Source organism: Dokdonia sinensis (assembly GCF_003688895.1).
Lineage (GTDB): Bacteria > Bacteroidota > Bacteroidia > Flavobacteriales > Flavobacteriaceae > Dokdonia > Dokdonia sinensis.
The window spans coordinates 1-84802 of the sequence record NZ_REFV01000016.1 but is presented as its reverse complement, the minus strand read 5'-3'; the positions used below and the strand labels follow the sequence as shown (position 1 = coordinate 84802).

Annotated in this window: 79 protein-coding genes and 1 pseudogene; 52 read left to right on the top strand and 28 right to left on the bottom strand. The window is 39.3% G+C overall.

The annotated features are described in order from the left end of the window. The first annotated feature begins 174 nt into the window (after positions 1-174). Together EAX61_RS14215 and EAX61_RS14210 are read left to right on the top strand one after the other, a co-directional pair. Positions 175-651, top strand: a complete 477-nt coding sequence (locus tag EAX61_RS14215; RefSeq protein ID WP_147448383.1) for a hypothetical protein — start codon at positions 175-177, stop codon at positions 649-651. Between the two features lie 276 nt (positions 652-927). After that, on the top strand, positions 928-1353 hold the full coding sequence (locus EAX61_RS14210; RefSeq protein WP_121918372.1) for a hypothetical protein: 426 nt from the start codon (positions 928-930) through the stop codon (positions 1351-1353). A gap of 611 nt (positions 1354-1964) precedes the next feature. On the opposite strand, the gene EAX61_RS14200 is transcribed toward EAX61_RS14210, so the two are convergent. Genes EAX61_RS14200 through xrtF form a run of 4 tightly spaced genes read right to left on the bottom strand, consistent with a single transcriptional unit; the run spans position 1965 to position 3744 of the window. Beyond that, on the bottom strand, positions 1965-2183 hold the full coding sequence (locus tag EAX61_RS14200) for a hypothetical protein (protein ID WP_121918370.1): 219 nt from the start codon (positions 2181-2183) through the stop codon (positions 1965-1967). 2 nt (positions 2184-2185) lie between these two features. Next, positions 2186-2737: a DUF3347 domain-containing protein gene (locus tag EAX61_RS14195; RefSeq protein ID WP_121918369.1), complete on the bottom strand. Its 552-nt coding sequence runs from the start codon at positions 2735-2737 to the stop codon at positions 2186-2188. A 31-nt stretch (positions 2738-2768) separates the two neighbouring features. After that, positions 2769-3203 (bottom strand): exosortase F system-associated membrane protein, encoded by a 435-nt coding sequence (locus tag EAX61_RS14190; RefSeq protein WP_121918368.1) that lies wholly within the window; start codon positions 3201-3203, stop codon positions 2769-2771. Continuing rightward, a complete protein-coding gene (gene xrtF, locus EAX61_RS14185) occupies positions 3196-3744 on the bottom strand; it encodes an exosortase family protein XrtF (protein WP_121918367.1) in 549 nt (182 codons plus the stop codon). Before xrtF ends, EAX61_RS14190 begins: the two co-directional genes overlap by 8 nt. A 43-nt stretch (positions 3745-3787) precedes the next feature. Between xrtF and EAX61_RS14180 the strand changes: the two genes are divergently transcribed. The 9 genes from EAX61_RS14180 (at position 3788) to EAX61_RS14135 (ending at position 11914) form a co-directional block, all read left to right on the top strand. Further along, positions 3788-4243 carry a GAF domain-containing protein gene (locus EAX61_RS14180; RefSeq protein WP_121918366.1) on the top strand — a complete coding sequence of 152 codons (456 nt, stop codon included), beginning with the start codon at positions 3788-3790 and terminating at the stop codon, positions 4241-4243. 258 nt (positions 4244-4501) lie between these two features. Further along, the gene (gene asnS / locus EAX61_RS14175) at positions 4502-5944 is read left to right on the top strand and encodes an asparagine--tRNA ligase (RefSeq protein ID WP_121918365.1); all 1443 of its coding nucleotides are present in this window, start codon (positions 4502-4504) and stop codon (positions 5942-5944) included. A 279-nt stretch (positions 5945-6223) separates the two neighbouring features. After that, complete coding sequence (locus EAX61_RS14170) at positions 6224-6886, top strand: hypothetical protein (protein ID WP_121918364.1); 663 nt, start codon at positions 6224-6226, stop codon at positions 6884-6886. A gap of 11 nt (positions 6887-6897) precedes the next feature. Continuing rightward, positions 6898-7533 carry a hypothetical protein gene (locus tag EAX61_RS14165; protein ID WP_121918363.1) on the top strand — a complete coding sequence of 212 codons (636 nt, stop codon included), beginning with the start codon at positions 6898-6900 and terminating at the stop codon, positions 7531-7533. Between the two features lie 835 nt (positions 7534-8368). Beyond that, positions 8369-8998, top strand: a complete 630-nt coding sequence (locus EAX61_RS14155) for a hypothetical protein (protein WP_121918361.1) — start codon at positions 8369-8371, stop codon at positions 8996-8998. Between the two features lie 249 nt (positions 8999-9247). After that, positions 9248-9904, top strand: a complete 657-nt coding sequence (locus EAX61_RS14150; protein WP_121918360.1) for a hypothetical protein — start codon at positions 9248-9250, stop codon at positions 9902-9904. Beyond that, positions 9871-10539, top strand: a complete 669-nt coding sequence (locus EAX61_RS14145; protein ID WP_147448382.1) for a hypothetical protein — start codon at positions 9871-9873, stop codon at positions 10537-10539. Before EAX61_RS14150 ends, EAX61_RS14145 begins: the two co-directional genes overlap by 34 nt. Then, positions 10518-11288: a sensor histidine kinase gene (locus EAX61_RS14140; protein WP_121918358.1), complete on the top strand. Its 771-nt coding sequence runs from the start codon at positions 10518-10520 to the stop codon at positions 11286-11288. Before EAX61_RS14145 ends, EAX61_RS14140 begins: the two co-directional genes overlap by 22 nt. Beyond that, on the top strand, positions 11285-11914 hold the full coding sequence (locus EAX61_RS14135) for a response regulator transcription factor (RefSeq protein WP_121918357.1): 630 nt from the start codon (positions 11285-11287) through the stop codon (positions 11912-11914). Before EAX61_RS14140 ends, EAX61_RS14135 begins: the two co-directional genes overlap by 4 nt. 150 nt (positions 11915-12064) lie before the next feature. Here EAX61_RS14135 and secG read toward each other — a convergent pair whose 3' ends face one another. The 5 genes from secG to miaB all read right to left on the bottom strand — a co-directional run bounded on the left by secG (position 12065) and on the right by miaB (position 16779). Next, the gene (gene secG / locus EAX61_RS14130) at positions 12065-12406 is read right to left on the bottom strand and encodes a preprotein translocase subunit SecG (RefSeq protein ID WP_121918356.1); all 342 of its coding nucleotides are present in this window, start codon (positions 12404-12406) and stop codon (positions 12065-12067) included. Between the two features lie 10 nt (positions 12407-12416). After that, the gene (locus tag EAX61_RS14125) at positions 12417-13322 is read right to left on the bottom strand and encodes a hypothetical protein (RefSeq protein WP_121918355.1); all 906 of its coding nucleotides are present in this window, start codon (positions 13320-13322) and stop codon (positions 12417-12419) included. Continuing rightward, positions 13322-13837, bottom strand: a complete 516-nt coding sequence (locus tag EAX61_RS14120; RefSeq protein WP_121918354.1) for an LptE family protein — start codon at positions 13835-13837, stop codon at positions 13322-13324. The genes EAX61_RS14125 and EAX61_RS14120 overlap by 1 nt, the downstream gene beginning before the upstream one ends. Positions 13838-13887: 50 nt before the next feature. Beyond that, positions 13888-15153, bottom strand: coding sequence for a sigma-54 interaction domain-containing protein (locus EAX61_RS14115; protein WP_121918353.1), 1266 nt, complete (start codon positions 15151-15153; stop codon positions 13888-13890). 174 nt (positions 15154-15327) lie between these two features. Then, positions 15328-16779: a tRNA (N6-isopentenyl adenosine(37)-C2)-methylthiotransferase MiaB gene (miaB, locus tag EAX61_RS14110; protein WP_121918352.1), complete on the bottom strand. Its 1452-nt coding sequence runs from the start codon at positions 16777-16779 to the stop codon at positions 15328-15330. A gap of 131 nt (positions 16780-16910) precedes the next feature. On the opposite strand from miaB, the gene EAX61_RS14105 reads away from it, so the two are divergent. The 15 genes from EAX61_RS14105 (at position 16911) to EAX61_RS14035 (ending at position 35324) form a co-directional block, all read left to right on the top strand. Then, the gene (locus EAX61_RS14105) at positions 16911-17852 is read left to right on the top strand and encodes a lipid A-modifier LpxR family protein (protein ID WP_147448381.1); all 942 of its coding nucleotides are present in this window, start codon (positions 16911-16913) and stop codon (positions 17850-17852) included. Further along, positions 17836-18750 carry a lipid A deacylase LpxR family protein gene (locus EAX61_RS14100; RefSeq protein WP_236642056.1) on the top strand — a complete coding sequence of 305 codons (915 nt, stop codon included), beginning with the start codon at positions 17836-17838 and terminating at the stop codon, positions 18748-18750. Before EAX61_RS14105 ends, EAX61_RS14100 begins: the two co-directional genes overlap by 17 nt. A 64-nt stretch (positions 18751-18814) precedes the next feature. Further along, on the top strand, positions 18815-19606 hold the full coding sequence (locus tag EAX61_RS14095) for a hypothetical protein (protein ID WP_121918349.1): 792 nt from the start codon (positions 18815-18817) through the stop codon (positions 19604-19606). Positions 19607-19823: 217 nt separating this feature from the next. After that, the gene (gene topA, locus EAX61_RS14090) at positions 19824-22349 is read left to right on the top strand and encodes a type I DNA topoisomerase (RefSeq protein ID WP_121918348.1); all 2526 of its coding nucleotides are present in this window, start codon (positions 19824-19826) and stop codon (positions 22347-22349) included. 3 nt (positions 22350-22352) lie between these two features. Continuing rightward, positions 22353-23519: a formimidoylglutamase gene (locus tag EAX61_RS14085; RefSeq protein ID WP_121918347.1), complete on the top strand. Its 1167-nt coding sequence runs from the start codon at positions 22353-22355 to the stop codon at positions 23517-23519. Between the two features lie 109 nt (positions 23520-23628). Beyond that, positions 23629-24999, top strand: a complete 1371-nt coding sequence (gene porK, locus EAX61_RS14080; RefSeq protein WP_121918346.1) for a T9SS ring complex lipoprotein PorK/GldK — start codon at positions 23629-23631, stop codon at positions 24997-24999. Positions 25000-25076: 77 nt separating this feature from the next. Beyond that, positions 25077-25706 (top strand): type IX secretion system motor protein PorL/GldL, encoded by a 630-nt coding sequence (porL, locus tag EAX61_RS14075; RefSeq protein WP_121918345.1) that lies wholly within the window; start codon positions 25077-25079, stop codon positions 25704-25706. Between the two features lie 46 nt (positions 25707-25752). Beyond that, positions 25753-27327 (top strand): type IX secretion system motor protein PorM/GldM, encoded by a 1575-nt coding sequence (gene porM, locus EAX61_RS14070; RefSeq protein WP_121918344.1) that lies wholly within the window; start codon positions 25753-25755, stop codon positions 27325-27327. 11 nt (positions 27328-27338) lie between these two features. Then, positions 27339-28229, top strand: coding sequence for a type IX secretion system ring subunit PorN/GldN (gene porN, locus EAX61_RS14065; protein ID WP_121918343.1), 891 nt, complete (start codon positions 27339-27341; stop codon positions 28227-28229). Between the two features lie 242 nt (positions 28230-28471). Further along, positions 28472-29515 (top strand): NAD(P)/FAD-dependent oxidoreductase, encoded by a 1044-nt coding sequence (locus tag EAX61_RS14060; protein WP_236642055.1) that lies wholly within the window; start codon positions 28472-28474, stop codon positions 29513-29515. A gap of 184 nt (positions 29516-29699) precedes the next feature. After that, complete coding sequence (locus tag EAX61_RS14055; RefSeq protein WP_121918341.1) at positions 29700-30110, top strand: hypothetical protein; 411 nt, start codon at positions 29700-29702, stop codon at positions 30108-30110. A 284-nt stretch (positions 30111-30394) separates the two neighbouring features. Further along, on the top strand, positions 30395-31903 hold the full coding sequence (locus EAX61_RS14050; protein ID WP_121918340.1) for a hypothetical protein: 1509 nt from the start codon (positions 30395-30397) through the stop codon (positions 31901-31903). 1 nt (position 31904) lies between these two features. Next, a complete protein-coding gene (locus tag EAX61_RS14045) occupies positions 31905-32564 on the top strand; it encodes a hypothetical protein (RefSeq protein ID WP_121918339.1) in 660 nt (219 codons plus the stop codon). 371 nt (positions 32565-32935) lie between these two features. After that, on the top strand, positions 32936-34660 hold the full coding sequence (locus EAX61_RS14040) for a hypothetical protein (RefSeq protein WP_121918338.1): 1725 nt from the start codon (positions 32936-32938) through the stop codon (positions 34658-34660). A 7-nt stretch (positions 34661-34667) separates the two neighbouring features. Then, a complete protein-coding gene (locus EAX61_RS14035; RefSeq protein ID WP_147448380.1) occupies positions 34668-35324 on the top strand; it encodes a hypothetical protein in 657 nt (218 codons plus the stop codon). A 38-nt stretch (positions 35325-35362) separates the two neighbouring features. Here EAX61_RS14035 and EAX61_RS14030 read toward each other — a convergent pair whose 3' ends face one another. Together EAX61_RS14030 and EAX61_RS14025 are read right to left on the bottom strand one after the other, a co-directional pair. Further along, on the bottom strand, positions 35363-35731 hold the full coding sequence (locus tag EAX61_RS14030) for a VOC family protein (RefSeq protein ID WP_121918336.1): 369 nt from the start codon (positions 35729-35731) through the stop codon (positions 35363-35365). 1 nt (position 35732) lies between these two features. After that, entirely contained in the window at positions 35733-36626 is an 894-nt protein-coding gene (locus EAX61_RS14025; protein WP_121918335.1) for an MBL fold metallo-hydrolase, read from the bottom strand. A gap of 177 nt (positions 36627-36803) precedes the next feature. Between EAX61_RS14025 and cyoE the strand changes: the two genes are divergently transcribed. The 10 genes from cyoE to EAX61_RS13975 all read left to right on the top strand — a co-directional run bounded on the left by cyoE (position 36804) and on the right by EAX61_RS13975 (position 46203). Beyond that, complete coding sequence (gene cyoE / locus EAX61_RS14020; protein ID WP_347337928.1) at positions 36804-37697, top strand: heme o synthase; 894 nt, start codon at positions 36804-36806, stop codon at positions 37695-37697. Further along, complete coding sequence (locus EAX61_RS14015; protein ID WP_121918334.1) at positions 37698-38306, top strand: cytochrome c oxidase subunit 3; 609 nt, start codon at positions 37698-37700, stop codon at positions 38304-38306. A 147-nt stretch (positions 38307-38453) separates the two neighbouring features. Continuing rightward, on the top strand, positions 38454-39434 hold the full coding sequence (locus EAX61_RS14010; RefSeq protein ID WP_121918333.1) for a cytochrome c oxidase subunit 3: 981 nt from the start codon (positions 38454-38456) through the stop codon (positions 39432-39434). A gap of 93 nt (positions 39435-39527) precedes the next feature. Beyond that, positions 39528-39911, top strand: coding sequence for a cytochrome C oxidase subunit IV family protein (locus EAX61_RS14005; protein ID WP_121918332.1), 384 nt, complete (start codon positions 39528-39530; stop codon positions 39909-39911). A 58-nt stretch (positions 39912-39969) separates the two neighbouring features. After that, positions 39970-40662 (top strand): hypothetical protein, encoded by a 693-nt coding sequence (locus EAX61_RS14000; RefSeq protein WP_121918331.1) that lies wholly within the window; start codon positions 39970-39972, stop codon positions 40660-40662. Between the two features lie 2 nt (positions 40663-40664). Further along, positions 40665-41402 (top strand): SCO family protein, encoded by a 738-nt coding sequence (locus EAX61_RS13995; protein ID WP_121918330.1) that lies wholly within the window; start codon positions 40665-40667, stop codon positions 41400-41402. A gap of 1 nt (position 41403) precedes the next feature. Continuing rightward, complete coding sequence (locus EAX61_RS13990) at positions 41404-41949, top strand: DUF420 domain-containing protein (RefSeq protein ID WP_121918329.1); 546 nt, start codon at positions 41404-41406, stop codon at positions 41947-41949. Continuing rightward, positions 41949-42242: a hypothetical protein gene (locus tag EAX61_RS13985; protein ID WP_236642054.1), complete on the top strand. Its 294-nt coding sequence runs from the start codon at positions 41949-41951 to the stop codon at positions 42240-42242. Before EAX61_RS13990 ends, EAX61_RS13985 begins: the two co-directional genes overlap by 1 nt. A gap of 303 nt (positions 42243-42545) precedes the next feature. Continuing rightward, the gene (locus tag EAX61_RS13980) at positions 42546-43460 is read left to right on the top strand and encodes a patatin-like phospholipase family protein (protein WP_121918328.1); all 915 of its coding nucleotides are present in this window, start codon (positions 42546-42548) and stop codon (positions 43458-43460) included. A 103-nt stretch (positions 43461-43563) separates the two neighbouring features. Beyond that, positions 43564-46203, top strand: coding sequence for a DUF3857 domain-containing protein (locus EAX61_RS13975; protein ID WP_121918327.1), 2640 nt, complete (start codon positions 43564-43566; stop codon positions 46201-46203). A 23-nt stretch (positions 46204-46226) separates the two neighbouring features. Here the strand turns inward: EAX61_RS13975 and EAX61_RS13970 are convergent, their stop codons facing one another. Together EAX61_RS13970 and EAX61_RS13965 are read right to left on the bottom strand one after the other, a co-directional pair. Next, on the bottom strand, positions 46227-48926 hold the full coding sequence (locus EAX61_RS13970) for an AsmA family protein (RefSeq protein WP_121918377.1): 2700 nt from the start codon (positions 48924-48926) through the stop codon (positions 46227-46229). Positions 48927-49066: 140 nt separating this feature from the next. Next, positions 49067-49780: a queuosine precursor transporter gene (locus tag EAX61_RS13965; protein ID WP_121918326.1), complete on the bottom strand. Its 714-nt coding sequence runs from the start codon at positions 49778-49780 to the stop codon at positions 49067-49069. Positions 49781-49876: 96 nt separating this feature from the next. On the opposite strand from EAX61_RS13965, the gene folK reads away from it, so the two are divergent. Then, positions 49877-50989: a 2-amino-4-hydroxy-6-hydroxymethyldihydropteridine diphosphokinase gene (gene folK, locus EAX61_RS13960; protein ID WP_121918325.1), complete on the top strand. Its 1113-nt coding sequence runs from the start codon at positions 49877-49879 to the stop codon at positions 50987-50989. Here the strand turns inward: folK and EAX61_RS13955 are convergent. The 9 genes from EAX61_RS13955 to EAX61_RS13915 form a co-directional block, all read right to left on the bottom strand. Next, the gene (locus tag EAX61_RS13955; protein WP_121918324.1) at positions 50976-52415 is read right to left on the bottom strand and encodes a CotH kinase family protein; all 1440 of its coding nucleotides are present in this window, start codon (positions 52413-52415) and stop codon (positions 50976-50978) included. The genes folK and EAX61_RS13955 overlap by 14 nt on opposite strands. A gap of 107 nt (positions 52416-52522) precedes the next feature. Further along, entirely contained in the window at positions 52523-52846 is a 324-nt protein-coding gene (locus EAX61_RS13950) for a type II toxin-antitoxin system PemK/MazF family toxin (RefSeq protein ID WP_121918323.1), read from the bottom strand. Further along, positions 52837-53082, bottom strand: coding sequence for an AbrB/MazE/SpoVT family DNA-binding domain-containing protein (locus tag EAX61_RS13945; protein WP_121918322.1), 246 nt, complete (start codon positions 53080-53082; stop codon positions 52837-52839). The genes EAX61_RS13950 and EAX61_RS13945 overlap by 10 nt, the downstream gene beginning before the upstream one ends. A 166-nt stretch (positions 53083-53248) precedes the next feature. Beyond that, positions 53249-54205, bottom strand: a complete 957-nt coding sequence (locus tag EAX61_RS13940) for a hypothetical protein (RefSeq protein WP_121918321.1) — start codon at positions 54203-54205, stop codon at positions 53249-53251. A gap of 55 nt (positions 54206-54260) precedes the next feature. Beyond that, positions 54261-55142 carry a TPM domain-containing protein gene (locus EAX61_RS13935; RefSeq protein WP_236642053.1) on the bottom strand — a complete coding sequence of 294 codons (882 nt, stop codon included), beginning with the start codon at positions 55140-55142 and terminating at the stop codon, positions 54261-54263. After that, a complete protein-coding gene (locus tag EAX61_RS13930) occupies positions 55139-55579 on the bottom strand; it encodes a TPM domain-containing protein (RefSeq protein ID WP_121918320.1) in 441 nt (146 codons plus the stop codon). The genes EAX61_RS13935 and EAX61_RS13930 overlap by 4 nt, the downstream gene beginning before the upstream one ends. Beyond that, entirely contained in the window at positions 55580-56182 is a 603-nt protein-coding gene (locus EAX61_RS13925; RefSeq protein WP_121918319.1) for a LemA family protein, read from the bottom strand. Between the two features lie 338 nt (positions 56183-56520). After that, complete coding sequence (locus EAX61_RS13920; protein WP_121918318.1) at positions 56521-56850, bottom strand: MerR family transcriptional regulator; 330 nt, start codon at positions 56848-56850, stop codon at positions 56521-56523. Further along, on the bottom strand, positions 56850-57821 hold the full coding sequence (locus tag EAX61_RS13915) for a M23 family metallopeptidase (protein ID WP_121918317.1): 972 nt from the start codon (positions 57819-57821) through the stop codon (positions 56850-56852). The genes EAX61_RS13920 and EAX61_RS13915 overlap by 1 nt, the downstream gene beginning before the upstream one ends. A 137-nt stretch (positions 57822-57958) precedes the next feature. Here EAX61_RS13915 and alaS point away from each other — a divergent pair, with 137 nt between their 5' ends. The 7 genes from alaS to EAX61_RS13875 all read left to right on the top strand — a co-directional run bounded on the left by alaS (position 57959) and on the right by EAX61_RS13875 (position 67217). Further along, on the top strand, positions 57959-60577 hold the full coding sequence (alaS, locus tag EAX61_RS13910; RefSeq protein WP_121918375.1) for an alanine--tRNA ligase: 2619 nt from the start codon (positions 57959-57961) through the stop codon (positions 60575-60577). Positions 60578-60627: 50 nt separating this feature from the next. Continuing rightward, entirely contained in the window at positions 60628-61032 is a 405-nt protein-coding gene (locus EAX61_RS13905; RefSeq protein ID WP_121918316.1) for a GxxExxY protein, read from the top strand. 55 nt (positions 61033-61087) lie between these two features. Continuing rightward, positions 61088-62056 carry a GSCFA domain-containing protein gene (locus EAX61_RS13900; protein ID WP_121918315.1) on the top strand — a complete coding sequence of 323 codons (969 nt, stop codon included), beginning with the start codon at positions 61088-61090 and terminating at the stop codon, positions 62054-62056. Between the two features lie 77 nt (positions 62057-62133). Then, complete coding sequence (locus EAX61_RS13895) at positions 62134-62652, top strand: DUF6252 domain-containing protein (protein ID WP_121918314.1); 519 nt, start codon at positions 62134-62136, stop codon at positions 62650-62652. A gap of 185 nt (positions 62653-62837) precedes the next feature. After that, the gene (locus tag EAX61_RS13890) at positions 62838-63911 is read left to right on the top strand and encodes a hypothetical protein (RefSeq protein ID WP_121918313.1); all 1074 of its coding nucleotides are present in this window, start codon (positions 62838-62840) and stop codon (positions 63909-63911) included. Positions 63912-63993: 82 nt separating this feature from the next. Further along, positions 63994-64725, top strand: a complete 732-nt coding sequence (locus EAX61_RS13885) for a DUF6498-containing protein (RefSeq protein ID WP_147448378.1) — start codon at positions 63994-63996, stop codon at positions 64723-64725. A 518-nt stretch (positions 64726-65243) separates the two neighbouring features. Then, positions 65244-67217 carry a tetratricopeptide repeat-containing sensor histidine kinase gene (locus EAX61_RS13875; protein ID WP_161555238.1) on the top strand — a complete coding sequence of 658 codons (1974 nt, stop codon included), beginning with the start codon at positions 65244-65246 and terminating at the stop codon, positions 67215-67217. An 88-nt stretch (positions 67218-67305) separates the two neighbouring features. On the opposite strand, the gene EAX61_RS13870 is transcribed toward EAX61_RS13875, so the two are convergent. Beyond that, entirely contained in the window at positions 67306-69531 is a 2226-nt protein-coding gene (locus EAX61_RS13870) for a TonB-dependent receptor (RefSeq protein ID WP_121918309.1), read from the bottom strand. Positions 69532-70374: 843 nt separating this feature from the next. On the opposite strand from EAX61_RS13870, the gene EAX61_RS13865 reads away from it, so the two are divergent. The 7 genes from EAX61_RS13865 to tsaB all read left to right on the top strand — a co-directional run bounded on the left by EAX61_RS13865 (position 70375) and on the right by tsaB (position 78281). Beyond that, positions 70375-71076 (top strand): ABC transporter ATP-binding protein, encoded by a 702-nt coding sequence (locus EAX61_RS13865; protein ID WP_121918308.1) that lies wholly within the window; start codon positions 70375-70377, stop codon positions 71074-71076. Further along, positions 71069-72313 (top strand): ABC transporter permease, encoded by a 1245-nt coding sequence (locus EAX61_RS13860; protein ID WP_121918307.1) that lies wholly within the window; start codon positions 71069-71071, stop codon positions 72311-72313. Before EAX61_RS13865 ends, EAX61_RS13860 begins: the two co-directional genes overlap by 8 nt. 67 nt (positions 72314-72380) lie before the next feature. Further along, the gene (locus EAX61_RS13855) at positions 72381-73640 is read left to right on the top strand and encodes an ABC transporter permease (protein ID WP_121918306.1); all 1260 of its coding nucleotides are present in this window, start codon (positions 72381-72383) and stop codon (positions 73638-73640) included. A gap of 34 nt (positions 73641-73674) precedes the next feature. Further along, complete coding sequence (locus EAX61_RS13850; RefSeq protein ID WP_121918305.1) at positions 73675-74841, top strand: efflux RND transporter periplasmic adaptor subunit; 1167 nt, start codon at positions 73675-73677, stop codon at positions 74839-74841. A gap of 134 nt (positions 74842-74975) precedes the next feature. Further along, positions 74976-76307, top strand: a complete 1332-nt coding sequence (locus EAX61_RS13845) for a TolC family protein (protein ID WP_121918304.1) — start codon at positions 74976-74978, stop codon at positions 76305-76307. A gap of 5 nt (positions 76308-76312) precedes the next feature. Next, entirely contained in the window at positions 76313-77599 is a 1287-nt protein-coding gene (locus tag EAX61_RS13840; protein WP_121918303.1) for an efflux RND transporter periplasmic adaptor subunit, read from the top strand. Further along, on the top strand, positions 77592-78281 hold the full coding sequence (gene tsaB, locus EAX61_RS13835) for a tRNA (adenosine(37)-N6)-threonylcarbamoyltransferase complex dimerization subunit type 1 TsaB (RefSeq protein ID WP_121918374.1): 690 nt from the start codon (positions 77592-77594) through the stop codon (positions 78279-78281). Before EAX61_RS13840 ends, tsaB begins: the two co-directional genes overlap by 8 nt. A 77-nt stretch (positions 78282-78358) precedes the next feature. On the opposite strand, the gene EAX61_RS13830 is transcribed toward tsaB, so the two are convergent. The 5 genes from EAX61_RS13830 to EAX61_RS13810 form a co-directional block, all read right to left on the bottom strand. After that, entirely contained in the window at positions 78359-79177 is an 819-nt protein-coding gene (locus EAX61_RS13830) for a mechanosensitive ion channel family protein (RefSeq protein WP_121918302.1), read from the bottom strand. Between the two features lie 108 nt (positions 79178-79285). Beyond that, on the bottom strand, positions 79286-80125 hold the full coding sequence (locus EAX61_RS13825) for a mechanosensitive ion channel family protein (RefSeq protein WP_121918301.1): 840 nt from the start codon (positions 80123-80125) through the stop codon (positions 79286-79288). A gap of 65 nt (positions 80126-80190) precedes the next feature. Continuing rightward, positions 80191-82227: a thioredoxin domain-containing protein gene (locus EAX61_RS13820; RefSeq protein WP_236642052.1), complete on the bottom strand. Its 2037-nt coding sequence runs from the start codon at positions 82225-82227 to the stop codon at positions 80191-80193. 153 nt (positions 82228-82380) lie between these two features. Further along, a complete protein-coding gene (locus EAX61_RS13815) occupies positions 82381-82581 on the bottom strand; it encodes a dodecin family protein (RefSeq protein ID WP_121918299.1) in 201 nt (66 codons plus the stop codon). A gap of 75 nt (positions 82582-82656) precedes the next feature. Further along, positions 82657-83559: a NifU family protein gene (locus tag EAX61_RS13810; protein ID WP_121918298.1), complete on the bottom strand. Its 903-nt coding sequence runs from the start codon at positions 83557-83559 to the stop codon at positions 82657-82659. Positions 83560-83750: 191 nt separating this feature from the next. Between EAX61_RS13810 and EAX61_RS13805 the strand changes: the two are divergent. Beyond that, positions 83751-84802: pseudogene (locus EAX61_RS13805) on the top strand (hypothetical protein); the annotation flags it as partial.

Genomic DNA, 84802 nt, shown 5'->3' with positions numbered 1-84802 from the left:
TGTTCATTTTCTTTGAGAGCTTTGATAATCTGACTCTCACTAAATTTGCTGCTTTTCATAATGACAGTTTGAATTTAAAGTTAGTAAATTCGAATTAGTAACTGTCCTATTTATGGGGAAGTCTACAACGGGATATCGACGATAAAAGTTATTATATAACGAGTTGCCCACAATATGAGAAAACCGATATTCACAATATTAATCTTGCTGATTTTTGAAGTTGGAATTTCCCAAGAAGTAGCCGAATCTGATTTAATCGGAGAATGGACATTTATCGAATTGCAAGATGAGAACGGAGAAAAACAGACAAAAATTCCTCTGACAAGATTCGGTCGTGATATGGGAATAGAAAAAGTAAATCGAGACAGCTATATTTTCAATGACGACGGAACTTATAAAAGTTTTAACCCTTTGAATACTTCATACGGAACTTGGTTTTTGGACAAAAAAACGAACGAAATAAATTTGGAATTACGAATTGAACCTGACAGTCCTTATTTGCCTTCTTTAAAGAAAGCTAAAATTGTAACTAAAAGGAAAGACGGATTTTATTATCAAAAAGCAGTTAAGAAAAGAATTTTAATATTCGGAACTGATTCAATGACAATTGCTGACAGAGAAAAATACGTATTGATTTATGAACGAAAATAAATACTGCGGGCAACAAATGTATAACTGCAATTACGGCGGATTCGACTACGTCCGAATCCACTCCGAATTGCTAACGTCAGTTCTTAATCAAAAATTAACGCTTATTAACCTGTAAATGAAGGTTATACGAGACCTTCATACTGTCTAAAAACCTATTTTTATAACTTTAGTACTCGGGTAGGTGTCTTCAAAAATTTTAAATGCGCGATTCTCAGGGATTGAGTTTGAGTTTATAGGCAGGCTGCCGTTGCACGCAAGCTGAAAACCGAACTATAATTGATAAAAAGAGCTATAATAATAACCTTAATTCTGAACTCAATAATCCTGATTGGAGTTCCTGCTGGACACGGTTACGGAATAATGGTAATGTTCGAATTTATAAGTATTCCGACTCTAATTAAGAGTGGATTTGACTTTCAGAAAGAATATCCGTTTGAAAGTAGTCTGATTTTAATCGCTTTGGTTTCTTTAATTGGAAAACTTATTTCAATTTCACTATTGTTTTCAAAAAATATTTTGAACAAAAAGAACTGGATTTATATCGGTCTGACTTTAATGCTGATTTCATTTCTTTTTGTTTGTTATGGAACTTGGGAGTATGACAGCTTTCTTTTTGCAATAACACTTGGAAGCGGAATACCATTTTTAATGTATTTCGGCAGAGTTTTATATTTAATTAATCTAAGAACAAATCGGAATTAGTAACTAAATAAAATTAAATGGAGCCATCATTATTGACATCGCTAATTGGTATTTCAGTTTTTACTATTTTAATGTACTTTGGTTTTAAATACGCAAATGGAAATTGGAAAGTTTCTGAATCCAAAAAATCTGATTATTTTAATTGGACGAACAAGCACGGAAAGACAATAAAAAAAGCGATAATTATTATATCAGTCATTTACGGAATTTCAATGTTAATTCAAATATCGAATTTGATATAAAGCAGCAAAAAGCCTGCGTACAACACCTTATATAACTCATTAAATATTCACACCCCCAAAATAAAAGCCTCCAGTACACAAACACATAAAACAAGAAAACCGTCTTTTTTAAGGACGGTTTTTCGTTTTTCCGAATTTGTACGACAAACCTGTGAGGTGTCGTGAGGCAGTAGTTACTTCTTTCTAGAAGGAGCCTGCGGAGCCTTTTTTGCTGCAACTTTTGCTTGTGAGCGCGCTGGAGCTGGCTTTGCATTAGACTTAGTCTGTTTCATAAAACCGATGTTTTAATTATAGAATAAATGTACGCCAGGAGAATTCAAGTTGATACTTTTATTGGCTATAATTTAACGGATTTTCTAGTGTTAAATATTAGCGCTGCTCGTCTCCCTTGCGCGTAAGCTGAAATATGGAAACCGCAAGCAAGGTGACAATAAGGGGCACAATTACAAACAAATCTACTCGATGTATATCTGCCTTACCGGGATTGAGTGTAAACCATTCTTGGACATTCTTTTCCCAAATTACAGCCAGCACGATCATTACTACAGTAAGGATTTGTACGAAGGTTATTTTTCTTTTTGTAGCCATAATTAATTGATTTCTTTATCTACAACACCACACTTAAGCATCTTATCGCCAAAGTAAGGATTACGTACCTCCTTAGAGTCAGAAAGCCAGTAAGCTCCTTTTCCGTCAAAAGCCATCGGGCAGTACTGCTTAAAAATGGTTCCAGAAGTAATTGTTTCCTGAGCGATCTGTGCCTCAACGGCTGCGGTAATATTTTCAAATCCTTTACGTATCTCAGCAACTTCACTCTCTTGTATTACAGGCATAGTAGCCGTCATTATATTTGAGAATGAATCATTGTTTTCAACTGTTTTTAAAAAGGCATCTAAGGCATTTTTTGAGGTAGAGACGTCCGTATTTACAAGTGCAGCCTTAAGGTCAAGATATGCTGTATACACTTTTGTAAATGCTTCATTTTCAAAAGAGACTTGCTCCTTGCTATCGGTTTTATTTAGGTCTTGGGGAGCGGTATCTACTTTTTGTACTTGACTTGGCGCCTGTTTTATTTCTGGCTCTCTATTATTTTTACAAGCTACTGTAGCAAGTACAGTAAAGGCAATGATATACTTTTTCATCCTATTTAAATTTGACTACAAAAATACAACCCTATGGACGATTTGCCTTACGGTAATAGTAAAAAGCGGGTATGAGTATAAATATGAGTATAGGCTGTATTAAAAACCTGCGCACGTAGAACAGGGAGCGATAACTTTCGGCTCCAGCATTGTTTATCATTATGGTGAGCACAGTTAGGAGAACGGTAAAAATTGCCACATATAAAATCAATGAGAACCTCACGATACCTACCTCTTGAAAAACTAGCCACAGTATGGCGAGAGATAACATCATATGTATCATAAATCTCAATGCAATGTTGAGGAGGTATTTTAAGGTTTCCATTTCTGGTAGCGGTTGGGCTTGGTAATCTGTCTTAAAAAATATGATAAGCGGATCGTAGAAGAGGGCGCTTTCGCGAAAGCGAACAAAAACAAATCCCACTAAACAGAGGAAGATCATTCCGTATCGAAGCCACTTATGCATCTGTAGCAGGTTTTGTGTATGATTTTACCCACGCAAGCCATAGCAAGAATACGGCTCCATAAATAATCGCCGGAAAGACGGTGCCGTGCAATATTTCTGCATATTCAGGATATTCATAAATACCAATAGCGAGTATCGCGATACGAAAGACATTTATAACATATATAAGTACGGAGCCGCCAAAAATAAAAAGAAGCGTGCGCTTTGCGCCTCCCCAAAACGCCAGCATAAAGGATATAAAAAGTAAGATGATACTCACAGCATTACATCCCTCGATAATACGGGCTAGAGGAGCGCCCTCCACGCTAAGGTTCATCGCAGGTTCTATCGCGCTAGGTTCTACACGACCGTCGTACCCAAAGCCTTGTATGAGCAACTCGCTCTGTTGCGCTACGCTATGTGTTATAAAATCTGGATAATAGGTCTGGCTACCGCCATACACTAAATATAGATTATATAGAGATACGAGTGCCAAATAACTCCCTAGAAACGTAAGGATAAAAAGGAGTACCGACTTATATTTGCGCAATAATTGAAACAAGGGCTGTTTATTTACCTTATGAAACCCCTAAAATACAAGAAAAATGGCTTTAGACACTTTAAAACCCCAGGTGACTACAATTCTAGCTCAAACCGATGTGACTCCTTATGAGCGGTTAACACAAGTATGCACACTTTTGCAGGAAAATGTGACCTATTATGATTGGGTAGGTTTTTACTTTGCAAACCACAAGGCGCGTACTTTGCATCTTAAGGCTTTTGCTGGAGAGGCAACAGATCATACGGTCATACCATTTGGTAAAGGGATATGTGGGCAGGTAGCTGTTTCTAACGAGAATTTTGTAGTGCCAGACGTAAAGGCGCAAGACAATTATATTGCGTGTAGCATAACGGTAAAGAGCGAGATTGTGATTCCCTTATTTAAGGACGGTGTTAATATAGGGCAAATAGATATAGACTCTCATATTATAGACCCATTTACTCCAGCAGATGAGCAGTTCTTACAATGGGTAAATGAACAGGTCGCAGAGATTTTATAAGCCCTACTTCAGCGGTTGGTTGTATTTTAAAAGCCTTAGGTTGCGATAACGTAAGGCGTTTTATTTGATAATTGGTTTGAGTTTTTCGCGTTTGATTTACTCGAGACAAGCTCAGGATGCATCGCAAAAGCAAAAAAAAAGACAACATATATTCATCCCAGTAATTGCTTTAGTTCAAAACCCCAAAATCTCTTTTCAGTTAGAAAACAAAAATTATCTTTGCGTTCCGATATATCGGGTAGTGCAAAAAACGCAATTATGAAACATACCTACGTGGCAGATGTACTTGCCAGTAATGAATTACATCAGGAATTTACAGTAAAAGGATGGGTGCGCTCTTTTAGAGCAAACCAGTTTCTGGCGCTTAATGATGGATCTACCATCAATAACATTCAATGTGTTGTTGATTTTGAAAATACAGATTCGGAGCTTCTAAAGCGTATTACTGTGGGTGCCGCTGTGTCCATAACAGGAATTCTTGAGGAAAGTCAAGGGGGAGGACAGCGTGTGGAGATAAAGGCAAAAAACATAATCATAGAAGGTGATGCAGATCCAGAAGACGTAAAACTCACCATTCTATCACCTAAGCGCCATACGTTAGAAAAACTACGGGAGCAGGCACACTTAAGAGTGCGTACCAACACCTTTGGAGCAATTATGCGACTGCGTCATAAGCTCTCTTTTGGGATACACCAGTATTTTAATAATAACGGTTTTTATCAAGCTCATACACCTATAATCACAGGAAGTGATGCAGAGGGCGCTGGAGAAATGTTTCAGGTAACGGCTCTTGACCTGAACAACCCTCCAAAAACCGAAGATGGAGCGATAGATTACAGTAAAGATTTCTTTGGCAAAGAGACAAATCTTACTGTTTCTGGACAACTAGAAGCAGAGACTTTTGCATTAGGATTAGGGAAGGTATATACCTTTGGTCCAACCTTTAGAGCAGAAAATAGCAATACCTCAAGACACCTAGCCGAGTTCTGGATGGTAGAGCCAGAGGTTGCTTTTAACGATCTGGATGACAACATGGATCTCGCCGAAGATTTTATTAAGTATGTCATAAACTATGTGCTAGAGCATTGTGATGATGACCTTGCTTTTCTAGAGGATAGACAAGTGCAAGAAGATAAAAGCAAGCCACAGGCAGAGCGAGCCACGATGAGACTGCGCGATAAACTTAAGTTTATCGTAGATAATGATTTTAAACGTGTGAGTTACACAGAGGCTATTGATATTTTGCGCAATAGTAAACCTAATAAGAAGAAAAAATTTAAGTACCCTATAAACGAATGGGGTGCAGATTTACAAAGCGAACACGAGCGTTTCCTTGTCGAAAAGCATTTTGAGTGCCCTGTAATCCTATTTGATTATCCTGCAAATATCAAGGCATTTTATATGCGTCTAAACGAAGATGGAAAAACAGTACGTGCTATGGATGTGCTTTTCCCTGGAATAGGCGAGATGGTAGGAGGTTCTCAAAGAGAGGAACGTCTCGATATTCTTAAAGAGAAAATGAGTGCACTAGACATCTCTCACGAGGAACTGAGCTGGTATCTCGATACTCGTAAGTTCGGAACGTGTACGCACAGTGGCTTTGGACTTGGTTTTGAGCGACTCGTACTTTTTGTTACGGGAATGACTAATATTAGAGATGTAATTCCTTACCCTCGTTTTCCTGGAAATGCCGAGTTTTAGGTAGACGGTAAACGATAATAATTTTTACGCTTTCGCGAAAAAATATTTTGCCTCAGGAGCTTTTTTCTGAGGCTTTTTTGTTTCTATTGTGGTAGTCCTGATACACCCTTCTACTCCGCTCAGGGTTCAGTTGCGATTTTCTATTTCAAGTTCAAGGTCAAGTTCGATTTCGGTTTCGGTTTCGCCGTTGGGGGTCATTTGCCCCTTTTTTAGGCGTGATGATTGTTATTTCAGGCTAAATGCTATCTTTAAGGATTGCTAACCAAAAATCAATTTAGAATGAAAAAATTAAAACTTTTACTACCGCTGTTTCTAGCGGGACTTTTTCTTGTCTCTTGTGGCGAGAAACCTAATGATAATGGTCACGATGATGATCATTCAGATGATGGTCAGGGAATGGAAATGGTGGATCCTCCTAAATTTATCATCCCTGTACATGAGGCAGACAATCTCTATCTCAATTACGGAAATAATCGCGCCGACTTTCTAGAAGAAGTTGTAAACGAGCAGAATCCTGATTTAGAAGAGGAATACACTCCTACCCGCTTTGTTACTGTAGACTTTGATGAAATGTATCAATATATGAAGTTTGTAAAGCAACAGTCCGACAAAGCAAAAATCAAACCTGAAGGATTACGCTTTTATTTTGGACAAATAAAAAGCAAAGGTTCAAAGGGGATTGACCCAGGAGTTGAAACCTTATTTTTTAATCCAACTGCAAACTTCGATGGGATTGAAGGAGGGATTTCCTATGCTATAAAAACAGATGTAAGTGGGAATATCTCCGCTGTAACTGTAGGTAGCATAATTGACAGCAGTAAAACGCAACAAACTCAAAAAGGTGCAAACTTGTTATTGCAAGGCGGTATTCAGAGTTTAGCAGGAAACAGAGGGCACCTGCCACCGCCTCCACATCCAGGAGATCCTGACGATTATCACTAATTATAGAAATTGTGACCATACTAGAAATTTTATTTCAAGTAGCCGAGTTGCTTTCTGCAATTTTGGCTACTATTTTTTTTAAAAAATATAACAAGACAGTTATAAAGTGGATGTTACCTTATCTCTGGTATGTTGTTCTAAATGAAACACTATCATATTTTCTCGTAATAAAAAGAGGACTACTGCAATACGAATTAGTAAACCTTTATTTACTCATAACGGTATTATTTGTCCTTTTCTTAATTTCTAATAGAGTTCGATTATCCAAACATAAAGCTATATTACATTTCATAGCGATAGTATTTACAATGGGGGTAGCTATTGAATGGGTAGTAAAAGGTATAGGTGTATCTTGGCAGTTTTCCGAATTCATAGGAGCCCTTTCTGTGATTATAGGCACCTGTATTTATGGTATAAGTTTATTTATTAATGATGATCTATCTAATCCTATAAAAAATCTTTTTACTTATATTATGTTGGGCTTTACCACATATTTTATTGCTGGACCCATAATTTTTATTGCTATTTATCTTTATTCCGATAATTACGATTTAATTATTAGTTTGAAATATTTACTTTATGGAACAATCATTTTAATGTACTCCATTTTTTCCTTCGGGTTTATTTATTCTGATAAGGAAGAATAAAACCTTACACCTCATAGAAAACTTACTTTTTCTAGTGGAATTGCTTCGATTTAAACACTTGGTATTTCTATAATGTGGTTCTATTAATTTTTTTGCCTGAAGCTAAGTTAAGGCCTGAAGATATTGACCTAGCGCCCCAGATTACAAGTAATTATAAAAACTATAATGTTAATCGTTGCTATGAATTATCTTACATACATTGTGATAAGTGTCGAGATAATTGCAGCTCTTGCAGCAACGTTTTACTTCTATAAATACAAAAACACAACGCTTAAGTGGCTCTTGCCGCTATTGTGGTATATTCCTGCAAATGAAATATTTTGTAATTTCATTGTTTCAAGGTCTTTTTTCTATCCCTTTTACAATCTATACGATATTATCGTTTCTGTTTCTATTCTCTTAATTATCAAGTCACAACTCAGAACACGAGTAAGAAAAAAAATTCTGAGGTACTTAATCATTGCCTGTCTAATATCATTTATAATCAATATGTTACTGATTAATCCTCTTAAGGAATTTACTACCGGTGCTTTTACCTTTTCTGCTTGCTTAATAGTTGTTGCTTTGCTTTATTATTTAATTGAATTATTGAAGATAGACGAAATATTAAATCCAAGTCACAACATTTTTCTTTGGATTTCTGCGGGATTTTTAATCTTTCATATCTCGTACCCTATTCTGTATTTTTCTAGGCGCTTTTTAAACGCTGGGAGTTTGGCATTTTATAATTCGTTAGATAAATTACACGTAACTGTTGTGGTATTATCCTATAAGACTATTACCTTTGGCTTCTTTTGGGGTAAAAAAATGGAATCCGCAATAACAAATTAGGGATATGACATTATATCAAATTGTTTTTATTGCAGAAGGTCTGGCAGTTCTATTAGGCACGTGGTATTTCTATAAATATAAAAACACATCTTTTAAATTCTTGCTCGCTTACCTCTGGATAATGCTGGCCATGGAAAATGCAAATCATCTGTTTGATATTCCTGACTTTTGGCAATTTGTACGTTGGAATCTCTTTGGAATAGCGAGCAGACTATTATTTATGTGGATGTTTAGAGAGGAAACACATTCCACTCGCACGAGGAAAATTATCACATTCCTTATGATACTACTGACTTCAGGTTTCATAATAAGTCTATTAATACAAGGATTTGCTGCAATGCATACTGAAATTCAATTTGTGGCAAATATCTTTGGCATTATCTCTATTGCTCTATATGCTGCAGATCTTTTTAGTAGAGAATATATACATCAAATAGGTAGAGATGTCATTGTATGGATTGCCGCTACATTTCTTATAATCTTCACTAGTTTTCCTATCATACAGACTGCTAAACTATTATTTTACGGACGAGAACCTCTATTCTCAAATATAATGTGGGTAATGGCAGGTGTGATCGTCTTGATGTATTCTGTGCTTTGTTTTGGCTTTATCTATTCATATCCTAAGAAGTAGTTAGTTCATAAGCTTAATAGATTATGGCTCAGATATATTATTAAAAAAAGGGGTCATTTGCCCCTTACCAGAAATGTAAAAGGATAATAACTTTACGGTTTAATGTAAAGTATGCCTAACGAAGAGGTTCTGATCATTTGGCTCGTATGTGCGACCATATTGCTACTATTGTTTATAGTAGCAACAATCTTTTGTGGGATAGCCTTATATTATCGTTTTGACAAGCATCCTAGGATCAAAACGTAGTGTATGTACTATAATATTATTCTTTCTATTGAAATTCTTGCTGCGATTTGTGGAGTCATTTTTTTCAAAAAGTACGGTCAGACACCACTTTGGCCTTGGGTGATCCTTTTAATAATGGCTCCTACTGCTGAGCTCATTGGTATATGGTATAGTAATAATATTACATATAACAACCACGTTGTTTTTAACACCTACTCTTTCCTTTACACCTTGATTTTATTTAAAATCATTTATGACCACATTCTTGGAAAATCTAGGAAGCGGCTTATAGTCATCCTTTTGATCATCAACATTGTAACGCTTTTAATTAATTGTTTTTATGACGATTTCGTAACAGGTTTTTTAACAATTCATCGTGGTGTCCATATTACCACACTAATACTATCTCTGGCTATTTATCTTGTTGATATATTAAAAAGAGACAGTGTCATATCTCTTAAACAAAATCTCCCGCTTATCGCATTTTCTGGACACCTGCTCTTTCAAGTAATTTATCTACCTATATTTATTACATTCGAGTATATTGTAAGTTTAGAAAGCGGTGGAGATTTAATTTATACTGTACTTCACAATGTACAAGGCGTAGCTATTATTATGATGAACGTCTTATTTATATTTGGTCTTATTTGGACAAAAAAAACCAAGGCACTCTCGGTGTAATGGGCTCTGTAGAATACATATCAGAATGGCTCGCTGCAATCTTTGCCCTTATTTTCTTCTATAAATACCGCATGCAACCCATACGCTTGGTGCTTCTCATTTTATGGATAGCAATTATTGCCGAAACAGCCGCAAGACTATGGATAGATGCAGGGTACACAAATAATCATTGGATTTATAATTGTTATGCGATTCTTTTTTATGGGCTTTTTTATAAAATGACGTACGACCATATTAAAAATAGTAAACGAAAAAAGATTGTTGCTTTGCTATCTATACTTATGCTGGCTGTTATCATATTCCGCAGTTTTACGTCACCTTTTGCCACTCGTTTTATGACTCATACCTTTAATGTGGCAACCGCTGTTATGGTAATTAATCTTATGTATTACGCTATCGACTTACTAAAAAGTGATATCAATTTTATATTGCGTGAGCGTCTTGAGGCCTTTGTATTTGTAGCCTATGCAATCTTTGCTGTTTCCTTTATACCGCTATCCCCATTAGTATTTGCTATCTGGGGTGATTTCTCGTCTAGTGCGGCTCAAACATTAAGCGATATACAAGGGGCGATACTTATAGTTATGAATCTCATTCTTATTTTTGGTTTTGTATGGACGAGAAAGCAACGTTAGTCATCGTTCTGGTGGCTGTGGCCATTCTATTATTGCTGCTTATTGTGGTGGCCATCCTGTTTTCTGTATTTATGAAACGTAAAAACACTCTTGTGCAAGAACAACTGGAGGCGCAAAAGCGTTTCGAGCAGGAGATTGCAGAGACTCAGATAGAAATAAGAGAGGCTACCCTGCGTAATATAAGTTGGGAGTTACACGATAATATAGGTCAATTGTTAACCCTTGCCAAAATCCAGACACAGAATTCTGGTGGTAGCCAGCAGGATTTAGATATGGCTGCGGCTACGATAGGAAAAGGACTTAAGGAGATAAGAACATTGTCAAAACTCATTAACCCTGAAGCACTTAATGAGATGTCTCTTAAGGAAGCACTTCAGTTGGAACTTGAACGTTTCAATAGAATGGCGTATCTTGAGTCTAAACTTACAACCTCTGGAACACCACTGGAGATAGACAAGAAGATTGAGGTAATTATCTTCCGTGTATTGCAAGAGTTTTTTACAAACACGATAAAACATTCTAAAGCAACAGAGCTTCTGGTAGATGTACGTTATGATGCACGAACCCTTACCATCGTTGCAGCAGATAATGGAGTAGGTTTTGATTACGCTTTCGCGAAAGCAAAAAACGGTATAGGTCTCACAAATATGGAATCAAGGGCAAAACTCATAGGAGCGACCATAAACTATAATTCTGCTGTAAACCAAGGTACACAGCTGAAACTCATATATACACCCAATAAGATATGAATACAATCGTAGTAGTAGATGACCATACCTTACTCTCACAAGCCATAAGTGGTCTGGTAAACTCATTTGAGGATTTTGAGGTATTGTATACAAGCAAGCACGGGCAGGACTTTATAGATCAACTTAAGTTTCCGGACAAAGTCCCGGATATCGTTCTTATGGACGTAAATATGCCTATTATGGATGGAATTGAGACCACAGCGTATCTCAAAGATCATTACCCAGATATCAAGGTGCTTGCACTTTCTGTCGAAATAGAGGAGCGCACCATACTTAAAATGATACGCGCGGGGGCAAAGGGATACCTACTCAAAGACACCGAAAAATCTGTACTGGAAAATGCACTAAAAGAGGTGGTAGACCAAGGGTTTTACCATACGAATACAGTAGCAAAACTACTGATGAACAGTCTCGACTCTGACCCGACTCTAACATTAAAGGAGCGAGAAATAGAATTTATAGAGCACGCCTGTACCGAAATGACGTATAACGAGATTGCAGAGAAGATGTTCTTAAGCCCAAAAACCGTACAAGGATATAGAGATACCGTTTTTGCAAAACTCAACCTTAAGAATAGGACAGGATTAGTCATCTACGCTATAAAACACGGGTATTTTAAACCTTAATAAATAGGATTCATTGTCATCTCACATTTATGGTTTGGGATGTAAATATTTTGTTTCCTAAGAGCGTACCTCTCAAATTTGAAAAGATGTACTAAACGACAAAGGCGTGAACAGATGTTCACGCCTTTGTCGTTTAAATAAAATTATAATTTACAGACCTCCGTCTTCTTGAACTGGAGTTGTAGGTAATTCTGTTTGCTGTACAGGAAGTGCGTCTGAGTCTGCAGCTCTAGATTCTGTAGAAACTGCTGCATTGCCAAAAATTGTGATATTACTAAGTAAGATCAATACTAAAAGTAAGGTCGCAAGTCCCCAAGTTGCTTTATCTAAAAAGTCTGTCGTTTTCTGAACACCACCTAATTGTTGTGTCCCACCACCGCCAAAAGAAGAAGACAATCCTCCACCTTTAGGATTTTGTACCATAATAACCACAACAAGTAAAAATGCCACGATGGCAATTAATGCTAAAAATATATAAAATGTAGTACTCATAATCTGTATGCTATTTTTCTTCTAATTGTTCGACTGCGCGAATTTGGTCTGCAAAGAAACCACTTTTTTCGGGATATTTCAAACTTAAAATGCGATATGCCTGTTTTGCTTTTTTATAATTCTTCTGTTCAACGTAAACTCGTGCTAAAGTCTCTGTCATCAAGGACTCTTGGGACATAAAGTTCTCTTTTAAGAAAGGTTTTTTGTCCACTTTTATATCATTAGAAACTTTAATTTTTGGATTGGTTTCAATAAATGTATCGATAATGTCGCGTTTACGCTTTCGCGAAAGCGTACTCATATTTGAACTTGAACTTGAACTCGAACTTGAATCTGAAACTTCTTCCTCTTGTGGAGTATCCGTCTCATTTGCGTCAGCTGAATGGGTTGTAGTTCTTTCAATAGGTTTAAAAGAGGTAAACTGTAACCACTCGCTAAAAGAGTGAGTTTCTTGCTTGTCAAAAGACAAAGGCTTACCTACTTCTAACATTTCCTCAGGCGAGGGACTGGTCATTTCAGAATTGACTTTTTCAATAAAAAGTGACGGGTCCAAAATCTTATTTGCCTTATCCATCTCTTCGATATCGAGTTGGGCAGTGACATCCTGCAGTTCCTTTATCTCAATACCACGCAGACGTTGCTCTTGTAACTTTATCTGCTCGCTTATGTTGTTCTGGTTGAATTCCTGTGATGTGATGTAGTCAAAAAGTACAGAACGGTCTGCGGTGTGTGCTGCAGTCACCTTAAGCGCATTATTGTAAGCAAAACTTTCTTGATTTTTTAAGCCCTTTAAGTACAATGCGTGCGCGCTTTGAAAATAAGGGAAGTCGTGCAACAGTTCGCGTAACTCGACGGTCTGGCTCGCTGTAACGTGCTCAGGATGTTCTAATAGATATGTGAAGGTAGGCGTGTTCATTACCATTTTGCCAGAGAGGCGTTAACGATGTCTTGTGTAATGCGTTCAAATATTTCTTCTACAGCTGTATCGAGAGCACTTCCTACGAGTTGGGTAGTTGCTGGTACATCTGAAAAGAAGGAAAAACGTTTTGTAAAATCGTCCTCTCCATCTGCTCTCTTATTGTTAAAATAACGCACATTTACCGCAATGGTAAGTCTGTTTTGCGCTGCAGTATTGTCAGAAGTTGAGGCCTGTGGCGCAATGTAGTACTCTACAATTTCGCCTTCATATAGTAATTCTCCACCATTAGAAACGAGGGAGAGATTTGTTTGATCTTGTATCAAGTCCTGTAATGCAAAGGTAAAATCGCGATCTAGCCCAGGCTCTACAATGGCAGCTTCATTCTGAAAGAAGTTTACTTGAAACGTCTTTATGTCGGGATCAATAGAAATACCATTAAATGAATAGATACCACAGCTCTGAAAAGCAAGGAAACAGGTAATGATAGGTAGAAGAATTTTTATGTTTTTCATATTGATGTAACGACTGCCATTTTAATTTATGCTAGGAAATATACTATTTTCTATAAATCAAATTGCTTGATTTTTCTATAAAGCGTGCGCTCGCTTATACCCAATTCTTCGGCTGCTGCTTTGCGCTTTCCTTTGTGACGCTCCAGAGATTTCTTGATAAGCTCAAGTTCTTTATCGTGTAGGGAGAGGGTTTCTTCCTCTTCTATTTCTTCGGCAAAGTGGTAGGGGTCGTCCTTTATCTCTACTGCAGTAGGTGGGGTAGGAGTTGATTTTTCTGGAATTTGTAATACATCCATCACATCTTCCACACTTTCGTATGTGTCCTCATTGTCATCATCATATATTTTCTTGATGAGCGACTCGTTTTCTTCACGCACATCTGCGGTATTACCGCTCTTCATTAATTCTAGCGTGAGTTTTTTAAGGTCGTTTAGGTCCGACTTCATATCAAACAGCACTTTGTACAATATCTCTCGCTCGTTTGAGAAGTCGCTTTTTTTCTCTTTGTCGATAATAGCGGGAAGTCGCGAACCCGTATCTGGAAGATAATTCCTGAGCTTAGGTCCAGTTATGGCTCTGTTTTGTTCGAGCACAGAAATTTGTTCGGCGACGTTTCTTAGTTGTCTTATGTTTCCGCTCCAGCGATAATTTAAAAGTAACTGAATCGCCTCGTCGTCCAGTCTTACCGTGGGCATTTTATATTTCATTGCAAAGTCCGAAGCAAATTTGCGAAAGAGTAAATGAATATCTCCTTTTCGATCTCTTAAAGGTGGCAGTCCTATATCTACCGTACTCAGTCGGTAATACAAATCCTCTCGAAATTTCCCATCTTGTATCGCTTCAAACAATCTTACGTTTGTTGCGGCCACAATACGCACATCTGTTTTTTGCGTATTTGAAGAACCTACTTTTAAAAATTCTCCATTTTCGAGCACACGTAGTAGTCGTACCTGAGTGGGAAGTGGTAATTCGCCCACTTCGTCCAGAAAAATAGTACCTCCATCTGCCTCTTCAAAGTAACCACTTCTGGTTTGCGTGGCTCCTGTAAAAGCACCCTTCTCGTGGCCAAATAGTTCAGAGTCTATCGTTCCCTCTGGGATAGCACCACAGTTTACAGCAATATATTTTTTATGCTTGCGATGCGAGAGCGAGTGAATAATACGAGGAATACTCTCTTTACCCACACCAGATTCTCCTGTCACGAGCACGCTAATATCTGTAGGCGCTACTTGTATTGCCTTTTCAATCGCACGATTGAGCTTAGCATCATCCCCGATGATACCAAAACGTTGTTTTACAGTTTGTACTCCTTCCATAAAATGAAAAATCCCAATATTTTTAAATCACAAATCACAAATCACAAATCACAAATCACAAATCACAAATCATAAACGGATTATTGTTTATAATAATGGCGGTTACTGAATATTTTTCCGCTTTCGCGAAAGCAAAACTATTTTTTTTAAATTCCTCTAATCTCTAACATAGAGCTATTGCCAATACTCAGCATACCCCACAGCTTCTCCAATTAGAGTCCCCGTGGTACATTCATTAATTTTCACATTTACAAAGTCGCCCATTTTATAATCGCCTTTTGGAAAAACGGCAACGATGTTTTGGTCGTTGCGACCGCTCCATTCGTTTTCATTTTTCTTAGATTCTCTTTCGACGAGTACCTCGATGGTTTGACCTTCGTATCTCTTTAGATTTTCACGAGACATATCTCGTTGTAAATCGATGACATCCTGAAGCCTACGCTTCTTTACCTCCAGCGGAATATCATCTTCCATCTTACGCTCTGCCATCGTTCCTGGACGTTCAGAATAATAGAACATAAATCCGTAATCGTAGCGTACATATTCCATTAAAGCGAGTGTGTCTTTGTGGTCTTCCTCCGTTTCAGTTGGGAAACCAGTAATCATATCTTGACTAATCCCGATGTCTGGGATCAGGTTTTTAATGTTATCTATAAGCGTGCGATACTCTTGTGCCGTGTGCTGGCGGTTCATCAGTTTGAGGATGCGGTCGCTCCCACTTTGTACAGGCAAGTGTATGTAATTGCAAATATTCTTATGCTTTGCCATCGTCTCGATTACATCCAGCGTCATATCCTGTGGATTTGAAGTTGAAAAGCGTATGCGCATTTTAGGTTGCGCCGTTGCAACCATATCCATAAGCTGTGCAAAATTTACTGATGTTGCTTTCTCCATCTCGCTAGCCTTTGCAAAATCTTTTTTGAGTCCGCCACCGTACCATAAATAGGAATCTACATTCTGACCGAGAAGTGTAATTTCTTTAAATCCTTTACTCGCAAGATCCTGTGCTTCCTCAAGGATAGATTGCGGGTCACGACTGCGCTCGCGCCCTCTAGTAAAAGGAACTACGCAAAAGGTGCACATATTATCACAACCACGAGTAATCGAAATAAAAGCAGTTACACCATTAGATTGTAACCGTACAGGAGCAATATCTCCGTAGGTTTCTTCCTTAGAAAGAATCACGTTTACGGCATTGCGACCTTCTTCGACTTCGCTCAGAAGGTTCGGAATATCTTTGTATGCGTCTGGACCTACGACGAGGTCTACGATTTTTTCTTCTTCTAGAAATTTACTCTTTAACCGTTCTGCCATACAACCTAGCACGCCCACTTTCATTGTGGGATTTTGCTTGCGTTTTACGGCCTGATATTTCTCAAGTCGCTTGCGCACAGTAAGCTCAGCCTTCTCGCGTATGGAGCAGGTGTTTACGAGTACAAGGTCTGCCTCTTCCAGATTTTGAGTGGTGTTATATCCTTCATTTGCAAGAATAGAGGCCACCACTTCGCTGTCAGAAAAATTCATCTGGCAACCGTAACTTTCTATAAAAAGCTTTTTGGTATTAGAGGCTTTACGCTCTAAGGCCAGGGCTTCTCCTTGCTTTCTTTCGTCTATTATTTTTTCCATTGTTGTAACGTGCGTTCACTAGTGGTCAACGACCGTGCAAAGATACCTAAAATTAAAATTTATGACAAAGTGGCAGAAGGTTCATTTTCAGATTTAAAAATGCTATTTTCGGTACTTTTTGAAACAGGAATTTGCGGTACAAAGTTTATGTAATAGTAGTGTTTATGATGTTTTCCGCTTTCCTGCCAGCCGGACAGGCGGGCGCGAAAGCGCAATCCTCCCCATCCCAACAATGGGAAATACTGCACGAGAACGATTTCCTCACCTTTACAGACCGCTATTACTCGGCAGGATCATTCATAGGGTACACCAAAAGATTTGAGAGCGGATTGTTCCAAAAATCCTCCAACCGAAAGGAACAGCTACGCTTCGGGATAGGGCAGGAGACCTACACGCCCACAAAAATAAAAAGTCGGGACACGGCAGATTTTGACCGACCGTACGCAGGATATCTTTCGGGATACGCTAGGTGGACGAGTGCTTCAATAAGTGATTTATTCTTGGTACAAGTAGATGTGGGAATAACAGGAGGGGCTTCTGGAGCTCAGGGTTTTCAGCAATGGTACCACCGCGCAATCGTCACTAGCGCCGAAGCACCCGAGTGGGTCGCTCAAATACCAAATGCATTCCACACCAATCTGATGATACAATATATAAAGGAGTGGCGATTGTCCGAAAACCCGTTTAGTGTGACCGCTGTGTTGTCTCCTACAGGAGTTTTAGGGACGAGAGATATGTATGTGCAACCAGAAGTGGCAATCCACTTCGGTCGCCGAAATGCATTGCAGAACAGTATTGCCTTTGACCAGATAGGAACCACAACAAAAGAAATTTTCTTCGGGCTTCGGGCTGGTTATCGGCAAGTATTTTATGACGCCCTGCTGGAAGGATCGCGCAACGGGGATGCACCATTTACAGTAACCCCAGAAAGCGGATTTTTATATGGAGCCTTTGACTTTAAACACCGTTTTGAGCGCAATGATTATAAGGTAAGCTTTATTCATACGACAAAACGCACAGCACTTGCCGATGGTCATTCCTATCTCAGTCTTTCTTATGCGCGACAGTTTTAAGTTTTTGCTTTTATTCATATTAGGAAGTTCATTTTCTTATGGGCAAGAATCGCGTCATCAAATTTCAGTAGAACACGATAACGATTTTCTCTTTGCCATAGACCGTTACTACACCGCAGGAACCTTTATAAGCTATGATCGATTAATTGAAAGTGATTTTCTGTTGAAAAAAACGGAAGTTGCGCCTATCCAATTGTCATTTACACTCGGTCAAGAAACGTATACTCCGCGAGAACTTTTTGAAACAGATTTTGATAGACTAGAACGACCGTATGCTGGATACTTATTTGGAAAGTTTCAGATATCGCAGGGAAATAAAAATTCTATTTTTAGAGTGTCGACCGAACTAGGATTAGCGGGAGAACAATCTCTAGCTGGAAAATTTCAAGTCGCTTATCACGAACTTATTAATGAATTTATTCCCACCTGGGCAGGTGAGATAGGGAATAGTGCTCATATAAATTTAGGGGCAAATTATGTTAGGGATTATGATGTGCTCAACTCTAATTTGTTCAAACATTTTGCATTGGAATCTACCCTCGCTCTTGGGACTCGAGATATTTATGCACAACAAGAAGCAACGGCGTTTTTCGGAAACCGATCTAGAGCACACAATTCGTCTGCTTTTGGGAGGTTGAGTGACGGCCAAGAGTTTTATGGATATGGTGGATTAGGTGTGCGCTATGTATTGCTCAATGCGCTTATTGCTGGACATCCTTTTGGTGACGATTCGCCATTTGTGCTGGATGAGACACCACTATTATTTCAATTTAAGGCGGGGCTAATTTATCGAGGTGCTCGCAACACCTACGAATTTGGATATCGCTTCCAAACCAATCAAACGGAACGCGAAGGTCGATCGCAGTATACGGTATTTAAATTTTCGAGACGGTTTTAGGGCGGAATAATCGTATTCTGATTTCAGGTAAATCTTTATTTTCGCTTTCCATTTAATCCTCTTGATGAATTACCACGAACTCAAAGAAAAGATTCGCCAAAACAACAATATTTCCATAGGAGAGACCCTAAGTGAGTCTTTTAATCTTTATGGAAGCATCTTTGGCAATGGATTGTTACTTCAAGTATTGACGATTCTTGTATTGTATGGTCTTGTGATATTGACGTATATTCCAATGATGGGTTCTGTTTTTATAATGGAAGATCAAGTATATGATCCGTCTGACGATACATACACGGTAATAGGAATCCTTTGGTTAATCTTATATTTTTTCATTTATGTGATTGTGGCCATTTTTCAAGTGGGCTTACTTTCTGCATTTTATAATATAATGCGTTTAAAGGACCGAGGGATTCGGAGTAAGAAAGGGGTGAACTTTGGGATGTTCTTTAAGAAACAATATTTCCTAAAGCTTACACTCATTGGCGTTATTAATCTCTTGATGATTGGGATAGGGAGTATCTTATTTGTTGTTCCTTTATTTTATGTCATTATTCCCGTTCAGTTTGTGGTGTTGCTCTTTGCCTTTAATCCAGAGTTGTCCGTAAAACAGTTGTATGGGCTAGCGTTTACGCTGGGAACCAAGAAGTGGGGAACGACTTTTTTGCCTTTTGCGTTGCTCGCCCTCATTGCGAGCTTGGGGATTTTTGTTTGTGGGATTGGCATTTTGGCGACGGCATCTTTGGCACTCGTACCTGCCTACCTTATATATAAAGGAGTAATCGGTTTTTACGAAGATGAAGAAGCGATTGCAAGTATAGGCGATCCATCGCTTATAGAAACTGGGAATTATTAGGTGTACGCTTTCGCGAAAGCGTAACTAGCATCTTTAATTTATATGAGCCACCCAGAAAATTATTTATAGTATGCATAGATGCATCCTAAACCGCAAAGGATAGCACTTCTGCATCTTTAAATGACCTCCATAAACCCCCTATTTTAGCCGAATAACACGCGTCTTCCGTTTTTAATTAAAAAATTCACATACTTTTGTAATCCAAAAAAAAGAATATATGGCTAAGAATCTCGTCATCGTAGAGTCACCCGCTAAGGCAAAAACCATCGAAAAATTCCTAGGAAAGGATTTTAAGGTGGAGAGTAGTTTTGGCCACATTGCAGACCTTCCTTCTAAGGAGCTGGGTGTAGATGTAGACGGCGATTTTAAACCAAAATATACAGTTTCTGACGACAAAAAGAAGGTTGTGAGAAACCTGAAATCACTAGCAAAAAAAGCCGAAATGGTTTGGCTGGCAAGTGATGAAGATCGCGAGGGAGAAGCCATTGCGTGGCACCTTGAGCAGGAATTAGGACTGAAGCCTGCAAATACAAAGCGTATCGTTTTTCACGAGATTACGAAGAATGCGATATTAAAAGCGATTGAAAATCCACGAGATATAGATTATGACCTTGTAAATGCACAACAGGCAAGACGTGTGCTGGATCGTTTAGTGGGATATGAGCTTTCGCCGGTATTATGGAGAAAGGTGAAAGGTGGACTTTCAGCAGGACGTGTGCAGTCGGTTTCTGTGCGTTTGATCGTAGAGCGAGAAAGAGAAATTCTAGATTTTACACCAGAGGCTTCTTATAGAGTAGATGCAGAATTTACAAATGAGGAAGGGCAATCCTTTCGCGCCAAGCTACCTAAGAACATTCAAACCAAAGAGCAAGCTCAAGAGTTTTTAAAGAAAAATCTAAGCGCTACCTTTAAAGTAGATGCACTTACTAAAAAACCAGCCAAAAAATCCCCAGCGCCACCATTTACAACGTCCACTTTACAACAGGAGGCGAGTAGAAAACTCTACTTCTCTGTAAGTAAAACGATGACGATGGCGCAACGTTTATACGAAGCCGGACTCATAACCTATATGAGAACCGATAGTGTGAATCTATCTAAGGATGCAAAAGAAGCTGCAAAGGCAGAAATTATCTCTGCTTACGGCGACTCTTATAGTAAGGAGCGCAATTACAAAGGCAAATCTAAAGGAGCACAAGAGGCTCACGAGGCGATTCGCCCTACAGATTTTGCAAAGCATCGTGTGAATATAGATCGAGATCAGGCAAGATTATATGAGCTTATCTGGAAACGTGCCATTGCTTCTCAAATGAGTGAGGCGCAGTTAGAACGAACAAATGTGCAAATTGCATCATCTGCAGGAACAGATAATCTTACGGCAAATGGGGAGGTACTGAAATTTGAAGGCTTTTTAAAGGTGTATCTAGAAGGTCACGATGATGAAGATGAAGAGGAAACAGGATTACTTCCTGCTCTACGCAAGGGGGAAACACTCCTTAATAATTACATTACCGCAACCGAACGATTTACAAGACCTCCGTATCGATATACAGAGGCTTCTCTAGTTAAGAAACTGGAAGAGCTAGGCATCGGTAGACCATCTACTTACGCGCCTACGATTACCACAATTCAGAATCGAAAATATGTAGAGAAAGGTTCTGTAGATGGTACTGAGCGTAAATATGCTCAGCTTACTTTAGAAAATGACAAAGTTTCAGAAAAGCAACTTACAGAAACGGTAGGTTCAGATAAAGGAAAACTTGTTCCTACAGATGTAGGAATGGTGGTAAATGATTTCTTGGTACAGCACTTTAAGAATATCCTTGATTATAACTTTACAGCAAAGGTTGAACAAGATTTTGATGATATAGCAGAGGGTAAGCAGGAGTGGACGGAGATGATGAAGGACTTCTATAAAGATTTCCACCCGCAAGTAAAACACGTGGAGGAACACGCAGATCGTGAGGTGGGAGAACGTGTCCTAGGTACGGATCCCGCAACTGGGAAGCCTGTGAGTGTGCGATTAGGGAAATTTGGCCCTATGGTTCAAATAGGAAGTGTAGAGGATGATGAGAAGCCACAGTTTGCAAGTTTAGGCCCAGATCAAAATCTGAGCAACATTACCTATGAGCAAGCAATGGACCTGTTTAAACTGCCTAAGGACTTAGGTAAGTATGAAGATATGGATGTTGCTGTAAATAATGGCCGCTATGGACCTTATGTGAAATTTGGCGAAACATTTGTTTCCTTGCCCAAGGGTCGCGATCCTATGGATGTAGATCTTGAGGAAGCTATCGAATATATCAAGGAAAAGCAAAAGGCGGATGCTCCTATATATATGTACGAAGATCTTCCTGTCCAGAAAGGAACTGGACGTTTCGGACCTTTTATTAAGTGGAATGGTATGTTCATTAATGTGAACAAGAAGTACGATTTCGATAACTTGAGCGATGAAGATATCGTAGAGCTTATCGAGGTTAAGAAACAAAAGGAGATTGACAAAGTCATTCATAACTTCGAGGAAGAAGGTATTCGTGTGGAGAAAGCGCGCTGGGGACGTTCAAATATCATAAAAGGGAAAACAAAAATTGAACTTCCTAAAACTGTAGATGCGGCAGCACTTACGCTAGAAGAAGTACAAGATATTATTGCAAAAAAAGCACCTAAGAAGAAGGCTGTAAAAAAGAAAGCGGCGCCTAAGAAAAAGACTGCTCCAAAGAAAAAAACTACTGCAAAAAAGAAGTAATTTATGGCTTATGAGGTGTTAAAGCCTGTGGCAGATGTTGCTGTCGCGCACATTCAATTATTGCACCCACAATGCATCGGTAATTCCATACGTGTTCATAGCGACCACAATGGTTTCCCTGATCTAGATGGTGTACAAATAGCATTAGTTTGCTTACGCGAAAATCGTAACGACCGCAACCACTTAGGCGAGAAATTAACCTTTACCGAAATACGACGCGCTTTTTACGAGCTTTTTCCAGGCAATTGGAACACCATTATTGCAGATCTGGGCGATATTGATAAAGGAGAGACGGTGGAAGATACTTATTTTGCCGTTCGGACATTGTCTGAAGTACTCATAAAGCAGCAAATCATTCCTGTTTTCTTGGGTGGCAGTCAAGACCTTGTCTATCCTTTGTATCGAGCCTATGACAATCTGGATCAGATGGTGAATTTGGTCAATGTGGACAGTCGTTTTGATATGGGAGATTCCACTCAACCTATCGATAATATCTCTTATGTAGGAAAAATTATTGTAGACCAACCTTATAATTTATTCAATTACAGCAACCTAGGATATCAAACATATTTTAATCCTCAGGAAGAAATAGATCTGATGGATCGTCTATATTTTGATGCTTACAGATTAGGAAACGTCACTGCTAGTTTGAGTAGTGTAGAGCCCGTAATGCGCGATGCGGATATTGTTGCCATCGATATGGGCGCAATAAAAAGTAGCGAACTAAGTTATAAATATAGTAAAATGCCCAACGGGTTTGATGGGAAAGAGATTTGTGCTATCGCTCGATATGCTGGTATAAGTGATAAGGTAAGCTGTTTTGGTATCTTTGAATATAAGAATGATACCCAAGAAGAAACGGCAGCGATGTTAGTGGCTCAAATCCTCTGGTATTTTATCGAAGGAGTCAATTTTCGCGCAAGCGAAAATATGGATATTGAAAAAGGTAATTTTTTAACATATCAAGTGCCTATTGATAATGAGGTACTTACGTTTTATAAAAGTGATAAAACCGAACGCTGGTGGATAGAAATTCCATTTATTTCGGGATTGAATAATAAATTAAAAAGGCGCACGTTATTACCTTGCACCTACCAAGAATATCTGGATGCTTGTAACCAAAGTATTCCAGAGCGCTGGTTTAAGGCGCGTAAAAAGAATGAAATTTAACCGTTAGTAACTTAAAAATAGATTTGAGGTTTATTGTAAATTAATTGTTTATTTGGAATTAAATAAATAGGTTTACCGCCTTAAATCTAGAATACTTAACCTATACCCTATGAAAAAGTTTGTTGCATTTATTGCGATAGTGGCTTTGTTATACAGCTGTGGCAAAGGCGACCGAGGAGAACTCGTCGGTGCCAAAGGTAAAAGCTGGCACCCTGAAAAACCATTTGGAATGACGCTTGTCTCTGGTGGTGCTTTTATTATGGGTAAGAGCGATGACGATCTTGCTGCTGTGCAGGACGCTCCTACCAAAACTGTAACGGTGCGTTCGTTCTATATGGACGAGACTGAAGTAACAAATTCTGAATACAGACAATTTGTAGAGTGGGTCCGCGATTCTGTTGTGCGTACGCGCCTCGCTATTCTTGCTGATGAACTAGGGGAGACTCCGGGGAATGACGGGATAGGTGAATTTGCTTTTGCAGATGCAGATCCAGATAATATGACCCCGTACGAGCAATATATGTACGATAATTATTACGGATTAGGGGAGACAGGCTATGAAGGACGTAAGCTCAATAAAGACATTGATATTATTTGGGACACTTCAGAATATCCTGATGAGTACTACTCTGAAGTTATGGATACAATGTACATTCCTTTGGAAGAAGCATACAACGGTCAGCGTACCATTGATGTAGATAAATTAGAGTTCCGCTATACATATCTTGATATTGAAGAGGCCGCTCGTAAGAAAAATGGTAAACGTAAAGATTTCATTAAAACAGAAAAAGTAAAGATTTATCCAGATACTACAGTATGGATTAAAGATTTTGCATATTCTTACAATGAGCCTATGCATAACGATTACTTCTGGCACGATGCTTATGGAGATTATCCAGTAGTAGGAGTTTCTTGGATGCAAGCAAAAGCTTTTTGTGAGTGGAGAACGCTCTATAAAAACGCTTATCAAAAAGAAAGAAACCGTCAGTTTGTAAACCGTTTCCGTCTTCCTGGTGAAGCAGAGTGGGAGTTTGCAGCACGTGGTGGTCTTGAAGGTGCAGATTTTCCTTGGGGAGGTCCTTATGCAAAAAATGACAGAGGTTGTTTCCTTGCAAACTTTAAGCCTTTAAGAGGTGATTATGGGGCAGATCAAGCACTATACACAGTAGAGGCTGAGTCTTTTGAGCCTAATGATTATAATCTCTTTAATATGGCAGGTAATGTGTCTGAGTGGGTTGCATCTTCTTACGATCCTAACTCTTATGAATATATGTCTACGATTAATCCTAACGTAAATGACGTCCAGAATAGACGTAAAGTAATACGTGGTGGTTCTTGGAAAGATGTTGCTTACTTCCTACAGGTGAGTTCACGTGATTATGAATATCAAGATTCTGCACGTAGCTACATCGGTTTCAGAACTGTACAGGATTTTATGGGGCTTGACGAAAAAGTCAATCTTAAAAAGGCTCCAAAGTAATACCCGAATTACAATTATCCCAAATTATAATTAAACTTAACTAACTAAATTACTTAACTAAACTAAAACTACTTATTATGGCACAGTCAAAAACTGGAAAGAAATTAATGAATATGGTATACGGTCTCGGGGCTGCAATCGTAATCATCGGAGCATTATTTAAAATTATGCATTGGCCTTATGGAAATTTAATGCTTATCATCGGTCTTGTTACAGAGGCAATAGTATTTGCAATTTCTGCTTTTGAGCCTGTTGATACTGACCTAGATTGGTCTCTTGTATACCCAGAATTAGCTGGAGGACAAGCATCAGGAAAGAAAGCTGCACCTCAAGATGCAGAAGGGCAACTTTCTAAAAAATTAGATAATATGTTGAAAGAAGCCAAAATCGATGGAGATTTAATGGCTAGCTTAGGAAACAGCATCCGTAACTTTGAAGGGGCTGCAAAAGGAATTGCACCTACTGCAGATGCCATGAGCTCTACAAAAAAATATTCTGAAGAGATGGCACTTGCTGCTGCTCAAATGGAATCACTTAATAGTCTGTACAAAGTTCAGGTGGAGTCTACAAGTCGTCAAGCAGAGATTAATGAGCAAGTTGCTCAGAATGCAGGAGCACTTAAAGATCAAATGGCAAGTCTTGCAACAAACCTTTCTTCCTTGAATGGTGTGTATGGAGGTATGCTATCTGCAATGTCAAAAAACTAATTTTAGTTAGAAGCTAAAACACTAACTAACAACTAAAAATTAGAAAATGGCAGGAGGAAAATTATCCGCAAGGCAGAAAATGATTAATTTGATGTATTTAGTATTTATCGCAATGCTTGCATTAAATATGTCAAAAGAAGTACTATCGGCTTTTGGGTCGATTAATGAGAAATTAACGCGTTCTAACGCAAACTTTGAGTCTAAAAACGACTTGGCTCTAGCAGGTCTGAGAGAAAATGCTTCAGCAAATAAAAAAGCAGAGGCAACTGCAGCTAAGGCGCAGCAAGCTCACGAATTATCTAATGAATACTACAGTTATTTACAATCACAAAAAGATTTACTTTTAGGTGAAGTAGATGATCCGACAGATTATGAGACTATGGATAAGTCTAACTTTCTTGACGAATTGTATTATGAAGGTGGTCAACTTACTGAAGCTGGTAAAGAATACTTAGCTCAGATGGATAAATATCGTACCGGAATGCTTGCATTAATGGATGGTAATAATCCAGTGCTTGCAGAGCAATTAGAATCAGATTTTTCTACAGAGCCTATTACCACTGGTGAAGGAGAAGGAAATAAAACTACTCAAGATTACATAAGCTATCACTACGTAGGTTTTCCATCTGTTTCTTCATTGACAAAAATGACTCAGACGCAAAATGACATCCGTTCTGTTGAGAATGAATATTTATCTAAGTTGCTCGCGGGAGACCTAAAAGCACTTACAAACATCTCTGAGGCTAATTATGAGACTGTAATGACTACTACTAAGGGGGCTTATTACTCAAGTGATAGCTTTGATGGTATTATATCTTTAGGACGTGTAGATGAAACTACAAAGCCAGAAAGAGTAGAGCTTAAAATAGATGGTAGAGATATCCGTGAAGATCAGTATGAATTTAAAGGCGGTAGAGTAGCCCTTAAATTAGGTGCAGGTAGCGTTGGTGAGCACAAGATTACAGGTAACCTAGTTTTCTTACAAGATGGTGAGGAAGTTATTGTACCTGTGGAAAAAAGCTATACGACCATCGGTAAGCCTAACTCAGCGACAATTGCTGCAGATAAAATGAATGTCGTGTATCGTGGTGTTGCAAATCCTATGACTATTGATTTCGCTGGGATTGATCCTAGCAAGGTAAATGCTAGCGCACCAGGTTTATCAAAAAAATCTGGCACTTCCTATACAATGAATCCAGGTACTGGACGTGAGGTGACGATTAGCGTTAATGCGACCTTACCTAACGGTGGAGGTCCTGTTTCTGACAAGGCAACCTTCCGTATTAAGGACATTCCTCGTCCAGTAGGAACCGTAAGAGGTGATGACTCTGGAGATATGAAAATGACGAGAGAGGCATTAGAACAGTCACCTGTAGGTGCTGCGTTGCCTGACTTTGATTTTGACCTAACATTAAATGTAAGTAGCTTTAAGTTTAAAGTTGCAGGAGCAGGAACTGTTCAAGTAAATGGATCACGTCTTAATGCGCAGGCAAAAAGTGCTTTGCAGAAAGCTAAGCGTGGATCTTCTGTTCAAATCTTTGATATCAAAGCGAGCATCCAAGGAAATTCTAATTATAGGCTTCCTAAGGTTTCTCCAGTATTCATTGAGTTGAGTAACTAATAAACAAAATTATGAAGTTGAAAAATGTATTAATTCTTGCAGTTGTTGTTTTAATAACTTCTCAGGCTTTTGCACAAGGAAATATCCTCAATGCAAAAAGTCCAGAAGAGATGTTTGAGACAACAGATGGGCAAAAAGCAAACGATAACGATAATCCATTGCCTTACGGTTATGTGGAGAAACGTGATGTGTTGTGGGCAAAAAACACTTGGGAAACTGTCGATCTTGATGAGCGCGTAAATTTCCCATTGTATTATCCTATTGATACGATGAACATAGGTTCAGATCGCCGCTCATTGTTTGACGTTATTATGAAGAACGTTAAAGACGGTACGATAGATGCAATTTACAACGACTCTTATTTTACAGAGAAAATCACGCTAGATGATATACGCGCTTCTGTTGAACGTGTAGATACTACAGATGCTGGTTATTCTCAATACAATGCGGGAGAACCAATCTCTGATTATAATATCGAAAGACGTTCAATTACGGCATACGATGTACAAGCGTACAATATCCGCGGTTATTGGTACATAGATAAGCGTCAGGGTGAGTTAAAGTATCGTCTTTTAGGATTTGCGCCAGTAGTTCCTGATGTAAACTTTTTAGATGATCCTACGCAACCGGGTATTGAGCTTTTCTGGGTATGGTTCCCAGGAGTACGCGATATCTTGCACGAGGCAAAAGCTTTTAATAGGAAAAACACCTCGATGCCTATTTCCTTTGATCATCTCTTAAACAGTAGGCGTTTTAGCGGTATTGTGTACAAAGAGGATAACGTTCAAGGAGATCGTCAGGTAAAAGATTATATAAACAACAATGCAATGATGCAATTGTTGGAGTCTAATCGTATCAAGGAGCAAATACGCGATATTGAGCAAGATCTCTGGAATTACTAAAATCTAAGTAATTAATATTTAGAAACCGCTGGGCTACGTCCAGCGGTTTTTTTATTTCTAAATATAAGTTTCTAAGCTATCTGTGAGACAAATTCAAGATACATCTCAAAGGCATCCCTAATATTTTAAGAATGGTTCAGTTATAAAAATTACCACAAAACTCCATGTAACCCATTCAAGTTTAAAAGAGTCTTTAGATTATTGTTTATCCTCAGAGGCCTATATTTGCCATTGTGAAAAAGGTGGATTATATCATAGTAGGACTAGGTCTCGCTGGTATTGCTTTTTGTGAGCAATGCCTCGCTGCGGGAAAGACTTTTCTGGTTTACGATAAAGGAGGAGCTGGTGCAAGTCGCGTGGCTGCAGGTTTGTACAATCCTGTTATTTTAAAAAGATATACCCTACCGTGGAAATCTACAGAGCAGTTTGATTTAGCGATTCCTTATTTCAAAAAACTTGAGCAGAAGTTGGAAACTAAGCTAGTGCATCCTATGCCTGTGCGTAAGGTTTTTTCTTCAGTTGAAGATCAAAACAATTGGTTTTCGGCTTCAGACCATTTGGAATTACAGCGTTTTATGAAGCCGCAAATAGTTCGAGATGACAATTCCCAGATTATTGCCCCCTTTGACTACGGAGAAGTTCTAGAAACAGGTCGTGTTGATATTGTTAAACTTCAACGACTATATGAAACGTACTTGGTTGAGATGCACGCTTTCGCGAAAGCGGAATTCCGCCACAACGATATCCAAATTGATGGGGATACGGTGATGTACGACGGAGTGCAAGCAAAATACATAATCTTTGCAGAAGGCTATGGGATCAAATACAATCCTTATTTTAATAAACTGCCTCTAGTAGGTAATAAGGGGGAGTATATCATTATTAAAGCTGCCGAACTGCAACAGCAAGCAGCGGTAAAATCTTCTTTCTTTATCGTTCCTCTTGGGAACGATTGTTATAAAGTCGGAGCTACCTTTAACTGGACAGATAAAGATAATATTCCTTCTGAGCCGGCCCGGGCTGAACTTGTAGAAAAGCTAGACGCCTTAATCACTTGCAATTATGAGATTGTAAGTCAGCAAGCAGGTATACGTCCCACCACAGGTGATAGGCGGGCATTGCTTGGAAAGCATCCTAAATTCCCGCAACTAGCAACACTTAATGGATTAGGAACTCGTGGTATAATGGCTGGCCCCACGCTGGCCCAATATCTTTTTGAGCATTTAGAAAACGATGTCCCGTTACCTGAAGAAATCGATATCGCAAGGTTCCCGAAGAAATTTTAGTCAGATTTCGGAGGTTATGATACAATCCCCCGGAAAGGCGGATCACTCAACCACCTTAGTTTTGTTATTCTTAGATCACCCAGCACTTTAAAATTCAAGTTCTATTTGAATTTCCGTTCATACGATTTCATAAAGAAAATTCGTTATACAAGAGCACACAACTACCTCACATTTATCACAAACTATGTTATTAAAAATCGCTGCTCTGGGGATGGCGGTGTTGTTGCTGTGTTCCTGTAAAGAAGAAAGCTGTTACAAGTCTCAGCATAACGAGGTATTGGGTGCAAATCAATACAATACTAAAGTATATCAGGCAGAACTGTACAGGCTCATCAAGGAAAGCTCAGAAGTTGATTACTATTTTGAAACTCGAGAAGAAATTATGGGTCAGATTTTTTTGGTGGTAAATGCTTATGGAGATGCCTTTTGTGGGAAGTTGTGCCTCGTCATTTCAGAAGAAGATGCGCAACAGATGCATCTAGACGAAAACAAAGGCTACCGTGGCGCGCAGTTGATAGGGTTACGCTTTCGCGAAAGCAAAACCGACTATGGCGCCACCCTCGTTTATGAGGCGCTGGAGTATATTGTGGATTAAGGTAAGAGGGGTATTTATGAGAAATTATGGGGCGAATGCCCCTAAAATATCGGGGGGGGGTAATGTGTATGTTTGAGCCATCTAAAAATAAACCGATGCAAAACACCCTCAAATCTCTTATCCTTTTAATTCTTATTTCTATTGTATCTTGTACCTAGGACGATGTTATCGTTGATGATACAAATATCACCTTACCTCAAGAAACAAAAAACACCACCAGAAAAATCGCGAGTGATAAAATACCTCACATAATCGACTATCTAAAAGACAGAACAAACGGGACGATGCGTTTTGAAATACAATCCTATAATAGTGACACGAGGTCTGTAGAGCCAAATTTAATATTGGGAGACACGCAGATGGAGGAGATTCTGGAGTCCATAAACAGTTATGACAGGAAAAATTATACGTTTAAATTGAATACAATTAATGGTGGTGTCCCGGGTTACATTTCAAGATATAATCTTGTAGTGAAGGAAACGTTGCGAGGGACTTATTCTTATATTACAGAATATAGATTTACAACAAATTGGGTTCAAACTCAGTCTGGTGGGGTTGATTGGTCTACGTATACAGGAGAATTACTTTATTATACAGACATTGGACAGTTTGTGGGTACTGTAGAAATGGCAGACGGTCAAGGGTTCACATCTTTTTTGAACGACCCTTGTGATGACGGCGGTAGCTCTAACGGAGGAGGATCTAATGATGATGGAGGTACTTCTGGAGATATTGGAACTGGAGATTCTGGAAATGGTGATTCTGGAAATGGAGATTTTGGAAATGGAGATTCTGGAAACACAGGAACGAGTGGCGAAGACGATGGTGGTCCAATAGGCGACAGCTGTGAATGGTATATTTATGGTGACGGGGAGTGCAATTGTATTCCAACAACTGTGGTAATTTGTCCAGGGGATGAAACCGATGATCAAAAGACAATTGAAGATATTCTTAGAAACCCTGCCTGCGAGACACCAGATGATTGTAACCAGCAAAACGATTGCGAATTTGGTTTTGATGCAAACTGTGGGTGCCTGCCAGAGGAGGAAGAGGAGATTGAGAATGAAGATGTAGGTATGAATGTTGATATTGATGAATACTTGATAGCCGTGGAGATTGAGGATAATATCACTTCAACAAATTTAGACCCTTGTTCAAATAACATTTTAACCCAACTCAAAAATTTACAACAAAATGATATTGCTAACATAATTTATAGATTTGGCGCGCCTGATTTACCATACATTTGGCAAATACTCACGGGTGTTCCTCCAATAAATCCAAATAATGCGGGAGAAACAGATTGGAAAAGGGATGAAATTGGAGAGCCAATGGATTATAATTATGTAACGCATATTCAACCCGCTTATGCTGGTCAGGCTACGAAGATGTCCATAGCAAGATCTATTTTACACGAACTAGTACACGCTCATTTAATTAGTTTGGTTGATGATTCAGTTCTAACAGGATCAAATGAAGTGACAAATTTCCCCTTACTGTGGAATGCCTTATTAACAGAGACATACGATGATAACCCTAATCAATTACAGCACGAAATTATTGCCCGAAAATTCATTGAGCCTATTGAAGATGCCCTAAAAGAGTGGGATAATTCCCAAGAATCAGATCAATATTATAGAGATCTAGCTTGGGGTGCATTATTTGAGACATCAACATTTAATTATGTTTTTCAGAATGATCTGGTCGCAAAGAATCGAATAATAAATACTAATATGGCTGAAGATACTAATTCAGTTCAAAACGGCGTGACGCCTAAAAGCAACCCATGTTAATATGAAGATTAAAAACATCTTTATTATTTGTCTGTTGCTCTCAACAGCGCAATGCAAATCTCAAAATTCGGCTAGCAGACTTTCTATAAAAGAAAAAGACACAGAGGCATTTGTTACCTTTTTTAATACTCAAAAAATGTATTCTTATATTGATAAGAATGTTATGGGGGCAGATTTAATTTTAAATTTCATAGGTAGATATAAACACAATATAAAGTTTTATAGAACTGCAGACAGTATTTGCAAGAAAGATCAAGATTTAGAAAGACTTAAATTTTACTGTCCTCTTGCAGACTCTTTTTCACGATTTGAAGGCTTGCTCGATGCTTCGGATTTTGAATACCTTAGAGCGGAATATGAATCGAGTAGAAAACCTCGAGAATTAAATGTTGAATCTATTATTTCGCAAACCATACCGTTGTTAAAACATTCTGACATTTACTATGAACAAGTGGATTATACAAGATATGATGGAGTCCCAAAAATAGATGAGTTTCCAAGTATTCGTGTATTAGATTATTACATTACTAAAAACGAGGACGTCGCAATTATAGTTTATGTAACAGAAGGGCCGGGTATCAGGCACGGACGAGCAAGTTATTTTCTCTTAAAGAAAATGGATGACATCTGGTGGAAACCAATAGGGCCATTGAAAATTTAGTCCTTTATGTAAATATAGATTATTGGTTAATTTTTGGATAGGGTTCATTGATTTCAAGGATCAAACTTCCCTATATGCCACAACACCCCACTAGGGTCGTGAGGGAAAAACTACTTTCCATAATTCTTTACTCCCAACATAGAGACGTACTAAATGATACTAGATTAAAACAAAGGCTACCGGGGTGCGCAATCGATAGGGTTACGCTTTCGCGAAAGCAAAACCGATTATGGCGCCACCCTCGTTTATGAAGCGCTGGAGTATATTGTGGATTAAGGTAAGAGGGGCATTTGTGAGAAATTAAGGGGCGAATGCCCCTAAAATATCGGGGGGGGGTAATGTGTATGTTTGAGCCATCTAAAAATAAACCGATGCCTAACACACTAAAATTGCTTATCCTCGTATTCTTAATTTCTATCGTATCTTGTACAAAAGATGATGTCACAATAGACGCAGTTACCGTCATTGACTCTCAGGAGCTAAAAAATGAAACGAAAAAAATAGCGAGCGATAAAATTCCCCACATTATAGATTACCTCAAAAAAAGAACAAGTGGTACGATGCGTTTTGAAATTCAATCTTATAATAATGATACACGGTCTATAGAACCAGATTTGATTCTGGGTGAAGCCCAGATGGATGAGATTTTAGAATCTATAAATAGCTACGACAGGAAAAACTATTCGTTTAAGCTAGAGACCTTTAATGAAAGAAACCCTATCTATATCTCCTATTTTAATCTTGTAGTAAAGGAGACCCTTAGAGGAGTCTATGCTTATATTGCTGAGTATCGTATGACTAGGGACTGGGTAGGAACCCAGACAGGAAGTCTTAATATGACGACATTTACAGGGGAGCTTGTTTTTTATACAGACACAGGAGCTTATGTAGGTGATGTTAGTATGGATAACGGTACGGCAACAGACTATTTTCTAAATGACCCTTGTGGAGATGGAGGCAGCGATAGTGATGGAAATACAGATAACGGCACCGGTACGTGGGATACAGGAACTGGAGATACTGGTGGTGATAGTGATACAGGAGCTGATGGGGACACAGGCGGTGGTACTGGCGGTATTATAAGTATAACCACCGTAGAGAACTGCGAGATTGAAGTTCCTTGCTCACATCCCGAGCATCAAGTGGACCACCAGACCGCTCCTTGCACCCATCCTGATTGCGGGATTGAATTTGTGATTGATATAAAATTTGAGGGTGATGAGATGACTACCTCGCGCAATTTAGGCGAGGTAATGAGAAACCCTGGCTGTGAGACACCAGATGACTGTAACCAGCAGAACGATTGTGAATTTGGTTTTGATGAAAATTGTGGATGCTTACCTGAAGAAGAAGAGGAAATTGAGAATGATGAGGTAGGGGTGAATGTTGATTTAGAGGAATATATAATCGCTAATGAAATAGAGGATAATATCAACTCTGTAAATCTGGATCCGTGTTCTAATAATATTTTAACACAACTCAAAAATTTACAACAAAATGATATTGCGAATATAATTTATAGATTTGGCGCGCCTGCTTCCGGGTATAATTTGGTTATGCAAACCGGCGTTCCTTCAAACCCACTCCATCAAGCCGAAACTGATTGGTATTATGACGTAAACGGTAATGCGCTACCTAAAAATTATGTAACTGTATTGAGAAATAGTTATACTGATCAAGCTACCACAATTGCAATTGCGAGGACTATACTTCACGAGATTCTTCACGCTTATATGCTTTCTAAAGTTGATGATGGAGATGCTCAAGTGCCAGTGAATATTGCAGAGCTTCCTGTACTTTGGGACGCAGTAATGGCGGATTTATATAATGATGATCCAGAAGCCGTTCAGCATCAACAAATGGCTGAAAAGTTCATAACTCCTATGAGGGATGCTCTACGTGAGTGGGACAATAATCAACAGTCTAGTCGGTATTATGAGGACTTAGCTTGGGGAGCCCTGTACGAAACAAGTACTTTTATAGATTTGTATCCAGAAGATTCTGAGAGTTATACAAGAATACTTCGTACTAACATTGCTGAGGATAGTAATTCTCCTCAAGAAGATATTTTGCCATTGGGTGATTCTTGTCAATAAATTTGTTATGAAAATATTATGTCTAGTTTTTTTGTTTATAACTACATCCTGTGTTGCACAGAAGGCGACAATACAAGAATTCGATCAAAATAAAAGGGATGCACTTAGAGTTTTTCTCAACAATCAAAAATCATACACTTTTGTTGATGAAAATGTGATTAAGGTTACTGGAATTAAAAAATTTGTAGGGCGTTATAGGAAAGCTAGGAGTCTTTATAGAACTGCCGATAAAATATGCGGTACAAGCAAGGATACGTATGAACTCAAATTTTATTGTCCTATAAAAGACAGTTTTTCCATTTATGAAAACCTTCTTAATGAAGACGATTTGTTTTATATACTTAATAATTTTGATAAATTTCACCTCACCTTGCCATCAAAACTGCCATTGGATACGTTGTGGGGTGAAAATGTACAAAGCCTCAAAAAACACTCTGAACAATTTTATAATGCGCTAGACTATAATAGGTATGATGGTAATCCTAATATTGATGAATACCCAAGTTTAAGAATTTATGGTTGCTTGCTAAATGAAAATAAAACCGTAGCAATTATTCCTTACAACCACGTTCACATGGGAGTGAATCACGGTAGAGTGAATTTTTTTCTCTTAAAGAAAATGGATGGAATTTGGTGGAAACCAATAGGGCCATTGAAAATTTAATTATCTATTTAAATATTAGTTTTTTTTGGATTGGGTCATTAATTTCTACTAAATCCCCCAATATGCCACAACACCCCACTAGGATCGTGAAGGAAAAACTCCCGCCCCCAGTCGTTTATGACCATTTTAGATAGGCGCACTTTAGGGAAATGAACTGAAAGATCGAGTGATTCCAGATGAGCAAGAAAGGTATCGGGGTCTGCTACTTCTAGAAAAAGCATCGTGTTGTCTACCCAGTCCCTCACATAAGCATCTTGAAGATAGAACCCAAAATCTCCTAGTCCCAAAAAGGACATGTTGTGTCCTGCCCAATTTTCGATAAAACCTATACGTTCATAAAATCGTTTAGATTCTTGAAAGTCTTTAGATCCTACAAATGGTCGTATGGATTTTACAGCAGGCTTCATTTTAGTCCTCTATGATGTTCGTTTCCTTTTCTTTTATGAGACTTTGATAGATCGTACGGCGAAATTTTTCCCCAGATATGAAGTCGTCTTTGGTCTCTTCGTCTGTAAAGAAATCATTTGTAAGAGATCCATCTGCAACGACTTGATCTTCGGTTTTTCCTGCTTGTATAGCGTCTGAGATATTGCCAGCGACTGTTTTGAGCATCGTGTTGTACTTCTTGTAATCTTCTTTTGTTCCCATTGGTCCGTGACCTGGAATAATCTTTGTCTCATCATTAATAAGCATCAGCCCTTTTGCGGCAGCAGCGATGTCGCCGGTAATACTTCCACCTCGCGCAAGATCTATATAAGGGAATCTTCCGTTAAAAAAAGTGTCTCCTGTGTGAAGCACATTGCTTTGGGCAAAATAGATAAGCGCATCACCATCTGTATGTGCCTCGTGCACGTGAGTGATAAAAATATCGTTTCCGTTCATATAAAAGGTTGCGTCTTCAGAAAAGGTGATGACAGGCAGGCCAGCATCGGCTGTTTTTTCATTTTCGGCGAGTCGCTTGCGCACATTGTCGTGAGCCACAATCATTGCGCCAGCGGCCTCAAAATTTGCATTGCCACCGGAGTGATCTCCGTGAAAGTGGGTGTTTACCAGAAATTTTACGGGCTTATCAGATACCGTTTTTATCGCTGCCATAATCTTATCACTGAGCGGTGCAAACTGGTCGTCTATCATAAAAACACCGTCTTCGCCCACAGAAATCCCAATGTTTCCGCCAGCTCCCACTAGCATATAAATATCATCCCCTACGGGTTCAACCTTTATTTGAACATTATCAAAACGACCTTGGGCAGTGGCCATAAGGGAAATAGTAAAGATACATAGGGAAAGTAGTGATTTCATAATGGGAGGTTTTTTAACTTTAATATTTTAAAGATAGTTTTTTTGCTCCTGCCTGCCGGCAGGCAGGTTCGCGAAAGCGTAATTTTAACACTCATTTAAGCTTTGTATTATCTTGTGCAAAAGAACACTAGCGAGTATCTTTGCACAAAATTAAAGATTGCTAATTTTCAAGCCCTTTTGAGCGAAGTTTCTACCCATACCATTGCTGTTTCTCCCTGGCAAGATTTCAAGGAAATCACAAAGATGCGCCTTTCTATAAGCGTTGTATTTTCTAGTGTGGCAGGTTATTTTCTGGGTGCCGAGATTATAGATTGGGGAATTGTACTGCTACTCTCTGTAGGGGGTTACCTTATGGTTGGTGCTTCTAACGCATACAATCAGGTATTGGAGCGTGATCTCGATGCTCTTATGGATCGCACGAAGAATAGGCCTGTTGCCTCTGGACGTATGTCTACTACCGTGGCAATGGCCATCGCAATTGCTTTTACAATCCTCGGATTACTCACTTTATTTTACATCAATCCACAAACGGCAATGTTTGGAGGGATTTCCATATTTATGTATGTGTTGCTCTATACACCGCTCAAAACGAAGACACCGCTTTCTGTTTTTGTGGGTGCTTTTCCTGGAGCAATTCCTTTTATGTTAGGTTGGGTAGCCGCAACAAACGACTTTGGTATTGAGCCTGGGACGCTGTTTATGATTCAGTTTTTCTGGCAGTTTCCACATTTTTGGGCAATAGGATGGTTCTTGTATGACGATTATAAAAAAGGAGGTTTTTTTATGTTGCCTACGGGAAAACGAGATAAAGGAACCGCAACGCAAGTTATTTTATACACAGTGTGGACGATATTGATATCGATTATTCCTGCTTTTGGATACACAGGGAATCTTTTCCTATCTCCAGCTGCAGCAATTATAGTTGGTGGTCTTGGCTTGTTTATGTTGTACTGGGCTATCAAACTTTATCAAAATCGGGATGCAAAAACTGCAAAACGATTGATGCTCTCCAGCGTCACATACATTACCTTGCTACAAATTGTTTTTGTAGTGGATAAATTTTTACGCTAGATGGATTACACGCAAGGAACAGAACGATTTAAGAGGGAACGCTCTAAAAAGCAGATGCTCTGGTTTGGTATTATTAGTCTTTGTATGACCTTTGCTGGGCTTACAAGTGCCTACATCGTGAGTATGGAACGCAGAGATTGGAATAGTACTTATGATTTTCCAGAGGCGCTTATTTGGTCTACGATAATTATTATTGTAAGCAGTATCACTATTCATTTATCAAAAAAAGCAATTCTAGCTGGTAATAAATCCCAAGGAACTCTGCTTATGTTTGTTACACTTGGACTAGGGATTACATTTGTTATTTCGCAAGTCCAAGGTTATGGACAGCTTACAGCTCAAGGCTTATATTTTACTGGCCCCGTGAGTAATATAACTGGAACATTTATCACGCTTATCGGAGTGGTACACGCAGTACACGTTTTTGCAGGATTTGTTTCACTAGTTGTGATGGTGGTAAAACAATTTCAAGGAAAGTACACTAACGAAAGTCACCTGGGGTTGACGCTAGGTGTTACCTTTTGGCATTTTCTGGATATTCTTTGGGTGTTTTTATTCTTGTTGTTGTACTGTACGCGCCACTGGTGCGAGTGGACGGCTTGTGCTTAATAGGAGAATCTGGGAACTTATTGTGATTTTTTCTAGTACGCTTTTGCCAAAGCGTAATTAGACCCATTATAAATCGAGCTTCAAGGTTTGAAATACGATTAGAAAATACTTATTTTTGCAAACAATATTATAACCAATTACGCTACTATGAGCACGACCGTGACAAGTACTGATACAGGAGAAAACACTTGGGGAGGTGGTAACCAGCCACTTAGAGCAAGTTATGGAAAATTGATGATGTGGTTTTTCATCGTTTCTGATGCACTTACGTTCTCAGGATTTCTTGCCGCTTATGGATTTTCTAGATTCAAATTTATAGACTCTTGGCCTATTGCAGATGAAGTGTTTACTCACTTTCCAGGATTACACGGTGTAAATGCCCCGATGTATTATGTGGCGTTTATGACATTCATACTTATTATGTCGTCAGTTACAATGGTACTTGCTGTAGACGCTGGTCATCACATGAACAAGAAAAAAGTGACGTTCTATATGTTTCTCACGATCATCGGGGGAGCAATATTCGTAGGGTCACAGGCTTGGGAATGGGCAACATTCATTCAGGGGGATTATGGAGCGGTAGAGACTAAGGGAGGTAAAATACTTCAGTTCCAGAATGTAGATGGAGAGCGCGTTGCATTAAGTGAGTTTGCAATAGCCGGAGTAAGTGAGCGTGAGCAACACTTGAAAAAAAACGGGGTGTGGTATTATGAAGAAGGAACACCCACTACGTACAATATTGAAGAGGTAAAAGCAGGATTTGTCGCAAATCCAGACTTATTGATCCGTGTTCAAGAGCTTAACGAGAAAGGTGAAAAAATAGTTTTAAATAGAGAAGAGTCTCTGGCCAAAATTAATAGAGATGCTGTGGGCGTTGTAGAGGGGGCAAATCTGTATCATAATGAGTACGGTACGCCACTATTTGCAGATTTCTTTTTCTTTATCACAGGCTTTCACGGTTTTCACGTATTTTCAGGAGTTGTGATAAATATTATCATCTTCTTTAATGTATTGTTGGGTACTTACGAGCGCCGTGGTCACTATGAGATGGTAGAAAAAGTAGGATTGTACTGGCACTTTGTAGATTTAGTTTGGGTATTTGTATTTACCTTCTTCTACCTAGTTTAATTCCTGCAGAGGCTGAAATCTCATCAAGAGATTCACGTTTTGAGAGGGAAAGCATTTTGAGATAAAAATAATATAACATAAGTAGCATAAGCTATGGCACACGAACATAAATTAGCAATATTCAGAGGAACACTTAAGTTCAAATCTAATATTACAAAAATCTGGGGTATCCTTATCATCCTATCTATCGTTACGGCGATTGAGGTTGTATTGGGTATCATAAAGCCAGAAATTCTTACGGAGACAACATTTATCCGTATGAAACTCCTTAACTGGATTTTTATCCTGTTGACCATATTTAAGGCTTATTATATCACTTGGGACTTTATGCACATGCGTGATGAAGTAAAAGGCCTGCGTCGAGCAGTGGTCTGGACGGCAGTATTCCTGATCTGTTATCTGGTCTTTATTTTACTGACCGAAGGAGATTATATTTTTGACGTCTACAATACAGGATTCCAAAGTTGGGATTTCTAAGAAAAACATATTGAAAAAGGCGGTTTGAAAAAACCGCCTTTTTTTAGCGCTCTACCCTATGAAAAAGAAATTTGTACTTATCTCGCTTTTTGTACTTCCCGTGGTGGCTTATATCTTCTTTGCCTCTGGGGTTTATAATTTTGACTCCCTTCCTGTCGTTTTGGAAGGAGTAGATGATCTTGACGGTTACACTTTTGCTGAAATTGATACACCTTACAATGGTGATGAGTCGCTACAGTTAAAGGACAGAGTTACCATTGTAGGCTATTTAGGCGACGAACTAAAGAAAAATGTTGGCCTCACAGCAAATCTTAACCTAACCGTTTACAAATACTATCAGGGTTTTGAAGAATTTCAAGCCATTTTCTTTGTAAACGAAGGGAGCACGGCCCAGGCGGAAGAGCTTAAAGAAGAACTCGCCCGAGTAACAGATGTCAAAAAATTTCATATTGTTGAGATAACTCCAGAAGAAGCGCGCAAGCATTTTGATAGTCTGGGAACTCCACTTGCAGCGACTATGCGGGGATATTCGCCTTATGTATTTATCGTCGATAAAGAACTCAATGTAAGAAGTCGTGACGATGACAAAAAGAAAACTAACATTTACGGTTACGATCTCACTCAAGCTGTAGAGACAGGTTACCTAAAAGATGATATTAAAGTTGTCTTGGCCGAATATCGTAAGGCGTTACGTAAAAATAATAATGCCAGTCCAAAATTAGAACAACGTAGACCTACAAAAGAAAATTAAGGATGCGCAAGAATACATATATAGGAATCGCGGCCATAGTCCTCATTTTTGGGATCATATTTATCCCAAAAATCTTTAAGCGATTAGTAAACGATGATGTCACTCGGGGTGGTAGGATGCACGCCGTGGGTGGTGAACAAGAAGATGAAGCTCCAGATGGTCTAGTTTACATCAATCAAAACGGAGTAGACCGTAAAGTACCACCGTTTGAGTTTGTAAATCAAGACAATGACACCATTACAAATGCAGATTATAAAGGAAAAGTGTATCTCGTAGAATTCTTTTTTACCAGATGTACGGACATTTGTATCCCAATGAATCACAACTTACAAGCGATTGCCCAAGAGTTTGAGGGAAATCCTAATTTTGGCATCGCCTCTTTCTCCATAGACCCAGAGCACGACCAGCCCAAAGTGCTGAAAAAGTATGCTCAGGATTATGGAGTGACCAATCCCAATTGGCATTTCATGACAGGAGACCGTGAGGAAATGCGCAAACTTGCAAATGAAGGCTTTTACCTCGCCACTAATTTAGGAGAGGTAGAGCACGTAGATTTATATCACTCAGGCCTATTTGCCCTAATAGATCAAAACGGCTTTATACGCTCTCGCCTTGATCCTTACGGAAATCCAAAACCGTATTATCGAGGTCACGTTCCTATGGACGCGCAGCTAGCAGAGGATGAAGAACAACCAGAAATTGATATTTTAATAGAAGACATAAAAAAGTTATTGAAGTAATATGAGTACGCTTTCCAAAACCGAACAAAAATACAAGGGCTGGATTATCGCCTTATCCATAATAATTCCAGTAGCCGTTGCGGTTCTATTTACCATAAAGTTAAAAGATTTTGGATTGGACGTAGAGCCACTCACATTTTTACCTCCTATATATGCGAGTATAAATGGCCTTACGGCAATCGTATTGATTCTCGCGGTGCTCGCCATCAAAAAAGGTAATCGCACCACGCACGAGCGATTAATGAAGTTTGCGATATTCCTCTCTGTGGTGTTTTTATTGATGTACGTGGCATACCATATGACTGCAGATTCTACCAAATTTGGCGGAGAAGGAGCAATCAGATACGTATATTTCTTCCTATTGATTTCCCATATTCTGTTGTCCATTGGGATTATTCCTATGGTACTCATCACTTATGTGAGAGCGCTTGCACAACGTTTTGATAAACACAAAAAACTAGCGCGTATAACATTTCCTATTTGGTTGTATGTTGCTATTACTGGAGTAATTGTGTATCTTATGATATCACCATATTACGTGCATTAATGAAGAATTTGAGGACTGTAATATTGATTGTGTTTCTTTTTTCCGCTTTCCTGCCTACCGGACAGGCAGGCGCGAAAGCAGACAGCTACGCATCGACCACAGCGACAACCCAATGCGCTATGTGCCGTGCCGTCCTGCAATCTGAGGAAGATAACAGTACTGCCAAAGGAGTTAATAACGGCATCAAATACTTGATGGTGATTCCTTATATCCTAGTAGGAGGCGTGTTCTACATTATCTACAAGTCGCGGAAGGCATCAAAAGAAAGTAGAAATGAGCTTGGCGAAGAATAGTACGTTTATCATTTTAACACCCAACACCCAACACCCAACACCCAACACCCAACATTATCCTCCGTTTCTGGTAGTTCCATACGATTCTAAATTGGGCTACCACTTCATATAAAATCACTCAACCACTCATTTTTTTGTTTTTTTTAATTAATATATTCCCACTTCCCACTTCCCACTTCCCACTTCCCACTTCCCACTTCCCACTTCCCACTTCCCACTTCCCACTTCCAAATTTCTTTTTCGCGAAAGCGTACCCTTCATTTAAATTTATTAAGTTGCATATAAACAAACGACTAGTAAAAAATGCGGGCACTTGTTATATCTGGAGGAGGAAGTAAAGGCGCTTTTGGAGGTGGTGTGGCGCAGTACCTTATCGAGGAGCTGGGCCGTAATTACGATTTGCTCATCGGGACATCTACTGGGAGTTTGCTCGTTCCTCATCTAGCTACTAATGAGATTGAGAAGATAAAACACGTTTATACGTCGGTAAATCAAAAGGCGATTTTTAGCCGTTGTCCTTTTAATGTAAAAATGGATAAATGGGGGCAGGAGACCATTGCTATAGACCATTTTAGTGTGTTGCGCAATTTTATGCGGGGTTCTAAGACATTTGGCGAAAGTAAAAAGCTTAAAACCTTAATTACCGACACGTTCCCAAAATCAGATTTTGAAAAGTTGCAGGCAAGTGGCAAGGAAGTCATCGTAACGGTTTCCAACCTCTCTTTGCACAAAACAGAATATAAATCCAGTAATGAAGAAACCTACGAAGATTTCTGTGAATGGATCTGGATGTCGTGCAACTATATTCCATTTATGAGTCTTGCCAAAAAGAACGGCTGTGAGTATGCAGACGGTGGTTTTGGTAGTTTGGTACCCATAAAGGAAGCCGTAGATCGAGGTGCGACGGAAATAGATGTGATCGTATTGGAAACAGAAGTCACGTACTACAATAATCTTCCATCTACTAATGTATTTTCTTTGTTGAGTAATCTCCACGGTTATATGATGGACCGTATCGAAAAGCAAAATATCGCTATAGGCAAGTACGCAGCCAATAATACTGATGCGATTATCAATTTTTACTACACACCGACGGTGCTTACTACAAACTCACTAGTGTTCAACAAAGAAAAGATGCAAGCTTGGTGGCAGAGTGGTTTTGACTATGCAAAATATAAAAATGTCGAGCTTAACGAGATTAAGGAGGTGGATGATTAATCAGAATTACTTGAATTTTTCTACGTGATTATAGAGATGCATTTTTATAGTAGGGATAATCATATTATCTTGTGGCGCTTATTGAATTAACTCTGATATTCCATTGCGCTACCTACTCATTTTCTTTGTCTTTCTATTTAGTCTTAACGCTTTCTCACAAAAACCTACCATAGGTAAAATTCCAGATTGGGTCGAGAGTCCTCCATATAATACAACGGTAAAAGACCAAGAAGATCAAAGCGGATTTTATTATCTCTTGTCTGACAGACAATATCATATACCAAAGGAGACAACATATATTCATCTCGCTATCAAGGTGCTCAATACTGAGGGGATTACCCAAATGTCTGACATAACTTTAGATTTTGATCCTACCTATGAGAATCTTGTTTTACATAATATTGATGTAATAAGGAATGGAGAACGTATAAACAAGCTTAACCTTAGTAATGTTCAAACCATTCAAAGAGAATCTAATCTCGAGCGCAAACTTTATGACGGAAGACTTACTAGCCTTATTAATCTAAGAGATATTCGTGAGGGCGATATATTGGATTATTCGTATTCCATTATAGGTGAAAATCCAATTTATGAAGGTGGTTATGCCGGACAAGCTTATTTTCAGTTCACGATTCCTGTGGGTGAGATGCGTTGTAAATTTATCGTGCCCAAGGGTGAAGACTTTAATTTTGAATACTACAATGGCGCACCAAAAGCCGAGATTATTGAAAAGGATAATAATCTCGAATATTCTTGGAATCTGGATAATGTGGATTATAAATATTATGATGTAAATACACCTATTTGGTATGATGACTTTCCTTATGTTGAAATAAGTAATTATGACTCTTGGGAATCTATTGTAAATCAATATGTATCCCTTTATACCTTAAACTCGGCAGATAAAGTTAAGCTCAAAGAGCTTGTGACTACTGAGTTTTCCTCACATCAAGATGATCTTTCTTCAAATAAGGAAGAATTGGTCAATTCACTTATCGATTTTGTACAAGATGAAGTAAGATATTTCGGATTTGAAAATGGTCTGAATTCTCACCTTCCAGAGTCTCCATTAAAAGTGCTAGAGCAACGCTATGGTGATTGTAAAGGAAAATCTTTCTTGTTGAGTGAATTGCTTAATTTGTATGGAGTAGAGGCTCACCCTATGCTTGTGCATAGTTACAATGGAGGGGTCATTGATGATAAGTTGCCTAATCCAAACCTTTTTGATCATTGTGTTGTGAGCTATAAGCTTGAGGGCACTCAGTATTTTGTGGACCCCACTATGTCTAATCAGGGACTTATAAACAAGAAACGTAATTTTCCAGATTATAAAAAGGGTCTAATCCTAAAGTCTGGCGAAAAGGAATTAGTTTCAATTCCAAATAAGACTATAAGTGGTATCGATATTCAGGAAATTTATGATATTAATAAGATTAACGGGAGTGGAGAACTCACTATCGTAACAACATATACTGGAACCAATGCAGATAATATAAGATCTGATTTTGCTCAGCGCAGTACTGCGGCCATACAAACCGATTATTTACAATTTTATAGTGCTTTATTTCCGACAATAAAGGAAAACAGGAAAATTACAATAGAAGATAATAAATTAGATGGAAACAAATTAGTTGTTAGAGAATCTTATATAGTTGATTCTATATGGTCTAAATCTCCAGATAACGACAAATTGATTTACATAGAAATTTATCCTCTTACGTTAGAGAACTTTGTAAACCCTCCAAAATCTCCAGAGCGTTCTGGCCCTTATAGTATAGGATATCCAGTAAATCTTAATTATGATATCGCTGTAAATTTACCTGAAAAATGGTCATTTGAAGATTACAATCAAGAGATCAAAAGCGATTACTTTTCTTATAGTCAAGAAATCAGCTATTATCTTAAAAAGTTAGTAATATCATATGATTACCAGCATTTTAAAGAATTTGTAAAGGCAGATGATGTGCCTAAATATATTGCGGACCATAATAAAATAAGAGATGATTTGTCATATTTTATAACGTACGATTTAGGTTTAAGTCAAATGGCGGAAACCCCAGGTATAAGTTGGATCAGTATTGTCATAATACTTCTTACGTTAGTGTTAGGTGTTTATGGAGCTTACAAAATCTATCAAAGTTATGATGTTCCAGCTCGCTCTTCTAGGGCAAAAGGAAAACCATTGGGTGGCTGGTTAATTTTAGTTTCTATAGGATTAATACTTACCCCAATAGTCATTCTATATGGCTTTATCACCGAGCTTAGTTTTGTGGATGCCTATACTTGGAAAACCCTTTGGAACACAGAAGGGATTCAAGGTAAACCATTGTTGCTTGTGGTAATATTTGAACTTATAGTGAATATTCTGAGGATCATTTTCACAGCTCTTATTATCATTCTTTTCTTTGAGAAACGTACCATAGTACCTAGGTTAATGATTGTTTTCTACGCAAGTACTTTACTATTCTTAATGATAGACGCAGTCTTGGTAAATATTCTTGTGAGCGAAGCAATGACTCCCGCAGATTGGGCAGAGAATGCGAAAGAAATTGGAAGGGCATTTATAGCTTGCGCTATATGGATTCCATACTTTATAATTTCCGAAAGGGTAAAGGATACTTTTGTTCATTACGGCCCCAATTATCAAGAGCAAACAGAAAAATTAATATCAACCGTTCAAACAGATATTTTAAGAGAAACGACAGAAACCGAAGATGATAATGACCGCTTCAAGCCATTGTAAGTGTAAAATTCAATACTGATAGGTTAATTATTCACACTATCCTTTTTAGCCCCAGCTGTCTCCTTTTTCTTTTTCTTTCCAAAAAGTCCGCCTAGAATATCGGTTGCGACGTCTTTAATGACTTCGTCGGTTTTTGGTTTATCTGTGGTTTGTCCGTTGCCTTGTGTCGCTGTGCTGTCTTTAGGTTTGTTGCCACCTAAAATCCCTCCTAAAATATCGTCTAGTTTATCTTCTACTTGATCTTTGGCCCTTTGTTTTTGTATATCGACAATTTTTGTAGTGAGACTACTTATTGCACTTTGGGTGTTGAGACTCACTTGCGGAGATGCAAAACTACCGCCTAGGGAAACAGGGAGATTTACAGAAAGGTTCTCTTTTTCCTCAGCCGTAAGCTTAGATAGTAATCCGCTCACGTCGCTTCCTAAATATTTTGCGGGAATATCTAATTTTAAATTGTAGTTCATTACGTTTTCAAAACTATGCCCACCGCTTACATTTACTACGATATCTTTTACTTTAAAGTCAAAAGGATTGACCTGCACCTGCCCATTATTAAAAGTGAGCGTAGTTTTTAGTTTGTCCAGATTTAGGTCGTTCAGGTTGATAAAATCTAGCTTACTGTCCAGTTGTGCGAGTAGTGGCATTTGTTCTGGATTTACTTGTGCGGTTAAAATTTGTGCAAAGGCATCTCCAGCAATCGTACTCAAAATCGGGCTAAAATTCTCATCGAGCTGTCCTTTAAGATTAATCCTTGTATTAAACGCACCTTGAAGTGCTTTGGCTACAGGAGCAAGCCCTTTGAGCATATCCAGTTCTTTAAAAGAACGATCTATATCAATACTGCTCAGGTCGAGCGTCATATCAAATGTGGGCTTTCCGTCACGTGTTTTTACATTTCCAGAAAGTCCTGCGTCTCCGCCAAAAATCCCCGAGTTCAATCCAGAAATTTGCGCTTCTTCATTGGCAATAGCAACCGTTCCTTTGGCATTGGTCAGTTCGAGGTTGTCATAAATGACCTTATCTGCCTGAAAGCTGAGTGAAGCATCTAGAAAATCTGGAATTTTGACACTTTTTTCTCCAGTAGTGTTAGTCCCATTGATTGTGCCAGAGCCACTTGATTTTGTAGTTGGTTTGGTTTCTGCAACAGCAAAGTCGTTTAGGTTAAACACTTTTGATTTTACATTGAACCGTCCTTTTAAATCTTCCTTAGACATAATAAACGGAATCAAATTCTCGATACTTCCCGTGGCATTCATATCTGTTTTCCCGCTTGTGGCGGTAAATTCATTAAGTGTAATCGTCCCAGGATTAAACTTCACATTTGCATTGGAAATTTTAATAGGATTTGGTAACTCTGGCGTTTTGTATTCAAAGTTTGACAGACTCGCCGTACCATTACTTTTAATATTTTGATACTGCTGTTTTTCTACAGAATTCATATCAAAAGCCGTCGTCACATCTGCCACAAGGCGCCCTTGAAGTGGGGTATCAAGATTCAATGGATATACTTGCTCTATGCTTTTTAAATCTAGTGCTCCCTTTATCGCAAGATTTACGAGCATATTTGCTGTAAGATTACGTAGCGTTCCGTTCGCTTGAAAAATATCGTCGTCTATTCTAAATTTGAGCGCATTAATCGCGATGTATGTATCATCTGCATTGCCTGTTTCGTTCTTTATTTTTACATCGATATCAATATTATCCATCCGTTTTGGTAGTTGCGGATAATTAAATGATGCATTGTTTGAAAGAATCTCAATATCCAGTTGTGGTATGGTAGTTTCCGTTGCTTTACCACTTATTTTTCCGCTTACGCGAAAATCGCCACTCGTCTCCACTCCGTCCAGATTCTTTGCATAGGTCTTTGGGATGACCGCTAGAAAGTTTTTAAAGTCTGAATCTGGCGTTTGAAACGATAGATCGATATCCGAACCTTCTTCAATCACCTGAACAAAACCGTCAAAGGTTAGGGGCAAGGCATTGATGTGCCCGCTGTTTTCCTTAAAGGTGTACTTCTGATTCTCGAGATCCATCTGAATAACCGCAGTCAGATCAAGGTCGTGATTGTCTAGGTAATTGATACCGTCATAGTCAAAAGAAACCTTAGCAGTCGTCTCCGTATCCAAATCACTTGAAACTGCCGAGAAATCTCCTTGTCCTTCGTGATTTACCTCGGTGAGTTTGAGGTATGTTTTGTTTGATTCATCTTGATAGTTGATTTTTGAGTCAGTAATCTCATACTGCTGTAAGTCAAATACAAAAGGTTTAGAAGCAGTTTCCCTGCTCAGTACGGGTTTCGCGGAAGCGGAATCATTTGTTTCCTTTGCAATATCATAGTTTGCATTTCCTACGGAATCTATTTTGATGTTTACCAGCGCCTCATCGAGTTTTAAGGCATCCACGCTTATAGGGTCATCTGATGCGTTTTTAAAAAGTTGCATCACGCCCATATCTATTTGCAAGCGTTTGCCCGAAGCGAGTGTATCTCCTGCAAAAGGTGCATTGTTTATCACCGTAAAGTCATTTATAACAACCGTGGCATCTGGAAAACTTCTGAAAAGACTCAAGTCAAGGTCTGCCCATTCTACCTGAGCATTTACATTGTTGTTTATGGTCTTCTTGACCAAATCTTCTATTTTGCCCTTAAACAACATAGGAGCAAGTGCGAGCAATATGGCTAGCACTAAAACGGTCACTCCTGTTATTTTTAATATCTTTTTCATATTCTTCATTGTCGTACCCAATTAAGAGGGTATCTCATTATTAATTCTTCATTATCTCCCAACTCCCAACTCCCAACTTCCAACCTCCAACTTCCATCTTCCATATTCCATTTTCGCGAAAGCGCACTTATCCGCTACGTCTAAACAGGCAACATAATCTCCTCACCCTGCGCCAGTTTAAAACGCTTCCTAAAACCCCATACACCTAGATATAATAAAGGCGTGTCTAGAAGAGCCACAATAATCTTAAATAAAACGCCTGCTTCCAGTAGTTTGGGGAAAAGCGACCAATCTAAAATCCCAAACGAGCACAGCAAAAACGTCACACTAAAGGTGTCTATAAATTGCGACACAAAGGTCGAGAAGTTGTTACGTAACCAGAGGTGTTTTCCCTTAGTAATCCTTTTCCAGAAGTGGTATATGTGAATATCCACATACTGTGCAAGGAGGTAAGCGCTCATACTCGCAAAAACCGCCAGCGCTGTTGCTCCAAAGACTTTAGTAAACAACTCATTGTCTAATGCGCTTTGTTCCATTGCGGGAACAGCATCTGCCACATACACTATAATAAGTGAAAAAAGAGAGGCAAAAATCCCAGTCGTAACCATCTGGTTTGCCTTTTTTCTCCCATAAATCTCACTCACAAGGTCTGTGATAAGAAACGTAATCGGGTAGGGAAGTAATCCCACGGAAATCTGGAAATTGTAAATCCCAAAAGGGTTCCACTCAAAGAACTTCTGGAAAATCAAATTTGAGACCACAAGGGCACAAATAAAAAGGGCGCCCAGAATAAAATAAATCCTGAAAGCTACTCTTATATCTTTAGGAGTCAGGGTAGTCGTTGTCTCACTCATTTTCTTGATAACTTCAACGTCAAAATTAAGTCATTGTGATTTTGATTTCCTTAATTTGTTGCTAAATGTTAACGTTCTAACACCCATACTAGACCTTTGCCTATCACGTATTTATCTTTAGGGAGTAATCAGGGAAATACCTATGAGTATCTCAATAATGCCATTCAGTTGCTGTTTGAGCAGGTGGGTGCTGTGGTTAGGATCTCGCCGGTGTATCAAAGTCCCGCTTGGGGTTTTGAGGCACCAGATTTTCATAATTGTGTGGTAAAAATGGAAACGGGTCTGAGTCCGACCAAACTTCTGGACGCGGTACAACGCATTGAAAATTTTCTCGGTAGAAAACGTGAGCCAGCCGAGGGGTATCAGTCTCGAAGTATTGATATAGATATATTGCTTTATGACGATGTTGTAAAGGAGGGTAACACTTTGACAATTCCGCATCCATTGATGTTACAGCGCAAGTTCGTGTTACAACCGCTAAGTGATATTGCTGGTGAGGAAATTCATTCCGCTTTCGCGAAAGCGTACTCAGAACTACTTCTAGACTGTAAAGATGAAAGTGTCCTGACCAAACAACCCAAATGGCTTAAAAACCCAAAGGATAGTTTTGAAATAGGTAACTACAATTACATCACCATCGAAGGGAACATAGGTGCGGGGAAAACAAGCCTTGCCACGATGATTGCCAAAGAGTTTAATGCAAAGCTCATTCTAGAACGTTTTAAGGATAATCCTTTTTTGCCCAAGTTTTATAAGGAACCAGAGCGGTATGCCTTCCCACTAGAAATGTCATTTCTGGCCGATAGGTACCAGCAACTTCTGGATGACATCGGGCAGTATGATCTTTTTAAGGACTTTATGATTGCAGATTATGACCGCTATAAGTCGCTCATTTTTGCTCAAGTAACCTTGCAGGAAGAAGAATATGTGCTCTACAAACGCTTGCACGAGATGATGTACAAAGAGATGCCACAGCCAGATTTGTATGTGTACCTCTATCAAAACACGGAGCGCCTCCTCTCAAACATCAAAAAGCGTGGCCGAAGCTATGAGAAAGATATGGACCCTGCATATCTTGAAAAAATAAATCAAGGTTATCTGGATTTTATCAAGTCACAGCACAATCTAAATGTTAAGATTATTGATATTTCTGATCTAGATTTTGTAAAGCGTCGAGAGGATTATTTGAAGATTATTAGTCAGTTTTAGGATTTAGCTTCTCAATATATCCATCTAGAAATTCCAATCGCTTTGTTGTCCATTCCTGCATATATTCTAGACCTTCCTCATCATACTTGAAGTTGTCCCAAGCTTTAGCTTCGCGTTCAAAAATAAGATTGTCTTTGAGTTTTCTGTAGGTTTTAGCCTGTTTCTCTAATAAACGTTCCGTGCTTAATTGATCTGCTCTAAGTGCGATCCAGCGCGATTTGAATTTGGTTACGAAACCTTCGGCGTCTGTGGCTAGGAGTCTTCTCAGTAATCCATTGTCCAGCCAGTCGTCTGTAGTGGCGATTCGCTTTCCGCTAAAGATGGTGCCTAAGCTTCCGTCGAGGTCCCAAGGCGCATAAAAATAAGGTTCACCGTCGTCGTAGCGTATCAGGTATAAGTTTTTCCCTAAGTTATCTGGCGCGCGCACGGCATTTATGTATAGGAAATAATCCATTGCATTAGGGAGGTAGAATTTTTGGGAGATCGCTTTCGCGAAAGCGTCATCATCACTATTCACCACAAAATCTGTAAAGGGATGCACATTGTCCCAAAACTGATTCGTAGGCACGGGATATTTTATGTCATAACCACCCCAACTGGCGAGGAAATTCTTTTTCTTAGGTACGGAGTCAAAAGAACTCGCCCCTAGGTAACGGGCTCCTTGGAAGAGTTCGCCACGGATGATGTCGCCCTCATCCATTTTTTTAATTTTGGTGAGTTTACGGTCTACTTGTTCAGAGAGGAGGAAAACACCTTTGTAACGACCGTTTACAAAAACCTCGGCATACTTTGCAGTTGCTCCGGCTTTGGCTTTAGGTTCACGGTCTAGGTAATACGGCTCATAAATGTCGTTCCAGAGATTGAGCGAGATATAAGAGCGCATACGCAAAGGCTCATTGTATAATCCATCCAGAATCCAGTCGTCGTCCTTGCGCATTCCAGCCAATTTTACATCCAGATTTTCGGTCCCTGTGCTGTCTGTATAGAAGTTGAGATCATACGTTTTTTTAGCAAACACAATGGAACTGCTCCCGCGCAATTCGATACCAGCGTAGGCGGTAAAAGTAGTGTCTTTCTCTGCGTAGTGAATAGTGGACATTCGTTTGGGTTCGTTTACAATACCATTAGGCGCATCGATTTGAAAGAGGGGAAAGGTAGTGAGGTAAGCTATGTATTTTTTTCCGCTGGCGCTTTTTAGTTTGTGGGCTATTGTAGTTAGGTTTTTGGTTTTGGAAAGCGTGAGTGTATAATTTTCATTCTCTAACGGAATGGCCGTCGTTTTACTCAAAGAGGCATCCTTAGGAATGTGAATCACAGCAATATTAAGCGAATCGTCTATCGCCACATTTTGCTCCGTAAATGCAACTTGCGCACAGCTGGTGAATGAAACAAGTAATATGAGAATTGCAGTAATAAACTTTGTCATTTCTGATGGTTTGGGACAAAATTAATGCAATTGGGATGCCAAAGGGGTGGGTTTTGGGAAAATTTAGGAAGTGGTTGCGAATTTTTATTCTCAAGCAAAAAAACTTTTTAGTCTACAAAAGTCTCCTTAATAATGTCCTTACATTGTTGAATTTCAGGCTTAGAAAGATGCTCAAATTTTTTGATGATACGAGATTTATCGATGGTACGAATTTGGTCTATCGCAATCATTCCATTTTTCTTGTTATACTTTACTGGAATGCGGGTAGGATAGTCTTTTGTGTTAGTCGTCATAGGAGCGACAACAATAGTCCGTAAATATTTGTTTATCTCATCAGGAGATACAATAACACAAGGTCGAGTTTTTTTGATTTCGCTACCGATGGTTGGGTCGAGATTTACAAGAACGATGGAGTATTGTTTTAGTTCCATTCTTCAAGAGTTTCATCTTCAAAAATGTCGTCCATCAATAACTGATCATCTTTATTCTCAGCCATTTCTTTAAAGGCTTTTTCCCAATCTTGTCTTGGATTATCAATAGGTTTAAGAATGATACGGCCCTTTTCAAGTATCATCTCAACCTTATCCTTGATATTGTATTTTTCAAGAATGGTTTTACTTAGTCGTAAGCCTTTAGAGTTTCCTATTTTAATAATTGCTGTTTCCATAATTTTAAATGTAGCTACAAAGTTATTACATTTTTTTGAAATTTCGAAGATTTTTTTGCTTGTGCTAGAATTTCTACTTGACTCTCTGAAGTAAAACCGCTTTTCTCTGCTTTAGAAAATTTCGCTCTGAGGAAATCAAGTTGATTTTTGTTCAAGTTGTTCATCTCTATTCATCCAGGTGATTTGGTTCGGAATTGAAATGGTGCTTAGGAAACATACCTTTTATTATCTTTTGTTGTGGTATGCTTAGACTGTCAAAATCCAATTGAAAAATTTCTTTTGAGCTTAATTGATAAATGTACGAGTATGTTTCTGAAATCGCATTTTGCAGATTGAGGTAGCTTTCATAAGATGCATTCCTACTTGCAACTATGGTTATAGCCTTTTCCATTAATACGAGATAATCAAAAGTTGACAACATCCCTTTATCTAATTCCTTGATACTTTCTAAAGTTTCTTCATTTATCATAAATTTTTTTAGCTTACGAGGTAATTCAGAAACAGTGGTCTTTTCTTCATTAATAAAAAGGTTCTCTTGATTATCTAATTTAAGCGTAATAATATCTTGCCTATCAAAATTTTGGAGAAATAGTTGTGTTTCATCTATACTAGCTTCTTGTTCTCGAACAGTAAAACTTAGGAAATAAGTAAACTTATAAAACGGATGATTAAAGTCATTGGCTTCATAATGCTTTATCCAAGGTTTCAACATTTTTTGCTGATTGATATTCTTACTTTTTTGAAGAATATTGCTCATTTCAAAAACAACATTATATGCTTTAGTCTGATAGAAACCACCTTTTGCATAGCATTTTTCTTGTAGATTGAAATCTTTGTAAATTTCTACCAGCATTTTTCTCCACCTTGAGTTTTCGGGAGCATATTTTAACTCACCGGTTTCCACCATACTCTTTATATTCTCAATGTAAGAGGCTCCACTATTATCTTTAAAATATCCTTCCTTAATAAGAAACTCCTCGTGAAGCGCTATTTCTTTGTTGATGTCAATACTTAGATCCGCTGTTTTTTCGGTTACGCAAGACCATAAGCTATTTTCAGCTTCATAAGTTTCTGTACAGGATGTAAGAATAGTGAGAGCGAAAAGCAATTTTATAAACTTCATAAAAGAATGTTATGAACTCTAGTTAGGAATAATTAACGTTTTTTGGTTGTCCAAGTTACCACCCCCCAGAAGCACCTCCGCCACCGCCCATTCCGCCACCGAAGCCTCCTCCAAAACCACCACCACCGAAGCCTCCGCCACCGCCCCAACTGGAACCACCGCCAAAACTGCCACGGCCCATATTGCTTAGGATGATAACATCGAGAAGTGAGCCAGCAACATTACGCCTACCACCACGGCCACCGCCACGATGGTTGTTTCGGCTTAGGATAAAGATGATGACTATGAAGACGATGAACATTATGATAGGTTCAATAGGGAAGTCAGACCTGTTGTTCTCACGAGTGCCTTTGTAGTTTCCAGCGAGCATTTGCATCATCGCTGTGGTGCTCTCGTCCAGACCTCTGTAAAACTGTCCCGCTTTAAAGTTGGGTACAATGATGCGATTTATGATACGCTCTGCATCACGATCTGAGATCAGGTATTCTATGCCGTAACTGGTGTTAATGTCTACTTGGCGGTCATCTTTGGCAACGGTAATAAGGATTCCGTTGTCCTTTTTAGCGTCGCCTATGCCCCATTTGGCTAGCCATTTGGCGCCCAGCATTGAGATGTCTTCGCCTTTAGTAGATGGGATGACGACCACCACAATTTGTGTTGAGGTAGTATCGGCATATTTTATTAGTTTTTGCTCGAGACTTTGGCGTTGCGCTGGAGAAAGTAGATTTACTCCGTAGTCATAAAAGGCTGTTTGTTCTGAGTTTCGGGAAGGTTTTTCTGGAATATCGTATTGTCCAATACTTACCGAGTAGCAACTCACAATAAGAAACAAAGAAAGCGCAAGCTTTCCCGCAATCCATTTTCGATTTTGATTTCGATTTCGATTTCCAGAGGTGCTGTTTTGCTTTTCGCGAAAGCGTAATTCCAACCCCATCATCCTACAGATATTTCATCAGAAAGCTCATTCTTGTCGCCGTGTTCCCAAGGGAAGTAGGTGGAGAGTTTATGGCCTGCTTCTTTTACGCCTAGCACGAGGCCATCTGCAAATTGGTTTTTCTTAAAAAAAGTGAGCATACGGTCTATGGTCTCTTGCCAAAAATTAACGGGAACAGCTTTGTTGATGCCCGAGTCGCCTATTATCGCCAGCAAGTGGTCGTCCACGGCTACATAGATTAGGACGCCATTTTCATCTTTGGTGTTGTCCATTTTGAGCAGGTGAAAGACTTCGCGTGCTCGTTCCAAGGGTCGCAATTCCGTATGATGTTCCAGATGTACGCGTATCTCTCCAGACGTCTTAAGCTCTGCCGAGCGTATGGCGTTTATAATTTGCTCCTCCTCGGAAGCTGTTAGGAAAGATTCTACGGTGGATTTCATCTAGCTGTCAAACATTTCACCCACGTTAGGCGCATCTTCAGAACCTTCGTCGGCTTCAAAATAAGCGCGCTTTTCAAACCCTAATATGCCCGCAATAAAGTTTGTAGGGAATTTTCTGATTTCAGAATTTAGTGCTTTAGCCTGCTCGTTAAAACGGTTGCGCTCTACATTTATTCTGTTTTCTGTACGCTCCAGTTCGTTTATCAACTCTCTGAAGTTGTCGTTTGCTTGTAGGTCTGGATAACGTTCAAAGGTCGCCAGTAATCGGGATAGGGCAGAGGTGAGTCCGGACTGCGCTTTTTGGAACTGCGCCAATTGCTCCGGAGTGATGTTAGAAGGATCTATCTGTATAGAAGTCGCTTTTGACCGTGCTTCGGTCACTTTGACGAAAGTCTCTTGCTCGTACTCTGCGTAGGCTTTGGCTGTACTCACAATATTCGGGATAAGGTCTGCTCGGCGCTGGTAGGCACTCTCCACATTCCCCCATTGCGCACTCACGCTTTCGTCTAGCGGTACAAGATTATTATTTACTCGGGCAAACCAAGCGCCTATTAATAGCGCGACGCCTACAATGACTAGTAATATGATTAATCCTTTTTTCATAATGGGTTAGTTATAAATTGATGGTAATTGTTACAATCTCTTTTAAGGTTATTGCAAGTTAAGAAAAGATGGGAGAAGTTTAATGAGTGGGGTTCGTTTTAAAGTTGTGCGTTAACATCTCCCCAACCCCTCTTCAGAAGGCCATTTTCTAGAATGTGGTAGTTAGGAATTTTAATGTCGCTAATTTCCATTTTCCCCGTCCCTAAAGGGAGTGGAAATTAGCTTAATTGAGAAAAAGCCACCCTTCAGGGTCGGGGGAAAGCTTTTTCGCTTACTTGTTATTTATCTCACAGGTGCAGAATTAATTCCGTACCTGTGATATTAAAGCGATGTAATTTTTACAAACTCCCTTTAACCTCCAGCAACTGCGCTTTTACACTTTCCAGCTTTCGGATAATGTCGAAGTTGGATAAAATCTCTTTCTTACCTTCTTTGAGGTGAATCTTTGCACCTTCCAGCGTGAAGCCACGCTCTTTTACGAGATGGTAGATAAGTTCAAGGTTTTTAATATCTGCAGGCGTAAACTTACGAGTACCCTTGGCATTTTTTTTTGGTTGGAGCACGTCAAATTCCTTTTCCCAGAAACGCAGTAAGGAAGCATTGACGTCAAAGGCCTTTGCGACCTCGCCTATGCTGTAATACAATTTTTCTGGAAGGTCGATGTGCATTAGTCTAGCGATTGATTTTCTATAGATGCCTTAGCCAGCATAATATCGTACTCCTCAGGAGTGAGGTCATTATGGTAAAAGTTTACGGGGTTCATCACCACTCCGTTTTTCCAAACTTCGTAGTGCAGGTGTGGTCCTGATGAAAGGCCACTGTTTCCTACGTAGCCTATGATTTCACCACGCTTTACATTGCGCCCTACTTTGGTGTTGTATTTGCTCAAATGCGCATAATAAGTTTTGTAGCCAAAACCGTGCTCAATGATGATCATTTTCCCGTAACCAGAACCTAAGCCCACTTTCGATACTTTTCCATCGCCTGTTGCATAAATTGGCGTTCCTGGAGGAGCAGTAAAGTCCATCCCGTTGTGCATACGGCGATACTTCAAGATAGGGTGCACCCGCATTCCGTAACCAGAAGCCACACGAGTTAAATCCTCGTTTTGCACCGGCATAATCGCAGGAATCGTTTTAAGAAGTTCTTCCTTTTCTTCTGCGAGTTGTACGATTTCATCTAGGGACTTGGATTGTACCACTAGCTGTTTTGAGATTTTGTCTATTTTCTTTGCATTTTCTACAATGAGCTTACCGTTGCTCATTTTCTCCAGCTCTTTGTAACGATTTACTCCACCAAAACCTGCTTCCCTTATTTCTGGCGAGATAGGATTTGTTTCAAAGAGTACTCTATAAATATTGTTGTCCCGTTGCTGGATGTCTGCCAGCACCTGTTCTATCTGCTCTAGGCGTTGTTGTTGGATTTCCGTCTGTAAGTCTTTTTCGGCGAGCTCGCGTTCTAGACGGCGCTCTTTTGGAGTATCTACTCCGGAGTTAAAAACGGTAATCGTAATAATGAGCCCCATTAATGCAGAGGCGGTAAGAAATATGACAATAGCACCTAGAGTACGCCCTTTCTTTTTGGCTACTTTTCGGTAAGATAGCGTCTCGCTATCGTAATAATATTTAACCTTCGACATAAGTTAAAATGTGTATTTTTGCGGGATGTTTTTGGGGTTTTTACGCTTTCGCGAACCTGCCTGCCGGCAGGCAGGAGCGCCACTATCCCTTGACACAACGTTCAAATATAACCATTATTATCCGAACCTTTCCCGATATGAAATCGCAAGAAATACGCCAAAAGTTCCTCGAGTTTTTTGAATCTAAAAAGCATACCATCGTCCCATCTGCCCCAATGGTGCTCAAGGATGATCCTACGCTTATGTTTACAAACGCAGGAATGGTGCCGTTTAAGGAGTATTTCTTAGGAAATGGAACGCCAAAAAACACCCGGCTTACAGATACTCAAAAATGCTTGCGTGTTTCTGGAAAACACAACGATCTAGAGGAAGTGGGGAAGGACACGTATCATCACACGATGTTTGAGATGTTGGGCAACTGGAGTTTTGGCGATTACTTTAAAGAAGAAGCAATTGCCTGGGCGTGGGAATTGCTGACTGAAGTCTACGGAATTTCAAAAGACAGCCTGTACGTGACCATTTTTGAAGGCGATAAAGGCGAGGATTTAGATAGAGATACTGAGGCATATAATTTCTGGAAACAGCACATTGCCGAAGACCGTATTCTTAACGGAAACAAAAAAGACAACTTTTGGGAAATGGGAGCACAAGGTCCTTGCGGTCCTTGTTCAGAAATACACGCAGATATACGCTCAGAAGAAGAAAAAAAGGCAGTAGACGGGCGTACGCTCGTAAATGAAGATCACCCACAGGTTATTGAGATTTGGAACCTCGTTTTTATGCAGTACAATCGTATGGCAGACGGTTCGCTCATAAAACTTCCTGCGCAACACGTGGACACGGGAATGGGCTTTGAGCGCCTGTGTATGGTGCTTCAGGGAGTGCAGTCCAACTATGATACGGATGTTTTTACGCCTTTGATGCGCGAGATAGAAACCATCACAAACTCAAAATGTGGTAACGACGAGGAGGTAGATATTGCCGTACGCGTCATTGCAGACCACGTGCGCGCTGTCTCATTTTCTATTGCAGATGGGCAGTTGCCCAGCAACACAGGGGCAGGCTACGTCATACGCCGAATATTGCGTCGTGCCATCCGTTACGGATTCACATTTCTAGATACTAAAGAACCTTTTATTTACAAGCTCGTTGCGACACTTGTGAGCCAAATGGGCGATGCCTTCCCAGAACTTGAGGCTCAGAAAAATTTAATCACAAACGTAATTCGTGAGGAGGAAGCTTCTTTCTTAAGGACGTTAGAACAAGGTCTTGTGATGCTGGATGGGATGATTTCCGCTTTCGCGAAAGGGGATAGTCTTTCTGGAGAAAAAGCATTCGAATTGTATGACACCTTTGGGTTTCCGATAGATTTAACGGCACTTATCTTATCTGAAAAGGGATATAAATTGGATGAAAAAGGCTTCGAAGCCGAATTACAAAAACAAAAAGACCGTTCCCGCTCTGCTGGTAAGGTAGAAACGGGCGATTGGAATATCCTACAAGAAGACGCCGAAGAAGAATTCATAGGTTACGATACCTTAGAAACAAACGTAAAAATCACCCGCTACCGAAAGACCGAAAGTAAAAAGGACGGTGAGTTGTTCCAACTCGTATTTAACCTCACACCTTTCTATCCAGAAGGTGGAGGACAAGTAGGCGATAAAGGATATCTCGAAGCGCCCAACGGAGAGGTCGTCTACATCGTCGATACGAAGAAGGAAAATAACCTGATTATTCATCTAGCCAAAAATCTTCCACGCTCCACAGACGGAACATTTAAGGCCGTGGTAGACACAAAACAACGCAACCGAACCAATGCAAACCATAGTGCAACACACCTACTGCACCAAGCCCTGCGTAAAGTTTTAGGAACCCACGTAGAGCAAAAAGGAAGTATGGTACATAGCCGAAACCTACGTTTTGACTTTTCCCATTTCTCAAAGGTAACATCAGAAGAACTGCGTGAGGTAGAAGATTTTGTAAACGCGAGAATCCGCGAAAACCTTCCACTAGAAGAACAGCGAGGGATTGCTTACGAACAAGCGATTGACGAAGGAGCGATTGCGCTTTTTGGAGAGAAGTATGGAGATGTGGTACGAACCATCCGCTTCGGGAAATCGATGGAACTTTGTGGTGGAACACACGTAAAGCAAACGGGTGATATCTGGCACTTTAAAATTACCTCAGAAGGTGCTGTGGCATCAGGAATACGTCGTATCGAGGCAATAACTAATGATTCGGCTAAGGATTATTTCACTTCAGAAACCGAAGCCTACAACCAAGTAAAAGCTACCCTCAAAGGAAACCAAGATCCAGTAAAAGCCATCTCCGGCTTAATGGAAGAAAACACCGCGCTCAAAAAGCAGGTGGAAGCCCTCATTAAAGAAAAAGCTCAAAACTTAGGCGGTGACCTAGAAAAAGAATTTGAAACCATAAATGGTATTCAATTCCTAGCAAAAAAAGTAGACCTAGATGCTGGAGCGATAAAAGACCTAGCATTCAAACTGGGAGAAGGCAAAGACGATGTCTTCCTCCTCTTCGGGACAGAACAAAATGGCAAAGCACTCTTAAGCTGTTATATTTCAAAAGCCCTTGTGAAATCCAAAGACCTAAACGCTGGAACCGTGGTACGCGAACTCGGAAAATACATTCAAGGCGGAGGAGGCGGTCAGCCTTTCTTTGCAACTGCAGGAGGTAAAAAACCTGAAGGGATTGATGAGGCGCTTGAGGCGGTTAGGGAGTTTTTGAAGGAGTAAGTTTACTGTTGCTTTAGTTTTCTCACGGAGGCACAAAGGCACAAAGAATTATGGATGATAATGAAAATGATGAATTTTGGGAGAATGACTTGGCTTCCATTATTGTTGATGCCTCTTACCATATTCACGTAGGTCTAGGGCCAGGGTTACTTGAGTCGGTCTATGAGGAAATATTGTATCACGAATTGACTAATATTGGTTTGAAAGTTACGCGCCAGCAGGCTATGCCTGTGATTTGGAAAGGAAGAAAGATGGAGTTGGGCTTTCGTACGGACTTGATAGTAGAAAATAAGGTTATAGTTGAAATCAAATCGGTTCAACAAATCAATCCTGTTCATTGTAAACAGTTACTTACGTATCTTAAACTTGCAGATTTAAAACTGGGATTACTAATTAACTTTAATAGCGCACTAATCAAGAACGGTATTACAAGAATTATAAATGGAGAATTATAAGCGCTAATCCTTAGTGTCTTTGTGACTTTGTGAGAAACCAATTTTTCTTTGCCAGATGAACCTACAAACAAAAATCCCGCTAACCTCTTCAAAAAACCAATTCGGTTACAAGGATAAGCTCTTACTCTTAGGCTCCTGCTTTGCTGAGAATATTGGGCAGAAATTAGAATACTATAAATTTCAGGCAACGACAAATCCGTTTGGAATTTTATTTCACCCTCTGGCGATAGAACGGGTATTGCTGGATGCTTGTGAAGATAGAGATATGGAGGAGACTATCTTTGAGTTGGACGGTGTTTGGAAATCCTTTGTGGCGCACAGTAGATTAAATGCAACCTCTCGTGGAGTGCTGTTGGATAGATTGAATAATGCAAAGTCGCAACTAAGAAATACTGTTAAAGAGGCTTCGCACATCTTCATTACGCTGGGAACAGCTTGGGCATATCAACACACGCCTACGGGTGTTCTGGTTGCCAACTGTCATAAAATACCACAAAACCAGTTTGCTAAAGGCTTACTTCCTATTTCTGAAATCACGGCAAGTCTCGAGCGACAGATAGCGTTCATAAAAAAGCTGAATCCTAAGGCTCAAATTGTATTTACCGTTTCTCCTGTAAGACATCTTAAGGATGGTTTTGTGGAGAACAATAGAAGTAAAGCGCACTTACTTTCGGCGATACACGAAGTTTGTGAATCTGGGAGTGCGAGCTATTTTCCAGCTTATGAGCTGATGATGGATGAGTTGCGGGACTATCGTTTTTATGCAAGCGATATGTTACACCCTTCAGAGCAGGCGGTGGACTATATTTGGGAAAAGTTTTTGGAGGTATATGCTGGAGTTTATACTGAGCGTAGCCGAAGTACGAAAACCTATGACACCCTAAAAGAAGTGGGAATCATCCAAGCAGGGCTTTCCCACAGACCATTTAATACCGAAAGTGAGCAACACAAATCTTTTTTGATGAAACTCAATGAGCGTATGGAAAATCTTCAGAAACAATATCCATACATTGATTTTAAGTAGAATACGGCAACTGCCGTATTGATTTGAGGTGGTAATTACGGCAATTTTGTGCCATACTAATTACTAAAAACCTCATTATGAAAACTCTTAAATTTTTAATGGTTGCTTTTATAGCGACCACAGTACTTTCACTTCAATCCTGTAAATCTGACGATGATGGCGGCGATGCGGGAAGCGCTTCTAACGGAACGGTAACCGCTTCTGTAGACGGTGCTAGCTATACGTCTGATGCAATGGGAACCTCTGTGAGCCAAGTGACCGCAAACGGAATGACCACTACACTTATCACCTCTAACGAATTTTCCAGCAGTCGTAACATCACACTAACACTACAGGGAGTCGACGCAGAGGGTACCTACATCATCGGCGGCGGAGCAAATATCTCAATCGTGGCTTCCTATATTGAGGCTAATGCCAGCAATCCTACGGATACTCAAATATGGTCTGCGCCTTTTGATGAGAACGCTTCCGGAGAAGTAAACATCGTTACTATAACAGATTCTAAAATCGAAGGAACTTTTGAGTTTACTGCGAGAAATCCAGACGATGAGTCTACAGTAAGCGTGACGAATGGGTCGTTTAATCTTGACCTTTAGACTAACAATAAAATAATGTTTAAAAGCAGTCTTCGGGACTGCTTTTTTTTACTTCGCTTTCGCGAAAGCGAACACCGAATTTTCAATAAGTTAAATGCATATAAGACAGAATACGGCAATTGCCCTATTGAACTAGGGCGTTCAAAATATGACATTTGAAGTGTAAAAATCTTAAACTAATCATTATGAAAACAAAATTATTAATCGGAATTCTATTGGTCTTAGGAACAATAACTGCTCAAGCACAAACTCTCGGGGAACTCAACACGAAGCTTTCTCACACGCAACAAAAACCTTCAAAAAAAATGCCCTCCAAGGCATACATTGCCTCTTTTAATGTCCTAGTAGAAGTTTATAGAGAGGATGTAGATTATAAAGCAAAAAGTAGCTTTAGAGGAAAAGGTCGTGGAGAAGCAAAGGCAATGGCGGCCCTTGGACTAAAAGGCGTAAATACGGAGGCAATTCAGGCTAAGGTGGATGCTCTTTATGCAGATTTTGTTAGCCAACTAGAAAATAACGGAATGGAAGTGCTTGCGGGAAACGTCGCTTCAGGAACAGATTATTTTAAAAATGCCGTAGTGATGGAGGGACCCTCATTGAGAGAAAGTGCAAACCCGGGATATATAGAATGCATACCTTCTGGAGCAACCTTTTATGTAAGCAAGAGAGAGGCAGAGGGTAAGGCGTCAAAGAAAGACGGATTTTTAAGCGGTTTCAAAGCTGTGGGAAAAGCATTGTCCGGCCCTAACCAACTTTCTAAAGATTTAGACGACGTTCTTGTTATTGAAGTAGATCTTGCACTCAATTATAGCGAAGCTGGATCCTCATGGTTTAAATCCATAGGGGCTGCAAATGCGCAGATAAAGACAAATCTTATGCTAGGAACGCATACCGTTGCCGCTCCAGTAAAAAAGGGTTTGCGTATGAAAGGGCAAGAAAGCACCTATAGGATTCCTACCAGAATCGGGTTTTATCAAGGCTCTGGCCTCAAAAGAGTAACTTCAGAGGGTATACTAAAGAAACCCTTGTATATAGGAAGCGTGGTAGAAAATACTAAGGTGAGCACCTATGATAAGGGTAAAGCAAGCACAACCTACGATATAGGAAATTTATACAGAGTTACAGAGTGGAGAAGTTCTATAAGCGAGAATGCAAAATTTGTAGAGGTAGATGGTGAGAGACTTGCAGATGCGCTTTATGAATCGAGCAATGCCTTTCTTTCAGATCAGATTAATCAGTTTTTTAGTTTTAAAAAGTAAAAAGGTCTCACAATGTTGAGGTTTTTACGTGAGCCGGAGAAACTTTTTGTTAGGTTACTTCGGCTTTTTAATGCGAGGAGATATGCTTAGAGATTTGTTTTACCCTAATAAAGGGAACCTGTTTATTTATATCAATGCGGCCTTCCTTTTAACAATGATGGCGATAGGAGTGATTGCGCCCATTACCGTGGTATTTGGTTACTTTCTTGAGACGATTGTCATAGGAATTCTCAATGTTGTAAAGATGTACATCGTTGTGTCGTATAGCCCTACCCACCTAAGATCTACAAGAAAGGATAAAGGAGGGATCGCTGCGATCCCATTTTTTATAATTCATTATGGAGCTTTTGTAGCCATTCAGAGTATTCTGGGATTTTCATTGTTTGAAGTAGCTGGGGATGGTGTTATAACAGATAGTCTCGACATTTTAGGTAATTACCAGAAGGTGCTTCAATTTAATGGTATGGGTTGGGTGCTGGGATCCATAATCGCAGGTAATTTAGGCTATTTTTTGAACAATTTCTTGTCTAAAGGAAAGTATAAGGATTACACGGTAGCAGATTTAATGATTACACCATACGTAAGAATTTTTGTGCAGCAGTTTGTAGTAATTCTATCAGGTTTTTTTATGATTGTGTTTTCTTCTGGCTTTGCTGCGGGTGTTTTACTGGTGTTATTTAGGACAATTATTGATTTAATCATAGCTGCTTTTAAAGAAGGTAGCACAATGATGCGGAATATAGCCTTGTACGTAAAGCGTCCCGAACAATCTGTTGAGGAAATTGAGACGGTACTACAGAAAATTTCAGAATAGGGCATTTGCCCCACGGATATGTGAGTGGTGCTCTTGTATATTTGTCTTGTAAGAAAAATGAAACCGTAATAAGTTTTTTTAATATTAAGTGTTTGGAAGTATGGTAGTTTATAAATTGGGGGATTTATGAACTTCTAATAAGAAAAGGTCGTGCTGTGCGCGGCCTTTTTTGCTTAATAAAATAGGGCAGGTGACGTATAGGATTACGCTTTCGCGAAAGCGAACTTTACACCACCAACTCAGAATCACAATGTCTATTTCTCAACTTATACTTTTGTCCTTTTCCACAATAGCCTTGTGTATATCCTACAACTTAAGCCGAAAGAAAACTAAAATCAAAGTGCAACACGAAGAATTAGTCAAAAGAAGCATTGCCAAAATCCAACAGCACAAACGCCAAATAGCCCAGCGTAACGATCATTTAAGTAAATATCATTTACTCAAATATAATCTGGACGAAGCCCTTATCCCGCAACATGAAATTATTTTGTAATTTTCTTGCAACTAACCATTTACGTATGAAAACATTTTTACTCGTTGCTCTTTCTTTTTGTGCGAGCATCCTTCTAAAGGCTCAAACTCCTCAAGAGATAGTAGATAGTATTAAAATCGAGTTATCTAAAAATCCTTTGGACGAACGAAAGGTAAAGCTACTAGGGGATGCGACTTGGTATTACTCGATGATTTCTGCAGATAGTTCCCGTGTTTATGGCTTACAATCTCTAGAGTTTGCTAAGAAAATAGAAGATTCTGTTGCAATAGCGCAAGCATACAACGATCTCGGAATAGCTGAATATGTGGCTGGTAACAATACGGAGTCGATGTCCTATTATGAGAGGGCTCTGAAATTAAGGAGGGCATTAAAAGATACTATGGGTGTAGCCTCTGTATATGGCAAGGTTGCAAATATTTACTTCAAACAAACACTATTTGATAGTGCTACAAAATACTACATAGATGCTATAAAGATATACGAGGACAGAGGACAAGAGCAATTAGCAGCACGATTGCGTGGGAATGTAGGGGCTATAAAAATGGAAATGCAAGATTATGAGAGTGCTCTTGAGTATTATAAGGATAATGAGATTTTCTTTCAACAATTTGGGGATTCGCAATTTCTTGCAAACACCTATATAAATACTGGGAATGTTTATGTAAAACAAAAAATAGAGACAAAGGCTATTGAAAATTTAGAAAAAGGTCTCGCAATGGCAGAGCGTATAGGATATTTGCCATCAGTAGCCGCTTCGATAAATAATCTAGCTGTAATTTATAATGATCGTCAAGAGTTTAAAAAAGCGAAGGATTTAATTCTTAAAGGCTTAGCCATTAGACAGTCTAATCAAGCTGCTTTAGATATAGCAAGTTCTCAACTGTCTCTGGGCATTGCTCATTTAGGACTAGAGGAATATAAGAAGGGAGAAAAGGAATTAACGGAAGCACTTTCCGTATTTAAAAGGGAAGGTAAATTAGACCAGATCGCTCTAACCTACGAAGCGCTCACACGTACTGCCTATGGTCAGGAGGACTGGCAGAAAGCTGAAAAGTATCTTACGGATTACATAATTGCAAGTCAGGCTTTTAGCCAGAAACAGACCCTCTCTGAAGTAACTGAGATGGAAACAAAATACCAAACCGAAAAAAAAGAAAATCAAATCCTAGAGCAACGCGCCCAGCTCGCCGAAAATGAACTGAGCATCCGTAGGAAAAACAACCTTATCTATGGGGCTATCGCTGTTGCCGTGTTACTCGGACTTTTAGGCTATCTGGTTTACAACCAGCAACGTCTCAAGAATCGCCAGCTTAAAAAGGAAAGCGAACTCCAAACGGCGCTGGCGAAAATCGAGACTCAAAACCGCCTGCAAGAGCAACGCCTGCGTATTTCTCGTGATCTGCACGATAATATAGGAAGCCAGCTTACATTTATCATTTCGTCATTAGATACCTTAAAATATGGGCTTAAGGATGCAGATTCTAACGTGACTGATAAGCTTAGCGATATTGCCCATTTCACAAAAACTACCATAAACGAATTACGGGATACCATCTGGGCGATGAACAAGGAGGAAATCACCTTTGAAGACCTACAAAGCCGTATTTCAAATTTTATAGATAGTGCCCGCAAAGCTGCGTCAGATGTAGCTTTTAAATTTAATATAGATGGGGATATTGATAAGCAGTACGCATTTACCTCGGTAGAGGGGATCAATTTATATCGGGTGATTCAAGAAAGTGTAAATAATGGTTTGAAATACGCTTTCGCGAAAGCGGCATCAAATAAAGAAATAAGTGTAAACATCCATCAAGAACCTTCTCAATTTAGAATTAACATCATAGATAATGGTCAAGGCTTTGATACTGGGCAACCGGCCTTGGGGAACGGCTTAAATAATATGAAAAAGCGTATAAAAGATGTAAATGGCGATCTCACTATTTTATCAATAGATTACAGTGGGACGAAGGTTGAATTTACAATACCAAAAACTGTTTAATTTTGGGTACACGCTTTCGCGGAAGCATAAACAAAAGGACATCTGCTTCAAAAACGGATGTCCTTCTCTAATTATAAATAAACAGTTGTTAAAACCGCACCGAAACCTTCCCACGAATGAAAAAAGGTGTTCCTGGCGTAAAGTGGATTTCCTCAACAGGTTCTGGCTCGTTGAAGAGTCTACTTTCTGTGGCAAACTGGGTTTCGTTCCATTCGGTATCAAAAAGATTTTCTATTATGATACCATACGTCCAGCTTCCTCTCGTATAGTTTAGGTTGAGGTCTGTGATAAAATAACCTTCAGCATTTATAGAGTCGTCCTCATTTGCTGGACGGTCATCTACGTAACGATACACCATCGAGCCAGAAAAAGGGCCTAGGTCATCTACAATGAGGCCTCCAGAAGCAGTTAGGTCTGGCGCGAGCGGGATAAAATCTGCTCCTTCGGGTTCTTCAGTACTACGAGCATACGTGTAATTTACGTCACTGTACGCATAAAGCCAGTCGTTGAGCTGGTATCTCGCGCCTACCTCTGCACCCAATCTTCTAGATTTTCCGCTAGGCTCCACGATTCCAGCATCTCCTACGTAAACAAACTCTTGCTCTAAAAACAAACTCCATACGGCAGCATTGAGGACAAGCCTGTCAACAGGTTTAATGATAGTTCCTAAATCAAGTCCATAAGCGGCTGGTAAGATATCCTCACCTTCGTTTGCCACTACTACACGGGTGTCATTTGAGTGAAAGCCTATTCCAGATTTTAAGAAAAATTGAGTTTTAGGAGAAGGGGTATAGAGAATATTAAACTTAGGACTGAAAGCCACCTTGTCCTCACTACGATTGTCGTACGTCTCGCTCAAATCATTTACATAGTCAAACTTAAAATAATCCAATCGTAAGGCGGGATTAAATTTCCAATCTCCTGTTTCAAACTCGGCATTAAAGTAACCGTAACCGTTAAGCTCATCCACATCGCCAAAGGAAAGATTCTCCAGCGTCTCTCTTCTGTTTTTGGTACGGGATAGCTCTACATCATTTACATCGTCATATCTAAAGCCTACCCCGGTTTCAAATTCTACATCAAAAGTTCCCAAGTCTATATTCTTACGCTCAAAAGCCGTGCTAGCCCCGATGATGTAGCGATCTTCCTTCTGTCTAATCTGGTCGCCATTTACGGGGTCTTCCAGAAAAAAAGTAAAGTTAGAGTACAGCTCAAAATCATAATGAGAGACAAAAGCATTGGTTTTAGAGGAATCGTTTCCCCCTAAATTTTTATCGTAATCTAATGTCAGGTTGGTACGGCTGGTCTCTCCACCTTCAGTATCGTCTATCGCTCCAAAACGTGTTATCAACCCCGCATCCACTGCGCGTTGAGGTATCTGTCCAGAGGCGTCCCACTTACTCTGAAAGTGAGAGGCGGTAATATCCAGTTTTTCTTCACCAGGTTTGTTGTATAGATATTTCCCTAAAATATTTATCCTGTTGAAGTTTTGAGGGGACTCCACAGGACCGTCTGTAAAATAAATTTCTGATGCCAGATAAGCCGAGCTGTATTCCTTTTTAAGTACAGGAAACATTCCCACCAGTCGCTGGGTATCAAACTGCCCTGCTTCCAGTGCTATGTAATTATCATCTACTGCGTCGCGCAGTTGCAAGTTTATAAACCCGGCAGTGTCAAAGTTTCCGTAATCTGCATAAAAAGGACCTTTGCCAAATTCGATATTCTCAATCGTTTCTGGAATTATAAAGTGCAGGTCTGAGTACCCCTGCCCGTGGGCGTGCGACACCATATTTACAGGCATTCCGTCCACATTTAGAGAGAGATCTGTACCGTGGTCTATGTCAAAACCACGCAGGAAAATTTGCTCGGCCTTCCCGCCACCAGCGTGTTGACCTATGATGAGTCCAGGGACTTTGCGCAGGATTTCTTGTGATGACTTTACAGGGTTGACCTTAGTGTCTATATCTACAATCCTGCTCAATTGATTGATTTCAGAAACAAGGACAACTTGATCTAAGGACAAAGATTGAGGGACAAGTATAATTGTTACTGATCCATTTATCTCCTCTGTCGTAGGTTGAAACAGAAGTGTTTCATATCCCAGGCTAGAAAAATAAATGGAGTCCCCAGCTTTTGTATTCGCCAGCTTAAAGTAACCTGTGGCATTTGTATGATTGTGCTGTCCAGAAGTTTTATTAAAAATGTTTGCGTTTTCTATGGGTAGCCCTTTGGGATTTTCCACATTTCCGCTTAAGTTTTGTCCATAAAGCGGACTTAAAAGGAGCACAAGAAGTACTCCAAGTATGATTTTCATAATGATTTAGGTTTTAGATATAGTAAATGAGCATCACAAGATGTATCCGATTTTTTAAAAATGGATAAGGTGATTTTTGTAAGAATCTCTAGACTTGTGGAGGTGCAGTGGGAACGGCAGTAATGGCGGTGTATGGAATCATTTGATAATTCCAGTGTTGTCCTTTTCGAACTGTAATGTAGGTGGTAAAGTATATCGCATCATCCCGAGATGGAATATGCTTGTCTATTATAATTTGGTTTTTTGCAATGGCATTGTGTTCTGAAGTTTTAATTCCTTGCGTAATGTCCTCAATCAGTTTTAAGAAATGGTGCTCGTGCTGTATGATGCCTGTATGTTGATTGTCAATATGATGGTGATTAGAACCACTGTCATGATGGTGATGACTCAGGGCTCCATCTGAGAGTTCGTGAGATATCTCGTGAGCTAAAGAAACAATATGTTCTTTTACTGGCGATAATAGATAGATTACAGCAATTCCTAGGGCAAGAATGCGGGTTATTGTTGATATGAAATTTAGTGGCTTCAGGTTCTTTTACTTCGTTAATACAAGAATTACGTATTAAGAAGAGCCTCGGTTTTCATTTAAGAATACTTTGTGAAAGTTGTATGAATTTGCTTTCACAAAACTTGTGCTGAGCGGAGTCGAAGTTGCGTAAAAAACACCACCCACCTTATTTTAACAAAATCCTAACACCTCAGCCTGTAACAGAATATTCCTAAAGTAGTCTATAATAGTGACTATACCGAAAGCTAACCAAAAGTCCCTCCACATAGTCTTAACAAGGATTTCACACAATTTGAGTTATTCATAACTAATATTGTCTGGATAAAGCGCTGTTTATGATTGAGATACAAAATTTGCATAAATCGTACCAGATGGGGAGTAATTCTCTGCACGTACTTAAGGGAATTGACTTTTCTGTGAAGGAAGGTGAACTTGTGTCTATAATGGGCTCTTCGGGATCGGGAAAATCGACGTTACTTAATATCCTCGGGATGCTGGATGAGGCAGACGAAGGTTCATATGACTTAGATGGGGTCCTCATTAAAAATCTGAATGAGAAAATTGCCGCACAATACAGAAATAAATTCTTGGGCTTTATTTTCCAATCCTTTAACCTTATCAATTATAAAAACGCGCTGGATAATGTCTCGATGCCCTTGTATTATCAAGGCGTAAAACGCTCAGAACGCACGGATAAAGCAATGCACTATCTTGAGAAAGTGGGTTTAGCACAATGGGCACATCACTTACCTAGCGAACTATCTGGTGGTCAGAAACAACGTGTTGCCATTGCAAGAGCACTTGCCAGCGACCCAAAAGTCCTCCTGGCAGATGAGCCTACAGGAGCACTAGATACTAAAACTTCCTACGAAGTAATGGAGCTGATACAAGGTATAAACGACGAGGGAAAAACAATACTGGTCGTAACCCACGAACCGGACATCGCCGAAATGACAAAGCGTATCGTAAATCTCAAGGACGGGCGCATAATAGATGATACTCTTGTAAATCAAGTAAAAGCCAGTACTCATGTTTGATATCGAACGCTGGCAAGAAATATTTGAGACACTTGGAAAGAATAAGCTACAGACATTCTTAACAATGGTCTCCGTATTCTCTGGAGTACTTATTCTTATCATTCTTATTGGTTTCAGTAATGGTATACAGAATGGTGTAAAAAGCCAGTTTGAGCAAGATGCTACGAATAGAATTTTTATACGTACAGGTGTAACTACAAAGGAATATAAAGGACTGAACTCAGGCCGCTACATCCAAATGCATAATTCAGACTTTGAGGGAATCAATACGAAGTATGAAGACCAAATAGAATACAAAACAGGTATTTATAACATCTGGGGTGGTCAAGTGACATACAAAAGAGAAAACGGGAATTACCGTATAGAAGGCGCGCATCCCGAACAACAATTTATTGAAAATGCTTCAATGGTTGCTGGGCGTTTTATTAATGAGGACGACGTAGCCGAATCCCGTAAGATTGCCATTATAGGGAACCAAATCAAGCAAGACTTATTTAAAAATGAAGATGCTGTAGGAGAGATGATTCAGGTCTTCGGCATAAACTTTAAGGTGGTCGGTGTATATTCTGATCCTGGAGGGGAACGAGAGGAGACCCGTGTTTTTATTCCGTTGCCTACGGCACAGCAAGTATTTAATGGTAGTGATCGCATACGGTCAATGGCATATACAATCAAAATGTCAGATAACTTTGACGAAGCCGTGGGAATGTCTATGGCGCTCGCAAAAAGTTTTGAAGACGATATAAAAACAAAATATAGTATCGCTCCAGATGATAGGAGTGCCGTACGGGTAAACAACACTTTAGAGGAGGCCCGTAAAATTTATAGCCTTATTGATACCATTGCAGCTGTGTTTTGGTTTATCGGGATTGGAACCATTATCGCAGGAGTGGTGGGTGTAGGTAATATCATGCTCATTGTGGTAAAAGAACGGACTAAAGAGATAGGAATACGTAAAGCATTAGGAGCATTACCTAGTTCTATCATTGGGATGATCTTACAAGAGGCTATTTTTATAACTGCCATTGCTGGATTTTCAGGACTCTTTCTTGGCGTCATAGCGCTCAATATTGCAAGTCCGCTTATTGATAGTGATTTTATAAAATTCCCACGAGTAAATTTTGCAACATCAATAACTATTGTAATGATTATTGTTATCGCAGGTGCGCTAGCAGGATATTTTCCAGCACGGCGCGCGGCAAATATTAGACCTATTGAGGCTTTAAGGGATGAATAGTGGTGGGTACGCTTTCGCGAAAGCGTAAAAAAGAGAATACAACAAAGATTGATTAATACATAAGTGAATGTTTAACAAAGAACGCTGGTCAGAAATATTAGAAGCATTGAATGCTAATAGGTTCCGAACGCTATTGACGGCTTTTGGTGTCTTTTGGGGGATTCTGATATTAGTATTGCTACTGGCACTGACTAATGGTTTAAGAAAAGGAGTCTCTGCCGACTTTGGAAACTTTGCGTCTAACTCGATGTTTATCTGGGGGCAAAGTACCTCTAAGCCGTATAAAGGTTTGCCTAAAGGACGACGAGTCCAGTTAAAAATAGACGACGCGGCCGCGTTAAGAGAACAAGTGCCAGAGCTTAAAATCATATCACCACGCAATCAGCTAGGTGGGTACCAAGGAGCAAATAATGTGACGCGCAAAGAAAAGACCGGTGCTTTTAGTGTGTCTGGAGATTATCCAGAGTTTATAGAACAAGAACCTATGGATATTACCGCAGGACGTTTTCTAAGCTATTCTGATATAGAGGAGAAACGTAAGATTGCAGTGATTGGGAAGGATGTAGTAAAAGGTTTATTTGATTACGGAGAGGAGCCCGTGGGAGAATATATCGAGATTAATGGAGTGAATTTTATGGTGGTGGGTGTTTTTCAAGCGGCCAATAGCAACGGGAATGAGGAAGAAGAGGCAAATACGATATTTATTCCGTTTACCACATTTTCACAAGCTTTCAATCGCGGTGATAATGTTGGGTTTTTTGCGCTGACAGCTTTTGATGAAACGAGTATTACAGAGCTCAAACCGCGTATTATTGAAATATTAAAAACCCAACGCACGATCCACCCAGATGACGAACGAGCAGTAGGTAATTTTGATAGAGCAGAAGCATTTGGGCGTATCACAGGGCTTTTTGATATCCTGACGCTAGTAGGATATATAGTAGGAGGTCTTATCCTGCTCTCTGGAGTTATCGGGATTATTAATATAATGCTCATAGTGGTAAAGGAGCGAACTAAAGAAATAGGGGTGCGCCGCGCTCTAGGCGCGAGTCCTTGGAACGTGCGTTCACAAATTTTACAAGAATCAATGGTACTCACATTAATCTCTGGTATGTTTGGTATTGCAGTGGCCTCTGGAGTGATCTGGGTGATGAACTATGCGCTGGGACCATCGGGAGCAGTGGAGAACTTTGCAAATCCCTCAGTAAACGTTACCGTAGCACTAGTTGCGCTCGGAATACTTATAGTTGCTGGATTACTTGCTGGATTAATACCTGCTGTAAAGGCCACACAAATAAAACCTATAGACGCTTTGCGCATAGAATAAAGTAGAAAAATCAATCAATAGAAAATAGAATACAATGAAAAGAACCGGAACCATCATTTTCTTATTATTTATAGTCGTAGCCTTCCTTTTTGGGATACGATATTTATGGCTCAAGGATAAACAAGATCCCGTAGTTTATGATACGGAGCAAGCGAGTATTCAAACCATTGTTAGAAAAACTGTGGCAACGGGAAGCATAGTCCCTAAAGAAGAGGTCCTAATCAAGCCAAATATCTCAGGAATCATCAAAGAAATTTATGTAGAGGCTGGCGATAATATTAAATCAGGTGACCTCATTGCCCAAATAGAAGTAGTGCCTAATGTATCTTCTCTTACAAATGCAAAAAATAATATTGCAGCTGCAAGAACGGCCGTTGAAACCGCAAAGTTAGCTTTTGAAAATCAGAAGAGTATTTATGATCGCCAGAAAGCCCTTTTTGAAAAAGGAGTTATATCGGCAAATGATTTTGATGGTATTCAGAATTCTTACAATCAAGCAGAGCAACGTGTGAAGCAAGAACAGGTAAATTATACTAGTGCTGCGCAGAACTATGATATCATAAAGACAGGAACTACAAGCGGTTTAGGAAATGCTGCAACCACACAGATACGTTCTACCATTACTGGGATGATTCTGGACGTACCCGTTAAAGCAGGGAATCAAGTGATTGAGGCAAATAACTTTAATGATGGTACGACCGTCGCCACGCTTGCTGATGTAGATAAGATGATTTTTGAAGGTAAAGTAGATGAGAGTGAGGTAGGAAAGATTAAAGAGGATCTCCCACTAGAAATTACGGTGGGTGCAATAGAGAATAAAACCTTTGACGCAACACTAGATTACATCGCTCCAAAAGGCGTTGCCGAAAATGGTGCCATCCAGTTTGAAATTAAAGGGACGCTTAAAAAGACAGATTCTACCACATTCATACGTGCAGGACTAAGTGCAAATGCGAGTATCATTCTTCAAAAGGCAGAAGATGTTCTGGCCGTTAAGGAAGCGGTAGTACAGTATGACCCAAAAACCAAAAAACCTTTTGTAGAGGTGGAGATAGGTGACCAGCAATTTGAACGTCGTGATATTGAGATGGGCGTGAGTAACGGTATTTTTGTCGAGGTAAAAAGTGGTATTACTAAAGATGATAAGATCAAGGTCTGGAATCAAATTAAGGCTCCTACAGGCTTCGGCGGTAGAGGCTAAGGGAAATATAAACGCTTCTTAGGAGGCGTTTTTCTTTGGTTTTACGCTTTCGCGAAAGCGGACTCAAAAAAATAATTAACATTTATTGTAACATAAAACAGATTCAATAGTCATATTGGACATCAATCAGGATTATGAAAAAAGCACTATTATTTTGTATCACAGCAATGCTTGCCACAGTAACTTTTGGGCAGGATAAAAAATGGACACTTCAGGAATGTGTACAATATGCATTAGATAATAATATTACTATACAACAATCTGAACTTGCGCTTTTAAATGCAACAATAGACAAGTCTGATGCTATCGGAAATTTTGTTCCTAATGTAAATGCAAGAGCAAATGTATCAGAAAACACAGGTCTGAGTTTTAACCCAGTAACAAACCAGCCACAAACGGTTACCACTCTTAATGCTACTGGCGGAATTAATCTAGGGTATACTCTCTTTGATGGTCTAAGGAATTTACGACAATTGCAACGAGCAGATCTTAACAGGGTAGCTTCAGAATTTAACTTGGCAAGAGCAAAGGATGATATTGCCTTACTCGTTTCTAACGCATTTTTAGACATTATCCTAAACAAGGAAAATTTAAAGACTATTAAGGCGCAAAATGAAATAACGCTCGAGCAAATTGAACGCACCCAGCAATTGGTAGATGGAGGAGTATTGCCTAAAGGCGATTTGCTAGAAATTAGAGCTACTGCTGCAACAGAGAGACAACGTATAGTGGCAGCAGAAAATGCGGTAGAATTATCGAGAATAAGTCTCGCGCAATTACTTGCTGTAGATAATTATCAGGCGTTTGATGTTGTAGATGGGGTGTATGATGTGTTCGGCGATGAGATTTTGGACTTGCCAGTAGGTACGATCATAGATAGTGCAAGAACAAATCGTTTTGAAGTAAAAATTGCAGAGCAAAATTTAGAATTAGCCAAGAAAGATTTACAGATAAGTAAAGGGGCTAGGTATCCTACGCTTTCAGCATTTTTTGGATATGATACGCGATTTACTACTAATGATTTTATAGATATACCATTTGAAACCCAGATTTATAATAATGATGGTATAAACTATGGACTCAGTCTGAACATACCTATTTTAAACGGTTTTTCTGTACGTAACGGGATACGTCGTAACAAGATTAATGTACAAAGCAATGAGGTTGCAGTACAACAGGCCAGATTAGACCTAGAGGCTAATGTGTATCAAGCTTACACAGCTGTTAAGGCTGCAAAAGAGAGTTACGAGGCTGCAAGGATTGCGGTAGAGTCCCAAGAGCTTGCCTATCAGTATGCAACAGATCGTTACGATGTGGGACTTACAAATGCCTTTGACTTTAGTCAGAGTAAATTAAGATATGATAACGCTCAGATCGAACTGGCGCGTTCTAAATATGATTACATTTTCCGTATTAAGGTACTCGAGTTGTTTTACGGTGTACCTGCTACGGAGCTTAAATTCTAACCAAAATGAATAAAACTCTAAAAATAATTCTGATTGTCGCAGTACTATTAATTCTAGGTCTCTTGGGGGCAAAGTTTACTGGCTTGTTAGGAGAAAATGATAACTCTAAGGAGGTTTCATTAGAAAAAGTACAGCGCACTACTATTACAGAAACGGTGGCGGCAACTGGAAAAATACAACCAGAGGTTGAGGTGAAGCTCTCTTCAGAGGTCTCTGGAGAAATTATAGACCTCCCAATAGTCGAAGGACAGGATGTAAAGAAAGGCGACCTTCTAGTAAGAATTAATCCTGATTTAGTTCAAGCGGCTGTAAGCCAGACTCAAGCAGCGCTACAAAACAGTCGAGCGGGTCTTGCACAGGCTGAGGCAAGTTTAAATCAGTCTAAACTTACCTTTGAACGTAACAAACCTTTGTTCGAAAAAGGAGTAATCTCAAAAGCAGATTTTGAGCGTGCGCAAGCAGAATATGATATTGCTAAGGCAAATCGTGAGAGTGCATATTTTAACGTACAAAGCGTAGCAGCTCAGGTAAAACAAGCTAGAGATAATCTAGGTCGTACTTCTATTTTTGCCCCACGTGATGGGACAATCTCAATGCTTAATGTGGAGCTAGGGGAGCGTGTGGTGGGAACAGCACAAATGGCAGGTACAGAGATTGTACGTGTTGCAAACTTAAATAATATGGAGGTTGAGGTAGACGTAAACGAAAATGATATTGTAAAAATATCAGTTGGAGATGAAGCCATTGTAGAGGTAGATGCTTATTTAAAAAAGCAGTTTAAAGGAGAGGTTACCGAGATTGCAAACTCTGCCGAGGCAACTCTTACGGCAGATCAAGTAACAAATTTTAAAGTAAAAATTCGTATTCTTGAGGAGTCATATAAGGATCTTCTAGAGGGGAAGAAGGCAACTTATTCTCCATTCCGACCGGGTATGACTGCTACTGTAGATATAGTGACTACGAGAAAAGAAAATGTAATTGCTGCGCCTATAAGTGCTATTACTATAAAAACAGATACGAGTAGCACACGAGGGTCAAAATCTAACGAGTCTATTGGTGGAGATAAAGAAAAGTTTGAATGTGTTTTTGTGCGTAATGGAGATGAGGCAAAGCTCCGTGTTGTAAAAACAGGTATACAAAATGATGAAAATATTGAAATTTTATCTGGTTTAGAAGAAGGGGAGGAAATCATTACAGGACCATACAAGTTGGTTACCAAAACACTTAAAACCGGTGATAAAATAAAAGAAGAATCGGCTCCAGGAGATGCTGGAGATAGTGAAGATGAGTAACAATAAGAAGTACATACTTTGTTTAGAGACAGCCACCACAAATTGTTCGGTGGCTTTGTCTTTTGGGGGTAAACAAGTCGCCATCAAAGAGGATTATGACGTAAAATACTCTCACGCAGAACGCTTGCATATTTATATCGAAGAGGTGCTCGCTTTCGCTAAAATTTCCAAAAATGACCTGAGCGCCATTGCCATAAGCAAAGGTCCTGGGAGCTATACAGGATTACGTATAGGCGTTTCTGCGGCAAAAGGATTGTGCTTTGCCTTAGATATTCCTCTAATTTCTATACCGACACTTGATGCGCTCGCCTTGCAAGCAACTCCATCTAAGGGTGATCTTATTATCCCAATGCTAGACGCACGTAGGATGGAAGTATACAGCGCAGTATATGATACTTCATTCAAGCAAATAAGAAAGACACAAGCCCAAGTCCTAACGGAAGAAAGCTTTACAAGCTTTTTAAATGATGGGGTAGTTCATTTTATAGGTAATGGCGTAGAAAAGTTTGCTGCCGTTTGTAAGCACGCTAATGCTCGATTTATTTCAGGCAAACTTCCTTCTGCAAAGGAGCTTTGTGACATTGCTTGGGCGAAGTTTGAAAATCAAAACTTTGAAGACGTCGCATATTTTGAGCCTTACTATCTCAAAGACTTTATCGCTGGTAAACCAAAGAAGAAATAGTTTTCTTTTGCTTTCGCGAAAGCAAAAAAATCAAGCTTCTACCGCATTAGTAAGAAATGAAATCTTAGGTTAGGATTTTACCCTTCTTTGTGTATCTCAACACTATGTGGATAAGGAATCTCAATCCCAGCAGCATCTAGTGCTAGTTTACAGTTCTCAATCGTTTGGAAATATACATCCCAATAATCCTCTGGCTTAGCCCAAGGCCGCACCTCAAAATTTACAGAACTATCTGCAAGCTCGCCCACTCCGACAAAGGGCGCAGGATCTGAGAGTACCTTCTCTTGGGAAGTCATAGCTCCTAGCAGAACCTCTTTTGTTTGTTTGATATCTGCATCATAAGATACACCTATGGTAAGGTCTACTCGTAGTCTTCCCAATTGCGTATAATTTGCAATGTTTCCATTAGATAGTGATCCGTTGGGTATTATGATTTCCTTATTGTCCGGAGTTGTAATACGTGTTTTAAAGATTTGAATATTTGTTACGGTTCCTATCTCTCCTTGCGCTTCAATTAGATCTCCTACTTTAAACGGTTTAAAAAAGAGGATAAGAACTCCTCCTGCAAAGTTACTCAAGGATCCTTGTAAGGCAAGTCCAATCGCAAGACCAGCGGCTGCTAGGATAGCTGCAAACTGTGTTGTGTCTAGTCCAAGGTTACCTAATATAGCGATGATGAGCATTATCTTAAGAGCAGATGTGATGAGGCTCACAAGAAACCCAGTCATCGTATCATCTATACGTTTATTTGCAATCATTTTTGCGCGCATAAACTTAGAGACCTTTTTAATGATCCAAGAGCCTATAATCCAAGTAAGAATAGCTCCTACGATACGCATTCCATATAGTGTTACGTACTCTGAAATGTTCTCTAGGTATTTTTGATATTTTTCCATCTGATGAGGTTGTATTGCTATTAAAGCCAAAAAGATACAGAGATTTCAGATTACCACAAACAAAAAATCCCGCGAGGAGCGGGATTTTTTTATTAATTAAGTTTCTGATTAGGATACGTTTTCGGTATACATATGTACGTCTCGCTGAGGGAAAGGAATCACGATTCCTGCAGCTTCTATTCTCTTCTTACCTTCTTCAAGTATAAGCCACCTTAAATTCCAGAAATCTTCATTTTTTGCCCAGTAGCGCAACGAGAGATTTACACTGCTATCTGCAAGCTCCGTTACTACGATCATAGGGAACTTGCCTTCTTCTTGTATGACCGTCTCTTGCTCATTTGTAAGGGCAAGAAGGATATCTTTTGCTTCTTTGATATTACTGTCATACGAAATGCCCCAAGTAAGCGCTTCTTTACGAATACCTTCAGAAGTAAAGTTTACAATAGTCTCATTAGATAATTTTCCGTTAGGAATCACGGCAAGTTGATTGCCAAAGGTATTGAGCTTAGTTTGAAATATTGAAATTTCTTTTACGGTCCCTTCCTGGCCTTGGGCTTTTATAAAATCACCCACTTTAAAGGGTTTTAAAAGCAAAATCAAAACACCACCAGCAAAGTTTGCGAGAGAACCTTGTAATGCAAGTCCTATAGCAAGTCCTGCAGCTCCAATTATAGCAACTAGGGAGGTCGTTTGCACCCCTACTTGAGTAATGACTAAAACGAATAGTATAATTTTAAGAGTCCAGTTTACTAGATCTGCGATAAACTTCTCTAAAGTCGGTTCATAGTCCTTTTTTGTAAAAAATTTATTGACTAAACGTTTAATAACTCTAATAATCCACAAACCTATAAAAAGTAGGAGCACGGCACTTATAAATCCGGGAATAAAATCCCAGATCCACTTAATTGCATTGTCTATATGTTCTTGATAGTTATTCAATTCTTTCATTTTTTATTTTTTGCAAAATTCTCGTGATAGACAGACAATCCACAATTTTCAAAGCTAAAATTCTGTTAATTCTCAATAAGCGCGAGCGCTTCACCTACAGTTCTTACAGGGAGCTTACAGGCATTGTTCACACACACATATATTAATGTTTCTCCTTCTAAAAATCGACCTTCAAAGATCTCTTGCTTACTAGCACTTGTGCTTGCTGCGATGAGCTTGTTGGGAAGGTAGTTTTTATTAAGCTCATTTAGAATCTTAATAGCATCAGGACCAACAACCACAAGTTCATAGTAAGGATTTGTGTAGTTGAGCATCAGATCCATCCAATTGCTAAAACTAGTTGGACTACGCTCAATATCCGATTGGATGTTATTGAGCATCGCCGCTGCGGTATTTGTATAATTACGATTGAGATAATAGTGCGATAAAGTAAATATGTTTTTTGCCATCATTGAGTTTGAAGCCGGAATTACATTGTCATAGTACTCTGTATTTCTCGAGACGAGTCCAGTATCCTCATTAGAGGTAAAATAGAACATGTTATTTTCTGGATTATGAAAGTGCTCAAAGGTATAGTCTGTTAGCCTTTTTGCGGTTTCAAGCCATTGAGTGTCAGCAGTTATTTCAAATAGGGTTATAAATGCATCTATTACAGCAGCATAATCTTCAAGGTAGGCATTAGTCTTTGATTTTTCGGCTGCAAAGGTTCGGTTAAGGCCACCATCACTGCGCAACATATTGTTTTTTATAAAATCAGCATTTTTTAGCGCGGCTTTTAAGAATTTCGGCTCTTGGAATACTCGGTAGGCATCTGCATAACCTTTTATCATCAATCCATTCCAGCCAGTCAAAACTTTATTATCGAGGCGAGGTTTGCTTTTTTTGCTTTCGCGAAAGCGCAATAATTCCCCACGCCATTGTTTTTTCTTCTCCTTAAACTCCTGAAGCGAAATGTTGTGTTCCTCTACAAATGAGATGTCATTATCTTGCCGAATCAGGACATAATTTTCATTCTCCCACTTCCCAAAGTCATTCACATTATAATATTCAGAAAATAGGAGAAAATCCTCACCCAGCAATTCCTGTAACTCGGGTTTAGTCCAAACATAATAGGCTCCTTCTTCCAGCTCACCTTCTTCGGTGAGGCTATCTGCGTCTAGTGCGCTGTAAAAACTTCCTGCTTCTGTGGTCATTTCTCGTGCAACATAATCGAGCGTTTCATATACAGTTTCTTTGTAGAGCTCATTTTTTGTTGCGAGATACGCATCACTATAAAGACTTACGAGTTGCGCATTGTCGTATAACATCTTTTCAAAGTGAGGGACGTGCCATTTCATATCTGTACTATATCGAGCAAAGCCTCCTCCTATGTGATCGTTTACACCGCCAAAGGCAATTTGCTCGAGTGTCGTATTCACATATTCCATAAGCTCCTCGTCCTGCGTTTGCTGGGCATAACGTAAAAGAAAATGATAGTTGCTGGGCATCATAAATTTAGGGGCACGATTTAACCCTCCTTGACGAGTATCCCAAGTTCTTGCCCAGCTCTCGATCGCTTTCGTTAGGGTTTCTTGTTCAAACTTTGGTTTATTGGGATTAGGAGTTACAACATCTAGCGTTTCTAGGCCAGAAGCGAGCTTCTCGGCGTATTCGGTTAACTTGTTTGGGTCATCATTATAAATTGTCGAGACTTGACTTAAAGCATTTACCCAGTCATCCTTTGGGAAGTACGTTCCGCCCCATACAGGTCTTCCGTCGGGTAGAGCAATAGCATTAAGTGGCCAGCCTCCTCTTCCTGTAATGAGTTGTACTGCATTCATATATACGTTATCCACATCCGGACGTTCTTCTCTATCTACTTTTATGTTAATGAAATTTTCATTCATAAATTTTGCTACTAGGGTGTCTTCAAAGCTCTCGTGCTCCATAACATGGCACCAATGACATGATGAATAGCCTATACTGATAAGTAATAGTTTGTTTTCCTTTTTAGCTTCTGCCAGCGTTTCTTCATTCCACGGTTTCCAATTTACTGGGTTATGCGCGTGCTGCAAGAGGTAAGGACTAGTCTCATCTATTAAGGCATTAGTATATGGGTGCATTTCTTCATTTTTTGGTTGATTGGTACAGCTCCAGAGTAATAAGGCTGTAACGGTCGCGATTAGGTGGGTGCAAAATTTCATAGGTCAAAAATACGAACAAAAAAAAGTCGCACGATATCGTGAGACTTTTGGATTTTTAGTTTTGTGAGATTTTTATTTAACCTCAAATGTAATCTTGCAATTCATACGGTACTCCTTGATTTTTCCATCAGAGACAACTGCATTTTGCTCATTTACATAAAGAGATTTGATGTTTTTAACACTTTTACTTGCGTGTGCGAGTGCATTTGCCGCTGCTTCTTCCCAGCTATTCTCAGAACTTGCTAGTACTTCTATAACTTTTAATACTGCCATAATCTTGTTTTTAGTTAAAAATTTAGACTGTAAGTTACAAATAATCAGAGAGTAATAAAAAAGGTTATGAATAACTTAACCGTTTATGGCCTCAACCATATTAATTTTTCCAGGGAGCATTTGTTTAAGCATGTTTTCTATACCGTTTTTAAGGGTAAATGTAGAGGAGGGGCAGCCACTACAGGCACCTTGCAGTACGACAGCAACATTTTGCGTTTTCTTATCATAGCTTTTAAACATAATATTCCCACCATCACTAGCGACTGCAGGCTTCACGTACTCCTCAATGATATTTACAATTTCTTTTGAGATATCATCCAGTCCTTCAAAAGCAATTTCTGCTTTTGCTTCTACTTCCTTTGGAGTTTGTAGTTGTGCAGCTGTCACGATTTCTTTTCCTTCGTGTATAAAATTGCGTATAAATTCTCTTGTTTCGGTAACAACCTCATCCCAATCTGCAATTTCATACTTCTGGACAGAAACATAGTTTTCGTCCATAAACACTTCTTTAACAAAAGGAAAACTAAACAATGCTTTTGCAAGAGGAGCTTCTTTTGTGTCGTCTATAGTTTTAAACTCAAATGGAGCCGTAACAAGCTTCTTGTTTGCCACAAATTTAAGTGTTGACGGATTTGGGGTTGCTTCCGCATAAACCGTTACAGGAATTTTCTTGGCGGCAATATCCTCAATGATGATCACTCCATTGTCATTAAGAAAATCTTCAATTTGATTTGCGACTTCATCTTGAATATCAATCCACTCCACGATATTGTACTTTTCTATAGCTACAAAGTTTTGAGCGATATAGACCGTCTTTACAAAAGGTAAGTAAAATAGCTGTTGTGCTAGTGGTGAATTACCAGCCTCGTCAATATTCTTAAATTCGTAGCTGTTGTGATTAACCAAGAATTCATTTGCTTGAAACTTTTTGATCGCACTATTTGTAGTGCTCTCTACGGTAATAGAAAAGGTTGCCATTTATTTTAATTTTGTCACAAAGGTACTAAGTCTAATCGCCAGGACATAAAATTAAAACTCAAAAAATCAGCGGTCCATTCAATATTTACTTCTAAAAGCCGTTATCCCTGCGTTAGTCATTGGATTTATGGCTGATTTTAAGCGCATTTGTATATATTTGCGCGCCCATTAAAAAATTTACCTACTGCGATATGAAAAGAAACCTACTCTTTTTATCCATATTTTTATTGTTGTTTTCCGCTTTCGCGAAAGCGTATGCGCAACCAGTACCCGTTATAACCACACCAGATGGTTCAGACCAAGTATGTGGCGACCGTGTCATACTAAATGTTGCCAATGATCCCACGTTTACGTATCAATGGCAGCAGTTTAATTTTTCCAGTATGATGTACGTCAATGTTGGAACAAATATGTCTTCTATTCAAGTCGTTGACGATATGGATGGTCTTGAACGTGTTCGTGTAATAGTAACAGATGCAATGGGGATGACAGGAACTGACGAGATTGATATACTCTTTTTCAATCCGCCGTCCATAGGTGTGCCTATAGACCTCGAGTTATGTGATCGCACTATTGGAGATACTCCAGCACAATGGAATGACGGTATAGCAAATTTTAATCTCAATGATAACTTTAATCTCATTCTTAATGGTCAAAATGGAATGCAGTTTCGAGTGAGTTATCATACCTCAATGGGAGATGCAGAAAATGACATTGCCGAAATTATGACTCCTGCATCATATCCATCTGCGGGTGGCGAAACTATTTGGGCACGTGTTGATAATGCTGGATATGGTGCAAACCCAATGCAATGTTTTGCGGTAGCATCATTTACACTCACAGTAACACCTAATCCTTTATCAAATACACCACCTGATTTAGAAGTTTGTGACCTGGACAATGATGGCTTTGCACCTTTCATTCTCACAGATCAAAATACTGCAATCACAGGGGGCAATCCATTATTAAACGTTTCCTACCATCCAACCCTTATAGATGCAGAGCAAGATACTAATGAGCGATTTGACGGATATATAAACAATACAATAGATGTAGAGTTGTTTTTTGCCAGAATTGAAGACCCAGCAACGGGTTGTTTTAGTACGGAGCAATTTCAGCTCATCGTTCTAGACACCCCAATGCCCAATGACACTCCTGACGACTATGCTCTTTGTGATTTTGACGGGGATGGTCTTGAGGTTTTTGATCTTACCAGCCGTGAGATGGATGTCCTTGGCGGGCT

What these genes read in the sequence shown, in the direction of transcription:
- EAX61_RS14215 (WP_147448383.1), top strand. Translation starts at nt 175, where the DNA reads ATGAGAAAACCGATATTCACAATATTAATCTTGCTGATTTTTGAAGTT.
- EAX61_RS14200 (WP_121918370.1), bottom strand. Translation starts at nt 2,183, where the DNA reads ATGGCTACAAAAAGAAAAATAACCTTCGTACAAATCCTTACTGTAGTA.
- EAX61_RS14195 (WP_121918369.1), bottom strand. Translation starts at nt 2,737, where the DNA reads ATGAAAAAGTATATCATTGCCTTTACTGTACTTGCTACAGTAGCTTGT.
- EAX61_RS14190 (WP_121918368.1), bottom strand. Translation starts at nt 3,203, where the DNA reads ATGCATAAGTGGCTTCGATACGGAATGATCTTCCTCTGTTTAGTGGGA.
- EAX61_RS14180 (WP_121918366.1), top strand. Translation starts at nt 3,788, where the DNA reads ATGGCTTTAGACACTTTAAAACCCCAGGTGACTACAATTCTAGCTCAA.
- asnS (WP_121918365.1), top strand. Translation starts at nt 4,502, where the DNA reads ATGAAACATACCTACGTGGCAGATGTACTTGCCAGTAATGAATTACAT.
- EAX61_RS14170 (WP_121918364.1), top strand. Translation starts at nt 6,224, where the DNA reads ATGAAAAAATTAAAACTTTTACTACCGCTGTTTCTAGCGGGACTTTTT.
- EAX61_RS14155 (WP_121918361.1), top strand. Translation starts at nt 8,369, where the DNA reads ATGACATTATATCAAATTGTTTTTATTGCAGAAGGTCTGGCAGTTCTA.
- EAX61_RS14150 (WP_121918360.1), top strand. Translation starts at nt 9,248, where the DNA reads ATGTACTATAATATTATTCTTTCTATTGAAATTCTTGCTGCGATTTGT.
- EAX61_RS14140 (WP_121918358.1), top strand. Translation starts at nt 10,518, where the DNA reads ATGGACGAGAAAGCAACGTTAGTCATCGTTCTGGTGGCTGTGGCCATT.
- EAX61_RS14135 (WP_121918357.1), top strand. Translation starts at nt 11,285, where the DNA reads ATGAATACAATCGTAGTAGTAGATGACCATACCTTACTCTCACAAGCC.
- secG (WP_121918356.1), bottom strand. Translation starts at nt 12,406, where the DNA reads ATGAGTACTACATTTTATATATTTTTAGCATTAATTGCCATCGTGGCA.
- EAX61_RS14125 (WP_121918355.1), bottom strand. Translation starts at nt 13,322, where the DNA reads ATGAACACGCCTACCTTCACATATCTATTAGAACATCCTGAGCACGTT.
- EAX61_RS14120 (WP_121918354.1), bottom strand. Translation starts at nt 13,837, where the DNA reads ATGAAAAACATAAAAATTCTTCTACCTATCATTACCTGTTTCCTTGCT.
- EAX61_RS14115 (WP_121918353.1), bottom strand. Translation starts at nt 15,153, where the DNA reads ATGGAAGGAGTACAAACTGTAAAACAACGTTTTGGTATCATCGGGGAT.
- miaB (WP_121918352.1), bottom strand. Translation starts at nt 16,779, where the DNA reads ATGGAAAAAATAATAGACGAAAGAAAGCAAGGAGAAGCCCTGGCCTTA.
- EAX61_RS14100 (WP_236642056.1), top strand. Translation starts at nt 17,836, where the DNA reads ATGCGCGACAGTTTTAAGTTTTTGCTTTTATTCATATTAGGAAGTTCA.
- EAX61_RS14095 (WP_121918349.1), top strand. Translation starts at nt 18,815, where the DNA reads ATGAATTACCACGAACTCAAAGAAAAGATTCGCCAAAACAACAATATT.
- topA (WP_121918348.1), top strand. Translation starts at nt 19,824, where the DNA reads ATGGCTAAGAATCTCGTCATCGTAGAGTCACCCGCTAAGGCAAAAACC.
- EAX61_RS14085 (WP_121918347.1), top strand. Translation starts at nt 22,353, where the DNA reads ATGGCTTATGAGGTGTTAAAGCCTGTGGCAGATGTTGCTGTCGCGCAC.
- porK (WP_121918346.1), top strand. Translation starts at nt 23,629, where the DNA reads ATGAAAAAGTTTGTTGCATTTATTGCGATAGTGGCTTTGTTATACAGC.
- porL (WP_121918345.1), top strand. Translation starts at nt 25,077, where the DNA reads ATGGCACAGTCAAAAACTGGAAAGAAATTAATGAATATGGTATACGGT.
- porM (WP_121918344.1), top strand. Translation starts at nt 25,753, where the DNA reads ATGGCAGGAGGAAAATTATCCGCAAGGCAGAAAATGATTAATTTGATG.
- porN (WP_121918343.1), top strand. Translation starts at nt 27,339, where the DNA reads ATGAAGTTGAAAAATGTATTAATTCTTGCAGTTGTTGTTTTAATAACT.
- EAX61_RS14055 (WP_121918341.1), top strand. Translation starts at nt 29,700, where the DNA reads ATGTTATTAAAAATCGCTGCTCTGGGGATGGCGGTGTTGTTGCTGTGT.
- EAX61_RS14050 (WP_121918340.1), top strand. Translation starts at nt 30,395, where the DNA reads ATGCGTTTTGAAATACAATCCTATAATAGTGACACGAGGTCTGTAGAG.
- EAX61_RS14045 (WP_121918339.1), top strand. Translation starts at nt 31,905, where the DNA reads ATGAAGATTAAAAACATCTTTATTATTTGTCTGTTGCTCTCAACAGCG.
- EAX61_RS14040 (WP_121918338.1), top strand. Translation starts at nt 32,936, where the DNA reads ATGCCTAACACACTAAAATTGCTTATCCTCGTATTCTTAATTTCTATC.
- EAX61_RS14035 (WP_147448380.1), top strand. Translation starts at nt 34,668, where the DNA reads ATGAAAATATTATGTCTAGTTTTTTTGTTTATAACTACATCCTGTGTT.
- EAX61_RS14030 (WP_121918336.1), bottom strand. Translation starts at nt 35,731, where the DNA reads ATGAAGCCTGCTGTAAAATCCATACGACCATTTGTAGGATCTAAAGAC.
- EAX61_RS14025 (WP_121918335.1), bottom strand. Translation starts at nt 36,626, where the DNA reads ATGAAATCACTACTTTCCCTATGTATCTTTACTATTTCCCTTATGGCC.
- EAX61_RS14015 (WP_121918334.1), top strand. Translation starts at nt 37,698, where the DNA reads ATGGATTACACGCAAGGAACAGAACGATTTAAGAGGGAACGCTCTAAA.
- EAX61_RS14010 (WP_121918333.1), top strand. Translation starts at nt 38,454, where the DNA reads ATGAGCACGACCGTGACAAGTACTGATACAGGAGAAAACACTTGGGGA.
- EAX61_RS14005 (WP_121918332.1), top strand. Translation starts at nt 39,528, where the DNA reads ATGGCACACGAACATAAATTAGCAATATTCAGAGGAACACTTAAGTTC.
- EAX61_RS14000 (WP_121918331.1), top strand. Translation starts at nt 39,970, where the DNA reads ATGAAAAAGAAATTTGTACTTATCTCGCTTTTTGTACTTCCCGTGGTG.
- EAX61_RS13995 (WP_121918330.1), top strand. Translation starts at nt 40,665, where the DNA reads ATGCGCAAGAATACATATATAGGAATCGCGGCCATAGTCCTCATTTTT.
- EAX61_RS13990 (WP_121918329.1), top strand. Translation starts at nt 41,404, where the DNA reads ATGAGTACGCTTTCCAAAACCGAACAAAAATACAAGGGCTGGATTATC.
- EAX61_RS13985 (WP_236642054.1), top strand. Translation starts at nt 41,949, where the DNA reads ATGAAGAATTTGAGGACTGTAATATTGATTGTGTTTCTTTTTTCCGCT.
- EAX61_RS13980 (WP_121918328.1), top strand. Translation starts at nt 42,546, where the DNA reads ATGCGGGCACTTGTTATATCTGGAGGAGGAAGTAAAGGCGCTTTTGGA.
- EAX61_RS13970 (WP_121918377.1), bottom strand. Translation starts at nt 48,926, where the DNA reads ATGAAAAAGATATTAAAAATAACAGGAGTGACCGTTTTAGTGCTAGCC.
- EAX61_RS13965 (WP_121918326.1), bottom strand. Translation starts at nt 49,780, where the DNA reads ATGAGTGAGACAACGACTACCCTGACTCCTAAAGATATAAGAGTAGCT.
- EAX61_RS13955 (WP_121918324.1), bottom strand. Translation starts at nt 52,415, where the DNA reads ATGACAAAGTTTATTACTGCAATTCTCATATTACTTGTTTCATTCACC.
- EAX61_RS13950 (WP_121918323.1), bottom strand. Translation starts at nt 52,846, where the DNA reads ATGGAACTAAAACAATACTCCATCGTTCTTGTAAATCTCGACCCAACC.
- EAX61_RS13945 (WP_121918322.1), bottom strand. Translation starts at nt 53,082, where the DNA reads ATGGAAACAGCAATTATTAAAATAGGAAACTCTAAAGGCTTACGACTA.
- EAX61_RS13940 (WP_121918321.1), bottom strand. Translation starts at nt 54,205, where the DNA reads ATGAAGTTTATAAAATTGCTTTTCGCTCTCACTATTCTTACATCCTGT.
- EAX61_RS13935 (WP_236642053.1), bottom strand. Translation starts at nt 55,142, where the DNA reads ATGATGGGGTTGGAATTACGCTTTCGCGAAAAGCAAAACAGCACCTCT.
- EAX61_RS13930 (WP_121918320.1), bottom strand. Translation starts at nt 55,579, where the DNA reads ATGAAATCCACCGTAGAATCTTTCCTAACAGCTTCCGAGGAGGAGCAA.
- EAX61_RS13925 (WP_121918319.1), bottom strand. Translation starts at nt 56,182, where the DNA reads ATGAAAAAAGGATTAATCATATTACTAGTCATTGTAGGCGTCGCGCTA.
- EAX61_RS13920 (WP_121918318.1), bottom strand. Translation starts at nt 56,850, where the DNA reads ATGCACATCGACCTTCCAGAAAAATTGTATTACAGCATAGGCGAGGTC.
- EAX61_RS13915 (WP_121918317.1), bottom strand. Translation starts at nt 57,821, where the DNA reads ATGTCGAAGGTTAAATATTATTACGATAGCGAGACGCTATCTTACCGA.
- alaS (WP_121918375.1), top strand. Translation starts at nt 57,959, where the DNA reads ATGAAATCGCAAGAAATACGCCAAAAGTTCCTCGAGTTTTTTGAATCT.
- EAX61_RS13905 (WP_121918316.1), top strand. Translation starts at nt 60,628, where the DNA reads ATGGATGATAATGAAAATGATGAATTTTGGGAGAATGACTTGGCTTCC.
- EAX61_RS13900 (WP_121918315.1), top strand. Translation starts at nt 61,088, where the DNA reads ATGAACCTACAAACAAAAATCCCGCTAACCTCTTCAAAAAACCAATTC.
- EAX61_RS13895 (WP_121918314.1), top strand. Translation starts at nt 62,134, where the DNA reads ATGAAAACTCTTAAATTTTTAATGGTTGCTTTTATAGCGACCACAGTA.
- EAX61_RS13890 (WP_121918313.1), top strand. Translation starts at nt 62,838, where the DNA reads ATGAAAACAAAATTATTAATCGGAATTCTATTGGTCTTAGGAACAATA.
- EAX61_RS13885 (WP_147448378.1), top strand. Translation starts at nt 63,994, where the DNA reads ATGCTTAGAGATTTGTTTTACCCTAATAAAGGGAACCTGTTTATTTAT.
- EAX61_RS13875 (WP_161555238.1), top strand. Translation starts at nt 65,244, where the DNA reads ATGAAAACATTTTTACTCGTTGCTCTTTCTTTTTGTGCGAGCATCCTT.
- EAX61_RS13870 (WP_121918309.1), bottom strand. Translation starts at nt 69,531, where the DNA reads ATGAAAATCATACTTGGAGTACTTCTTGTGCTCCTTTTAAGTCCGCTT.
- EAX61_RS13865 (WP_121918308.1), top strand. Translation starts at nt 70,375, where the DNA reads ATGATTGAGATACAAAATTTGCATAAATCGTACCAGATGGGGAGTAAT.
- EAX61_RS13860 (WP_121918307.1), top strand. Translation starts at nt 71,069, where the DNA reads ATGTTTGATATCGAACGCTGGCAAGAAATATTTGAGACACTTGGAAAG.
- EAX61_RS13855 (WP_121918306.1), top strand. Translation starts at nt 72,381, where the DNA reads ATGTTTAACAAAGAACGCTGGTCAGAAATATTAGAAGCATTGAATGCT.
- EAX61_RS13850 (WP_121918305.1), top strand. Translation starts at nt 73,675, where the DNA reads ATGAAAAGAACCGGAACCATCATTTTCTTATTATTTATAGTCGTAGCC.
- EAX61_RS13845 (WP_121918304.1), top strand. Translation starts at nt 74,976, where the DNA reads ATGAAAAAAGCACTATTATTTTGTATCACAGCAATGCTTGCCACAGTA.
- EAX61_RS13840 (WP_121918303.1), top strand. Translation starts at nt 76,313, where the DNA reads ATGAATAAAACTCTAAAAATAATTCTGATTGTCGCAGTACTATTAATT.
- tsaB (WP_121918374.1), top strand. Translation starts at nt 77,592, where the DNA reads ATGAGTAACAATAAGAAGTACATACTTTGTTTAGAGACAGCCACCACA.
- EAX61_RS13830 (WP_121918302.1), bottom strand. Translation starts at nt 79,177, where the DNA reads ATGGAAAAATATCAAAAATACCTAGAGAACATTTCAGAGTACGTAACA.
- EAX61_RS13825 (WP_121918301.1), bottom strand. Translation starts at nt 80,125, where the DNA reads ATGAAAGAATTGAATAACTATCAAGAACATATAGACAATGCAATTAAG.
- EAX61_RS13820 (WP_236642052.1), bottom strand. Translation starts at nt 82,227, where the DNA reads ATGCACCCATATACTAATGCCTTAATAGATGAGACTAGTCCTTACCTC.
- EAX61_RS13815 (WP_121918299.1), bottom strand. Translation starts at nt 82,581, where the DNA reads ATGGCAGTATTAAAAGTTATAGAAGTACTAGCAAGTTCTGAGAATAGC.
- EAX61_RS13810 (WP_121918298.1), bottom strand. Translation starts at nt 83,559, where the DNA reads ATGGCAACCTTTTCTATTACCGTAGAGAGCACTACAAATAGTGCGATC.